The sequence below is a fragment of the Nitrospiria bacterium genome (assembly GCA_035498035.1).
GTDB lineage: Bacteria > Nitrospirota > Nitrospiria > JACQBZ01 > JACQBZ01 > JACQBZ01.
On the sequence record DATKAN010000038.1, the window covers coordinates 57,241 to 147,497 of the forward strand.

General features: G+C 58.6%; 93 protein-coding genes, 3 tRNA genes, 1 other RNA gene and 1 pseudogene (1 of these 98 running past the window's edge). 57 read left to right on the top strand and 41 right to left on the bottom strand.

All coding sequences use genetic code 11. The features are described from left to right. From VMN77_07880 to VMN77_07895, 4 genes are all read left to right on the top strand, one after another. Window positions 1-557: the 3' end of an esterase-like activity of phytase family protein gene (locus tag VMN77_07880; GenBank protein HTN43701.1), read on the top strand. Its footprint begins 871 nt before the window's first position; only the last 557 of its 1,428 coding nucleotides appear in the window; its start codon lies beyond the left edge, outside the window; the stop codon is at window positions 555-557. Further along, the gene (locus tag VMN77_07885; protein ID HTN43702.1) at window positions 557-787 is read left to right on the top strand and encodes a DUF4926 domain-containing protein; all 231 of its coding nucleotides are present in this window, start codon (window positions 557-559) and stop codon (window positions 785-787) included. The genes VMN77_07880 and VMN77_07885 overlap by 1 nt, the downstream gene beginning before the upstream one ends. Before the next feature lie 259 nt (window positions 788-1,046). After that, on the top strand, window positions 1,047-1,967 hold the full coding sequence (gene prmC / locus VMN77_07890; protein ID HTN43703.1) for a peptide chain release factor N(5)-glutamine methyltransferase: 921 nt from the start codon (window positions 1,047-1,049) through the stop codon (window positions 1,965-1,967). Between the two features lie 145 nt (window positions 1,968-2,112). Next, window positions 2,113-2,622, top strand: a complete 510-nt coding sequence (locus VMN77_07895; protein HTN43704.1) for a hemerythrin domain-containing protein — start codon at window positions 2,113-2,115, stop codon at window positions 2,620-2,622. A gap of 7 nt (window positions 2,623-2,629) precedes the next feature. Here VMN77_07895 and VMN77_07900 read toward each other — a convergent pair whose 3' ends face one another. The 16 genes from VMN77_07900 to thiS form a co-directional block, all read right to left on the bottom strand. Further along, window positions 2,630-2,920: a GlsB/YeaQ/YmgE family stress response membrane protein gene (locus VMN77_07900; GenBank protein HTN43705.1), complete on the bottom strand. Its 291-nt coding sequence runs from the start codon at window positions 2,918-2,920 to the stop codon at window positions 2,630-2,632. Window positions 2,921-3,105: 185 nt separating this feature from the next. Continuing rightward, window positions 3,106-3,306, bottom strand: coding sequence for a cold-shock protein (locus VMN77_07905; GenBank protein ID HTN43706.1), 201 nt, complete (start codon window positions 3,304-3,306; stop codon window positions 3,106-3,108). 167 nt (window positions 3,307-3,473) lie between these two features. Then, window positions 3,474-4,037 carry a hemerythrin domain-containing protein gene (locus tag VMN77_07910; GenBank protein ID HTN43707.1) on the bottom strand — a complete coding sequence of 188 codons (564 nt, stop codon included), beginning with the start codon at window positions 4,035-4,037 and terminating at the stop codon, window positions 3,474-3,476. Between the two features lie 161 nt (window positions 4,038-4,198). Next, window positions 4,199-4,765: a DUF1697 domain-containing protein gene (locus VMN77_07915; GenBank protein HTN43708.1), complete on the bottom strand. Its 567-nt coding sequence runs from the start codon at window positions 4,763-4,765 to the stop codon at window positions 4,199-4,201. A gap of 9 nt (window positions 4,766-4,774) precedes the next feature. After that, window positions 4,775-5,083 (bottom strand): non-heme iron oxygenase ferredoxin subunit, encoded by a 309-nt coding sequence (locus VMN77_07920; protein ID HTN43709.1) that lies wholly within the window; start codon window positions 5,081-5,083, stop codon window positions 4,775-4,777. A 39-nt stretch (window positions 5,084-5,122) separates the two neighbouring features. Next, window positions 5,123-6,166 (bottom strand): NAD(P)-dependent alcohol dehydrogenase, encoded by a 1,044-nt coding sequence (locus VMN77_07925; protein ID HTN43710.1) that lies wholly within the window; start codon window positions 6,164-6,166, stop codon window positions 5,123-5,125. Window positions 6,167-6,263: 97 nt separating this feature from the next. Continuing rightward, window positions 6,264-6,812 (bottom strand): tetratricopeptide repeat protein, encoded by a 549-nt coding sequence (locus VMN77_07930; GenBank protein ID HTN43711.1) that lies wholly within the window; start codon window positions 6,810-6,812, stop codon window positions 6,264-6,266. Window positions 6,813-6,814: 2 nt separating this feature from the next. Continuing rightward, window positions 6,815-9,199, bottom strand: coding sequence for a PBP1A family penicillin-binding protein (locus VMN77_07935; protein HTN43712.1), 2,385 nt, complete (start codon window positions 9,197-9,199; stop codon window positions 6,815-6,817). Continuing rightward, entirely contained in the window at window positions 9,189-9,698 is a 510-nt protein-coding gene (locus VMN77_07940; protein ID HTN43713.1) for a M67 family metallopeptidase, read from the bottom strand. The genes VMN77_07935 and VMN77_07940 overlap by 11 nt, the downstream gene beginning before the upstream one ends. A gap of 13 nt (window positions 9,699-9,711) precedes the next feature. Further along, the gene (gene moeB, locus VMN77_07945) at window positions 9,712-10,512 is read right to left on the bottom strand and encodes a molybdopterin-synthase adenylyltransferase MoeB (GenBank protein ID HTN43714.1); all 801 of its coding nucleotides are present in this window, start codon (window positions 10,510-10,512) and stop codon (window positions 9,712-9,714) included. A gap of 146 nt (window positions 10,513-10,658) precedes the next feature. Further along, on the bottom strand, window positions 10,659-10,898 hold the full coding sequence (locus tag VMN77_07950) for an NIL domain-containing protein (protein HTN43715.1): 240 nt from the start codon (window positions 10,896-10,898) through the stop codon (window positions 10,659-10,661). Continuing rightward, window positions 10,886-11,191 (bottom strand): ubiquitin-like small modifier protein 1, encoded by a 306-nt coding sequence (locus VMN77_07955; GenBank protein ID HTN43716.1) that lies wholly within the window; start codon window positions 11,189-11,191, stop codon window positions 10,886-10,888. The genes VMN77_07950 and VMN77_07955 overlap by 13 nt, the downstream gene beginning before the upstream one ends. Then, window positions 11,191-12,435 carry a threonine synthase gene (thrC, locus tag VMN77_07960; GenBank protein ID HTN43717.1) on the bottom strand — a complete coding sequence of 415 codons (1,245 nt, stop codon included), beginning with the start codon at window positions 12,433-12,435 and terminating at the stop codon, window positions 11,191-11,193. Before thrC ends, VMN77_07955 begins: the two co-directional genes overlap by 1 nt. Window positions 12,436-12,486: 51 nt before the next feature. Then, window positions 12,487-13,287: a molybdopterin-synthase adenylyltransferase MoeB gene (gene moeB / locus VMN77_07965; protein ID HTN43718.1), complete on the bottom strand. Its 801-nt coding sequence runs from the start codon at window positions 13,285-13,287 to the stop codon at window positions 12,487-12,489. Between the two features lie 120 nt (window positions 13,288-13,407). Then, the gene (gene cysK, locus VMN77_07970) at window positions 13,408-14,337 is read right to left on the bottom strand and encodes a cysteine synthase A (protein ID HTN43719.1); all 930 of its coding nucleotides are present in this window, start codon (window positions 14,335-14,337) and stop codon (window positions 13,408-13,410) included. Beyond that, window positions 14,334-14,639, bottom strand: coding sequence for a sulfur carrier protein ThiS (gene thiS, locus VMN77_07975; GenBank protein ID HTN43720.1), 306 nt, complete (start codon window positions 14,637-14,639; stop codon window positions 14,334-14,336). The genes cysK and thiS overlap by 4 nt, the downstream gene beginning before the upstream one ends. A 666-nt stretch (window positions 14,640-15,305) precedes the next feature. On the opposite strand from thiS, the gene mraZ reads away from it, so the two are divergent. The 22 genes and pseudogenes from mraZ to VMN77_08085 all read left to right on the top strand — a co-directional run bounded on the left by mraZ (window position 15,306) and on the right by VMN77_08085 (window position 36,850). After that, entirely contained in the window at window positions 15,306-15,749 is a 444-nt protein-coding gene (gene mraZ / locus VMN77_07980) for a division/cell wall cluster transcriptional repressor MraZ (protein HTN43721.1), read from the top strand. A 23-nt stretch (window positions 15,750-15,772) separates the two neighbouring features. Further along, entirely contained in the window at window positions 15,773-16,696 is a 924-nt protein-coding gene (rsmH, locus tag VMN77_07985; GenBank protein HTN43722.1) for a 16S rRNA (cytosine(1402)-N(4))-methyltransferase RsmH, read from the top strand. Beyond that, window positions 16,693-17,016 carry a cell division protein FtsL gene (gene ftsL, locus VMN77_07990; GenBank protein ID HTN43723.1) on the top strand — a complete coding sequence of 108 codons (324 nt, stop codon included), beginning with the start codon at window positions 16,693-16,695 and terminating at the stop codon, window positions 17,014-17,016. Before rsmH ends, ftsL begins: the two co-directional genes overlap by 4 nt. Beyond that, window positions 17,013-18,734, top strand: coding sequence for a penicillin-binding protein 2 (locus VMN77_07995; GenBank protein ID HTN43724.1), 1,722 nt, complete (start codon window positions 17,013-17,015; stop codon window positions 18,732-18,734). The genes ftsL and VMN77_07995 overlap by 4 nt, the downstream gene beginning before the upstream one ends. Window positions 18,735-18,763: 29 nt before the next feature. Continuing rightward, complete coding sequence (locus tag VMN77_08000; GenBank protein HTN43725.1) at window positions 18,764-20,293, top strand: UDP-N-acetylmuramoyl-L-alanyl-D-glutamate--2,6-diaminopimelate ligase; 1,530 nt, start codon at window positions 18,764-18,766, stop codon at window positions 20,291-20,293. Then, on the top strand, window positions 20,283-21,809 hold the full coding sequence (gene murF, locus VMN77_08005) for a UDP-N-acetylmuramoyl-tripeptide--D-alanyl-D-alanine ligase (GenBank protein ID HTN43726.1): 1,527 nt from the start codon (window positions 20,283-20,285) through the stop codon (window positions 21,807-21,809). Before VMN77_08000 ends, murF begins: the two co-directional genes overlap by 11 nt. 6 nt (window positions 21,810-21,815) lie before the next feature. Continuing rightward, on the top strand, window positions 21,816-22,892 hold the full coding sequence (gene mraY / locus VMN77_08010) for a phospho-N-acetylmuramoyl-pentapeptide-transferase (protein HTN43727.1): 1,077 nt from the start codon (window positions 21,816-21,818) through the stop codon (window positions 22,890-22,892). Between the two features lie 4 nt (window positions 22,893-22,896). Next, window positions 22,897-24,264, top strand: a complete 1,368-nt coding sequence (gene murD / locus VMN77_08015) for a UDP-N-acetylmuramoyl-L-alanine--D-glutamate ligase (protein ID HTN43728.1) — start codon at window positions 22,897-22,899, stop codon at window positions 24,262-24,264. Window positions 24,265-24,266: 2 nt separating this feature from the next. Further along, window positions 24,267-25,343: pseudogene (ftsW, locus tag VMN77_08020) on the top strand (putative lipid II flippase FtsW). A gap of 118 nt (window positions 25,344-25,461) precedes the next feature. Next, the gene (gene murG / locus VMN77_08025; GenBank protein ID HTN43729.1) at window positions 25,462-26,553 is read left to right on the top strand and encodes an undecaprenyldiphospho-muramoylpentapeptide beta-N-acetylglucosaminyltransferase; all 1,092 of its coding nucleotides are present in this window, start codon (window positions 25,462-25,464) and stop codon (window positions 26,551-26,553) included. Window positions 26,554-26,640: 87 nt separating this feature from the next. Further along, window positions 26,641-28,020, top strand: coding sequence for a UDP-N-acetylmuramate--L-alanine ligase (murC, locus tag VMN77_08030; GenBank protein HTN43730.1), 1,380 nt, complete (start codon window positions 26,641-26,643; stop codon window positions 28,018-28,020). After that, entirely contained in the window at window positions 28,017-28,925 is a 909-nt protein-coding gene (murB, locus tag VMN77_08035; GenBank protein HTN43731.1) for a UDP-N-acetylmuramate dehydrogenase, read from the top strand. Before murC ends, murB begins: the two co-directional genes overlap by 4 nt. 151 nt (window positions 28,926-29,076) lie before the next feature. Beyond that, a complete protein-coding gene (locus VMN77_08040) occupies window positions 29,077-30,030 on the top strand; it encodes a D-alanine--D-alanine ligase (GenBank protein ID HTN43732.1) in 954 nt (317 codons plus the stop codon). Further along, window positions 30,027-30,896, top strand: coding sequence for an FtsQ-type POTRA domain-containing protein (locus VMN77_08045; GenBank protein ID HTN43733.1), 870 nt, complete (start codon window positions 30,027-30,029; stop codon window positions 30,894-30,896). The genes VMN77_08040 and VMN77_08045 overlap by 4 nt, the downstream gene beginning before the upstream one ends. 189 nt (window positions 30,897-31,085) lie before the next feature. Further along, window positions 31,086-32,336, top strand: a complete 1,251-nt coding sequence (ftsA, locus tag VMN77_08050) for a cell division protein FtsA (GenBank protein HTN43734.1) — start codon at window positions 31,086-31,088, stop codon at window positions 32,334-32,336. A gap of 117 nt (window positions 32,337-32,453) precedes the next feature. Continuing rightward, a complete protein-coding gene (gene ftsZ / locus VMN77_08055; GenBank protein ID HTN43735.1) occupies window positions 32,454-33,581 on the top strand; it encodes a cell division protein FtsZ in 1,128 nt (375 codons plus the stop codon). A 98-nt stretch (window positions 33,582-33,679) separates the two neighbouring features. After that, window positions 33,680-34,459 carry a peptidoglycan editing factor PgeF gene (gene pgeF, locus VMN77_08060; protein HTN43736.1) on the top strand — a complete coding sequence of 260 codons (780 nt, stop codon included), beginning with the start codon at window positions 33,680-33,682 and terminating at the stop codon, window positions 34,457-34,459. A 68-nt stretch (window positions 34,460-34,527) separates the two neighbouring features. Beyond that, entirely contained in the window at window positions 34,528-35,241 is a 714-nt protein-coding gene (locus tag VMN77_08065) for a YggS family pyridoxal phosphate-dependent enzyme (protein ID HTN43737.1), read from the top strand. Between the two features lie 2 nt (window positions 35,242-35,243). Further along, a complete protein-coding gene (locus VMN77_08070) occupies window positions 35,244-35,543 on the top strand; it encodes a YggT family protein (protein ID HTN43738.1) in 300 nt (99 codons plus the stop codon). 44 nt (window positions 35,544-35,587) lie between these two features. Further along, complete coding sequence (locus VMN77_08075; protein HTN43739.1) at window positions 35,588-36,112, top strand: DivIVA domain-containing protein; 525 nt, start codon at window positions 35,588-35,590, stop codon at window positions 36,110-36,112. A 194-nt stretch (window positions 36,113-36,306) separates the two neighbouring features. Continuing rightward, a complete protein-coding gene (locus VMN77_08080) occupies window positions 36,307-36,570 on the top strand; it encodes a type II toxin-antitoxin system HicB family antitoxin (protein HTN43740.1) in 264 nt (87 codons plus the stop codon). Beyond that, window positions 36,539-36,850 (top strand): DUF167 domain-containing protein, encoded by a 312-nt coding sequence (locus VMN77_08085; GenBank protein ID HTN43741.1) that lies wholly within the window; start codon window positions 36,539-36,541, stop codon window positions 36,848-36,850. Before VMN77_08080 ends, VMN77_08085 begins: the two co-directional genes overlap by 32 nt. Here the strand turns inward: VMN77_08085 and VMN77_08090 are convergent. The 13 genes from VMN77_08090 to ccsA form a co-directional block, all read right to left on the bottom strand. Beyond that, window positions 36,847-37,581 (bottom strand): cytochrome c3 family protein, encoded by a 735-nt coding sequence (locus tag VMN77_08090; GenBank protein HTN43742.1) that lies wholly within the window; start codon window positions 37,579-37,581, stop codon window positions 36,847-36,849. The two genes, VMN77_08085 and VMN77_08090, sit on opposite strands and share 4 nt — an antisense overlap. Before the next feature lie 87 nt (window positions 37,582-37,668). Beyond that, window positions 37,669-39,042, bottom strand: a complete 1,374-nt coding sequence (gene glmM / locus VMN77_08095; protein HTN43743.1) for a phosphoglucosamine mutase — start codon at window positions 39,040-39,042, stop codon at window positions 37,669-37,671. A gap of 1 nt (window position 39,043) precedes the next feature. After that, complete coding sequence (locus VMN77_08100) at window positions 39,044-39,706, bottom strand: CdaR family protein (GenBank protein HTN43744.1); 663 nt, start codon at window positions 39,704-39,706, stop codon at window positions 39,044-39,046. Further along, entirely contained in the window at window positions 39,703-40,518 is an 816-nt protein-coding gene (cdaA, locus tag VMN77_08105; protein ID HTN43745.1) for a diadenylate cyclase CdaA, read from the bottom strand. Before cdaA ends, VMN77_08100 begins: the two co-directional genes overlap by 4 nt. Further along, window positions 40,511-41,401 (bottom strand): dihydropteroate synthase, encoded by an 891-nt coding sequence (gene folP / locus VMN77_08110; GenBank protein HTN43746.1) that lies wholly within the window; start codon window positions 41,399-41,401, stop codon window positions 40,511-40,513. The genes cdaA and folP overlap by 8 nt, the downstream gene beginning before the upstream one ends. Window positions 41,402-41,490: 89 nt before the next feature. Beyond that, window positions 41,491-43,275 (bottom strand): ATP-dependent zinc metalloprotease FtsH, encoded by a 1,785-nt coding sequence (ftsH, locus tag VMN77_08115; GenBank protein HTN43747.1) that lies wholly within the window; start codon window positions 43,273-43,275, stop codon window positions 41,491-41,493. 102 nt (window positions 43,276-43,377) lie between these two features. Next, window positions 43,378-43,941: a hypoxanthine phosphoribosyltransferase gene (gene hpt, locus VMN77_08120; GenBank protein ID HTN43748.1), complete on the bottom strand. Its 564-nt coding sequence runs from the start codon at window positions 43,939-43,941 to the stop codon at window positions 43,378-43,380. A gap of 51 nt (window positions 43,942-43,992) precedes the next feature. Then, entirely contained in the window at window positions 43,993-44,931 is a 939-nt protein-coding gene (locus tag VMN77_08125; protein ID HTN43749.1) for a bifunctional riboflavin kinase/FAD synthetase, read from the bottom strand. 17 nt (window positions 44,932-44,948) lie between these two features. Continuing rightward, on the bottom strand, window positions 44,949-45,923 hold the full coding sequence (gene hemB / locus VMN77_08130; protein ID HTN43750.1) for a porphobilinogen synthase: 975 nt from the start codon (window positions 45,921-45,923) through the stop codon (window positions 44,949-44,951). A 16-nt stretch (window positions 45,924-45,939) separates the two neighbouring features. Then, the gene (gene cobA, locus VMN77_08135) at window positions 45,940-47,478 is read right to left on the bottom strand and encodes a uroporphyrinogen-III C-methyltransferase (GenBank protein ID HTN43751.1); all 1,539 of its coding nucleotides are present in this window, start codon (window positions 47,476-47,478) and stop codon (window positions 45,940-45,942) included. A gap of 4 nt (window positions 47,479-47,482) precedes the next feature. Continuing rightward, window positions 47,483-48,409, bottom strand: coding sequence for a hydroxymethylbilane synthase (hemC, locus tag VMN77_08140; GenBank protein HTN43752.1), 927 nt, complete (start codon window positions 48,407-48,409; stop codon window positions 47,483-47,485). Between the two features lie 76 nt (window positions 48,410-48,485). After that, window positions 48,486-49,832, bottom strand: coding sequence for a glutamyl-tRNA reductase (gene hemA, locus VMN77_08145; protein HTN43753.1), 1,347 nt, complete (start codon window positions 49,830-49,832; stop codon window positions 48,486-48,488). A gap of 83 nt (window positions 49,833-49,915) precedes the next feature. Continuing rightward, window positions 49,916-50,728: a cytochrome c biogenesis protein CcsA gene (gene ccsA / locus VMN77_08150; GenBank protein HTN43754.1), complete on the bottom strand. Its 813-nt coding sequence runs from the start codon at window positions 50,726-50,728 to the stop codon at window positions 49,916-49,918. A 271-nt stretch (window positions 50,729-50,999) separates the two neighbouring features. Between ccsA and VMN77_08155 the strand changes: the two genes are divergently transcribed. The 6 genes from VMN77_08155 to pruA all read left to right on the top strand — a co-directional run bounded on the left by VMN77_08155 (window position 51,000) and on the right by pruA (window position 60,412). Next, complete coding sequence (locus tag VMN77_08155; GenBank protein ID HTN43755.1) at window positions 51,000-51,443, top strand: bifunctional nuclease family protein; 444 nt, start codon at window positions 51,000-51,002, stop codon at window positions 51,441-51,443. Between the two features lie 96 nt (window positions 51,444-51,539). After that, window positions 51,540-52,121, top strand: coding sequence for a hypothetical protein (locus VMN77_08160; GenBank protein ID HTN43756.1), 582 nt, complete (start codon window positions 51,540-51,542; stop codon window positions 52,119-52,121). 20 nt (window positions 52,122-52,141) lie between these two features. Beyond that, window positions 52,142-52,597, top strand: a complete 456-nt coding sequence (locus VMN77_08165) for a bifunctional nuclease family protein (GenBank protein HTN43757.1) — start codon at window positions 52,142-52,144, stop codon at window positions 52,595-52,597. 237 nt (window positions 52,598-52,834) lie between these two features. Then, on the top strand, window positions 52,835-55,363 hold the full coding sequence (locus VMN77_08170; GenBank protein ID HTN43758.1) for a DNA internalization-related competence protein ComEC/Rec2: 2,529 nt from the start codon (window positions 52,835-52,837) through the stop codon (window positions 55,361-55,363). Between the two features lie 55 nt (window positions 55,364-55,418). Then, complete coding sequence (locus VMN77_08175) at window positions 55,419-57,371, top strand: ATPase, T2SS/T4P/T4SS family (protein ID HTN43759.1); 1,953 nt, start codon at window positions 55,419-55,421, stop codon at window positions 57,369-57,371. A gap of 98 nt (window positions 57,372-57,469) precedes the next feature. Beyond that, window positions 57,470-60,412: an L-glutamate gamma-semialdehyde dehydrogenase gene (pruA, locus tag VMN77_08180; GenBank protein HTN43760.1), complete on the top strand. Its 2,943-nt coding sequence runs from the start codon at window positions 57,470-57,472 to the stop codon at window positions 60,410-60,412. 13 nt (window positions 60,413-60,425) lie between these two features. Here pruA and panC read toward each other — a convergent pair whose 3' ends face one another. From panC to VMN77_08220, 8 genes are all read right to left on the bottom strand, one after another. Beyond that, window positions 60,426-61,268 (bottom strand): pantoate--beta-alanine ligase, encoded by an 843-nt coding sequence (gene panC, locus VMN77_08185; GenBank protein HTN43761.1) that lies wholly within the window; start codon window positions 61,266-61,268, stop codon window positions 60,426-60,428. A 30-nt stretch (window positions 61,269-61,298) separates the two neighbouring features. Then, window positions 61,299-61,937 (bottom strand): deoxynucleoside kinase, encoded by a 639-nt coding sequence (locus VMN77_08190; protein HTN43762.1) that lies wholly within the window; start codon window positions 61,935-61,937, stop codon window positions 61,299-61,301. Between the two features lie 2 nt (window positions 61,938-61,939). After that, a complete protein-coding gene (gene folK / locus VMN77_08195; GenBank protein ID HTN43763.1) occupies window positions 61,940-62,461 on the bottom strand; it encodes a 2-amino-4-hydroxy-6-hydroxymethyldihydropteridine diphosphokinase in 522 nt (173 codons plus the stop codon). After that, window positions 62,458-63,627: an LL-diaminopimelate aminotransferase gene (locus VMN77_08200; GenBank protein HTN43764.1), complete on the bottom strand. Its 1,170-nt coding sequence runs from the start codon at window positions 63,625-63,627 to the stop codon at window positions 62,458-62,460. The genes folK and VMN77_08200 overlap by 4 nt, the downstream gene beginning before the upstream one ends. A gap of 28 nt (window positions 63,628-63,655) precedes the next feature. Further along, on the bottom strand, window positions 63,656-64,408 hold the full coding sequence (locus VMN77_08205; GenBank protein ID HTN43765.1) for a fumarylacetoacetate hydrolase family protein: 753 nt from the start codon (window positions 64,406-64,408) through the stop codon (window positions 63,656-63,658). A 3-nt stretch (window positions 64,409-64,411) separates the two neighbouring features. After that, window positions 64,412-65,218, bottom strand: a complete 807-nt coding sequence (gene dapB, locus VMN77_08210; protein ID HTN43766.1) for a 4-hydroxy-tetrahydrodipicolinate reductase — start codon at window positions 65,216-65,218, stop codon at window positions 64,412-64,414. 87 nt (window positions 65,219-65,305) lie between these two features. Beyond that, window positions 65,306-66,190 (bottom strand): 4-hydroxy-tetrahydrodipicolinate synthase, encoded by an 885-nt coding sequence (dapA, locus tag VMN77_08215; GenBank protein HTN43767.1) that lies wholly within the window; start codon window positions 66,188-66,190, stop codon window positions 65,306-65,308. A gap of 127 nt (window positions 66,191-66,317) precedes the next feature. Then, complete coding sequence (locus VMN77_08220; protein HTN43768.1) at window positions 66,318-66,707, bottom strand: VOC family protein; 390 nt, start codon at window positions 66,705-66,707, stop codon at window positions 66,318-66,320. Window positions 66,708-66,807: 100 nt separating this feature from the next. Between VMN77_08220 and uvrC the strand changes: the two genes are divergently transcribed. Next, window positions 66,808-68,655, top strand: a complete 1,848-nt coding sequence (uvrC, locus tag VMN77_08225) for an excinuclease ABC subunit UvrC (GenBank protein HTN43769.1) — start codon at window positions 66,808-66,810, stop codon at window positions 68,653-68,655. Here the strand turns inward: uvrC and VMN77_08230 are convergent. Beyond that, entirely contained in the window at window positions 68,615-69,457 is an 843-nt protein-coding gene (locus tag VMN77_08230; protein HTN43770.1) for a DMT family transporter, read from the bottom strand. The genes uvrC and VMN77_08230 overlap by 41 nt on opposite strands. A gap of 189 nt (window positions 69,458-69,646) precedes the next feature. Here VMN77_08230 and VMN77_08235 point away from each other — a divergent pair, with 189 nt between their 5' ends. The 5 genes from VMN77_08235 (at window position 69,647) to VMN77_08255 (ending at window position 73,604) form a co-directional block, all read left to right on the top strand. Further along, the gene (locus VMN77_08235; GenBank protein HTN43771.1) at window positions 69,647-70,276 is read left to right on the top strand and encodes a tetratricopeptide repeat protein; all 630 of its coding nucleotides are present in this window, start codon (window positions 69,647-69,649) and stop codon (window positions 70,274-70,276) included. Window position 70,277: 1 nt separating this feature from the next. Beyond that, window positions 70,278-70,547 (top strand): hypothetical protein, encoded by a 270-nt coding sequence (locus VMN77_08240; protein ID HTN43772.1) that lies wholly within the window; start codon window positions 70,278-70,280, stop codon window positions 70,545-70,547. A 62-nt stretch (window positions 70,548-70,609) separates the two neighbouring features. Beyond that, window positions 70,610-71,254, top strand: a complete 645-nt coding sequence (gene fsa / locus VMN77_08245) for a fructose-6-phosphate aldolase (protein ID HTN43773.1) — start codon at window positions 70,610-70,612, stop codon at window positions 71,252-71,254. Further along, window positions 71,254-72,591, top strand: a complete 1,338-nt coding sequence (locus VMN77_08250) for a glycerate kinase (GenBank protein ID HTN43774.1) — start codon at window positions 71,254-71,256, stop codon at window positions 72,589-72,591. Before fsa ends, VMN77_08250 begins: the two co-directional genes overlap by 1 nt. Before the next feature lie 95 nt (window positions 72,592-72,686). Next, window positions 72,687-73,604, top strand: coding sequence for a GGDEF domain-containing protein (locus tag VMN77_08255; GenBank protein HTN43775.1), 918 nt, complete (start codon window positions 72,687-72,689; stop codon window positions 73,602-73,604). Window positions 73,605-73,635: 31 nt separating this feature from the next. On the opposite strand, the gene typA is transcribed toward VMN77_08255, so the two are convergent. Continuing rightward, window positions 73,636-75,465, bottom strand: a complete 1,830-nt coding sequence (gene typA / locus VMN77_08260) for a translational GTPase TypA (GenBank protein ID HTN43776.1) — start codon at window positions 75,463-75,465, stop codon at window positions 73,636-73,638. 202 nt (window positions 75,466-75,667) lie between these two features. Here typA and VMN77_08265 point away from each other — a divergent pair, with 202 nt between their 5' ends. The 19 genes from VMN77_08265 to VMN77_08355 all read left to right on the top strand — a co-directional run bounded on the left by VMN77_08265 (window position 75,668) and on the right by VMN77_08355 (window position 87,811). Beyond that, the gene (locus tag VMN77_08265) at window positions 75,668-76,183 is read left to right on the top strand and encodes a DUF2155 domain-containing protein (GenBank protein HTN43777.1); all 516 of its coding nucleotides are present in this window, start codon (window positions 75,668-75,670) and stop codon (window positions 76,181-76,183) included. A 48-nt stretch (window positions 76,184-76,231) separates the two neighbouring features. Further along, window positions 76,232-76,305: transfer RNA gene (locus VMN77_08270), tRNA-Arg, on the top strand. Window positions 76,306-76,419: 114 nt separating this feature from the next. Next, on the top strand, window positions 76,420-76,896 hold the full coding sequence (gene tadA / locus VMN77_08275; GenBank protein ID HTN43778.1) for a tRNA adenosine(34) deaminase TadA: 477 nt from the start codon (window positions 76,420-76,422) through the stop codon (window positions 76,894-76,896). An 81-nt stretch (window positions 76,897-76,977) separates the two neighbouring features. Next, a tRNA-Ser gene (locus VMN77_08280) sits at window positions 76,978-77,069 on the top strand. A gap of 105 nt (window positions 77,070-77,174) precedes the next feature. Further along, window positions 77,175-77,264 (top strand) — tRNA-Ser (locus tag VMN77_08285). A 141-nt stretch (window positions 77,265-77,405) separates the two neighbouring features. Next, window positions 77,406-77,504, top strand: an RNA gene (gene ffs / locus VMN77_08290) — signal recognition particle sRNA small type. Window positions 77,505-77,665: 161 nt separating this feature from the next. After that, the gene (gene dnaX / locus VMN77_08295) at window positions 77,666-79,423 is read left to right on the top strand and encodes a DNA polymerase III subunit gamma/tau (protein ID HTN43779.1); all 1,758 of its coding nucleotides are present in this window, start codon (window positions 77,666-77,668) and stop codon (window positions 79,421-79,423) included. A 38-nt stretch (window positions 79,424-79,461) separates the two neighbouring features. Next, the gene (locus tag VMN77_08300) at window positions 79,462-79,776 is read left to right on the top strand and encodes a YbaB/EbfC family nucleoid-associated protein (protein ID HTN43780.1); all 315 of its coding nucleotides are present in this window, start codon (window positions 79,462-79,464) and stop codon (window positions 79,774-79,776) included. Window positions 79,777-79,799: 23 nt separating this feature from the next. Next, window positions 79,800-80,405: a recombination mediator RecR gene (gene recR / locus VMN77_08305; protein ID HTN43781.1), complete on the top strand. Its 606-nt coding sequence runs from the start codon at window positions 79,800-79,802 to the stop codon at window positions 80,403-80,405. 173 nt (window positions 80,406-80,578) lie between these two features. After that, window positions 80,579-81,334: a hypothetical protein gene (locus VMN77_08310; GenBank protein HTN43782.1), complete on the top strand. Its 756-nt coding sequence runs from the start codon at window positions 80,579-80,581 to the stop codon at window positions 81,332-81,334. Window positions 81,335-81,449: 115 nt separating this feature from the next. After that, window positions 81,450-82,115 (top strand): carbon monoxide dehydrogenase beta subunit family protein, encoded by a 666-nt coding sequence (locus tag VMN77_08315; GenBank protein HTN43783.1) that lies wholly within the window; start codon window positions 81,450-81,452, stop codon window positions 82,113-82,115. A 2-nt stretch (window positions 82,116-82,117) separates the two neighbouring features. Then, window positions 82,118-83,344: a transketolase C-terminal domain-containing protein gene (locus tag VMN77_08320; GenBank protein HTN43784.1), complete on the top strand. Its 1,227-nt coding sequence runs from the start codon at window positions 82,118-82,120 to the stop codon at window positions 83,342-83,344. 37 nt (window positions 83,345-83,381) lie between these two features. Beyond that, window positions 83,382-84,278 (top strand): thiamine pyrophosphate-dependent enzyme, encoded by an 897-nt coding sequence (locus VMN77_08325; protein HTN43785.1) that lies wholly within the window; start codon window positions 83,382-83,384, stop codon window positions 84,276-84,278. 111 nt (window positions 84,279-84,389) lie between these two features. Then, complete coding sequence (locus tag VMN77_08330) at window positions 84,390-85,076, top strand: 2-oxoacid:acceptor oxidoreductase family protein (GenBank protein ID HTN43786.1); 687 nt, start codon at window positions 84,390-84,392, stop codon at window positions 85,074-85,076. An 82-nt stretch (window positions 85,077-85,158) separates the two neighbouring features. Then, window positions 85,159-85,380, top strand: coding sequence for a pyruvate ferredoxin oxidoreductase (locus tag VMN77_08335; protein HTN43787.1), 222 nt, complete (start codon window positions 85,159-85,161; stop codon window positions 85,378-85,380). Window positions 85,381-85,455: 75 nt separating this feature from the next. Beyond that, on the top strand, window positions 85,456-86,268 hold the full coding sequence (locus VMN77_08340; protein HTN43788.1) for a hypothetical protein: 813 nt from the start codon (window positions 85,456-85,458) through the stop codon (window positions 86,266-86,268). A 27-nt stretch (window positions 86,269-86,295) separates the two neighbouring features. Beyond that, window positions 86,296-86,580 carry a hypothetical protein gene (locus VMN77_08345; GenBank protein ID HTN43789.1) on the top strand — a complete coding sequence of 95 codons (285 nt, stop codon included), beginning with the start codon at window positions 86,296-86,298 and terminating at the stop codon, window positions 86,578-86,580. An 85-nt stretch (window positions 86,581-86,665) separates the two neighbouring features. Then, a complete protein-coding gene (locus VMN77_08350; protein HTN43790.1) occupies window positions 86,666-87,181 on the top strand; it encodes a roadblock/LC7 domain-containing protein in 516 nt (171 codons plus the stop codon). A 42-nt stretch (window positions 87,182-87,223) separates the two neighbouring features. Then, complete coding sequence (locus VMN77_08355; protein ID HTN43791.1) at window positions 87,224-87,811, top strand: GTPase domain-containing protein; 588 nt, start codon at window positions 87,224-87,226, stop codon at window positions 87,809-87,811. A 236-nt stretch (window positions 87,812-88,047) separates the two neighbouring features. On the opposite strand, the gene prpB is transcribed toward VMN77_08355, so the two are convergent. Both prpB and VMN77_08365 read right to left on the bottom strand, forming a co-directional pair. Beyond that, window positions 88,048-88,932, bottom strand: coding sequence for a methylisocitrate lyase (gene prpB, locus VMN77_08360; protein HTN43792.1), 885 nt, complete (start codon window positions 88,930-88,932; stop codon window positions 88,048-88,050). Next, window positions 88,929-90,257 (bottom strand): MmgE/PrpD family protein (locus VMN77_08365; GenBank protein ID HTN43793.1); only part of this gene is annotated, 1,329 nt, incomplete at its 5' end. The genes prpB and VMN77_08365, both read right to left, overlap by 4 nt.

Genomic DNA, 90,257 nt, shown 5'->3' on the forward strand with positions numbered 1-90,257 from the left:
ACGAGTACGCCTACCTTCTCACCGACGGATCGGGCGTCAGCGAAATCGTCGCGGTCAACAACCACCAGTTCCTGGTGGATGAACGGGACGGCTCCGGCATGGCCGACACGCCCCTGCTCACCGATACGGCCTCCGCGGCCCAGGTTAAGGAAATGTTCCTGATCGATCTCGACGGTGCCCGGGACGTCACCGCGTTGAGCGGCGATCTCTCGGGTTACGCCGTCCCCAAGAGCCTGTTCCTCGACATCGTCGGCAAGCTGAATGCCGCCGGCATCGACAGCTTCCTTATCCCGTCCAAGATGGAGGGCGTGGCGTTCGGGCAGGATGTGATCTTCAACGGGGCGACCAAGCACACCTTGTATATCGCCAACGACGACGACTTCCTCGCCGCCATCGCCGACCCGCTCAAGCTCCCGAACGATCCCACCCGCGGTCTCGTCGCCAACCCGAACCAATTTTATGTGTTTGCCTTTGACGACAACGACCTTCCGGGTTATGTTCCCCAGCCGGTCCGGGAACCGCGCGGGCGGGGACACGACGGGGACGACCGCCATTGATGGGCCCGGACAGCATCAAAGAAAATGATCGGGTGGTTTTAACGGCCGATATCCCAAAGGAAGGGCTGAAAACCGGCAACGTGGGCACGGTCGTGCGCGTTTTCAAAGGCGCCGGGGCTTACGAGGTCGAATTTCTAACGCCCGAGGGCGATCCGGTTTGCGTCACCACGGTTCATGCCTCCCAGGTGCGTCGCGTCGGCGAAGAGAAAATTTCAAACGCCGGTCAATGAAAGATCGGCCTTGGATCGATATTCACAATGGGCGATTTTCCTTTCCTTGAACACCGCCCGTTCTCTCATAAGGATCAGGAAGCTGAACTCCCGAGGCTCCGGTTTCTTTGTTAGGATTTTTTTTCTTTTTGTGACGGAAAAATTGACACTTGGCGCTATCACCCCCCGAAAATCGGGTTTGACAGATCCGATAATCATACAATTGTACAGATAGATCAAGGCCTTGCAGCCTTCGTGAAATTCGGCCTAAGAAAATGGTATGCTTTCTGCAAATATCCCGCATATGATTTCCGCGCCCCTATATCGTGACTTCTTACAAATCGTTTCCACCCGTCTGCCTTCACTTCCGGATAAACCGGAGGAGACTCCGGACCGCATCATACACGCGCTATGGCTCAAGGCCGCGGGCGTCTCCGTTTCCGTTGAGCATGCGGGCGAGCTTGCGCTTCCCGCGCTGGATCGATCCGCCGTCGCAAAGCTGCGCGACCTTGTGGCCCGACGCCTAGCCGGGGTTCCCATTTCCTATCTCACGGGGCGTCAGCGTTTCATGGGATTGGAGTTGCAGGCGGACCCGGGAGCCTTGATCCCGCGCAAGGAAACGGAACTTCTTTGTCGATCGGCCATCGATGTATTACGTCGCATGGCGAGCCGGAAGGAAAATTTAACCATCATGGATGTCTGCACGGGTTCCGGAAATCTGGCGGTGGCGCTGGCCCATTATGTGTCACACGCCCGCGTATTCGCGTCGGACCTTTCGCCCGAAGCAGTCGAGGTGGCGAGACGGAATGTCCGGTATCTGGAACTGGACAAGAGAGTGGAAATAAGGGCGGGAGATTTATTCGCGCCTTTTGAAGACCCGTTCTTCCATGGGAATGTCGACCTGATCACCTGCAACCCCCCCTACATTTCGAGCGGGAAGCTGGAGGCCATGCCGGAGGAAATCCTCAAGCACGAGCCTCGCCTGGCCTTCGATGGGGGGCCCTTTGGAATCCATGTCCTGAACCGCTTTATCCAGGATGCGCCGCGTTTTCTCCGCAGAGGCGGATGGGCGGTCTTCGAAGTCGGCCTCGGGCAAGGTCGGGCGATCTTTCAGCGGCTCGCCGGCGACGACCGGTTTCGAAAGATTATTCCCATTCAGGATAGTTCCGGCCGAGTGCGCGGAATCATGGCCTCGCGTTAGTATCGCCTCCCTCCGGACTCTGCGCTTTCCTCCTCACCCATTGCCCGTTACTTCCCACGCTTTCTTGACCCGTTGGCTCCAAAGGGATATAATCCGCCATCACACGACGGGGTCAGGCTTCCTAGAATAAAACACTGGGATAAAAATGAACGGACCCCTCTACCGGTTTTTTGCCGACGATCACCGGCGGCTTGAGGAGTTTTTGAATCGCGCCGCGACGGACCCGGCCGCGATCGACACCTCGGCCTATGATGAATTTCGTCGGGGCCTTTTAAAACATATCGGCCTCGAGGAGAAAATTCTCCTTCCGGCGGCCCAGCAGGTATTGGGCGAAGCGCCGTTTCCGATGGCGGCCAAGCTCCGTCTCGATCATGGCGCCCTCGCCGCGCTGACCGTCCCGCCGCCCTCGCCCGGCGTCATCGCCGCACTCCGCGCAATCCTGACCGATCACGACCGCCTCGAGGAAGTGCCCGGCGGGGTGTATGATCAGTGTGAACGGCTCATCGGCGATGGAATCGGCGATCTGCTGATCCGGCTGCGTCGCGCGCCGGACCTGGAGGCGATGCCTCCGAATCCCGATCCCCGTGTGTTGGACGCGGTCCGTCGGGCCATGACTAGGGCGGGGTACAATTTCGACGACTACGCCGGAATGTGACTCGATCTCACCCGGCTCTCCGAAAGATGATCCGATAGGCCAGCAGAATCAGGATGGAGCCGACCACGGCGGCGATGAATCCGGAAAGCTCGCCGGTGATGGAGACGTTGAGGTACTGGCCCAGATAAGTCGCCAGGCCCGCCCCCGCGATGCCGATCAGCGGCGTGACGATGATCCCGCTTGGATCGTCTCCCGGCATGATGATCGTGGCCGCGATGCCGGCCAGTACGCCGATGATCACGGTTCCCACGACGCCCATGCCGCCGAGCAACTGCAGAATCGAGTTCACCTGTTCCATCACGCGCCTCGCTCGAGATTTCCAATGATCGTCCCTATATATGTATCCGTATAACTCAAGGAATGCCGGAAGTCAAGAGCCGCCTCGAATGTTTCCCGGATTTGAATGAGTCCGGAATTCGGAGGAAAACAAAAAAGGCCCCCCGATTGAAATCGGGGGGCCTTTTCGTTTGCGCGTCGAGAGTACTATATCTTAACGACGTTCGTGGCCTGGGCGCCTTTCGGTCCCTGGGTCACTTCAAATTCCACGGCCTGGCCCTCGTCAAGAGACTTGTAGCCTTCGTCCTGAATCGCCGAGAAATGGACGAAAACATCTCCGCCCGTTTCCTGCTCGATGAATCCAAAGCCTTTGCCGGCATTGAACCATTTTACTTTTCCTTTTGCCATCTTGTTAATCCCTCCCTTCCTATTAAATTCGCCTTACTTCAGACTTCGTGAAAGCGACATAAAAAAACCGCAGGGCCTCGTGTGAAAGACTCTGCGGTTGATCAGACCTTCAAAACTCCCGAAACAAAGCTGGGGTTAATGTAACAGAAGAATACCGGAGATGTCAACTAATATATTTTGCCGCCCGGCCGGATGCCGCGCCGCACGGCCATTTCACGACCGACCTCGGCCAAGTCGGATTTCTCCAAAACATTGCCGGCCAGGGGAAAGATATCGGAATCCTCCACGGCGATATGCCGTTCGTACGTCTTCTTCAAATCATCCAGGACCTGAGACAGCCGCTTCGCCTCCCGGGTCGAAAGACGGCCCTCGGCCAGCCATCGTTGACCGAGTGTTTCGACTTCGGCGTGCACTTTTTCGGCCTTGTCGTGATCCGCCTCCAAGGTATCGAGCGCGGCGAGAGCGGTCTGAACCTGTTTGTTTTTGGATTTACGCATCCGCGGAAACAGGGATTCTTCTTCGTCCCGCGTATGATTCGGGGCGGCCTCTCGGAAGTAGCGAAGGGCTTTCTCCAGGGCCTCCCGTCGCTCTGCATTCAACTCACAGCCGCCGGTCTGTGCGATCTTGATTAACAATGACAGGAAGGATTCGATCCGACGGTGGCAATCGCCGAGCAGCCCCACCGGATCCGAAAACGAACTCTCCGGCTTCTGACCTATTTTGATTGGCATAAGCATTGCCTTATTTGAAGGGATGTCTTCAGAATAGCGAAGCGGGTGAGTTGGTGTCAACTTGTCCATTAAAAAAGGACGAATAAATTGAGTCTGTATCGTAATAAATGGAAATATAGAGGGGAGAGGAATTTCCAAAAACGGAGGGGTTTCCTTTTGGGTTACAGGTAGATATCTAAAATTCTACTAATCGTATTCCAATTTCGTGTGGTGATCTTTCGGCCGAATTGTTTTTCGAGAAAACCCATGAGGTCCGTTGTTCCGGTGCTTGGAGACAGCGTCACGACGCTGAAAACCGCGCTTTCGCTCGCGTGCAGGAGGCGGAGACTTTTGTCGGGGGATCGGTAGGGGATCTTGAGGCCGCCCCTGGGTTTCTCGGAGAGGAAGGTGACGTAACGCCTCGTTTGGGGCGTCATTTTTATCTCTTTAAAGGGATTCCTCTCGGCCAGCCGTTGTAATTCCGCGATCGTCCGGACCAGCACGACGATCTCATGTCCTAATTTCTTTTTCAGCCTTCCTTCGATGGATAGGCCGAGTTCCCGCGGACTTGCATTCGGCGAATAGAAAATTACATTGCCGCTCGCGAGGATCGTCCTGACATTTTTAAACCCGAGCGACTCGAAGGCCTTCTTCAACGCATCCATCTTGACGGGTTTCTGCCCGAGGTTGTTGATCCCGCGCAGAAAGGCCGCGTAGGAGCTTTGTCTGTCGCCCCGCTCCGACTTCATGCCGGGCCATTACACCTCGACTTCGATGCTGTTGCCCGACACGCGGACCTTGTGGCTCTCGACTCCCTTGGTCGCCGGCGCCCCGAGGGCGTTTCCGGTCTTGACGTCGAAGACCGCGCCGTGCCAGGGACAGGTCACTTCGTTCCCCGAAAGTTCGCCCTCCGACAGCGGACCGCCCCGGTGGGTGCAGGTGTCGTCGATCGCGTAATAAGTCCCGTCGACATTGAACAGGGCGATCTTCTTTCCGCCCGCCTCGACCTTTTTTCCTTGTCCGGGGGCCAGGTCCCCCGTCGTTCCGACTTTTACATATCCCGCCATACCTTACCTCCTATTATTGTTCAAACGGAGTTCATTGCGTCACAGTGTTTTCATGTCGATGCTGAAACGATACCGAACATCTCCTTTGAGGACGCGCTCGTAAGCCGCCTCGACCTGCTGGATCGGAATCACCTCGACGTCGGAGGTGATGTTCCGGGCGGCGCAATAATCCAGCATCTCCTGAGTCTCGCGAATGCCGCCGATCATCGAGCCGGCCAGTTGTCTTCTCTTGGGAATGAGCGAGAAGGCCTGAAGCTCCAACGGTTTTGCCGGCGCCCCCACGAACACCAGGGCTCCGTCACGGCGCAACAGGTTCAGATACGCGTTGAGATCATGGGGAGCGGACACCGCGTCGAGAATGAAATCGAAACGGTTGGCATGGGCGGTCAGGGTCTTCGGGTCCTTCGTCACAATGAATTCATGCGTACCCAGCCGGCGCGCATCCGGCTCCTTCGATTTGGAGGTGCTGAAGACCGCCACCTCCGCGCCCATCGCGGCGGCCAGCTTGACGGCCATATGTCCCAAACCGCCCAGCCCGACTACGCCAACCCTCCGTCCCGGGCCGACGCCGAAATGCCGGAGGGGGGAGTAGGTCGTGATTCCGGCGCAGAGAAGGGGAGCCGCGTTCGCCGGTGGAAGGTTTGCGGAAATCTTCAAGACGTAATTTTCATCCACGACGATCTGGGACGAGTAGCCGCCGTAGGTCGGAGTTTTTCCGTCCTTCTCGCGGCTGTTGTAGGTGAAGTTCGGCCCGCGCTCGCAGTACTGCTCCAGTCCTTCCTTGCAGCTCGCGCAGGTCCGGCAGGAATCGACGAAGCATCCGACCCCGGCCAGCTCGCCCGCCTTGAACCGTTTCACGGCGGAACCGACGCGGGTCACGCGCCCGACGATTTCATGTCCGGGGACCATCGGGTAAATGGAGCCGCCCCACTCATCCCGCGCCTGATGGATATCGGAGTGGCAGATGCCGCAGTAGAGGATTTCGATCAGCAGATCGTTGGGGCCGGGTTCGCGCCGCTCGAAATTGAACGGCTCGAATTTGGATGACGGACCTTTAACGGCGTAACCGCGCGTGGCCAACATGACGAACCTCCTTGGTTAAAAGGGATGAAGGAGCACGAACACTCACGATAATCCCGGACCGTTTCACAGTCAATAAAAATTTGCGTGCCGGGAGAACTTATTCCGGCGGCGGGGTGGGGCTTTGAACCCGCTCCAGTCCTTCGCGGGCCTCGGAGTTGCGGGGGTCGAAGGCGAGGGCCTTTTGATATTGGTCGCGGGCCTCGTCGGGTTGCGAAAGGGCTTCATCGACCTGTCCGCGCAGGGCGTAGACCCGGGCCATCCAGACCGAATCGTCCGAGAGGTAGAGCTCGGCCTGACGGAGCGGGGCCAATGAGTGGGAATAGTCCTTCTTTAAATATCGGGCCTGGCCGAGATAATAATAGGCGTAGGGATTGTTCGGATAGAGCGAGATCGCCTTTTGAAAAACCGAGTCCGCTTCGTCCAAGCGGCCCGAAGCCAGGAGCTGGCGGCCCTCATCGGTCAATTGCAACGAGGCCTCCTGTTGCCCGGTCCGGGAGGAGTCGGTCGTGCCCTCCGTAATCGGAGGCAAGGGCGGCTCTCCCGAGGGGGGCTCCCCGGGCGACGGGATGCAGCCCGGCACTAAGGCGAGCGCGACCGCGAGGACCCACCCGGTCCGGACCGAATGAAATTTCCGTTTCGGCATCATCGCTACGAGATCAACTGCTTGAACCACCGGTAGATTTTATTCGGAAGCCTGTCCGGTTCGCCGCAGTGGAGCTGCGGCTGGGTCCCCTGGATGAAGGCCTCCCGGATTCCCTCCGGGCAGTCGCGGCCCGAGATCAGGCCGGAGGCCGGATCGATCGTTTCGAAGACGATCCCGGGCGGGACGGAGAAGCGGGAGACCGGCTGTCCGTCCGTGGCCTGTTTCATAAAGTCGGTCCAGATCGGGAGGGCGGCCTGCGATCCGGTCAGCTTCAGATCGGCCGGGCTCGATTCGCCCGCCGGGCCGGCGTCGAACCCGACCCAGACGAGGGAGAGAAGGTCCGGCGTGAAGCCCAGAAACCAGGCGTCCTTGTCGTTGCTGGTCGTCCCGGTCTTCCCGGCCACCGGCCGCGTGAAACCTCGGCTCACGACGCCCCGCCCCGTTCCCCGCTCGACCACGCCCTCGAGAAGCGTCGTGAGGAGAAAGGCCTGCTGGGGCGTAAGCGCGGGCGTCATATCGAGCGTTTGCCTTTCGAGCACGCGCCCGTCGGCCGAGACGACCTCTTTCACCGCGATCGGCTCGACCCGGATGCCGCCGTTCGCGATCGTGCCGTAGGCGATCGCGATCTCGAGCGGAACGACCTCGGAGGTTCCCAGGGCCAGCGAGGGGACGTTCTTCAAGGGGCTCCGGATTCCCATCGCCTGGGCCATCGCGATCACGCGCTCCGTCCCGATCGAATCGGCCAGCCGTACGGTCGCCGCGTTCAGCGAGTTTTCGAGCGCCGTCCGCAGCGTCACCGTGCCGTGGTAAACCTTGTCGAAATTCTGGGGCGTCCAGAGCCCGTCGGGCGAGGGGAGGCTGACCGGGGTGTCCTCGATCCGCGTGGCGGCTGTGTAGGGCGAGCCGTCGGCGGTGACGGCATGGGACAGCGCGGCGGCGTAGACGAAGGGTTTGAAAAGCGATCCGGGCTGGCGTCGCGCCTGGACGGCCCGGTTGAACTGGCTGACGGCGTAGTTCCGCCCGCCCACCAGCGCCTTGATCTGGCCGGTCTGGGGCTGGACCGCGATTAGGATCCCTTGGAGCTTTGCCGCCGGGTCGCCGCGACGGAGATGGGGATAGGCCGACTCGAGCCCCCGCAAGCCCTTCGAGAGGACGGTCTCGGCCGTCCGCTGCTGCTGCGTGTCCAGCGTGGTGAAAATCCGGAAACCTTCCGAGGTCAGGACCTCGGGCTCGTAATGCTCCGCGAGCTGCTGACGGACGAAATCGACGAAGTAGGGGGCGAACCGCTCCTGCTGCACCGGCGCGCCGGAGGGCAACGGCTCGTCGAGGGCCTTGCGGTGGTCCTCCGGGCCGATCCTGTTTAGCGTGAGCATCCGGTCCAGCACATACGCCTTCCGCGCCGCGGCCCGCTTCGGGTTGTGAAACGGCGAATAGATGTTCGGCGATTTGATCATCCCGGCCAGGAGAGCCGACTCCCCGAGGGTCAGCTCCCGGGGCGGCTTCCCGAAATAGAACCGGGAGGCCTGGCCGATGCCGTAAACCCCCATCGTCCCGCTTTGCGCGAAATAGATCTCGTTGAGGTAGGCCTCGAGGATCTCATCCTTGGGATAGCGCAGGTCGAGCAGGATCGACATGAAGATCTCGTTCAGTTTCCGGCTGAGCGTCCGCGACTGATTGAGATAAAAATTCTTGACGAGCTGCTGCGTCAGCGTGCTGCCGCCCTGGACGATCGCCCCTTCCCGGAGGTTCACCCAGCCCGCGCGGAGCAGGCTTCGGGGCTCGATCCCGCCGTGTTGGTAGAAGCGGCTGTCCTCGGCCGCGAGGACGGCGTCGATGAGATGCCGCGGGACGTCGTCGAGCCGGACGAGGTCGCGCTCCTCCCAGGCCTGGTCGTAGAAGGCCGCGATCAGCTCGGGTTCGAGCTCGACCAGGGCCAGCCGGTTTTCGGACGGCTCCTCCCGGATCGCGGTGATCCGGCCCTTGTCGAGATCGAGCCGGACCGGAAATCCATTGAAAACATGATCCGGGTATTCGAAATCGTGGAGGTAGAGCGTGAGCGCATCCGGCTCGAGTTGGTATTCGCCGGGATGGGCGGGCGGCGTCGCGACGGGGCGGTAGTCCAGCCGCCGGAGGCGGTCCGGAAGCCGGAGGCCGTCGATTTCCTGTCCGGGATAAAGAATGAAGGAATCGGAATAAACCTTGGAGGGCAGCCGCCAGCGTTGACCTTCGAAGCGATGGGTGACGATCGCGTACAGGACGGCCAGATAGATCGCGAACAGGATCGTCAAAAGGGGAACGACCCCGATGAGTATCCTCCGGCGGTGCTTCCAGAGCCGGGAGGTCCCGCGTGAAAGATCCCGAAAGAGGGTCTGTAGGATGTCACGAGGCAAGGACTTCCAACCTTTCTTCAATAAAGCGATGCCCGACGATCCGGTAGGCCTTCACGCTCGGCCGGTCCGGGGTCTCCAATGAAATGATAACATAGAGCGGTTCGGGTTGGTTCATCTTGCTCCAGTTGGGAGAAAAATCGTTGGCAATATTGATGTCGGTCGGGGAGGGGTGGTCCGGACCGTTCGGATGAGAATGATAGACAACCTGCAATTCAATTTGACGCAATCGTATGTCTTTCTGCGCAAGAGACATTTCCTGGGCGTCCATTATAAAAGCGACCTTGGCACGGTCTTTTGGAGACCGGCGTTGGAGGTCGGCGACTTTTGCATCGTCGAAGTTCGATAGTTCGGCTCCTTCCATAGCGACGACGTTTGCAACCTTGTAACCGTGTGTAACTTGACCATCCTTCCCGGCTAGGAGGCCGCAACATTCGAAGGGAATTTCGGCCTCGGCGTGGACCAACATCTGGTCGTGGATCGCTTTCGGGATTTTCAGCATCGGATCGGATGGATCAGAGCGTGCAGGACTGTTCGTAGTCCAGGAGCTTCGTGATCCTGGGCGACTTTCCGCAGAGCGGGCAGTCCGGATCCTTGTGGACCTTGACTTCACGAAACGTCATTTCGAGCGCGTCATAGATCATCAACCGGTCGTACAACGGCCGGCCGATGCCCAGGATTTCCTTCAAGGCCTCCGTCGCCTGCAGGACGCCGACCGTCCCGGCCAGGACGCCCAGAACGCCGGCTTCCTGGCAGCTCGGCACCAGTCCGGCCGGCGGCGGTTCATGGTAGAGGCAGCGATAGCAGGGATGCCCGGCATGGGCCTTGATCGTCGTGACCTGGCCGTCGAAGCGGAAGATGCTGGCCGAGACCAGGGTCTTCTTCGTGAAAAAACAGGCGTCGTTCATCAGGAAGCGCGTCGGAAAATTGTCCGAGCCGTCCAGCACGATGTCGTAATCCGGGAGGACCTCCATGACATTTTCCGAGGTGAGCCGCGTTGGGTACGCGCGGACCCGGACGTCCGGGTTCATGGCCGCGATCGTCTCCCGCGCCGATTCGACCTTGGGCGTGTTCAGGCGGGCGGTGGTATGGATGATCTGCCGATGGAGGTTGGACAGATCCACCGCGTCGGCGTCCACGATGCCGAGGGTTCCCACTCCGGCCGCGGCCAGGTAAAGCGCGGCGGGTGATCCCAGACCCCCGGCGCCGATGCAGAGGACCTTGGCCTTGGCGATCTTCTGCTGGCCCTTTCCCCCGATCTCTTTTAAAATGATGTGGCGGCTGTAACGCTGAACCTGTTCTTCGGAGAATTCCATTTTGTTATTTATAGGGGCTCACGTCGCCTCCTCCACACATCGGCTGCAAACCGCCGAGTGCAGGCCGGCAAAGCCGGATGGAGCGACTCGACTGAGCTCGTCGAAGTTCTCACCCTCTCGCGAGCTGTGCTCGCTGATTTAATAACTCACTCGATGATATTTCGTTCGATGGGGTCCACCTTGACCCCCATTTTCTTGAGGCCTTCCACGGCCCGTTCGATTTCCTTCGGGTCACCGGTCAGCTCCAGGTCCACCCATCCCGTCTTTTCCGTGACATCGGCCCTACGGATATTCGTGATCACCTTATAGTTCTGGCCGATCTGGTAGATGACCGGCTCTTTGATCTTGTTTTCCGGAAACGTGATATGGACCTTTATGCTGGCCATCGAACGACCTCCCCGTCGGCGCCGCCCGCGATCGCCGGGATGATCGAGACTTCATCCCCTTCGTTGAGAACGGTCGCCTGCCCCTGTTTGAACCGGATGTCCTCCTCGTTCACATAGATGTTGACAAAGCGCCGGATCTGATTCGCTTCGTCGCAAATTCGGTTCTTGATGCCGGGGTACTGTTTTTCCAGGCGCTCGATCACCTCTCCGACATCTTTCCCGGCCACCTCCACCACGCTTTGTCCGGCGGTGAGCGACCGCAGCGGCGTTGGAATTCGAACCTTCACCGACATTACGCATTCCTCCGCTTGATGTTCTGAAAAGTATCTTCAAAGCTGGTCAGGCTGGGCTGAATCCGGAACGGGGAACCCACGGCCTCCAGGACGGCCTCCTGCGTTTTCAATCCGTTTCCGGTGATGTAGGCCACCGTCAGATCCCCTTTGCGGATCACACCCTGCTCCACCAATTTTTTCAGGACCGCGACGGTCACCCCGCCGGCGGTCTCGGCGAAAATTCCCTCGGTCTCGGCCAGCAGGGTGATGCCCTCGACGATTTCCGGGTCGGTGGCCGCCTCGATCGATCCGCCGGTCTCTTTCGCGGTTTTCAAGGCGTAATATCCGTCGGCCGGGTTTCCGATCGCCAGCGACTTGGCGATTGTCTGCGGCTTCACCGGCTTGATGAAGTCCCGTTTGGCCTTGAAGGCCTCGGCGACGGGCGAACAGCCCTCCGCCTGGGCGCCGTTGACCCGGGTTTTGACCGGCGGGATCAGTCCCAGCTGCTCAAACTCCTTCAGCCCCTTCCAGATCTTAGTCAGCAGGGACCCGGAAGCGATCGGCACGACCACGTGGTCGGGGCTTTGCCATCCGAGTTGCTCCACCGTTTCGTAGGCCAGCGTTTTGGATCCCTCCGCGTAATACGGCCGGATGTTGATGTTCACGAAGGCCCAGGCGTATTCCGAGGCGATCTCGCTGCATAGGCGGTTGACGTCGTCGTAGTTGCCTTCAACGGCGACGACCCGCGGCTTGTAGATCAGATTGCCGAGGATTTTGCCCGCCTCGAGATCGCTGGGGATGAAGACGTAGCATTTCAGCCCGGCCTGCGCCGCATGGGACGAGACGGAATTGGCCAGGTTTCCGGTCGAGGCGCAGGCGACCGTGTCGAAACCGAACTCTTTGGCCCGGGTGAGGGCCACGGCCACGACCCGGTCCTTGAAGGAAAGCGTCGGATGGTTCACCGTGTCGTTCTTGAGATACAGCGCGTCGAGCCCCAGCGCGCGCGCGAGGTTGTCGGCCCTGACCATCGGGGTGAAACCGCCGTGAAGTCCGACGGTCGGGGGGCCATCGACCGGCAGAAGGGCGGCGTATCGCCACAGGCTTTTCGGCCCCTGCGCGATCGTTTCACGCGAGATCATTCCGCGAATCGCGTCGTAATTATAGTTCACCTCGAGCGGACCGAAGCAAAACTCGCAGACATGGAGCGGCTCGGCCGGATACTCCTTCCGGCATTCTCGGCATTTAAGACCTTTGATCTTGGCCATGGTTTTGGTGTACGGGCGACCGGCCGGTCGCCCGTACGGACCTCCCAGTTTTTATATTTCGCAGACCGGCGGTTCGTACTCGAGCAGCTCGGTAATCGTCGGTCGATCCCCGCAGAGAGGGCAATGAATCTGACGTTTGACCCGTGCGATGCGAAAATGGGCGGTCAGCGCGTCGTAAATGAGCCAGCGGTCGGTGAGCGGCTGGCCGATGCCCAGGATGAGCTTCAGCGCCTCGGTCGCCTGAATCGTTCCGATCACCCCGGCCAAAACACCGAGCACCCCGGCCTCCTGACAGGTCGGGATCAAACCGTTCGGGGGCGGCTCGCGATGGATACAACGGTAACAGGCGCTCTGGCCCGGACGGATGGTGATCACCTGTCCGTCAAAGCGGAGGATCCCCCCGTGGATCAGCGGCTTTTTCGCAAAAAAACAGGCGTCGTTGATCAGGAATTTGGCCGGAAAATTATCCGTTCCGTCCAGGATGACGTCATAGTCGTTCAGGATCGAGAGGGCGTTCTTGGCCGTCAGCCGTTCATAATAGGTCACAACTTTCACGTCCGGGTTGATCGCGAGCATTTTGTCCTGGGCCGAGATCACTTTGGGCTGGTCCACATCCGACGTGTGATGAAGAACCTGCCGGTGGAGGTTGGAGAGATCGACCCGATCGCCGTCGATGATCCCGATCGTTCCCAGCCCCGCGGCGGCGAGGTACAACGCCGCCGGAGAACCCAATCCGCCGGCGCCGACGATCAGGACCTTCGCCTGACAGATCCGCTTCTGCCCTTTCCCGCCGACTTCGGGAAGGATGATGTGGCGGCTGTAGCGTTGTATTTGTTGATCGTTAAATTCCATATTGATATGGGCTCGCGTCGCCCCCTCCGCTGGCGGAGTCGGATGGAGCGACTCGACCGAGCTCGTCGAGGTCCTTCCCCTCCCGCTCGCTTTGCTCACCGGGTATTCCGATTAAATATTTTAAATATTAAAATACTTCTCAATGCTGATATACCGCTCGCCGGTATCGGGGAGCACGGTCACGACCTGCTTCCCGGGACCGAGGGCCCTGGCCACTTTCTGGGCGGCGAAGACATTGGCTCCGGAGGAGATCCCCACCAGCAGGCCCTCTTCCCGCGCCAGAAGTTTTGCGGTGCGGTAGGCATCGTCGTCCGTCACCGTGACGATCTTGTCGAGGATGCGTCGGTTCAGCACCTTCGGAATGAAGCCGGCCCCGATGCCCTGGATTTTGTGCGGCCCCGGTTCGTTTCCGGAAAGAACGGCCGACGCCGAAGGCTCCACCGCGACGATCTGAACCTCGGAGCGGCGGGACTTAAGCACCTCGCCCACGCCCGTAATCGTGCCGCCCGTTCCGACCCCCGCCACGAAGGCGTCGATCCGGCCGTTCATCGCCTCCCAGATCTCGACCGCCGTCGTCCTGCGGTGGATCTCGGGATTCGCCGGATTGGAGAATTGATCCGGCATAAAGTAGGTCGGGTTCTGCTCGAGAAGCCGCTCCGCCTCCCGAATCGATCCGCGCATTCCTTCCCACGCCGGCGTCAGCACCAGCTGGGCGCCGTACGAGGACAGGAGACTGGCCCGTTCCATGCTCATGCTCTCCGGCATGACGAGGATTAACTTGTACCCGCGAACGGCCGCGATCATGGCCAGGCCGATGCCGGTGTTTCCGCTGGTCGGCTCGACCATGGTGGCGCCGGGCTTCAGCCGACCCTGCCGTTCGGCCTCTTCGATCATGTTCAGACAGATCCGGTCCTTCACGCTGCCGCCGGGGTTGAAAAATTCCACCTTGGCAAAAACGACGGCCCCGTCCGGCGGGCTCAAACGATTGAGCCGGACCATCGGCGTGCGGCCGATCAACCGTGAAATGTTATCGTGCCATTGCCCCGTCATCTTTTTTTTGGGGGCCTGCGTCGCCCCCTCCGCCGGTGGAGCGGCTCGACTGAGCTCGCCGAAGTTCTCCCCCACTCGCTCGCATTGCTCGCTGGATAAAGACCCCCGCCGCCTCCCATGAAGAAAAGCAACTCCAGCATATCGCCTTCCTTCAGCGTCGTGATGGCATAGGCCTCCCGGTCGACAATGGTTGAATTCAGTTCGACCGAGACCATACGTGGCTCGATTTCCTTCGCCCGGAGCAATTCCAGGACCGTATTCGCCTCAATTTCCTCGGGCTTGCCGTTGATTTTAATCCGCATAACCGATGATCCGTTACAACCCCGTGAGTCGCCACGCCGATTGGCGTACAGAATTCACCACCAAAGACCTACCAAGTTAACAGAAAATGACCAATACTGTCAAGAAGTTTGGTCAGGATCCTGACCGATGATCCCCACAGATTTGTCCTGACCCGGCCAAAAAATTTGTGGGTCGAGAATATTCCGGTTGATTCCGAGGGAAGGAAAATGGGTTGGGATGGTTGAAGCCCCCCCGCGCCGAATATTCCGCCCATCCGGGTCTTCCGATCCGCGCGACGCCTGTGATCCTCCCGTCAATTATGTCGTCCGTTATGGGCGGCGATGCCTCGCGGCGGTTCTCGGCCTTCTATGGAGGTGGAATGGGACATCGCTTGGATGTCGACCTTGTCGGCCTGCGGCGTGATCGCGTCGTCGGCCGTGAAACTTATTTTCGATTTTATTCGATCCCCTTATGATTAAATTTTCACGCCTAACAGACTACAGATCGGGGGAGCAAGCAACCCGTTACCCCAAATGTAGTGTCTGATCCAATTTGATAATAAATTCCATTATCTAATCGTTTTTTTTCTTGACAAGAAACTCGCGAAGTGTATACTTGTGGCTGCAAGTGGGATAAAGTGGGATGAAATGGAGTTTCCGGGGATATAGTGGAGTAGGGTGAGGGCGATGTTCCTGGGCCGGTTTCAGCATACGGTGGACTCGAAGGGCCGCGTCAGTATTCCCATTAAGTTCCGGGAAACCTTGGCCGAGCGTTACGAGGAGACCCTGATCGTGACCACCGACCTCGACCAATGCCTCGTGGCATATCCCATCGAAGAATGGCGGATCATGCAGGAAAAGGTCAAGACGATCCCGGCCATGCAGCAGGAGGTGAAGGACTGGCTGCGGTTTTTCTATTCCGGCGCGGTCGAATGTCCGTTGGACCGGCAGGGAAGGATCCTGCTTTCGCCGACCCTCCGGGAGTATGCCCGGATTACGAAAGAGATCATGATGCTGGGTATCTTCAACAAGATTGAAATCTGGGATGCCAAGCGATGGAAAGAGAAAGAGTCCCAGATGCCGAAAAACTCCGAGAAGATCGGGGCGGCCTTGTCCGGTCTCGGTCTTTAGCCACGGACGAAGATCTTGGCCATATCCCGGTTCTTAAAGACGCGGTGATCCGGGCCCTTCGCCTGCGACCCCACGGAATTTGGGTGGATTGCACCCTGGGAGGCGGGGGCCATGCCGAAGCGATCCTGGAGGCGACGGCGCCCGACGGCCTGCTCTTCGGGATTGACCGGGACGGGGAGGCGGTTCGAAGATCGGGAAAGCGGCTGGAACGGTACGGGACCCGCGTGCGGCTATTACACGACGGTTTTAAAAACCTCGGGGTGCTTCTGAGAACGCAGGGTGTTCAGGGGGTCGATGGAATCCTGATGGATTTGGGTGTGTCCACAATGCAATTGATGGATTCCGAGCGAGGATTCAGTTTTCAAATAGACGGTCCGCTCGATATGCGCATGGACCGGAGGTCGTCCCTTACCGCCGCGGCATTGGTGAATTCCCTTTCCGAGCCTCAACTCGTACAGATCCTGTTTGAATACGGGGAAGAACGGTGGGCCCGACGTATTACCCGGGCCATCGTCCGTGAGCGTCAGAAGGCTCCCGTCACCCGGACCCTCCAGCTCGCCGACCTGGTCCGCCGGGCGGTTCCCCGGTTGGGGCGGGGGCAGAGAATCCATCCGGCCACCCGAACCTTTCAAGCCTTGAGGATCGCCGTCAACCAGGAACTGGACCAGCTGGGCGCCGGGTTGTCCGAGGCCGTTACGCTTCTGAACGGCAACGCGAGATTGTGCGTCATCTCGTTTCATTCCCTGGAGGACCGGATCGTTAAAAGGACCTTCAAGGCCCTGACCCAGGCCGAACCGGGACGGTTTCGATTGGTCACCAAGAAGCCCGTCGTTCCCGGTCCGGACGAGATTCGGATGAATCCGCGCGCCCGAAGCGCCAAGCTCCGCGGGGTGGAACGGGTTCAGGACGCGGCGGACCGGAACGATCCGGGGACGGTGTTCGGATGATGCTTCGGCGCATCGGGATCGGGACGGTCTTCTTTGTCGCGATCCTTCTGGATATTTGGCAGCACGTGCATATTGTGACCATGGGATACGAGGTTGAGCAGGCCCAACAAAAACGGAAGGAGCTGCAGCAGATTCACCAGCAGCTCCTCGTCGAAGCCGAGACCCTTTCGGCCCTGGATCGCATCGAGCGGATCGCGGTCACGAAACTCGGGATGATCAAACCGCAGGAGGGGCAGGTTGTCCTGGTCCAAAAAGGTACGCCCTCCGGCGCGGTTCCCGACGGAATGACACGGCTCCAGGTCGCGAAGAAAGGACCATGAGATTCCTTAACGGTTCAACGGGCCGAATCTTTGTCACCGGCGTCCTTTTGGCGGTCGGATTTCTGGGGGTCGTCGTTCGTTTGTGCGCGTTGCAGGTTGTGGAGGCCAGCGATCTGTCGAAACGCGCCGAACGACAGCACGAGAAGAGCGTTACCCTGGAAGGGGAACGCGGAACCATTTTTGACCGGAAGGGCCGAATCTTGGCCACCAACGTCGAAGTTCCTTCCATCTATGCGATCCCATCTCTGATCGCCGATCGCAAAGCGGTGGCGCCCGAACTGGCCCGGGTTTTACGATCCGATTCCCGGTCGATATTAAAACGTCTGGACGGCAATAAGAACTTCGTCTGGATCGAACGCAAGGTCAGCCCCGCCGTGGCGCAAAGCGTGAAGGAGCTGGGGATTGAAGGCGTGGGCATCTTAAATGAAAGTCAGCGGTTCTATCCTAAACGAAATTTGATGAGCCAGCTGTTGGGATTCGCCGGCGTGGATAATCAAGGGCTCGAGGGCATCGAGCGGGCCTATAACCAAGTCCTTCAGGGGGGGAAGGAATGGGCGGTTGTGGAGCGTGATGCGTTCGGCCACCCGATTTTCCAGAAGGGGTTGGATTATGCCGCCCCTTCCCGAGGGAAGGATATGACGCTGACGATCGATGAGGTGATCCAGCACATCGCCGAGACCGAGCTGGACGCCGTGATGGAACAGACCCGTGCGGACGACGGCTCGGTGATCGTGATGGATCCCAAAACGGGCGAGATTCTGGCCATGGCCGTCCGTCCGGAGTTCAATCCCAACCGCGTTGAATCGCAGCATCCCGAGGTATGGCGAAACCGGGCCGTGACCGACCCCTACGAGCCGGGCTCGACGTATAAAATCATCACGGCGTCCGCGGCGCTGGAGGAGCATGTGGCCAACCCGGACGACATTTTTTACTGTGAAGAAGGACGAATGGCCATCGCCGGCGGCGTCTTCCGGGATCATGAGAAAGAAGGCTACCTGACGTTTCGGGAGGTGATCCAAAAATCCAGCAACATCGGGATGGCCAAGATCGCCTCGCGGCTGGATGAGGACCGGTTGTACCGATACAGTCGTGCCTTTGGAATCGGCGAAAAGTCCGGGATCGATCTCGAAGGCGAATCGCCCGGAATGATCAGGGAGCCGCGGTACTGGTCGGGGCGCTCGCTGGCCTCGATCGCGATCGGACAGGAGGTGGCCGCCACGCCGCTTCAGATCGTCACGGCGGCTTCGGCCATTGCCAACCGGGGCCTGCTGATGCGCCCGCATCTCGTTTCGGAGATCCGGGATGCGAACGGCCATGTGGTTCAGTCCTTTCCTCCCGAAATCAGACGGCGTGCCGTGTCTTCCGAAACGGCCGATCGAATGATAGACATCCTGGAGGGAACGGTATCGAAACGCGGCACGGGAGAGAAGGCGGCGATCCCCGGTTATCGGGTGGCCGGAAAAACGGGAACGGCTCAGAAGATTGATCCCGTGACGAAGCAATATTCGAACCAGGACACGGTCACTTCCTTTGTCGGCATCGTGCCGGCGGATGATCCCCGGATTGTGGTGCTCGTCGTGGTGGACGATCCCAAGGGGGCGGCCTGGGGGGGCACCGTGGCGGCTCCCGTATTCAGGAATATCGCGGAGCAGGTCCTTCGATACCTCGGGGTTCCGCCGCGGTCGCAGGAGCGCATCTTGCTGACCTCGGCCGGTTAGGCGCTGTGGCTGTCATGGAGACCCGGCGATTGGATAGGCTGTTGGAGGGGATTCCGGAAGCGCGTCTCGTCCTCAAAGACGAAAGTCGGTTGCCGGAGATCCGTCAGGTGGTTTCGGACTCCCGACAGGTCGGGCCCGGCAGTTTATTTGTCGCCGTGCGCGGCGGGCATTCCGACGGACATGTCTTTATCAAGGAGGCGCTGGAACGGGGAGCCGTGGCCGTTGTCATCGAGGAATCGGCGTCGCCGCCCGGGCTGACAGGAGAGGTTCCGGTCATCCGGGTGAGGGACTCCCGATCCGCTCTGGCGCGTCTGGCGGAACGGTTCTACGGCTATCCCTCGTCGCATCTTCGCGTTATCGGGGTGACGGGCACCAACGGTAAAACCACCGTCACCTATGTGATCCGAAGCATTCTTCAGGCGGCCGGTTTCCGCGTCGGGTTATTCGGCACCGTGGCCTACGATCTGGCGGGAGAAATGATTCCTTCCACACACACCACGCCCGAATCCCACATCCTGCAGGGGCTGTTGGCGAGGTTGGTCGAAAAAGGGGCCGGATACGCGGTGATGGAAGTTTCCTCGCACGCGTTGGCGCTCCATCGGGTCGAGGGATGCGAATTCGACGTGGGGGTCTTTACCAACCTGACCCAGGATCATCTGGACTTTCATCACACCATGGAGGAATATTTCGAATCCAAACGCAGGCTGTTCTTGGGGTTGACCTCGACATCGCGAAAGGCGTTCCCCAAGCGTGCCGTCATCAATCGGGACGACGTCTGGGGAGATCGTTTGGCCGGATCCATCACCGCGCCGGTTTGGACCTACGGCCTTGACCGTCGGGCCGACTTGACCGCCCTGGACCTGCAAAGCAGTCTGGATGGGTTGACCTTCACGGCCGTTACGCCGGCGGGATCCTTTCCCGTCCGAACCCGTTTGGTGGGCCAATACAATGTCTATAACCTGTTGGCGGCGATCGGCACGGCGCTCCATCTGGAAATCCGATCGGAACACATCCAACAGGGGATCGCGTCGCTGCCGGGCGTGCCGGGCCGGTTCGAACGACTCGATTCAGGACAGGGGTTCAAGGTGATCGTCGACTATGCGCATACCGAGGATGCCTTGGACCGTCTCCTTCGGGCCGTTGCGGAATTGACCCCCGTACGGGTCATTACGGTCTTCGGCTGCGGCGGGGACCGGGATCGGGGAAAGCGCGCCCCCATGGGTCGGGTCGCGGCCCGCTACAGCGACGTGGTCGTGATCACTTCCGACAATCCCCGCAGCGAGGATCCCGTCGGGATCATGAAAGAGGTGGAGGCGGGTGTGCGCGAGGGCTCGGCTCTTAAAAAAAATCCCGTTCAGGTGCTCCCGATCGTAGGCCGCCTGGAAGCGATCGAGCAGGCCTTAAGTCTGGCCCGGCCGGGAGACACCGTCGTCTTGGCAGGGAAAGGCCATGAGGAATACCAGATCATCGGCGATCGGGTGATCCCGTTCAACGATCGACGGATTGCCAGCGACTGGATTCAAAGGAGTCGATCCGGAGGTCTCGCGAGTGGGTCTTGAAGCGGTTGGAATGGAGACATTGTTTACAGCGGCCGAGATCGTATCGGCCACCGGCGGCCGCTTGATGCGGGGTGAGCCGTCCCAGGGCGTTCCGGGGCTCTCCATCGACTCGAGAACGATCCGGCCGGGAGAGTTGTTCCTGGCGATCCGGGGAGAACGGTTTGACGGACACCAGTTCGTCTACGATGCGCTGGGGCGCGGAGCCTGCGGGGTGGTGGTGAACGTATCGGCCCATCGCATTCCAAAGACGGCGGAAGAAGAGACGCTGCTCCGGGGTAAAATCCTCATCGGGGTCACGGACACCCTGGCGGCGTTGCAGGAAATTTCGCGGTTTCACCGACGGCGGTGGTCCCTGCCCGTGATGGGCGTGACCGGCAGCAATGGCAAGACCACGACCAAGGAGATGACGGCCGGGGTTTTGACCGAGCGGTATGTCACGCTGAAGAACGAAGGGAACCTGAATAACCAGATCGGCGTTCCGCTCACGCTGCTCCGTTTGACCGCGCGCCATCAGGCCGCCGTTCTGGAGATGGGGATCAGCCGGGCCGGCGAGCTGCGGCGTCTGTGCGAGGTGGCGATTCCGCGCGTGGGGCTGATCACCAATATCGGCCCGACCCATCTCGAAACCCTGGGGAGCGTGGAGGCGGTCGCCTCCGCCAAGGCCGAACTGTTGGAGGCGCTTTCCCCATCGGAAGGGGTGGCCATTCTGAATCGGGATGATCCGTTTTTCCCCTATCTTCGAACCCGCGCCCCCGGCCGTGTCGTGACGTTCGGGCTGAGCCCCGATGCGGATGTCTCCGCCGGAGAAATCCGTGAGGCCGATTCCCTGACCCGAATGGCCTTGACCTGTGTCCCTTCGATCGTCGGGATCGGGCGATCCGCGTCACGATCCGTCCGCGGATCGGGGCGCACCGGGTCGGAAGCGCCAAGCTCCATTGGAGCCGATCGAATCCGAATCTCGGTCAGCCTGCCGGCGGTCGGTCGCCATAATGCACTGAACGCCGCGGCCGCGGCCGCCGCGGGACTGGTCTTGGGCTGCGGGCCGGAAGAAATCAGGCGGGGGCTTGAAGCCTTCCGGCCGGTGGCCATGCGTTCGGAATTAATCGGATGGGAGGGACGGACCGTTCTGTATGACGTCTACAATGCCAATCCGGCCTCCGTCCAGGCCGCCCTGGAAACCTTGATCGGTTTCGCCGGTCGCGGCCGGCGGATTGCGGTGCTGGGGGATATGCTGGAGCTGGGGGCGGCCGCGACCGACGCCCATCGACAGATCGGCCGGGGGGTGGTTTCCTCTGGAGTCCACGTTCTGATCACCTTGGGGAAACTCGGGGCCGTCATCGCGGAAGAGGCCCAGGCCCAGGGGATGGACCGGAATCGGGTCAGGGTCTGTCAGGAAGCGTCGCAGGCGGCGCAGAGCCTGAAAGAAATGACGGAAGAGGGCGACGTGATTTTGCTCAAAGGTTCGAGGGGCATGCGGATGGAACGAATCCTGGACCATCTTTCGACTAAACGGTAGGAAGCCATGCTGTATCACCTCTTGTTTTCCATCCATGTGGTTCACCCTTTTTTTAATGTCTTCCGGTACATCACCTTCCGGACCAGCTACGCCGTTCTGACCGCTTTTCTGATCAGTTTTTTAATCGGTCCTATGGTGATCCGGCAGCTTCGGCAATCCCAGATCGGGCAGCAAATCCGAAACGAGGGTCCGAAGTCCCATCTTTCCAAGGCCGGGACGCCGACGATGGGCGGACTGCTCATCCTGGTGGCTGTGTTGGGGGCCACGTGGCTATGGGCCGATCTCCAGAGTCCCTATGTCTGGCTGCTCGTCTTGTCGCTGGTGTTATTCGGCTTGATCGGATTTCTCGATGATTATCTCAAGTTCGTGAAAAAACATTCCGCGGGATTATGGCCAAGATACAAATTGGCGGCCCAGACGGCCGTGGCCGCAGGAATCGTGGGCATCCTTTACGGAGCGTTGAATTATTCGACGCAGTTGAGCCTGCCGTTCTTTAAAAACATACATCCCGATCTTGGATTGTTTTATCTCCCCTTCGCCGTGGTGGTGATCGTGGGGGCCTCGAATGCCGTGAATCTAACGGACGGCCTGGACGGTCTGGCCACCGGCCCGGTGGCCGTCGCGGCCGTGGCCTACACCATCGTGACCTACGTGACCGGCAACCGTATCTTCGCCGATTACCTTTTGATCCCCTACATCGACGGGGCCGGGGAACTGGCCGTGGTTTGCGGCGCGCTTTTCGGGGCCTGCCTGGGATTCCTGTGGTATAACAGCTATCCGGCCTCCGTCTTCATGGGCGACGTCGGCTCATTGCCGCTCGGGGGAATGTTGGGAACCGTGGCCGTGATCACCAAGCATGAATTTCTTCTTCTGTTCGTCGGAGGGTTGTTTGTAATCGAGGCCCTGTCGGTCATCCTGCAGGTAGGGTCTTTTAAGATGCGGGCCAAAAGGATCTTTTTGATGGCTCCGTTGCATCATCACTTTGAACTCAAAGGATGGGCGGAGCCCAAGGTGGTGATTCGGTTCTGGATCATCGCCATCGTAATGGCGCTTCTGAGTCTGAGCACCTTGAAGCTGAGGTGATCGGATGGCGCTGGACGTGGAGGGGAAAAAGGTCACGGTCGTGGGCCTGGGGCGGAGCGGTGAGGCCGCGGCGCGCTTGTTGGTTCAGCGGGGGGCGTGGGTGACGGTGACGGACCGTCGGTCCGAGGCCGAGCTGGAAGGGCCCTTGACGACATTAAAAAAAGAGGGCTCGGTTCGATATCGGATCGGCGGACATCCTGAATCGGCATTTCAGGAGGCGGAGCTGATCGTAATAAGCCCCGGGATTCCGCTCGAGGGGGTGGAGGAAGTTCAGGCGGCGCAGGCCGGGGGTGTGCCGGTGATCGGAGAGATCGAACTGGGATACGGATTCGCGAAGGCCCCGATCGTAGCGGTCACCGGAACCAACGGTAAGAGCACCACCGCCGCGCTGACGGGTGAAATCCTGAAGGCTGCGGGGCGCCGGGTCTTTGTCGGAGGGAATCTGGGCCGGCCGCTGTGCGAAGCCGTCCTGGAACGGACCGAATGGGATTGGATCGTTGTGGAGGTCAGCAGTTTTCAACTCGAAACCGTCCGGACCTTCCGGCCTCGGGTGGCGGCGCTGCTCAACGTCACGCCCAATCACCTGGATCGCTATCGGAGTTTTGAGGATTATTTGGCGGCCAAGATGAGGATATTTGAAAATCAAACGGCGGACGATACGGCCGTCGTCAATGCCGATGATGCGTTGGTTTTCGAGCGGACCGATTCGGTCCGATCGAGAAGGGTGTTCGCCGGCCGAAGCCCCCGGCCGGCACCGGGGGTGTATCTGGATTCGGAACGGCTGGTGGCCGTCGGCGTCTCGGCTCCTGCGGAGCGGGTCGAGATCCTTCGCCGGAAAGAGATCCCTTTACCGGGGTCCCACAATCTTGAGAACGTCCTGGCCGCTTCGGCCGTCGGGATCGTTTGCGGCTGCGCCCCGGATCGAATCCGGGAGGCCGTGATGGGATTTAAAGGGCTCGAGCACCGGCTGGAACCGGTTCGGATACGGAATGGGGTGCTGTACGTCAACGACTCGAAGGCGACCACCGTCGCGGCACTGGCCAAGGCCCTGGAGGCCTTTAACGAGCCCGTCGTGCTGATCGCGGGCGGCCGGGACAAGGGAGGGGATTTTACTCTTCTTCGGGATCTCATCCGCCACCGGGTGAAGTCGGCCCTCTTGATCGGCGAGGCGCGTCCGACCCTGCGGGCGGCCTGGGGAGACCTGCTGCACGTACTCGAGGCCGACAACCTGGAGGAGGCCGTCCAACGGGCCGCCCGGGAGGCGGTTTCGGGAGACGTGGTGCTCCTGTCGCCGGCCTGCAGCAGTTTTGACATGTTCCGGGATTTTGAGGACCGAGGACGTCGTTTTAGGGAGGCCGTGAACCGGCTATAAAAATGGACAAGGCCCGTGGCGACCGCTCGTTAGTCCTGCTGACCCTTTTGTTGATGCTGACCGGCGTGGTGATGATCTACAGCGCCAGCGCCGTTTTGGCCGGACACCAGTACGGCGACTCGCTTTTTTTCTTCAAGCGGCAGATGCTTTGGGCCGTCGTTGGAGTGGCCGCGATGGTGGCGGTGTCGCATGTCCCCTACGAGTTTTGGAATCGGATGGCCTTGCCGCTGGTTCTGGGAGCGGTGGTTCTGCTGGGCTTGGTTCTCATCCCGGGCATCGGCATCGAGCTGAACGGATCCCGCCGGTGGATTCGATTGGGCTCCTTGACCCTTCAACCCTCGGAGGCGGCGCGTATTTGCGGCGTGATCTACCTGGCTCGGTATTTGATGAAAAAGCGGGACCGCCTGGACGAATTTTTCCGGGATTTTCTGCCCCCGATGGTCGTGATCGGGGTTTTGCTGGCCTTGATCATGGGGGAGTCGGACCTGGGGACGGCCGCCGTGATGGGTTTGGTGGCCGGTCTCATGCTGTTCATCGGCGGCGCGAGGTGGCGGCATCTCTGGGTCATGGTACTGTTGGCGGCGCCGGTCTTGTACGCCATGATCATGAAGATCGGCTACCGACGCCAACGGTGGATGGCCTTTCTGGATCCATGGCGGGACCCGACCGACACGGGATTTCAGATGATCCAGTCTTTCTTGGCGCTGGGGGGAGGCGGAACGGTCGGAATGGGATTGGGGGAGGGGCGGCAGAAACTTTTTTTTCTTCCGTACCCGCATACCGATTTTATATTTGCGGTGATCGGCGAGGAGTTGGGCTTGCTGGGAACCCTGAGTGTTCTGGTCCTGTTCGGAATGCTGGCCTGGCGGGGGCTGTCGATCAGTTTGAAGGCTCCGGATCCCTTCGGACGGCATCTGGCCTTCGGCCTTACGATGATGATCATTGTTCAGGCCGTGGTCAACATGGCCGTTGTGACCGGCCTGCTGCCGACGAAAGGTCTGACGCTGCCGTTCTTAAGCTACGGCGGGTCCTCGCTCGTCGTGAATTTTACGGCGATCGGCATCCTCTGGAATATTTCAAGGACCGTTCCGGCCGGGCGATCGATCCTCTCCCGTGAGGGGATCCGATCCGGATGGAAAACCAAGCCGGCGGTCCGGTCGGATCGGCGCGAACGCGGGCTGAGGGGGTCCTAGCGGGGTGCGCATCGTGATCGCGGGCGGTGGAACGGGCGGCCATCTCTTCCCGGGCGTCGCGCTGGCGCACGAATTCCAACGGCAGCGCCCCGGCGCCGGCGTCCTGTTCGTTGGGACCGCCCGAGGACTTGAGACCAAGATCATTCCTCGGGAAGGGTTCGATCTTCGGCTGGTCCCCATCGGGGGTTGGGTCGGGAAGGTAGGATGGCGCAAAATGAAGACGCTGTTAGAGATACCGGCGGGCCTCTGGCGATCCTGGAGGATTTTGAGAGAAGTCCGTCCCGATCTTGTCATCGGGGTGGGGGGGTATGCCTCCGGTCCGATTATGGCGATGGCCGCCGTGATGCGATTGGCGCGCGTCCTGGTGGAACCGAATGCGGTGCCGGGCCTGACCAACCGAATCCTCGGGTCGTGGGTGGATCGGATCTATCTGTCGTTCGAGGAGACGCGGAACTGGTTTAAGGATCGGGCGAAGCCCGGATCGATCCGGGTTTTTGGAAACCCGGTTCGTCGGGACATCCTGGGGATGGGGGATCGGCCCTCCGGGAAATCCGGAAAAGCGACGGTCCTGGTGATGGGGGGCAGCCAGGGGTCCCGGGCCATCAATCGGGTCATGATGGAAGCCCTGACCGGATTGGACGCTTGGAAGACCAAGATCCGAATTATCCACCAGTCGGGGGAGAAGGATGCCGGATGGCTCCAGGAGGGATACACCGGTAGGGGGTTTGACGCCGTGGTCTCGCCGTTCCTGGCGCCGGTCTCGGAGGCCTACCGCGCGGCCGATCTGGTCGTCTGCCGTTCCGGTGCGACGACCGTGGCCGAGTTGACCGCCCGCGGTCTTCCCGCGATCCTGATCCCGTTTCCCTTTGCGACCCATGGGCATCAGGAAAAAAACGCACGCGCCTTGGCCGAGGCCGGCGCGGCGGAGGTGATTCTGGAGCGGGACCTGACGGGCGAACGGATGGCCGGGTCGATCACGACCTTATTGACCCATCCGGGCCGGCTGGATCAAATGGCCGAGCGGAGCCGACGGCTGGGCCGTCCGGAGGCGGCCGAGAAGATCGTCGCAGACTGCCTGCAGCTCATCGGGGCATAAACGGCATGCACGGTCTCAAATACAAGCGAGCCTCCGGCCGGGCCGGTTCGAGCGCCGCCGGTGGGAGTATCGGAGGATCCATGAGTCATGTTTCGTAAGATTCAGCAGATTCACTTTGTGGGCATCGGGGGGGCCGGGATGAGCGGTATCGCCGAGGTCCTTCTCAATATGGGGTATCGCGTGACGGGTTCCGATCTTTCCCATTCCGAGACGGTCAAGCGATTGGAGGCGATCGGCGGCAAGATCTCCATCGGACACCGTCCCTCGAATCTCGGTCAGGCCCAGGTGGTGGTCGTTTCCTCCGCCGTTTCGCCGCAGAATCCGGAGGTCCTGGCGGCGCGGGAACGTTTAATCCCCGTGATCCCGCGCGCCGCGATGCTGGCCGAACTGATGCGACTCAAATACGGAGTCGCGATCGCCGGCGCGCACGGCAAGACCACGACGACATCGCTGGTGGCCTCGGTCCTGGCGGAAGGCGGGCTGGACCCGACGGCCGTGATCGGCGGCAAGCTCAACCGCTTTGGAAGCCATGCCAAGCTGGGCCAGGGTGAGTTGCTGGTGGCCGAGGCGGACGAGAGCGACGGGTCGTTCCTGCGGCTTTCCCCGACCATCGCGGTGGTGACGACGATCGATCGGGAGCATCTCGAATACTACCGGGACCTAGACCAGATCCAGCGGGCCTTCCTGGATTTCTTGAACAAGGTGCCCTTCTACGGATTGGCCGTGGTTTGCCTGGATCAGGAGTCGATTCAGCAGATCATCCCGCAACTCAATGTCCGGTATCTGACCTACGGGATGACGACGCAGGCCGATCTGGTGGGCGGCGAGGTGGAGCTCAAGGGGTGGGAATCGGAATTTTCGGTTCATTTCCGTAATAAGAGGCTGGGGCGTTTCCGCCTCGCCCTTCCGGGAATGCACAACATCTACAACGCCCTGGCCGCCATCGCGGTCGGGATGGAACTGGAGGTCGGTCTCGAGGCGATCCAAAAGGCACTGGCCGAGTTTGCGGGCGTGGAGCGTCGATTCCATCCGGTGGGCGAAAAGGGCGGGGTCATGATCGTTGACGACTACGGCCATCATCCCACCGAGATCAAGGCGACCCTGTCGGCGGCGAAAGCCGGCTTTAATCGACGGCTGCTGGTGGTTTTTCAGCCGCACCGGTACTCGCGGACGCGCGACCTGATCAAGGAATTCGGCACGGCCTTCTATCAGGCCGACAGCCTGATCCTCACCGAAATTTATGCCGCCGGCGAGGCGCCCGTCGAGGGGATCACGGGCCGGAGTTTGTACGATCAGGTGAAGCAGCACGGCCACAAGGATGTCCACTTTCTTGCGACACGGGATGCGATTGTGGAACAGCTTGTTTCCATGGTCCGGCCGGGCGACATGATCCTGACGCTCGGGGCGGGGGATGTCTGGAAAATCGGGAAGGCCGTGTTGGATCGATTATCGGACGGGACGGAATGAAAAAAACCGATGAGAAAACGCTCCGCGAAGCCGTTCATGGAGTCGAAGGCGAGATGGGCTGGCAGGAGGCGTTGAGCCGCCATACGACGCTCCGGATCGGCGGACCGGCGGATGTTCTGGTGGTGCCCAAGGACCTGGAGGCCTTGGTGCGTCTGGTGCGACAGGCCCGGGAACGGGACGTGCCGGTCTTTGTCATGGGGGGATCAAACCTCTTGGTCCGGGACGGGGGGATCCGGGGGATTGTCGTGAAGCTGTCCCGTTTTGAGAAGATCACGGACCCGAACGAAACCCAGGTCGACGCGGAGGGCGGTGTCCTTCTCTCCAACCTGGCCCGACATGCGATGAAACGGAGTTTGACCGGGCTGGAGTTCGCTCAAGGCATTCCGGGAACGGTGGGAGGGGCCGTCGTCATGAACGCCGGAACACGCGAGGGGGAAATCGCCGATCGCCTGACCGCAGTCCGGATCGTGGAGCCGACCGGGACCCTCCGGGCGGTGACCCGGAGCGAGATGGAATTCGGCTACCGGTCGTCCCGCATCCCGAAGGGGGTTATTGTCGGCGCGGTGTTTCAACTTCATCCCTCGACCCAGCCCGAGATCCAGCGGCGGATGCGGGGCTTTATCGATCGACGCAAGGCGACTCAACCCCTCGCCCTTCCCAACGCCGGTTCCATTTTCAAGAATCCGAACGGCCATTTCGCGGCCGAGCTGGTGGAGCAGGTCGGACTGAAGGGCCATCGCATCGGCGATGCGCAGGTCTCGGAGCGACATGCCAATTTTATCGTCAACCTCGGCCGGGCCACGGCCAAGGATGTCTTGGAGTTGATTCGAGCCGTCGGAAAGCGCGTCGAGGAGCGGACGGGGATCACCTTGGAGCTGGAACTCAGGGTGGTGGGAAGGGATTGACCGATTATGGGTTCGATCATCCGAGCGGGTATCCGCCCGGCGAGCCTGGCGAGCGGGAGGGGGAGAACTTCGACGAGCTCAGTCGAGTCGCTCCATCCGGCTTAGCCGGCCCGCACTCGGCGGTTTGCAGCCGATGTGTGGATGGGGCGACGTGAGCCCCTTTAATTCATCGATGTTGACGAACAAAAAAATCGCCGTCCTGATGGGCGGTGCGTCGGCCGAACGTGAAATTTCGCTGAAGAGCGGACGGGCCATGGAGGCCTCGCTCCGTCGGCAGGGCTGCACGGTGGTGGCGATCGATTTGGATGAAACAGTCGCCGAGCGGCTCCGGCGGGAAAAGATCGAGCTGGTCGTCAATGCCCTCCACGGCCGCGGGGGGGAAGACGGCGCGATTCAAGGGTTGCTCGAAATTCTCGGGATTCCCTATACCGGCTCGGGCGTGCTGGCCAGCGCAATCGGCATGAACAAGGTGATGACGAAGCGAATTCTGGAGGCCCACGGTGTTCCCACGCCGAAATACTCCGTGCTTCGGTCGGATCATCTATCCGCCTCCGGATTCCGGGAACTCCCGGAAGAGTTGGAAGGCCCGGTGGTTGTGAAGCCCGTCTCGGAGGGATCCACCATTGGAGTCACGATCGTTCGGGACCTGGGGGCCGTCGAGGCGGCCTACCGGGAGGCGTTCCGACACGGCAATGAGATTCTTGTGGAGGAATACATCGAGGGACACGAGGTGACCGCCGGAATTTTGGAGGAGACCCCGCTCCCGCTGATTGAGATCGTTCCCAAGGACGCTTTTTACGACTACCGGGCGAAGTACACGAAGGAAATGACGGAATACATCGTGCCGGCCCGTTTCTCCTCGGAGGTTACGAAGGGAGTCCAGGCCCTGGCGTTGAAGACCCATCGGATCGTCGGGTGTCGGGGATGCAGTCGGGTTGATTTTCGGATCGATCGGGGCGAACGCCCGTTTGTGTTGGAGATCAATACGGTCCCCGGCATGACCGAGACGAGCCTCCTTCCCAAGGCGGCGGAGGCGGCCGGAATCTCCTATGATCAGTTGGTGGCCAAAATCGTTCATTCGGCGATCGAATCGTCACGAAGATGATGTATCGATACCATCGGTCCAGAGGAGATTTAAACTCCGTCCCTGCACAGAAAAGGGGCCAGAAAGGGGTTTCAAAACTGCGGCCGGCCCGGGCGCGCGGGAAAGGGGTTCTATGGGCCGGCCCGGGCGCGCGGGTTGCGAAGGTTCTCTTATATGCCCTGCCGTTGGCGGGTGTCGCGGGTGCGGGATTGTGGGGGTGGTACGCCTTGATGAACGGGGTGAGGCATTCAAGCCTGTTCACACTTCAGGAGGTCCGTACCGTGGGTTGGGAGCGGGCGGCAAAGCTCAAAGCCCTCGAGCGTCTTCGTTATTCTTCATCGGGATCAAGCCTCCTCGATCTGGATCTGGTTTCGCTGAAAGGGTCGTTGTTGGGCGAACCCTGGATCCGGGACGTGAACCTGCGCAAGGAATACCCGGACACCCTGTCCGTTCGGGTGACCGAGCGCCGTCCCGTTGCGGTTCTGGCCGGTCGGCAGATCGAGGCCATTGTGGATGACACCGGGACGGTGCTGGAGGAATGGCCCAACGGAGCGCAGACCCCCAATCCCTGGTCGCACCTTCCCGTCATTCATGGGGTGGAAGCGAGTTCACTACGGGACGGGGATTCTGCGGCCGTCCAACGGTTTGGAGCGGCCCTGGACGTTTTGCGCGCGGCGTCTTCATCAGCGGAGCCGGGGATGGATTTGGACGCCGGCCAATGGGACGACGTCCGGGTCCGGCGGAATGGATACTGGATCCGGTTCGGAGAAGGATCCATTGATGAAAAGTGGCGCCGCTTCCTGTCGGTCGAGAACGAGATCGAGCGGCGGCATGAGGGGGTGCAGGAAGTCGATCTGCGGTTTCCGGCGCAGGTGGTGGTCCGATGAAGCATGGACAACCGATTCCCAATGAATCCGTATAGTGAGCGTTATCCCCGCAGGTGAGGGCGGGGTCAGGGAGCGGATTAAGACGAGGAGACTCCACCCGGATCGAAGAATCCCCGGGTGGAAAGCCGGGGTTCTTCAACGACCGGCCCCGCGGCGGTCCGGGCGGCATCTGAAAGGAGGTCATCGGAATTGGCGAAGCGAGAAGATATCATCGTAGGCCTTGACATCGGCACGACGAAGATCTGCGCCATCGTCGGCGAAATCAACCGCTCGTCCCGGTCGGACGGCCTTTCCGGCATCGACGTGATCGGCATCGGCACCAGTCCATCCCGCGGACTCCGAAAAGGCGTGGTGGTGAACATCGAGAGCACGGTGGAGTCGATCAAGAAGGCGGTGGAGGAGGCCGAGCTCATGGCCGGGGTTCAGATCCAGGCCGTTTATGCCGGAATCGCCGGCGGGCACGTCAAGGGCTTCAACAGCCGCGGCGTCATCGCCGTGAAGGAGAGGGAGGTGAGTCAGGCGGATGTGGAACGCGTCATCGACGCCGCACGGGCCGTCGCGATTCCCCTCGACCGCGAAGTCCTGCACGTCCTACCGCAGGAATTCATCGTGGACGATCAGGACGGGATCAAAGACCCCCTTGGAATGGCCGGCGTCCGTTTGGAAGCCGAGGTGCACATCATCACCGGGGCCGTGACCTCGGCCCAGAACATCATCAAGAGCGTGAACCGGGCCGGGCTTGAAGTGATCGACATCATCCTTCAACCCTTAGCGTCCAGCGAGGCGGTGTTAACCCCGGAGGAGAGGGATCTGGGCGTTACGATGGTGGACATCGGGGGAGGAACGACCGATATCGCGACCTTTGTCGACGGAGGAATCTGGCATACGGCGGTATTGGGAATCGGCGGGAATCATCTGACGGGGGATGTGGCGATCGGGCTTCGGACGCCGGTGGCCGAGGCCGAGAAGATCAAGATCAAGTACGGCTGCGCCATGACCTCGATGGTGAAGGAGAATGAAACGATCGAGGTCCCCAGCGTCGGGGGCCGTCCGCCCCGGATTCTATCGCGTCAGATCCTGTCCGAAATCATCGAGCCGAGGGCCGAGGAAATCTTCGGACTGGTGGCCCGAGAGATCAAGCGGACGGGTTACGAGGAGCGGGTGGCCTCGGGGGTGGTGATCACGGGCGGGAGCGCCACGCTGAGGGGAATGGTCGAGGTGGCCGAACGGATTTTGGATCTGCCGGTCCGTCTGGGTGCTCCGACCAACGTGGGCGGCTTGGCGGACATCGTGAATAATCCGATGTATGCCACGGGGGTGGGACTGATCCTGTATGCGCTCAAGACGCAAGGGGAACGGGAGGTGCGGCGGTTCAAAGATCGGCGGCTGTTCTACAAAGTGGCCGGCCGGATGCGGGAATGGGTCCAGGAATTTTTTTAAGACAATTATAATAAGCGGGCATCCGGCTTTGCCGGTGCGAGCGCGGGGCGTGGGGGCATCGGAGGACGCGGGTCGATTTATCCGCACGGGCCCTCACACAAAAAAAGGAGGTCACGCATGTTTCTCTTTGAAGAGGCCGAGATCAGGCCGGCCAAGATCAAAGTCATCGGGGTCGGGGGCAGCGGTTGCAATGCGGTGAACACGATGATCGCCTCCAAGTTTTCGGGGGTCGAATTCATCTCGGCGAATACCGATGTCCAGGCGTTGAGCCTGTCCAAGGCGCCTTGCACCCTTCCGATGGGCGCCCGATTGACCAAGGGTCTTGGGGCCGGGGCCAATCCCAACGTGGGTCGGGAGGCCGCGCTGGAGGACGCACAGAAAATCCGGGAAATGCTGGAGGGAGCCGATATGGTTTTCGTGACGGCCGGCATGGGGGGAGGGACCGGAACCGGTGCGGCGCCCATTATCGCGAATGTCGCCCGGGAACTTGGAGCCTTGACGGTGGCCGTCGTCACGAAACCGTTTCAATTCGAGGGGGCGCTTCGGATGCGTCGTGCCGAGGAAGGCATCGACGAACTGAAGAAGGTGGTCGATTCCCTGATCGTGATCCCCAACCAGCGGCTTCTGTCGATCGTGGACAAAACCGCCTCCGTGCCGAAATCCTTCAAGATGGTGGATGATGTGCTTCGCCAGGCGGTCCAGGGGATCGCGGATCTCGTGACGACGCCCGGTCTGGTCAATGTGGATTTTGCGGATGTCCGGACCGTGATGGCCCATATGGGGCGGGCCGTGATGGGAATGGGATTCGCCCGGGGCGATCATCGCGCGGTGGAGGCGGCCCAGAGGGCGATCTCCAGTCCCCTGCTCGAGGAGGACGGGATTCATGGGGCGCGGGGGGTGCTCCTGAACATCACCGGGGGGGAAGGATTGTCCCTTCACGAGGTGAGCGAGGCCTCCACGATTATTCAGGAGGCGGCCGACCCGGAGGCCAACATTATCTTCGGCTCCGTGATCAACAAACAGATGAAGGAGGACGTGATCGTCACCGTCATCGCCACCGGTTTCGATAAGGAATTGATTCGGGAAGAGCCCGTAAAATCCGCGGCCTCCAAACCGGTGCCTTCGAAGAGCCTGGACCGGCCCGCCTTTCTGCGAAAGGTGGCGAACAGCGGATATCCGCCGGGCGGACTCAACGTCGATGATGAATGGGACGTTCCGACCTTTTTGCGAAAACAGGCGGACTGAGGTGTCTGATTCATAATTGCGGTGACGAAGGATCGGAAAAAATTCAGAGCGGAGCTTGTCTTCGCGCGGAGGGAAACTCCGCACTGTGCGGATTAAGCATGTCTAAGCTCATGGATCGGCATAATGTGGTAGGTGAGATGGCGGCATCGTTTCATGTGATCGAAATCGAGGACCATCGTGCCGTGGAACTTCCATGGAAGGGCGGAAATCCCCCATGGCGGGCGCTGTTTGGTCTTCGCGGTCCTCGTCCGATGGAAATTCTGGCGAAGTATTTCGGACTCCAAACGAACCGGATTGCGACGGTTCGCCAGGTGCACGGCGTTTCCATCTGGGTGGTCGACGCGGCCCAGGCTTCCGATCCATCCGGACCGGAACGGGAGGCGGACGCCATGATCACCAAGCGGCCTGGGATGGCGATCGCGGTCCGAACGGCCGACTGCCTGCCCATCTTGATCTGGGATGAGGTCAACAAGGTTGCCGCAGCCGTGCATGCGGGCTGGCGAGGATCGCTTAACGCGATCGCCTCCAAGGCCGTTCTGACGATGCGGTCTTCCTTCGGGAGCCATCCCGGCGATCTTCGAGTCGGAATCGGCCCGGCGATCGGGCCTTGTTGTTATGAAGTGAACGGGCCGGTGTTGACGCCGCTTCGGGAACGGTTCGGCTATTGGAGCGAGGTGGTAAGGGAGAAGGGGAACGGCAAAGGAATGCTCGACCTGGCGGGATTGAATTTCCGCCAACTGGTGGCCACGGGGGTTCCGCCGGAAGGGATCACGGTGGCCTATGCCTGCACCTTTTGTCATCCGGAACGTTTCTATTCGTTCCGACGCGACGGTGACTCGTCCGGCGGAATGATCAGCGGGATAATGATCCAAGCATGATCGTTCATCGGGACGGTTGTAAAGAGCCCAGTCGGGCAAGGCGTGCCGTGTCCCTGCCGGATGGAGAGATGGATGGATCAGTCGCCGCCAATCTGCGATGGGTCCGGGAACGGATCCTCGCCGCCGCGGAACGGTCCGGACGTGATCCGAGACGGATTACGCTGGTTGTCGTCACCAAAGGGGTGAGGAGCGACCGTGTTCGGGAGGCCGTGGCGGCCGGCGCCACCGTGCTGGGCGAAAACCGGGTTCAGGAAGCCCTGCCGAAAATCAAGGCCCTTGGGGAGACGGTTCGGTGGCATCTGATCGGCCACCTTCAGAGGAATAAAGTAAAGCAGGCCGTCCCGAATTTTGATCTGATCCATTCGGTCGACAGTCCCGAGCTGGCCGAAGAGATCGAACGGCGCGCCGAGCAGGCCGGGATCCGACAAAGGGTGCTGATTCAAGTGAATGTGTCCCGCGAGCCCAGCAAACACGGGATATTACCGGAAGCGGTGGACGATTTGGTTCGGAAAACGGCGGCCCTTCCGCATCTTGTTCTGGACGGATTGATGACGATTCCGCCCCCGTCAACCGATCCGAAACGATCGAGGCCCTATTTTCGCTGGCTGGGTGAAAAAGCGGAAGAGCTCGGGCGGGCCGGACGGCCCGTTCGGGAGCTGTCGATGGGAATGTCCGGCGATTTTGAGGTGGCCATCGAGGAAGGGGCGACCCTGATTCGTGTCGGGACCGCGATTTTCGGCCCTCGGGGAATGACGGAAGGGATTGAAGGGGGACCGGCATAACAATGTTCATCGCCGCCAACCTGATTAAGGCCGTCGCTGAGGTGGTCAGTATCATTTTGAATTTTTACATGTGGGTGATCATTATCCGGGCCCTGATCTCTTGGGTCAATCCGGATCCCTATAACCCGATCGTCCAGTTTCTTTACAAGGTGACGGAGCCGGTGCTGCACCCCGTCCGTCGGCTCATCCCGGTGTATAATATGGGTATCGATCTTTCGCCGTTGATCGTGATCCTGATCCTAATTTTCCTGAGAAGTTTTTTGGTGGCCAGTTTGTATCAATTGGCCCTTCGGCTGCAATAATCCGCCGCCGCGGGCCTCACGCACGTCAGCCAGAGGAGGATGGAATGAAGATCACACCGTTGGACATTCAGCAGGCCGGTTTCAAGGTCCGGGTGCGGGGCTATGACCGGCAGGAAGTGGACAGCTTCCTCGATGCCATCACCGAGGATTACGAGGCGCTGGTCCGAGAGAACAGCACCCTTCGAGAGAAGGTGGCCGAATCGGAGAATCAACTGGCCGAGTTGCGAAAGAAAGAGGCCACCTTGAACAATACCCTGATGAAAGCTCAAGACCTGGTGGAGGAAATGAAGCACGGGGCCCAAAGAGATGCGGATCTGGTCTTGAAAGAAGCGGAGCTGAAAGCGGAGCAAATGATCCACGGGGCCCATGAAGAAATGGCCGCCATTAGACGGGAAATCCTCGATCTTCAGAAGCAAAGGGTCGTGTTCCTGGAGAAGATCCGGTCCATGATCAAGATCTTCCAGAGGGTTGTCGAACTTGAGGATCGTGAAGAGGACAAGAACGGAAAAAAAGAACGATCGGAAGAGGAACGGGATGACAATGTCCGTCTGTTGAAACCGAAAACATAACGGCGAAACCTCTCTGGCAAGCTGCGAGTTGAATACCGTGATATGGCAGGCTGCTCAAAAAAAACCTGATCCCCCCTCCGGAGACTTCCGACACGATCGATCCTGGACCGGGGTTACGAGGCCGCGGCCCCGAGGGCGAGCGAGGCGCACTCCACCGGTAGCTCGAGAAGACCGAGGGGGCGAGGACACGGCCTATGGACTTTTTCAGCCGCCGGCCTATGGAGGTGAAGATGCATTACGATGTGTACATCACTCAAAAAGACCGGATCTATACGGCCATGGTTCCGGCCCTGCCCGGCTGTACGGCCCTCGGACGTTCGGAGGATGAGGTGCTGGGCAACATTCGGGATGTGATTGAAGGGTATTTTCGATCGCTGCAGATGCAGCGAAAACCATTTCCCGACGTCAAGGTGGTGAAGATACACCATGCCCGATATCCCACCGCTCGATCTGCGTGAAACCGAAGAAGGCGTTGTTCTCAAAGTTTCGGTCCAGCCCAGGGCCTCCCGCCAGGAGTTGTCCGGCATCCATGACGGCGCATTGAGGTTGCGGCTGACGGTTCCTCCGGTCGAAGGCGCAGCGAACGAGGCCTGTCGGGTCTTTCTGGCGGAGTTGTTTCAGACTCCGAAAAGCCGGATCCAGATCATCCGTGGGGTGCGCTCCCGACAGAAGTGGGTTCAGATAGAGGGACTGACCTCCGACATGATTTTACGGCGGCTTGCCCAGAACCCGGATTAGCGGTCGTGACAGACCAGGCATAGCGTCTTGATGGGGACGCGGAGAAAAGGACGGGTGTCGTTGTCGTGGGGATTGTGACAGGAATCGCAATGGATGACGCCCCGGAAGGTTCGGACCAATGTCGCGGCGGAGGCCGGATCGTTCGGGTCGATGTTTTGCAAATTCAGCGCGGCGGATTGGGGTCCGGTCGGCAAGATCACACCGCTTTCGTCACGGTCGGGAATCGACCAGTAACGTTTGAGCTTCGGATCGGGCCGATCGTTGGCGTACGTTCCGTCCGGTTGTCGTGGATACAGGATCGAATCGGGGTGGTCCGGAATTTGAAGGCCGGTCCGCAGGGCGGCGACGGCCCGGGGGTTGTAAGTCGCCGCCGACCCAGAAAACCCGAGCTGATGGATGTTGCTGCCGAGGACCCCGTCGTGGCAGGTCAAGCAGTCAAAGGAAGGCCCGAAGGGTTTTGTATCGGGGGTGCCCTTTCCTGAAGGAGGCGGGACAACGTGGGTCGTCTGAAAGGTCTTGATCGGATTATCTTTGTCCCAGGCGGCCGCGGCCTGGGAGACGGTGCCTTTAATATGGCAGGAACCACAAACCGTTTCCATCGGGGAAGCCGCGCCGGCCGGAATCACGTTGTGCTTGCTGGATAGGACCTGATCAAATCCTTGCCCGCCGGCGATGCCCCGGAGGAGAACCCCGATCGTAGTGAACACCAGCGTCCGCTGTCGAAAGGTCATGGCGTTTCCTCGCTAAAAACCTATACCACAAACCGGTTTGTATTGTCTATTTTTATAAGGGCTGGTTTCTTCCACTCCCCTTTGAACTCATCCTTTGGCCCCTAGGGCGTCCTGAATGGTTTTCGCCAGATCGTCGGCCCATTTCCTAATTTCCGGTTCATGTTCCCCTTCGATCATGATCCGGATGAGGGGCTCGGTTCCGGAGTAGCGGACCAAGAGCCGCCCGGAGCCGTCCAGTTTCTTTTCCAGTAGTTCGATCCGCTGCTTCACCTTCGGAATTGTTGAGAAGTCGTGCCGTTCTTTGACCGGGACGTTGACCAGCACTTGGGGAAAATTGGTCATAACCTTGGCCAGTTCGGAAAGGGGTTTTCCGGTGGTCTTCATCAGGGCGAGGACCTGTACGGCCGTGATCAGTCCATCACCCGTGGTGTTGTAGTCCAAGAAGATCAAATGGCCGGATTGCTCCCCTCCGAAGTTATAACCGTCGCTAAGCATTCGTTCCAGCACATACCGGTCTCCCACCGCCGTCTTCACGATCTGAATGCCGGCCGCCTTCATGGCCCGATCCAGACCCATGTTGCTCATTACGGTTGTGACCAGCGTGTTTTTGTTGAGCCGCCTCATCTTTTTCAGGGACACGGCCAAGGCCGCCATCACTTGATCTCCATTCAACAAACGGCCTTTCTCGCAGGTGAAGATCGCCCGGTCGGCATCGCCGTCATGAGCGATTCCGACATCGGCGTGCTGCTCACGGACCGCTTTTCGGATCACGTCCGGATGGGTGGAGCCGCAGTTCCGATTGATGTTCATCCCGTCGGGTTCGTCTCCCAGGACGATCACCTTCGCATCCAGCTCCCGCAGAATCGTCGGCGCGACTTTGTAGGCCGCGCCGTTCGCGCAATCGACCACAACCGTCAAACCTTGCAGGGTCATCCCCTTCGGAAGGGAGCTCTTGACGAACTCGATGTATCGTCCCTCCGCATCGTCCACGCGGAAGGCCTTCCCGATCGCGTCTGCCGTCGGGCGGATGGCGTCGATTTTTCCCGAGAAGATGAGCGCTTCCATCTCGTGTTCCATCCGGTCCGGAAGTTTCAACCCGTCCCGGGAGAAGAATTTGATTCCGTTGTCCTGAAAGGAATTGTGCGAGGCCGAGATCACGACGCCCGCGTCCGCGCGCAGGCTCCGTGTGAGAAAGGCGATGCCGGGGGTGGGAAAGGGGCCCACCAAAAGGACGTCCACGCCCATCGAGCAGATGCCGGAGGTCAATGCGCTTTCGAGCATGTAGCCCGACAGACGGGTATCTTTTCCGATGACGATTCGGTGACGACCGGCCTTATTCTTGAACAGGTAGGCCGCGGCCCGGCCCAATTTCATGGCCATCTCGGAGGTCATCGGTTCTTGGTTGGCGATTCCCCGAACTCCGTCTGTTCCGAATAATTTTTTGGCCTGTCCGGGTTTCATTTTAATCCTGTTTGACAAAATGCACCTTTACTTGAATCGGCTGTTTTTCATCGACCCGGAGATCCTTTCCCAAAAGAATCAGCTTGGTCTCGCGGACGAGTGTTCTCCGTGCGCCGGTGACGTCGATCGGGTCCGTCATGAGTTGGGTGAGCGGATCGACGATGCTTCGGGCGCCCTCAACCGTGACCCATGCCGGCGTGACCTCCACGCGATCAATCCGATAACCCGCGGCGGGGATGCCATATACCCGGGCCGAGACCTGGACCGCCCTTTTTAACAAGGCCTCCGTGCGGATCACGACGCGTCTCGGGTTGATCCAAGTGATTTGAGTATTGGAAGGGACCGCAATGACCGAGGGATCCAAAAAATAAACGTTATCACCTTCCCGGGCCTTCGTCAAATCCAGGGCGGCGCTCAGTCGATGGCCCGTTATCTGTTGGAGAATCCGCTCGGGACCTTTGATCCGAACATTCACGTCGTTGATCATGTCTCCGACGACAACCAGGCTGGGAGGGACGTTTTGCAATTCCAACGGAACGGTCAGTTCCATCTCCACCCCGCCCTTCGAATTCACGTAGAACCAGAGGATCACCGCGAAGGCGAGCGAGGTGATCTTGATCAGGTAGTTATCCAGCAGCAGGGCCTTCAGATGATTCAGAATCATTTGGAGCGGACCGGAAAGAACTCCTTTAATCGTTCAACCAGCGCCAGTCCTTCCCTTTTTTCCCGAAGGAAGATCCGGTTCAGGACCCGTCGAAGCGCGGCGGCGTCCAGTTCCCGGGTCAATTTCCCCCCGATAATGACCGAGATCGCTCCGGTTTCCTCCGAGACCACGATCACGACCGCATCGGTTTCCTCCGTGATTCCCAGCGCGGCCCGGTGACGGGTGCCGAGCATCTTGTTCACATCCGGGCTCAACGTCAAGGGCAGGAAACACCCGGCGGCAATCAAGCGGTCTCCCTTGATGATCACAGCGCCGTCGTGAAGCGGCGAATACGGCATAAAGAGGCTCAGGAGCAGCTCCTTGGACAATTTGGCGTCCAACGCCACGCCGACCTCCACGATGTCCTTCAGTTCGATCTCCCTTTCAAGAACGATGATCGCCCCCATTCTCTTGTTGGCCATCGAGATCACCGCGCGGATGATCTCTTCGAGCGTACGGGATTCCTCGCCGGTGTTCATGGTTCGATTGAACGGGGTCTGACCGATTTGGGCGAGGGCCCGGCGGATTTCGGGCTGAAAAAGTATGACGATGACCAGGACCATTTGGGCCCAGAAACTTGTTACCAGCCAATCCACCGTATAGAGCTCGACCGATTTGGATAGGATGGATGCGAGCAGAAGAAAGGTCAGTCCCACCAAGATCTTGAGGGCGCGTGTGCCCTTCAGGATCAGAAAAAGCCAGTACAGCATCGTGGCGACGATGGCGATGTCAAGAACATCCTGCCACCGCATGCTCAAAACCATCTCACGCATGTCGATCCCGCTTCATGGCCTCCACCATCCGGACCACGCGAACCATGGCCCTGACGTCGTGGACGCGGATGATGGAAGCCCCGTTCAAGACCCCTACGGCCACGGCCGCCGCCGTTCCCTCGAGCCGTTCCGCGACGGGCAACCCCAAGGCTTGACCGATAAAGGATTTACGCGACGGTCCGATCAGGAGAGGCCGGCCGATCGTGCCGAACTCCGCCAGCCGGGAGAGAATTTCCAGGTTGTGCTCGGTCGTTTTGCCGAAGCCGATGCCCGGATCCAGCACGATACGGTCCCGGGATATCCCCGACCGCTCAGCCCATTGAACCCGTGTTTCGAAAAAATCACGGATCTCAAGGATCACATCGGTGTACATCGGATGCGCTTGCATGGTTTTGGGCGTTCCCTGCATATGCATGAGCACAACCGGAACGCCTTCCCGGGCGACGAGAGGTCCCATTTCCGGATCGAAGCGCAGCGCGCTGATGTCATTGACGATCCGCGCCCCGGCTGCAAGGGCCCGCCGGGCGACTTCGGCTTTCATCGTGTCAATGGAGATCGGGATCCTGAGACGTTTTGCGAGAGATTCAATTACCGGTACCACACGCCGAATTTCCTCCTCCACGGGAACCGAATCTGCGCCCGGCCGGGAGGATTCCCCTCCAATGTCGATGAGATCGGCCCCCTCTTCGGCCAGGACTTCGGCCCGGCGGATCGCCTCGTCCGCTTTCAGGAAGAGTCCGCCGTCGGAAAAAGAATCCGGCGTGACATTCAATATGCCCATCAAGAGGGTTCGCGGTCCCAGAGAAAGTTCCAGACCGGGCCCCCGCAGATGGAAGGTCGGGGGATGTGTGGGGATCGCATGTTGCACGGGTTGTGATGCCAATCCAACCTCCTCTGCCCCGAAGCCGGCGGAAAGGGATCGAGCTGAGGATAAAAGAGGCGGGTCAGAATTGTGTGCGGGAACGATAAAGGTTATGCGGAAGCTCCTTCGATGAGCTTGTCTATTTCGGGCGCGTCCAGCACCTCTTTTTCCAGCAGGGCCTCCGCAATGGCCCGCAGTGCCTTTATATTCTCCCGTAGAATGTTCTTGGCCCGCTCGTAGTTGTCCATCACCAGCCGTTTCACCTCGTTGTCGATCTCGATGGCGGTGCTTTCGCTGTAATCGCGTCGGGTCGCTATCTCGCGTCCGAGGAAGATTTCTTCGTCCTTCTTTCCGAAGGTCAAGGGACCCAGTTTCTCGCTCATACCCCATTCGCAGATCATCTTCCGGGCGAGGTCCGTGGCCCGTTCGATGTCATTGCCGGCGCCGGTCGTGATGCGATTGAGGACGATTTCTTCGGCCGCGCGGCCTCCCATCAGAATGGCGATGTTGTTGTAAAGGAACTCCCGGGGAAAGGTGTAGCGGTCGTCCGTCGGCAGTTGCATCGTCAGACCCAAGGCCCGCCCTCGGGGAATGATGGTGACCTTATGGACCGGGTCCGTTCCCGGAATCATTCGTGCGACCAAGGCATGTCCCGCTTCATGGTAGGCCGTCGTGCGCTTTTCTTCGTCGCTCAGGACCATGCTTTTCCGTTCGACACCCATAAGGACTTTGTCTTTGGCCGCCTCAAAATCGGACATCTCGACGGCCTTCTTGTCCATCCGGGCCGCCAAAAGCGCGGCCTCATTGACGAGATTGGCCAGATCGGCGCCCGAAAAACCGGGGGTCCCGCGCGCGATCACTTCGAGGTTAACGTCTTTGCCCAGAGGAAAGCGTTTGGTGTGGACCCGAAGGACCTCGAGGCGACCCCGAACGTCCGGACGGGAGACCACAACCTGGCGGTCAAAACGGCCTGGACGGAGCAAGGCCGGATCCAGAACATCCGGCCGGTTTGTGGCGGCGATGAGGATCACCCCTTCGCTTGTCTCGAAGCCGTCCATTTCGACCAGCAGTTGGTTCAAGGTTTGCTCGCGTTCATCATGGCCTCCGCCCAAACCCGCGCCGCGGAGTCGTCCGACGGCATCGATTTCATCGATGAAAATAATGCAGGGAGCATTCTTCTTACCCTGTTCAAAGAGGTCCCGCACCCGCGAGGCTCCAACCCCGACAAACATCTCCACGAAATCGGAACCGCTGATCGAGAAAAAAGGGACGCCCGCTTCACCGGCTATGGCCTTGGCCAAGAGGGTTTTGCCCGTTCCGGGTGGGCCGACAATCAAAACCCCTTTGGGAATCCGGCCGCCCAATTTCTGGAATTTCGGAGGGTCCTTCAGAAACTCGATGATCTCCGTCACCTCTTCTTTCGCTTCATCGATTCCGGCCACGTCTGCGAAGGTGACTTTCTTCCGGTCTTCGGTCAGAAGGCGGGCCCGGCTTTTCCCGAAGGAAAGCGCCTTATTCCCGCCGATCTGCATTTGCCTCATCAGGAAGAACCATAGCACCAAAAACAGGACGAAAGGACCCCAAGTCACCAAAAAGGTGATATACCATGGACTTTCTTCCGGCGGTCGCGCCACGATCTTGACATTCTTGTCCCGCAGGAGTTTCACGAGATCCGGATATTCGACCGTATAGGTCCTGAATTTATTGCCGTCTTTTAACACCCCGTTGATTTGATTGGGCTTCATCGTGACTTCGGTGACATCCCCCTTCTCCAAGCGGGTCATGAAATCACTAAAAATGATCTCTTCCTCCAACGATTGGCTGGGGGCTTGAAAAAGATGGAACAACAATATCATAAAAAGACCTACGAGCAGCCAAAAGATCATGTTTTTCATTCTCGAGCTCACTAAACCTACCTCCTAAACCCTGAAGCAATTTAGAACAATTGGTCCCGCGGCAACCGCGGAAACAACGAAAATCATTTTAACACAGCTCCGTCATTCTTGCCAATAGAAAAGCTCCTCGGCTTCCGAGACCTTGTCCATCACCGCAATATAGGGAAGATTGCGATAACGGTTCTGGTAATCCAGGCCGTAGCCAACGACATATTTGTTCGGAAGAGTAAAACCCACGTAGTCGATCGAGACCCGGACCTTGCGGCGCTCCGGTTTGTCTAAGAGAGTGCAAACCTTGAGCGATTTAGGTTTCCGCGCCAAGAGCTGCTTTTTTAAAAAACTCACGGTCATCCCGGAATCGACAATGTCCTCCACGAGGAGAACGTCCTGGCCGTTCACATCCTCGGCCATATCCGACAGAATTTTGATCTTTCCTGCGACCGACCGTTTCTGTGTGGGTCGGGTGGTGACCACGATGAAGTCGACCCGGAGCAGGAGGCGAATGGCCCGCACAAGATCGGCGTAAAAGGCGAAGGCCCCCTTGAGTACGCCCACCATCAGCAGGTTCTTGTCGGCGTAATCCAGGGTGATCTGGTTGCCCAGCTCCCGAATCCGCTTCTGCATTTCATCTTGTGTGATGATCGGTCGCCCGAAAATTCGTTCCATCCCTGGTCCTTTCTTTGATAAGGGGCCCGCGTCGCTGATTATCGGAAAACGTTAATAGACCGGAGTGGTCGCCAGGATCGCCTTGGCTTTCCGGATGTCCTCTTCCATGTGACGGAGCAACTCCCGCTCGTCCTTAAACGTCTGTTCCGGTCGAATCCATTCTACAAAGGCTACCCGCAGCTGTTGATCGTATAAGTCCGGTTGAGGCTCGAATAGATGAGTCTCCACCATCCGTTCCAGCGGTCCCAGCGTGGGCTGAGTTCCGATGTAGCTTACTCCGGGCAAGGTGCGTCCTTTAAGCTCAACCTGCACCGCATAGATGCCGTTGGAGGGAATAACGAGTTCGTTCGAGGGCCGGAAATTCGCCGTCGGATACCCCAGGGCCCTTCCCCTTCGTGTTCCGGGGATGACCCGACCCTCGAGTCGATAGGATCTTCCCAGAAGTTCCCTCGCGGCGGCAACCCGGCCGGCCAAAAGGCATTCACGAATACGGGATGAACTGACCGGGGATCCCGCCACGGACACGGCCTCCACGGGATGCACCTGAAATCCCAAATCGTGCCCCAGTGCGGAAAGGTCCGTAATTGTTCCCCTTCGTTCTTTGCCAAACGCGAACTGGGCCCCCACGAATACTTCTTTTGCACCCAGGTCATCCCGGAGAATAGTTCGAGCGAATTCAGGGGGGGTCAGACTGGCGAATGAATGGGTGAAGGACACCAATCGAACCTGCCGGATTCCCATGGTCTCCATCCAATGCAGACGCTCCTCGAACGTCATTAAAAACTTCAGGTCCATGGCGGGGGCCAAGACCTTCAGTGGATGCGGTTCGAAGGTCAATACGATGCCGGTTCCCCCCGCGGTCTTTGCCCGATCAACCGTCTGTCTCAGAATGGCCTGATGGCCGCGATGGACTCCGTCAAAATTGCCGATGGCCACGACCGGATAAACCGGTTTCTGATCTTGTTGGGTATAATCCCGAATGATCTCCACGAACGGACATCGCCTTCTCAAGGCCGCAGAAGCCGGGCCGCATCTTTGGCATAATAGGTCAGGATCAGGTCTGCGCCGGCCCGTCGGATCGAGGTGAGCGTTTCCATCATCACCCGGTTCTCGTCCAGCCACTTTAATCGCGCGGCCGCTTTCAGCATGGCATATTCACCGCTGACATGGTAGGCTGCCACCGGTACATTGAACGCGCTCCGGACGCGATAGATCACATCCAAATAGGGGAGCGCCGGTTTGACCATCACGATATCCGCGCCTTCATCGATGTCCATCGCGACCTCCCGCAGCGCCTCGCGGACATTGGGCGGATCCATCTGATACGATTTTCGGTCCCCGAATTGGGGCATCGAATCGGCCGCTTCCCGAAACGGCCCGTAGAAAGCCGAGGCATATTTGGCCGCATAGGACAGGATCGGGGTCATTTCGAAGCCTTCGCGGTCCAGCGCCGAGCGAATGGCCTGGACTCGACCGTCCATCATATCGGACGGCGCGACCAGGTCCGCTCCGGCCTTGGCATGAGAAACCGCTTCGCGGGCCAACAATTCCAATGTCGGATCGTTCAGGACGCGGTTTCCTTTCACCACGCCGCAATGACCATGATTCGTGTATTCGCAAAGACAGACATCCGTGATCACGACGAGATCGGGCACGCGATCCTTGAGGGCCGTTACGGCCTGTTGGATGATGCCGGTCGGGGAATAGGCCTCTGAACCGCGTCCATCTTTTTTCCGGGGGATTCCGAACAAAATGACGGCCGGGATACCCAGGTTTAGGATTTCCTGAGACTCTTTGATCAGAGAATCGATCGAAAGCTGATAGGTGCCCGGCATCGAGGCGATCTCTTTTCGGACCCCCTTCCCGTGAGTGACGAATAGGGGGCAGATGAGGTTTTCGACAGATAGCGCCGTTTCCTGGACCATTTTCCGGAGCAGGGGCGACTGTCGGAGTCTTCGCGGGCGTGATTGGGGAAAAGACATCGGTTCTCGGAACCTTTCAGCTCGCCGGCTTTGTAAAATGTTCCACGATGGCCTGTGCCAGAGAGGGAATGGTGGAATCTTTGGGTAAAATCTGCACGGTCATTCCGTACTCTTCGACCGTCTTGGCCGTGATCGGCCCGATGCAGGCCACTACCACGCCGTCTAAGAGACGCCGGGTGTCTTCCGGCCCGAACATCTCGACGAAATTTCTGACGGTGGATGAACTGGTGAATGTTATAACAGAAATTTGACGGCCTTGCAAAAGATTTTTGACCCAATCCAGGTCACGGACCGGACGAACGGTGCGGTAGGCCGTTACCACATCCACCAGGGCTCCCATCCGGGTCAAGGCTTCCGGCAAGACGTCGCGAGCCACCTCCGCCCTCGGAATCAGGATCCGTTGGCCTTTGAGGCGCTGTAGGCCCATTTGCTCGATCAGGGCCTCGGCGACATATTCCTCCGGCATCAAGTCCACGCAGATTCCCATTCGCTCGATCTCTTGGGCGGTTCGGGGACCGATGGCGCAGAGTTTGATTCCCTTCAGCGCCCGGACGTCCTTTCCACCGGCCTTAAGGCGCTCGAGAAAGTAAAGGACACCGTTGACGCTGGTAAATATCAGCCAGTGGTATTCTTCGATCTTGCGGATCGCGCCGTCCAAGGCCGTCCACGACTCCGGCGGAACCACCTCGATGGTGGGAAATTCCACGGGGTCGGCCCCGTAGAGTTTGAGGAGATCGGTAAACTCGGTCGCCTGGTCCCGTGCCCGCGTCACAAGAACGCGCTTTCCGAACAACGGTCGGCCTTCGAACCAATTGAGTTTTTCCCGCAACTTAACCACCTCCCCTACGATGATCAGCCCCGGCGGTTTGAGTGCCTCGTCCCGAACCCTGCCGACGATGGTTTCCATCGTGCCCACCACCGTTCGCTGTTCCGGCTTTGTTCCCCAGCGAATGACGGCCACCGGTGTCTGAGGCGTCCGGCCGTGCCGGGTCAGTTGCCGCACGATTTCCGGAAGGTTGCTCAGGCCCATAAAAAACACCAACGTTCCCCGGTCGGGGAGTTGATCCCAAGGCACATGTCCGTCCCGCTTGTCCGGATCTTCATGTCCGGTGACAAAGGTCACGATGGAGGCGACGTCCCGATGAGTCAAGGGAATTCCGGCATAGGCCGGTACTCCGACGGCCGCCGTTACCCCCGGAACGATTTCAAACGGAATTCCCGCGGCGGATGCGGCCGCGGCTTCTTCGCCGCCCCGGCCGAAAATAAAGGGATCGCCGCCCTTGAGCCGCACCACGATATTTCCCCGACGGGCTTTCTCGATTAATAGGTGATTGATTTCCTCCTGACCGAGATGGGCTTCCCCTCCCTTTTTGCCGACGAATATCCGTTCGACCTGGGGTCGGGTGTATCGAAGAAATTCCTCGTTGGCCAGGTAATCGTAAACGATGACGTCGGCCTGTTCGATGCAGGCCTTGCCTTTGATGGTTAAAAGACCCGGGTCGCCGGGTCCGGCACCGATCAGGTATATTCTTCCGGTCCGGTCGATGGGACGCATGGCCTCATTGGTAAATTTCCCGTAAGATGGCCTCTGCGCCTTGCGCCAAAAGACGTTCCGCAAGGTCAAGACCCAGCGTTTCCGGCTGCTCGGGATCGCCGGCTATACCGTCACGAATCACCCGCTTTCCATCCACACTCGCCACCAGGCCTTCCAGGACCAAGCGCTCCTCGTCCCGGATCTGAGCATAGGCTGCGACCGGCACTTGGCAGCCGCCTTCCAGCCGTTTCAAGAAGGCCCGCTCGGCCCGCACGCACCGGCTGGTGATCGCATGGTTAAACCGGATCAGAATTGAATTGATCTCTTGATTCGAGACGTGGCATTCCAGACCCAAGGCCCCCTGACCGATGGCCGGAACACAGAGCTCGGGGTCCAGATATTCCGTGATCCGGTCTTCCCATCCCATTCGACGCATCCCGGCCGCCGCCAAGACAATCGCGGCCAGCCCTTCCTTTTCTATCTTCTTGAGGCGGGTATCGAGATTGCCTCGTAACGGAACGATTTCAAAATCCGGCCGCCGATGTCGGATTTGGGACTGTCGGCGAAGGCTGCTGGTGCCGATTCGAGCCCCATGCGGCAGATCCAAAAGTCGTTTGCCGTCCCGGCTGATGACGGCGTCCCGCGGATCTTCCCGACGGGTAATGGCGGCCAGATGAAGGCCTTCCGGGAGGAAGGTGGGCACATCCTTCATGCTGTGGACGGCCAGTGCGATCTCTTCGCGGAACAGGGCTTCCTCGATCTCTTTTACGAACAGACCTTTTCCGCCAACCTTGGCTAGGGGAACGTCCGTGATCTTGTCTCCGGTCGTCTTGATTTTTTTCAGTCGAACCTCCAGATTCGGGAAGGCCGCCTCGATCCCTTCCTTTATCAGATTCGCCTGGCAAAGCGCCAAAGCGCTTCCCCGCGTGCCGATGATGAGTTTCCGTGACATGGGCTGAATCCACGCCTCTTACTTTTCCCGACGGCCCTCCGGGTGTCGATTTCGGATCCCGGCGCAGATCGAATGATTATTTCGTTTCTGCGTCTTCTCCCGGATCGGCCGATTCTTCTTTATCGGAGGCTGCGGGTTGGGAGCGGCGGTGAAGGTCTTTATCCAGATTGAATAACCGGCGGACGGCTTCCGCATACAGAGCGCCGTTTTTCGAACGGGCTTCGTCTTTTAAGGCCACCAGCGGAGAGTGAAGGAGCTTGTTGATAACCGAAGCGACCAATCCGTCCACCACCTCCCGTTGTTCGGGAGAAAGGCGGCCCAGTTTCGAAATAAATTTATTTACTTCCGCTCGACGGATCTCCTCGGCTTTTTCTCGAAGCGCCATGATCGTCGGGACCACCTCCAGGGACTTGAGCCATTTGTTGATCGCCTGGAGTTCTTCGGAAAGGATCCCTTCCGCCTTAAAGGCCTCTTTTTGCCGGCCTTCCAGATTGGTGTCCACGATCAACTGGAGGTCGTCAATATCGTACAGAAAAACGTTGTCGATTCGGTTCACGTGCGGGTCGATATTCCGCGGGACCGAGATGTCGATCAAAAAGATGGGGCGGTTCTTACGGCGTTGGATGGCCTTGTCGATATGCTCCTCGGAAATGACGTAATGCGACGCCCCCGTGGAGCAGATGAGGATATCGGCCTCGGACAAATAACGGGGGAACTCTTCCAGCCGAAGCGGAATGCCGTCGAACCGTTTCGCCATCTCGATGGCGTTATCGAAGTTTCGCGTGGTGATCATGACCTTCCGAACGCCGTTGTCCAGCAAGTGGCGCACCGCCAGTTCCGCCATCTCCCCGGCGCCCACAAGCAAGGCCTCCTTTCCCTCCAAGTGACCGAAAATCTTTTTGGCCAGTTCCACGGCCGCGAAGCTGATCGAAACGGCGTTCTCCGCAATTTTGGTTTCGGTTCGCACGCGCTTGGCCACCGAGATGGCCTTTCGAAAAACTTTATTCAGGATCACACCCGTCGCCTTTTGATGCATGGCGATATCAAAGGCCTCTTTAACCTGGCCCAGAATTTGCGGTTCCCCGATCACCATCGAGTCCAGACTGGACGCGACGCGAAAAACATGGCGGATGGCATCGTCCGACGAATACAGATAAAGGCTGGCGTTCCATTCCTCGGGAGACAGACCGGCATGGTAGTCCTCGAAGAACTCTTTGATCCGCTGGAAACCGGTCTGGATCTGTTGAACCACGGCGCAGACCTCCACCCGATTGCACGTGGACAGAATCAATGCCTCGTCGATTCCGTGATAGGATTTTAGCCGGATCAGGGCTTCACGGATCTGGGCATCGGAAATCGAAAACTTTTCGCGGATTTCTATTGGCGCGGTTCTGTGGTTTAATCCGACAACAATGATATCCAACGACAACTCCGTTAATAGGGGCTTGCCTCGCCGTCAAATTCGGTGGGAGCCCTGCGGATCATGCTGAGGAAGCAGGCTGATGTTTAGAGAAAGGCGTGCTGCCCTTTCCAAACCAAATCTACACCCACAAAGGAGAAGATCACTCCGATGAAACCGATGATGGCGAGATAGGCGGCTTTCTTGGCCCGCCATCCGACCGTGATCCGCCCGTGCAGCACAATCAGGTAAAAGAGCCAAATCGCCAGCGTGAAGATCTCACGCGGGTCCCAGTACCATCCCGATACATATCCCGCGCCCCACGCGCCGATGATAATTCCCAGCGTGAGAAGGCCGAAACCCAGAATGATGGCTTTATGATTCAGATCATCCAGGATATCCAATGATGGGAGTTTATTGTAAAGATTGTTAAATTGTTTGGATTTAAGCAGGCGTTCCTGAATGAGATACATGACCCCCACTAAAAAGGCGATGGCGAAGGCCACGGCGCCCAACAGGGCCAAGGCGGTGTGAGTATAAACCCAGGCCGTGCGCATAGCCATATCCGGAGACCGCATTTCGGTGGGCAGCATGGCACCCGACAACAGCGAGATCAAAGCCAACGGCAGGACAAAGGAGCCCAGGATGTGAATGCGAAAGCGCAGTTCCACAAGCAGAAAAACCAGAACGAGGGCCCAAGCAAAGAAGGCCATCGCATCAAAAAGACGGGTCAGTGAGACATAACCCGCCTCAATCATGCGGTTCAGAAGCGTTATGGTGTGGAATACAAAACCGATCCCGGTCAGCACCAGGGAAAACCTGGAGAACGACTCCTTTTTTCCGGCAAGTAGATAGATGAGGAAAGTCACGGTGCCGAAAAAATAGAAAGCAAGGGTAATTTTAAAGAAAAGGACATTCATTATTATTGACCTCGCATGGTAAGCGATTATAACTGTTTAAAAAAGTCCATGTCAAGGTTCGCAAGACATCCCTTGGTTGAAGCACAACTTATGGATAATTCATGAAAAATAATAAGCACTTTTCAAGGTGAAACCGCCGAAAAAACGTGTTGAAATAACCCCCGCATTATTATATATTATATTTCAGTCACAAAGAGCCGGGAAGGCAATCATTCCGGGCCGGCTCTCGCGTGAATGAAAAAGTGAATTCTCGAGGTGGGCTGTGCTCCAGATGAAAGTTAGAGGGTTGATGTACGACCCTTTCAATAATGCCTTCATTATCATTTTGCGAGATGATCAGGAAAAAGAGGTTTTACCGATCTGGATTGGGAAGCCGGAAGCCGGCGCGATCAGTTTTGCATTGGAAGGGGTTTTTACCCCACGCCCCATGACCCATGACCTGATGAAGAACATCCTGGAAAGCAGCAATGCCAAGGTGATCAGTGTCGTCCTCACGGACCTGAAAGACAACACTTATTTCGCAAAGATTCATGTTTTCTACGGGGATTCGGAATATACGATTGATTCACGTCCCAGCGATGCCATCGCACTGGCCCTCCGGGTGGACGCGCCCATTTTTGCAACCGAGGATGTGATTCAGAAACACAGCACGGAGGAGCTCGATCGCTGGTTGGACAATCTTCGTCCGGAAGATTTCGGAAAATACGACGCATAGGTCGGGATGAGAAAAAGACAATCCGGCGTAAATGGTCTCGGATGCGTTCGCGAAAGGGAAATTCGGTTCAATCATTTTGGGATTGGATCAGGCCTCATGGCATGCCTGGTGGCGTGGTTGACGCTGGGCTGTGCCACCATCGACGATCTCTCTACGGAATCCTATCGCGAAGTGGGTCTTCCGCCCAATCTGTTTGAACAACAGGCCTTGGGGCTGCTTCCTCTCTTTGGCCACGGCACACTCCGTGGTTACCTTTCCACGGCGGACGGGATCTTTCTGGAGAGTTTCCGGCAGCACCGAGCCGGCCAAACCTGGATCGATCCTCACGAAACCCTGAAGCGCATTCGCGAAGCCGGTCTTGAGGGGGTTTATCAAAATTTGGTGAAAGAATATTCGGTCCAGCAACCTCCCCAGCAGGATCCGCTTCAGCAGATCGGCAAGGCGGTGGGAACCCGGTACCTGCTTCTGACCGAGTTGCAAAGACTTGAAATGACCGAAGGGGCGACACAGGTCCAGCTGAACGGTCGTGTTTGGGATACCGAAAAAGGTGAAATCCTCTGGGAGGGCACCGGCGAAAGCCGCGGCTATGTCTTTTTGATTTTCCCCCGGGCCCCTTCCAGTTTTGAGAAGACGATGGCGGTCGCGAGCGACGGTCTGATTCAGCGCCTGCCATTTTAACGACGGGGAACCGAATTACAATGGATATCAAATTAAGTGTGCAGAGTGTGTTGACCGATCCCAAGACCGAAACCCAAGTGGTGCTGTTGCGGGCGGAGGGCAACAAAGAGGTCTTGCCGATCTGGGTCGGGGTTACGGAAGGGAGCGCGATCAAGTTCGCGCTGGAGGGGATCCTTCCGACCCGCCCGATGACGCACGATCTCCTCAAGAACGTCCTGGATCATCTGGGTCTCCGGGTCCAGAAGGTGATCATTACGGAAATCAAGAACAACACGTACTATGCCTTGGTCTATATCGAATCGCACGGCAGCCTGCTGAGCATCGACGCCCGTCCCAGCGATGCCATCGCCTTGGCCCTCCGCACCCATGTGCCGATTTATGCCGCCAATGAAGTCTTCAAGGAAAGGGGGGGCGAAAGCCTTGATGCCTGGCTGGAAAAGTTGGGACCGAAAGACTCAGGGGAACATACCGTGTAACGATCGCTTTCCTTGCTGCCCCCGCCCTTTTTTGATTCCTGCCTCAGAAGCACCTCAACGCCGATATGAACGCCGAGTTCGACCCAGATCTTCATCCTGAACGCCTGAACAGACTGTTTTTTTGCAACACGCCTTTTCTGTTCGGATAACGCCTTAGGGCTCAACCTTCCGCACGGGGAACCGTGAATGCGTTGGCATAATCCTTGCTGCAGTAGGATTGCACAAGGAGCCGACTCGATGTCAAGACCCTTAGTGGGGATGGCCGTTTGCTATCTGACAGGCAGCGCTCTTGGTGAAGCCTGGACTTATTATCCATTGACCACGATCGGATTTGCAAGCGTCGGAGCCGTGCTGATCTCCGCTTTGCGACCCCGGCGGGAAAATCTCATCCAGGTCGGGGGAGCTGTCTTATTGATTTGTTTGGGAGCGGTTCGATTCCAAAGCGTTGCGCGGATAAATCCAGCTGATGATCTGGCCCGATTCACATCCGGGGAAGCGGTACGATTCGTCGGGGTTATCGAAGAGCCGCTTCAACACGGGCCGGAGTCCACGCGTCTTCTTCTGAAGGCCCGTTCGGTCCTTCAAAACGGGAAGGAATATCCGGTCCGTGGAATGCTGCGGCTTATCGTCCGAGATTTTGTCCCGGAACTGCGCTACGGTGATCAGATCTCAGCCGATCTACGGCTGCGTCCGGTTTCCGGACTCCACAATCCGGGAGGCTTCGATTATTCGGCCTACTTGTACAGAGAAGGAATTCGCGCTCTGGCCGTCGTTCATCGCCCGGAGTCAATCTCGCGGCTGTCGGTCGGCGGGTTTGTGCCGTTGCGCAGGATCTATGACTGGAGAGAGCGAATTCGGAATGTGTTGAACGGGTCTCTTTCACCGGCCTCGTCCGCCATGTATCAAGCGATGCTCATCGGAGAGACCGGAGCATTGAGTCCCGAGATCCGTGAGGCTTTCATGATCTCGGGCACGACCCACCTGCTATCGATTTCGGGTTCCCATCTGGCGTTGGTGGCTTTGGTTGTCTTTCATCTGTCGGTCCGGATTTTTCGGCAAATGCCAGCCCAATGGCTTTTGTCCGTCAGCCGGCGATGGACCGTCACGCGGTTCGGGATCCTGGCCACCCTTGCCCCGGTTGTATTCTATACGCTCCTGGCCGGCGCGCAGATCGCGACGGTTCGCTCTCTCATCATGATCCTCATCTATCTCACCGCCCTATGGTTCCAGCGGGCCGACGATCCATTGAATGCGTTGGCTGTGGCAGCTCTCCTCAGCGTACTTTGGGATCCTCAGGCGCTCTTCTCGATCTCCTTTCAACTTTCTTACCTGGCGGTCCTTGCGATGGCTCTGGCCGGCGGGGATCAGGTTTCGGTTCGGGAAACCGGAGAAATCAGGGCCCAGGACCCGGGAGGTGAATCCTCATGGGTGGGACGGTCATTGCAGAGGATCCGGGTCTATTTTTTGATAACGCTCGTGGCCGGGTCTGTCACGGTTCCGTTGACGGCGTTCTATTTTAACCAGATAAGCTGGGTGGGTTTTCTGTCCAATCCGATCGTGGTTCCCTTTGTGGGAATGTTGATCGTCCCGCTGGGGTTGGTCTGCTCGGTCGGGGCGATTCTCTTTGACCGGACGACATTGCCGTTGTCCGGACTGAACGATGTTCTGGCAGGCGCACTTTACTCCTTGGTTCAATGGTTCGCTCGGCTCCCGGCGGCCGAGGTGCATGTTCCATCCCCTCCGGTCCTGGTCTTGGCGGTGGTCTACCTCACGGGGGCCCTCGTGTTTTCCCTCAGAGTAGATCGCGTCTTGAAGTGGACCGCGATCGGTTTGTGCGTTCTAATCACGACGGTATGGATCGTGAGGTTGTTGGAGTCCCGGCCGGAGGGGCGGCTGCGCGTGACCTTTCTCGATGTGGGACAGGGGGATGCCGCGTGGATTGAAATGCCGGATGGAAAAACGATGCTGATCGACGGTGGCGGCGCGTACGGCAACTATGATCTCGGTCGATTGGCCGTTGCCCCCTATCTCTGGAACGCCGGTCATTGGCGGATCGATTACCTGGTCGCGAGCCATCCTCAGCTGGATCACATGGGCGGGCTGGTCTATATCGCGCGGAAATTTCAAGTGGGCGAACTTTGGACGAACGGCCTGCAGAAAGAGGCGGTTTTTTATGACCGGTTTCGCCAGGTTGTGTCGGCCAAGGCGATTCCGGAAAAACAGGTTACGGGAAGTGGATTTCCGTTGCTGGGGGGCCCGGTGCGGATCGTGCCGCTGCATCCCCAAATGGCGGACCCTGATGGACCTGATAACGATCAATCCCTGGTCCTGCGTGTTGCGTACGGACGGGAGGCGCTTTTGTTCACCGGAGACATCGAAAAAGCGGCGGAGAGGGAACTTCTCCGGTGGGGGAATCTTCTCAAAAACACGGTCCTGAAAGTTCCGCACCATGGCAGCCGGACCTCGATCGATCCCGACTTTCTGGCCCGAGTGGCCCCGGATGTGGCGGTGATTTCGGTCGGTGCAAATAATCCTTATCGCCACCCGTCGCCGGAGACATTGTCCGTGTATCACGCCTTGAAGACGAAGGTCTACCGTACGGATCAGGACGGGGCGGTTCTGCTTGAGACGGACGGAAAAGGCCGAAGGGTTTGGACCTATCAAGACAGCGTTTCCCATCCGGTGGCGTGGGGACGTGGAATGGCGGCGGCTGAGGCCTCCAATCTCATGAAGGTATTCCATCGGTACTGGTTTGGTCCGGCTTGACAAAGGACGGGTCTATAGTAGAATTTAATTGACCATTTTCAAATAAAGGTGATCCGTGTCCGAGAAGGAATCCCAGAAAAACGGAGTGGAGTTCAAAAACAAAAAGCGCTTGGGCGATTTTCTGTTCGATGCGGGGCTGATCACCCGCGACCAACTCCAACGCGCCTTGAACGAGCAGAAACGGTTGGGAAAGAAGTTGGGAGAGACGCTCATCACCCTGCGCATCATTTCGGATGAGGCCCTGGCGCAGGCGCTCTCCACGCAACTGGGCTACCCCTTCGTGGATCTGAGCACAACGGCGCTTGAGCCGGACATCGTCATGGCCATCCCGGAAGCTCTGGCCAGCAAACAGTGCGCCATCCCGGTTTCGCTGGAAAATAAAACGATGACCGTGGCGATGGTCGATCCCCTCGACTATGAATGTCTGCGGGACCTCGGCTTTGCCAGCGGATTCCGGATCCAGCCGGTCATCGCGACGCGCAGGGATATCCTGGAAGCGATCGAGCGGTATTACAACATGAATACGTCGGTGGAGAGCATCGTTAAGGAAACGGCCCAGCAGTACGATGATTCCGTTCTCCAGATCATTCCGGAAATCGGCTCCGCGGTGGCCGATGCCCAATCTCTGGAAGAACGGAGCCGCCTGGCGCCGGTGATCCGCTTGGCCAATTTGATCATGACCAAGGCCATTCGGCAGCGCGCCAGCGATATTCACATTGAGCCCACCGCGCGGGATTTCCGCGTGCGGTATCGGATCGATGGCCTGCTCAAGGAAGACCTCCGGTTGCCGAAGTGGATCCACGGGGCGTTGATATCCCGCATGAAGATTTTAGGGCAGCTGAACATCGCCGAGCGGCGGTTGCCGCAGGACGGTTCGGTGCGCGTGCGATCGGATAACCGGGAGATCGATCTGAGGCTCTCCACTCTCCCGACCCAGTACGGGGAGAAAATGGTGATCCGCGTACTGGATCAGGGAAGGCTGGTGGTGGCGCTCGATACGCTGGGGGTGTCGCCCCAGAATTTATCCAAGATTCACTCGCTGATGCGGTGCAGAAGGGGCATCATCCTGGTCACCGGCCCGACCGGAAGCGGAAAGACGACGACCTTGTACTCCATGATCCATGCCATGCGGGATGAGGTGACGAACATCGTGACGGTGGAGAATCCCATCGAATATAACCTGGAAGGGGTGAATCAGGTTCAGATCAACACGGACATCGGTCTCACGTTTGCCCACTGTTTAAGGGCGATCCTCCGGCAGGACCCGAACGTGATCCTGATCGGCGAGATCCGGGACTTGGAAACGGCCGAGATTGCTTGCCGGGCGGCCATGACCGGCCACCTCGTGCTTTCAACAGTTCATACAAACGACGCGCCTTCCACGATCACGCGATTGGTCGACCTTGGCATACCGCGTTATCTGGTGGGATCGCTCGTCATGGGTGTCATTGCCCAACGCCTGGTGAGAAGCGTCTGCCCGCGGTGTAAAACCGTCACGCCGCCCCCCGTGGAAAGTCTGGTAAGTCTGCACATTCCCTTGGATTCGGTGAAGAGCGTGGATTTCTACTACGGCAAGGGTTGCAGCTACTGCCACTACATCGGCTATCAGGGCCGGACCGGGCTGTATGAAATCTTGGAAATGACGCCGCGGCTGAGAGAACTGGTCGTGTCCGGCGCGGCCGAACAGGACATCCGGTCCGCGGCCTTGGCTGCGAAGATGACATCGCTGGGGGAGGACGGCCTGAACAAAGTCAAGGCGGGTATCACGACGATCGAGGAGCTGGTGCGCGTGATCGAGGTCCGCGAGGATCTTCAAACTTTTTGTACGCATTGCGGACAGTCCATTCACATCGATTTCCAGGTCTGTCCGTATTGCGCTCATCCGGTGTCCCATCACTGTCATGCCTGCGGCAAACCGCTTCAGCCGGAATGGATCGTCTGCCCCTACTGCCGGATCCGCGTCGGCGAAGCCCCGCCGGCCCGTTTTTCCAAGGCGAAGCCCGCATAATCACCCCAGGCACGATGCCTCTCTTTAATGTATATCCCTTCCGGCTTCCGCCCGCGGACCGGTAGAGATGACCGGGTTCAATCGGCTATAATGATTCTATGGACTCATCCGAGATCGAACGCGAGGCTCAGCGAGTCGGTCGGGAAATTCTGACCCGCATGAAACGGGAGCGCCACTCCCTTTTTGAAAAAGAGTGGTGGCAGGGCCAGGTCCTTCGCTGGTGCATGGAGAATGAGTCTTTTAAGGTTGCATTCTTTCGATTCATCGACGTTCTGCCCAACCTGAAGTCCTCTGGGGACGTGGTGCGCCTTTTCCGGGAATATTTCGACCGTCCCGGGATCAATACCCCCCCGCTTCTTTCGTTGGGAATGAAGACCTTGATTCCGGGATCGCCCGCCGTTCCGCTGGCCGCCAAGGCCATCCGTGCCAATGTCGAAATGATGGCCCGATCTTTTATCGCCGGCCGGGATCTAGATACGGCCCGCCCCCACCTGGAGAAACTGAACCGTTCGGGCGCCGCCTGGTCGGTCTCGATGTTGGGGGAGGTGGCCGTCAGCGAGGAGGAATCCGAGGCGTACTTCCGTCGCTACCTGGATGCGATCGAACAACTCGCGGGCTTTTCAACCGATGATTTGTCATCGGCAATCTCGGGAGACCGGTTCGGTACGATCCCGCGCGCCAACCTTGCCGTCAAGCTTTCGTCGCTGTATTCCCAAACGGATCCTCTGGACTGGGAAGGGAGCCTTTCCGTCCTGACCGAGCGTCTTGTCCGCCTGCTGATCCTTGCCCGAGAGCGGGGCGCGCACATTCATCTTGACATGGAACATTACGCGATCAAGGGTCTTATCCTGGAGGCCTTCTCCCGCGCGATGAATCGCCCGGAGCTTTCGGGATTCAGAGACGCCGGGATCGTGATCCAGGCCTACCTTCGCGATTCGGAAGAGGACCTCGAACGAATCCTGGCCTGGGCCGCTAAACACCGGTGCGGGATTACCGTCCGCCTGGTGCGCGGCGCATACTGGGACTATGAATCGGTGACCCATCGCCAGAACGGCTGGACGGTCCCGGTCTATCTCGTCAAGGGGGAGACGGATGCCAACTACGAACGTCTCGCGGACCGGTTGCTTGCGGCGTCCGATACGGTGCGCGCGGCGTTCGGCACCCACAATGTCCGCAGCCTCGCGTCGGTCATTGCGACGGCCCGCAGCCGCGGGATCTCCGAGCGGGACTTCGAGATTCAAATGCTTTTCGGAATGGCCGGTCCGCTGCAGGATGCGCTGACCGGAATGGGATTTCGGGTCCGGATCTACACGCCGGTGGGTGAACTGATCACCGGAATGGCCTATTTGGTCCGCCGACTGCTCGAGAACACCTCGAATGAATCATTCCTTCGAAGCTATTTTGTGGAGGGTCAATCTCCCGAGTCCGTGTTGGCCGCGCCGGCCGCCGCGCCACTGCGCGAGCCGAAGATCGAGAGTTTTCAAAACGAGCCCCCTCTGGATTTCCGGGTCGACCGGGTCCGTTCCCAATTCTCCGATGCGGTCGCATCCGTGCGCGGACAACTTGGACGGGATTATCCGCTTTGGATCGCCGGGGAGGCGGTTCGGACCGACGACTGGATCGTGTCGATCAATCCGGCCCATCCCTCCGAAGTGGTGGGACGGTCCGCATCGGCGGGGACACAGGAAGCCGACCGGGCGATCGCCGCGGCCGAGGCGGCCGTAATGGAATGGTCCCGCCAACCGGCCGGGGAGCGGGCCGGGATACTTCGGCGCGCCGCCGAGAGCCTTCGGACGCGACGGATGGAATTATCCGCCTGGGAGGTGTTCGAGGTCGGCAAAACATGGCGGGAGGCCGATCGGGATGTGAACGAGGCCATCGATTTTCTTCGGTACTATGCCGATGAGATCGAGCGGAAAGCGCCCTCCCGTCGGCTGGGAGACTATCCGGGAGAGCGGAATCTCTATTCCTATGTCCCGATCGGGATCGGGGTCGTGATCGCGCCCTGGAACTTTCCGCTGGCGATCCCGGCCGGAATGGTCTCGGCCGCCCTGGCGGCCGGCAACGCAGTTTTGTTCAAACCCTCGGAACTGTCACCCGTCATGGGGTACCATCTGGTCAAAGCTTTTACGGAGGCCGGCCTCCCGGAGGGCGTCTTGGCCTATCTTCCCGGACGGGGCGAGATCGTGGGGGACTATCTCGTTCGCCATCCCGCCATCGGCTATATCACCTTCACCGGTTCCCGGGAAGTGGGCCTCGGAATCATCGAGCGGGCGGCCCGGCCGGCCGAGGGCCAGCGGCATGTCAAGCGGGTTGTGGCGGAGATGGGCGGAAAGAACGCCATTATTGTCGACGAGACGGCCGATTTGGACCTCGCCGTGCCGGGCGTGGTCCAGTCCGCGGTCGGCTTTCAGGGCCAGAAGTGCTCGGCCTGCTCACGCGCAATCGTCCTGGAGTCGGTTTATGACGCATTTCTCGGTCGGCTGATCGGGGCTTTGAAATCGCTTCGCATCGGTCCGCCGGAAGATCCGGCGACCGAGCTCGGGCCGGTCATCGATGCGGCGGCCCAGCGGCGGCTCCGGACGGCCATCGAGGAAGGAGCCCGGGAAGGACGGCTGATCCTTCAGGTGACGGAGGTCCCGCCGGAAGGTTTCTACGTCGGACCGGCCGTGATCGCGGATCTCGCCCCGGAATGCCGGATCGCTCGGGAAGAGCTTTTCGGTCCGGTTGTGGCCGTCCTGCGCGCGAAAAATCTGGACGAGGCGATCCGGATCGCCAATAACACGGACTACGCCCTGACCGGCGGGTTGTATTCGCGCAGCCCGGCCGCCATCGAGCGCGTGTCGAGGGAAATGACGGCGGGCAATCTCTACATCAACCGGGGTATCACGGGGGCCCTGGTCGGCCGGCAACCGTTCGGAGGCTATCGCCTATCGGGGGTGGGGTCAAAGGCGGGGGGGCCGGATTACCTGCTTCAGTTCATGATCCCGAAAGTGGTGACCGAAAACACGATGCGACGAGGTTTTGACTCAGCCGACTAATCCCTTCCGGGGTTTAAGGTTTAACCAATGCATTATCGATCAGACGGGTCTTGCCGATCCAGACCGCCAGCAACAAAACGACCGGTCCTTCAATCCGGCCCACCACGCTCAAGGTATCGGGATGAACGATCGCTACATAGTCGATTCGGGCCAACGGTTCTTCCTGGATCAATAGGGCCATGGCCTCCCGGACCGCCCCCGCGTCGCGCTCGCCCCGGTCAATTTGCGCCCTTCCGATTTGTAGGGCTCTGAATAGGACAAGAGCCGCCTTGCGCTCCTCGGCCGATAGGTAACGGTTGCGCGAGCTCAGGGCCAGCCCGTCGTTTTCACGGACGGTCGGACTCACGACGATCCTGACCGGGAAATTCAGGTCACGCACCAGTTGCCTGATGACCACGGTCTGCTGATAATCCTTTTGTCCGAAGAAGGCGACGTCCGGCCGGACGATCTGGAAGAGCTTCGCCACCACCGTCGCGACCCCCGAGAAGTGTCCCGGACGGAATGCACCCTCCAATATCTCGCCGATCCGTCCGACCCGGATCCGGGTGGCATGACCTTTAGGATAAACGGCGTCGGCCTCCGGCCTGAAAAGAAGGGCGGCCTTCTCGCGTCGGCAGAGGGCGGCGTCGCCCTTGGCGTCTCTTGGGTATCGGGCATAATCTTCGTTCGGTCCGAACTGGGCGGGATTGACAAAGATGCTCACGACGACCGCGTCACATCGCCGCCGCGCCGCCCGCATGAGCGAAAGATGCCCTTCATGCAACGCCCCCATCGTCGGGACGAAACCGATCGTCGCTCCGCTCCGCCGCCCTTCGGCCCACTTCGACATCTGGGGGATGCTTTGAATGATTCTCATGGAGCCATACAAAACGAAATGATTGCGGGTTTATTTTTTCGGAATGTAGTACTGAATTCCCTTCTTCATCTGCCGGATCTGATGGAGGAGATCATCGAGATCGGCCCGCCGGTTCACAAAGTCGATCTCCGAGGTTTGAACAACCAGAAGCGGGGACCCGGCGTATTGGAAAAAGTAATCGTTGTAGGCCTGGTTTAAGGTCTCGAGATAGTCGGGTGTCAACGGTTTTTCGTAATCCAGGCCGCGGCGACGAACGCGGTCCATCAAAACCTCGGGGCCGGCCTGAAGATAGATGACCAGATCCGGGGTCGGGATCGTGGGGTTCAGAAGAAAATAGAGCTGATCATACAAAGCCAGTTCGCTGGCTTCCAGGTTGATCGAGGCGAAGATCCGGTCCTTCGGGAAAAAATAGTCCGTGACCGTCGTCCGCTCGAACAGGTCCAACTGGGACAGTTCCTGGAGCTGGCGGTAACGGGAAAGGAGAAAAAAGATCTGGGTCTGGAAGGCGAGACGCTTGGGGTCTTTGTAGAATTCCTTCAGAAACGGGTTGTCCTCGGCGCGCTCCAAAACGAGTCTCCCGCTCAGTTCGCGGGCCAGGAGTTTGGCCAAACTGGTTTTTCCGACGCCGATCGGTCCTTCGATGACCAGATATTTGGGTCCTTTCGCCATCCCTATCCGGCCTTTTGTTCAAGGGGAAACGGCGCCCACCGGCGGACCTCCTGAAGGTCCCTGACCCCTTGCAGAAGTTGCAACGCCGTTTTGTGCAGTGTCGGGTGCTTCAGCTCCGGGGCGATCTCGGCCAGCGGCTCCAATACAAATCGCCGTTGATGGGCCCGGGGATGCGGGATCGTCACTTCGGGTCCCTGAATGACCCGGTCTCCGTAAAACAGAATGTCCAAATCGATGGTCCGAGGTCCGAAGCGCACGCTGCGCTTTCGGCCGAGGAACTGCTCCACCTCCTGGCAGGCCTGGAGGAGGTCGCGGGGAGAGAGCGTCGTTCGAACGGCCGTGACGCAGTTGATAAACCATTCCTGGTCCGTCCGCTCCAGAGGGGCGGTCTCGTAAAGGGATGAGACCGCGACGAGCGAGGTCTTCGGGAAACATGCGATGAACCGGACGGCCTCTTGGCAGTAGGCCTGCCGGTCGCCCATGTTGGAGCCGATTCCGATGTAAGCGATCACGGATTCCGTCATGACAGCAAACGCTCCATCCGGCCGACCGCTTCCATGAGCCGATCGTTCGGCACGGTCAGCGCCATCCGGATGTATCCCTGCCCGGATTTTCCGAATCCCGATCCGGGGGTGGTTACGATTCCGGCCCGGTCCAAAAGGTGCATCGTGAACTTCATGGCGGTGAAGCCCTTCGGAACGCCGACCCAGACATAGAACGTGGCTTTGGGCGGGTCGACCGACAGGCCGAGCCCCAAAAGACCCGAGACCAACGTGTCCCTTCGTTCCTGATAGACTTTCCGGATTTCATCCGTGATCGCTTCCCTCAAGTTCAACGCCTCAATCCCCGCCTCCTGGACGGCCTGGAAAACTCCCGAGTCGAGATTGCTTTTGACTTTTCCCAAGGCGGCCAGGATCCCGGGATGGCCTACCGCGAATCCGATCCGCCATCCGGTCATATTGAAGGTCTTTGAAAGCGAATGAAACTCAATTCCAACTTCCTTGGCCCCGTCCAGTTCCAGGAAACTCATCGGCCGTTCCCCGTCGAAGTAAACCTCCGAATACGCATTGTCGTGACAGACGATCAGCTTGTGGCGCCGGGCCAACCGAATCGCTTCTTTAAAAAATTCCTTTCCGGCGGTAGCCGAGGTCGGGTTGTTCGGGTAGTTGATGAACAAAACCCGCGCTTTTTTTAGGATCGCCTTTGGGATTCGGCCGAAATCCGGCAGAAAATGGTTTTCCTTTCGGAGCGGCATGAAATGGGACCGGCCACCTGCGAACAGGGTCCCGGCGTGATAGACCGGGTATCCCGGATCCGGGATCAAGGCCACATCTCCGGGATTGATGAAAGCCAGCGGAGCATGGCCGATGCCCTCTTTCGATCCGATCAGGGTCAGGACCTCGTTTTTTGGATCGAGACGGACCCCAAAGCGCCGCTGATACCAGTCGGCCGCCGCCTGTCGAAAGGTCAGCAGCCCTTCATAGGAGGGGTACTGATGATTTTTAGGGTCCTCGGAAGCGCGTTGGAGCCGCTGAATGATCGACACCGGGGTGGGGAGATCCGGGTCGCCGATTCCAAGGTTGATCAGGTCGGTTCCCTTGGCCAATGCCTTTTGCTTGAGTTGATCGATCGCCGCAAAGAGGTAGGGCGGAAGGTTTTTGATTCGATTTGCGAGATGGGGTTTCGGCATATAGAAAGAACCGCTCCTTTCCGTTCGATTATTGTACCGGGTTTATGAGCCGGCCGATGCCTTCGATCACGATTTCGACGGTATCGCCGGATTTCATAGGACCGACGCCGGCCGGGGTTCCCGTCGCGATTACGTCGCCGGGAAGCAGGGTCATGACCTGCGAAATGAAACTCACCAGGGCCGGCACATTAAATATGAGCTGCGCCGTGCTGGCCGCCTGACGTCGCTCCCCGTTCAGATAGCTTTCGACTTTCAGGTTGTCCGGTCGGAGATCGGTTACGATCCAGGGGCCGAGAGGCGCAAAGGTGTCGAAACCCTTGGCGCGGGTCCATTGCCCGTCCTCTTTCTGGAGGTCTCGGGCGGTGACATCGTTGATGCAGGTGTATCCCAAAATAAAATTCGGCGTTTCCCCCGGGGCGAGTTGGACTGCCCGTTTGCCGATCACGACGGCCAGTTCGGCTTCGTAATCCACGCGTCGGGATCGCGCGGGGAGACGGATCGGTTCCTGAGGATCGAGTACCGCCGTGGACGGTTTTAGAAACAGCAACGGCTCCTTGGGAAGTTCTTTCTTAAACTCCGCGGCGTGGTCCTGATAATTGACGCCGACCGCAACGATCTTGGAGGGTTCGCAAGGAGCCAACAGTCGGGCGGATTTGACGGGGACGGCTTCGTCGGTAGGCGTGTATCCAGAAAAAGGATCCCCATCGATCCGGCGGATCGTCTCGTCTTCAAGAAGACCGTAGGTGATCCTGTTGTGATGTTGAAATCGGACGAATTTCACCGACTATCTGAGCCCCAGGACATCCTGCATGTCGTATAGCCCGGGCGGGCGGCCTGAAACCCATCGCGCCGCGACGAGGGCGCCCCGCGCGAAATTGTCCCGGCTGTGGGCCCGGTGGGTGATCTCGATTCGTTCACCCGGCCCGGCAAAGATCACGGTGTGCTCGCCCACCACATCGCCGGCGCGAACCGACTGGATCCCGATTTCATTTGGTTTCCGTTCGCCGATCATTCCTTTTCGCCCAAATACGCCGACCCGGTCCAGGTCGCGTTTCAATGTCCCGGCGACGACCTCGGCCATCTTCATGGCCGTCCCGCTGGGGGCGTCCTTTTTTAACCGGTGATGCACCTCGACGATCTCGACGTCGTAGTCGTCGCCGGTCACGCGGGCCGTATCGGCCAGGATCTTGAAGACCAGGTTGACGCCCACGCTCATGTTCGGCGACAGCACGCAGGGGATCTGTTTTGCGAAGTCGCGGATTTGCCCCATTTCGGTATTGGAGAATCCGGTCGTGCCGATCACGATTGCTTTTCCCGCCTCGGCCACCTCCGGCAGGATTCCAATCGTGCCGGAGGGCTCGGTGAAATCGATCACCACATCGCCCTTCGGCAAGGCCGGTCCGATCGCATGCCCAATGGAAATCCCCATAGGCCCGCAGCCGGCGACGTCTCCCGCATCCCTGCCGACGGCCGGGAGGCCGTACTTCTCGACGGCTGCGGACAACTGCAGGCCGTTGGCCTTATCCCGCATCAAAGCGATAACCCGGCTGCCCATCTTGCCGGAAGCGCCCATGACGATGACATTGACCATCGATCCCAATCCTTTAAAATAGACGGCCCAGGACTCTTAGGGTTTGTTGAATCCGCGAATCCTGTCCTTGGGACGCCCGCCGATCGGCTAAAGCAGGCCGTATTCCCTCATCGCCTTTTTCAGCGCGGCCTGGTTTGTCTCCGACATCGGACAGAGCGGAAGACGGACCTCCTCGGAACATTTTCCCATCCATCCCAGCGCCGTCTTAACCGGGATCGGGTTAGTTTCCACGAAGAGTGCGTCCACCAGCGGAGACATCCCGAAATGCAGTCGTCGGGCCTTGTCCCAATCCCCTTTGAGGGCCGCCCTGACCATCTCGGCGCAGTCCTTGGGAATGAGATTGGCCGCGACCGAGATCACGCCGCGTCCACCGAGGGCGAGGATGGCCAGCGTCAGGGCGTCGTCCCCCGAAAGGACGGCCAGCCGGTCGCCGCACAGCCGCATCACCTCGCTGATCTGTTGCAGCGACCCCGAAGATTCCTTGATCGCGACGATGTTTTTGGCTCCGGTTTTCGGGTCCACCAGCCGGGCCACGGTGGCCGGGAGCATGTTGACGCCCGTCCGTCCGGGAATATTGTACGGCATCAGCGGGAGGTTCACCGCCTTGGCGACCGTCTTGAAATGCTGGTAGAGGCCTTCCTGAGTCGGTTTGTTGTAGTAGGGACAGATCAACAGGGCCGCGTCCGCGCCGACCTTCTTGGCGTGGCGCGTGAGGGCGACGGCCTCTTCGGTGCTGTTCGAGCCGGTTCCCGCGATCACAGGCACCCGCCCGCGAACGATCTTTACGGTTGCTTCGATGACGCGGTTGTGCTCTTCATGGCTGAGCGTCGCCGATTCCCCCGTCGTTCCGCACGGAACGATTCCCGACGTGCCCCCGGCGATCTGAAACTCGATCAGTTCGGCAAAGGCCTTCTCGTCCAGTTTCCCCTTCCTGAACGGGGTGACGATCGCGACCATCGAACCTGAAAACATGGCGTATCTCCTTTAATGGGTGGAACCCGGCGAAGCCTTTCCATCCCTTTTGTAAGAGGATCTATCATACGGAAGTCGAAAGGTAAAATCAATCCGGCTCTTCAAAGCCGGGCCGATGTGCTGCGGCTCATTTTTTCTTTTGGGGTTTCTCAATCAGCTCGATCTCGTACCGGTCCGGGGCATCGATAAAACAGAAGCGGCTTCCCGACGAGCTGACGGTCGGTCCGTCCGTGATCGGGATCCCTTTATCTTTGAGTTGCGCGATGGTTTGATCGAGGTCGTACACCTCGAAGGCGAGATGCACAAGATCCTCCTGCACCCGGACCCTTCCGCTGGTCGGAAACGAGCAGATCTCGATCAGTTCGTCGCTGTTCGGCGTTTTAAGAAAGGCCAGCTCGGACCCCCGCGGGGACCGGCTTCGTTCCACCACCTTCAATCCCAAAATGTCCCGATAGAAACGGAGGGTCTCCTCCATGTCATTGACCCGCATCCGGGTATGAAGCAGTTTTTTGATCATAAGGGGCTCCGTGGCTCCTATTCTATAACAGATGAGGTCGGTTCTGGCAAGCGGAACGACGGAATTGATTCCAAGCGTGGTAGAGGATTATAATTTGTTGATGGACCTTCAACAAAAACTCACCCATCTGCCGTCTCAGTCCGGCGTCTATCTGCTGAAAGGCCGCGGGGGGACGATTCTTTACATCGGGAAGGCCAAGGTGCTTTCCGATCGCGTCCGATCTTATTTTCAAGAAGGCGCGCAGCTCACACCCCGCATCCGGAGTCTGGTGGATCACGTGGGCGACGTCGAATGCCTTGTCACGGCCACCGAACTCGAGGCGCTCATCCTGGAGAACAACCTGATCAAGAAGCACCGCCCGAAATACAACGTCGTGCTTCGCGACGACAAGAACTACCCTTATCTGCGACTGCCGCTGCAGGACGACTACCCGCGGCTTGAGATCGTCCGACGGGTCAAGCCGGACGGCGCGCTCTATTACGGCCCGTATGTTCCGACGCACGCCCTTCGCGAGACGTTGAGGCTCCTCCGAAGGCTCTTTCCGCTTCCCAACTGCAACATCGTCATCGACGGGACGGCGGAGCGGGCCTGCATCGAGTTCGAGATCAAACGCTGTCTGGCCCCCTGCACCGGTCATCAGAGCCGCGAAGGTTACCGGGAGATGATGGGGCAGGTCCGCCTGTTTCTTGAAGGCAAAGACAACGAGCTTCTCAAAATTTTGAAGAACCGGATGGAGGTCGAAGCGGCCCGGCTTAATTTTGAGGAAGCAGCCCGCCTCCGGGATCAGGTCGCCCATATCGAACGGACGCTCGAACGGCAGCGAATCACCACGACCGACTTGGCCGACCTGGATGTGATCGCGACGGCCCGCGCCGGGGAGACGCTCGATTTTCAGGTGCTGTTTATTCGCGGCGGGATGGTGGTCGGGCGAAAGGATTTTTTCATGACGATTCCCGGCGATGCATCCGAAGAGGATCTCTACGGCACGTTCATTCAGCAATTTTACAATAAGGAGGGTCTGGTCCCCCCGATCGTCGTGGCCGCGGTCGCGCCGGCCGAGTCCGGGCTGCTGGAACGATGGTTGTCGGAGAAACGCGGTACGCCGGTCCGCTTGACCGTGCCGCAGCGAGGGAAGGCGTCGCATCTGGTCGAGCTGGCGCAGGAGAACGCCCGTGTCGCGCTGGAGGAGCATCTGAGGATTGGACAGGCCGGCACGGCGGCCTCTCAGGAACTCCAGCGGATTTTGGGACTTCAAAGGCTTCCCCTGCGGATCGAGGCGTTCGATATCTCCAACATCATGGGCGATCAGGCGGTCGGGTCGCGCGTGGTCTGGGAGGACAACCGGCCTAAAAAATCGGCCTACCGAAAATTCAAGATCCGGACAATTCGGGGCGCAAACGATTTCGGCATGATGAAGGAGGTGCTGATCCGTTGGTATTCCTGGGCGCGGACGCGGGAAGAGCCTTTGCCCGACCTCATCGTGATCGACGGGGGCCGGGGCCAGCTTTCGGCGGCGTTGGAGGCGATGCGGATCGTCGGAATGACCGACCGGGACGTCATCGGGCTGGCCAAGGAGAAAGGGGAGAAGTTCGAGCGGGTTTTCCTTCCGGAAGCCTCCGGGGCGATCGCTCTGGAGCCGGCCTCGGCCGCGACCCATCTCCTTCAGCGTATCCGCGACGAGGCGCACCGCTTCGCGATCACCTACCACCGAAAGCTCCGCGGGCGGGACCTTGTTTTGTCCGTTTTGGATGAGGTCGAAGGGATCGGCGAAGCCCGAAAGAAAGCCCTGCTGAAAAAATTCGGGAGCCTGGAGGCCATCCGGCATTCGTCCATCGAGGACCTGCTGTCCGTTCCGGGCCTGACCCGAAAACGGGCCGAAGCGGTGCTCAAGAAATTAAATGCGGAGGTTATTCCTCGGAACCACGAGCCGTCAGATAAATCCCGCTGATCACGACAAGCAACGCGCCGATAAGAAAGCCCGGCGTGGCCGGCTCCGACAGGAGCCAGATTCCCATCACACTGCCGACGACCGCGCCGAAGGTAGACAGGATGCTTCCCTCGGCCGTCGTGGTATACCGGTAGGCCTCCGTCATCCAGATCTGCCCCAGCATCGAAAAGACGACGACCCCGGCGAGCGGTCCCAAGCTTTCCACCGGAGGAAGGGTCCATTGGCCGATCACCAGGGGCAGGCTGATCGCCATCCCGGCAATATTGAAGTAATGAAAAATCGTCCAGGCCGAGTCGGTTTTCCGAGACTCTTTCAACGACACGATCGCACCGCCCACCATCATTCCGGAGGCGATCCCCAGCAGATCGCCTCCCATCAGCCGATCGAACGAGGGGTCGACGATCAGATAAACGCCGACGAAGGAGGCCAGTAAGATGAACATCATGCGTCCGGAAAGAACCTTTCCTTGCCACCATTGGGCATAAAGGCTGGCGAAGACGGGATAAGTGTAGAGCAGGACCATGGCGTTGCTCAGACGCGTGGCGGCGACGGCGTAGAAGTAGAGCAGGTTTCCGATGCCGCCCAGGATGCCGCGGGCCATAACAAGACGCCTGTTGACCAGACGGATCTCGATCCAGCCGGCCGCGATCGCGGCCTGAACGATGAGATAGCTGGCCAGGAATCGCAAGAAAGCGATCTCGGCCGCGCCGGTGAATTCGGAGGCTCGTTTGACGAAGTAGGCCTGGATGCCGATACAGGCCGCGGCGAGAAGCATCAGCATCATTCCGGAACGTCTTGTCATCTTTTGTTTAGCCTACAGGGACGGAGGGGTTCTGTCAATTGATCTGCCTTTAAGGGGCTCACGTTGTCCCCTGCGCTGGCCACGCCGGCCGGCGCACCCCCTCGCCGTGCTCGCTGGGAATTTGTATCCCTTCTTGACAGCGCCGGGGGCATCGGATAAGATGGCCGTGATCCCCCAAAGGAGCGGAATGTGAGTCGTCTTCAGGCCTCATTTTATGTGTTGATCCTGACGGTTGTGGTCGTGATCCCGTCCGCTTGCGGTTCAAAGGCTTCCTCCGCGAATCCATCCGTCTTACCGTCGCCACCCGCGGTACAGGCTCAGGGACTGCCCGCAGCGACGACGTCGCAAGCGGCGGGGGCGCCTTCTCCATCGGGACGCGATCCCTTGATGGAACAGGGGGCGAAATTTATGGCGGTGGTGATGGATTACAAGCGGCGCCTGGAGAAGGACCCCAAGGACAAAGAGGCCCTGCTCTTCCTGGGCAACGCCAATTACGACATCAACCGCTTCGTCCAGGCGAAGGAATACTATAGGCGTTATCTGGAAATCGATCCGACCCATGCGGGGGTCCGGACCGATCTGGCCACGAGCGACTACAACACCCGGGATGTGGATGGGGCCTTGCGCGAACTGAGGACCGTCGTGGCCCAGGATCCGAACCATGAGGCGGCCCTTTACAACCTCGGCCTGATTCTTTGGAAGGATAAAAAAGACAATCCGGGTGCGATCCAGGCCTGGGAATCGCTCTTGAAGGCCCATCCGAATCATCCGAACGCGGCGGAAATCCAAAAGCAGATCGATCAGATGAAAAAGTCCTAAGATGGCCTTGCGATTTCTGGTCATCCTAATTTCGTTTATTGTGCTCTTCCTTGTAGCAAGACTGTTGATCGGTTTTTCTTCCCTGTCGAGTCAACGACGAAAACAACGTGAGCGGATGGGGGGAGAAATGGTCAAGGATCCGATCTGCGATACGTACGTTCCGAAGAGCCAAGCCATTGAAAAAAACGTCAACGGGCAAACAGTCTATTTCTGCGGTCAAGGCTGTGCGGATGCCTATGATAAAAAAAGGGCGGGTTCACAACCCGGATAAATGGAAGAGGTTATTGGGGGTGGTGTGAGGCCTCCCCCTGATCAGAGTAAAAGGAGGGTGTCATGAAATTTTTTCTGGATACCGCCAACGTCAAGGAAATTCAAGACGCCGCCGCCATGGGGGTTCTGGACGGCGTGACCACAAACCCGTCGCTGGTTTCCAAAGAGGGCCGTCCGTTCCGCACGATTTTGGAGGAAATCTGCCGGATCGTCAACGGACCGATCAGCGCCGAGGTGGTCAGTGTCGATCTGGACGGAATGCTAAAAGAAGGCCGCGAGCTGTCCAAGATCCACAAAAATATCGTGGTTAAACTCCCGACAATCCTGGAGGGTCTGAAGGCCTGTAAACGCTTGACGGGTGAGGGCATCCGCGTCAACATGACCCTGGCTTTCTCGCCCTCGCAGGCGCTGCTCGCGGCCAAGGCCGGGGCGACCTATCTGAGCCCGTTCATAGGACGGCTGGACGACGTCAGTCAATCCGGAATGGAGATCATCCGGCAGATCAAGACGATCTACGGAAACTACGGCTACAAAACCGAGATCCTCGCCGCCAGCATCCGTCACCCGATGCATGTGGTCGAGGCCGCCCTGGCCGGGGCTGACGTCGCCACCATGCCCTTTTCCGTGATCCAGCAGCTGGTCAAACATCCCCTGACGGATGCGGGCTTGAAAAAATTCCTTTCCGACTGGGAACGCGTCCCGCGCTGATGCAAGAGGTCATCCGCCGGCTTCTTCGAGCCGCGCTCAAGGCCGCCGATCCGGCCGCGGCCGTCCACCGGTCGCTCAGGCTTAAAAAATCCCGCCTCGTTGTCAGTGATCTAAGAGCGAATCAGCCCGAAGAATATTCCTATGAGCTTGACGGGAGCCGCCGATTGATCGTCCTCGGCGCCGGAAAGGCCGCCCCGGCGATGGCGGCGGCCGTGGAGTCCCTCCTCGGTTCGCGAATTACCGGGGGTCTTGTCGTCTCTAAAGACGGGCGGTTCAAGGCTTTGAAGCGGATTAAAATCCTCTCGGCGGCTCATCCGATCCCCGACCGAGCCGGATTGGCCGCTGCGGCCCGGATGGTCGATCTTGTGACCGGTTTGACCCCGGATGATCTGGTTCTGTTTCTGCTCTCCGGCGGGGCCTCGGCCTTGCTGCCGTATCCGGCAGAGGGGGTAACGCTCCGGGATAAGCAGAGGATCACCGACCGGCTCCTTCGCGCCGGAGCGACGATCGAAGAACTAAATGCCGTCCGGAAACACCTTTCCCGGCTCAAAGGAGGACAACTGGCCGCACGGTGCCTTCCGGCTCGCGTGGTCTCGCTCATCCTGTCGGACGTGGTCGGAAGTCCGCTGGAGGCGATCGGCTCCGGCCCGACCGCGCCGGATTCGACGACGTTTGGTGGTGCGATTGGGGTTTTAAAAAAATACCGTCTCTGGACCAAGACGCCGCGTGCAGTGAAAATATATCTTGCGGCCGGTCGTCGTGGGGCCCGACCCGAAACACCGAAACCCGGGGATCCGTTATTTCAACGGGTGAAAAACGTCATTATCGGCGATAATCGTAGCGCGATCGAGGCGGCCGCGGATCAGGCCCGCCTGTTTGGGATGAATGGGTTTGTTTTGACGACCAAACTGCAGGGGGAAGCCCGTGAGGCCGCCAAGCTGTTCGGTTCGCTTGCACGGGAAGTGCATCGAATCGGGAAACCGGTTCGGGCCCCGGCGTGCCTTGTCGCGGGCGGGGAGTTGACCGTTACCGTGGCGGGCCGCGGAAAAGGCGGCCGCTGCCAGGAGATGGCCCTTGCGGCCGCCAAGGAGATCGCCGGGCTCGATGGAACGACGCTGGCGGCCTTCGGGACCGACGGCCGCGACGGCCCGACGGATGCGGCCGGAGCGGTGGTAAATGATACGACGCTGTTCCGGGCCGCCCGGATGGGCCTCGATCCGGATCGCTTTCTTGCTCGAAACGATTCCTACCGCTTTTTCAAGAAACTCAAAGGATTGATCCAGACCGGACCGACGGGGACCAATGTGAACGATCTTTACCTGATGTTGATCGAGTAGGAATTTCGAACGCCCTCTCTTTTGCTTGACGGGGCAGTTCAGAAAGGCTATTCTGACGGCTGGTGAGGACGCAGGGAGGCGTCACAAAAAATACCATGGATCAACAGGATCAGACCCAGACCGTAAACATTAAAACCCTTCGGCCTTCCCGGGTCCGACCCGGCCGCGGGACCCCCGCGCTGATCGTGATGGCGGGCGGAGATCTCGGCAAGGTGTTCCAGTTCGACCAAGAGGACAAAACCATCGGTCGGGACGTGGAGGCTCAAATCGCGCTGAGAGACTCCATGGTGTCTCGGCGTCACGCCCAACTCTACCGGCAGAAAGCGGAGGACGGCGACGCGATCTATTACGTCATTGTCGATCTGCATTCCACCAATGGCACCTTTGTCAACGGGGAGCGGATTTCAAAGGCCTTTCTTCAGGACGGGGACAAGATTCAGGTCGGCAACACGATGCTCAAATTCACCTTTCACGACGAGACCGACCACCGGTACCAGCAGGAGATTCAGCGACGGATGGAACTGGACGAACTGACCGGTTTGCTTTCGCTCAATTCCTTCTACGAGCGTTCGGAACGGCGGCTGAAACAAGCGCAACGCAGCCAATCGAGAGTCGCCATCCTCATGATGGACCTGGACGGCCTCAAAGGCGTCAACGAGAAGCACGGGCATCTGGCCGGAAGTTTTCTGATCAAGCGCGTCGGCCGGATTATGCACGAGCGGCTGGGCCCGCTCGGGGAGGTCGGCCGCTATGGGGGAGATGAATTTATCGCCTTGGTTCCGGACCTCGAAACGGAGGCGATCCTCACTCATCTTGAAAACCTGCGAGCCGCTATCTCGGAGCACCGATTCGCATTCAAGAACAAAACCGTTCGGATCACCCTGTCGGTCGGTCTCGCGACCTTTCCCTGGGACGGGCATTCGGTCGAGGAGTTGGTGACCGCGGCGGATGCGGCGCTGTTCTCGGCCAAGCGTCAGGGCAAAGACCGGATCGTCATCTACGCCCAGGAATAATCCGCGTCTGGTCAGAGGGGCTCGCTGGGTTTTACTCGGCTTTGTTCCGGGCCCGTTTGCGGTCGTGCTCGGACAAGAGTTTTTTCCGGAGGCGGATGGAGGATGGGGTGACCTCGACCAGTTCATCGTCCGAAATGAACTCGATCGCCTGCTCGAGCGTCAGAAGCCTCGGCGGAGTCAGAACGATGGCTTCCTCGGCGCCCGAGGAACGGATATTCGTGAGGTGTTTCTTCTTGCAGAGGTTCACGACAATATCGCCGGCGCGTGAATTCTCGCCGACGATCATGCCCTCGTAAAGCCGGTCGCCCGGGCGGACGAAAAGCGAGCCCCGTTCCTGGATATTGTCCATCGTGTAGGGGACGGCTTCGCCCTCTTCCATCGAAATCAGCACCCCGCGATTTCGCGTCGGAATCTCGCCCCGGTAGGGCTGATAGTTCAGGAACATCTGGTTCAGGATGCCGGTGCCCTTCGTATCGGTCAGGAATTCGCTTCGATAGCCGAACAGCCCGCGGGCGGGGATTTCGAACAGGAGATGAACCCAGCCGTTGCCGTGATTGACCATGTTCTTCAGCTCCGCCCGCCTCGGTCCTAGCCGCTCCATCACGATCCCGACGTAGGATTCTTCGACATCAAGGTAAACCTGTTCGATGGGTTCCATCCGCCGGCCGTCGACCTCTTTGAAGATGACCTCCGGCCTCGAGACGGCCAGCTCGTAGCCCTCGCGGCGCATGTTCTCGATCAGGATGGACAGATGCAGTTCCCCGCGGCCCGAAACCCGGAAGGCGTCCATGCTGTCGGTCTCCTCCACGCGTAGCGCAACGTTCGAGCGCAATTCGTTGAAAAGACGCTCCCGGAGGTTCCGGGATGTGACGAATTTCCCCTCGCGTCCGGCAAACGGAGAGGTGTTGACCATGAAGAGCATTGAGATGGTCGGCTCGCCGATCGCCAGCGGCGGCAGCGGCTCGGGCTTTTCCATATCCGCCACCGTGTCGCCGATCTGAATATCCTCCAGCCCGGCCACGGCCACGATGTCGCCGCTGCGCGCTTCAAGGATTTCGATCCGTTTTAATCCCTCGAACCCCATCAGTCGGCTGATCTTTCCGGTCTCGACGTGCCCGTCCGGGCGGACCCGCGCGACGATTTCATTGAGCCGGATCCTCCCCCGAACGACCCGACCGAGGGCGATTCGACCGATGTAGTTGTCGTAGTCCAGCATGGTGATCTGAAGCTGGAGGGGGGCGGCTTCCTCCGCGGGAGGCGGTGGGATCTTGGAGAGGATCGTTTCAAACAGGGGGATCAGATCGGAGCCGGGATCCCCCAGCGCGTATTTCGCCACGCCGGTCTTGGCCGAGGCGTACACGACCGGGAAATCCATCTGTTCATCGGTGGCATTGAGTTCCATGAACAGATCGAATACGAGATTTAAAACTTCGACCGGTCGGGCATCGGCGCGATCGATCTTGTTGATGACGACGATCGGTTGGAGATCCAGTTCCAGCGCCTTTCGCAGTACGAATCGCGTCTGGGGCATGGGGCCCTCGAACGCGTCCACCACGAGCAGGACGCCGTCCACCATGGTCAGGATCCGCTCCACCTCCCCCGAGAAATCGGCGTGGCCGGGCGTGTCGACGATGTTGATCTTATAATCTTTGTAACGGATCGCGGTGTTCTTGGCGAGAATCGTGATCCCGCGCTCCTGCTCCAGGGCATTCGAATCCAAAACCCGCTCCCCCACCGTCTCATGCGCTTGGAAAGCACCGCCCTGCTGAAGCATACGATCGACAAGGGTCGTTTTTCCATGGTCCACATGCGCAATGATCGCGATATTTCGTAGGTCGGTTCGCCGTGCAACTACAGTCATTTGATCATCAATCCTTTCGGTTCGTCGATTGGGCAACAAAAAACCCCAAGCAGATTTGGGGCTGATGTTATCTTAACAGGTCTCGAGCCTGGCGTCAAGGCGATCGATTGTAACGCGCGCGGAAGGCGGCTTTTTTCATTGCAATCGTATTGGGTTTTCCTTAGAATACACTCGAGCATTCATTAAAGGCCATGGAGGGTGGATGAAGAAATTTCGAAAGACGGCTGTCGGGATTTTGGCCGTCGTGATTATCATGGGGGGTTGTCAGAAGAAGGAGACCGCCCTTCCTCAACCCCAGGCCGCACCGCCCTCGGTTTCCCGACAAGCCCTCCCGACGGACGTTCCCCCCATTTCGGGCACGGCCCCGACCGTGGTTCCGGAAGCCCTGAAAGGGAAGTGGACGGCTGTCAAGCTTCAGGTCGAAGACAAGAAAGCGAACCAAGCACAGGAGTATGTCGTGAAGTTGGGGGGGGAATTGGCGATTCCGTCCTCCACCTTGGTGGTCCAGGCGGAGGAATTCCTGCCCGATCTCAAGATCGAAGGGTCGTCGTTTACGACGGCTTCGAACGAGTTGAAGAACCCCGCCGTACATGTGCGGATCTTGGACGACGGCAAAGAGGTTTTCAACGGTTGGCTGTTCCAACTCTTCCCGGCGGTGCACCCGTTTCAGCACGAGCGGTATAGCATCACCCTGCGCGACAGCGTGGCGGCGTCGTGATGACCGGATCGTACGGCCGTACGCCCCTGCTTCAATTGTGGATGCATCGCGCCCGTAGCTCAGTTGGATAGAGCGTCTGACTACGAATCAGAAGGCCGGGGGTTCAAATCCCTCCGGGCGCATGAATTTTTGTCCGCCTTGAGCGGACAAAAATTCAGAGCGATGGAGCAATAGACAATAGAACATCGGATATTGCTCACATTGCGGTCAATTTTCTATTGTTCTATTGCTCAACCATGATTAATGTGGACAAAAAGTTCATGTCTCTGGCTTTAGAAGAATCCTGTCGGGCGATGGAGAATGGCGAAGTTCCTGTCGGTGCGCTCGTGGTCCATAATGGAGAAATCATTGCGCGTTCACACAACCTGCGGGAGGGGCTGCAAGATCCAGTAGCTCACGCCGAGATGCTGGTCCTTCGCGAGGCGGCTCGAAGACTTGGCCGCTGGCGATTGACGGGCGCGACGCTGTACGTCACCCTGGAGCCCTGCGCCATGTGCGCCGGCGCGCTGATGCTGGCCCGCATCGACCGCCTGGTGTACGGTTGCGAAGATCCGAAGGCCGGCGCATGCGGTTCCGTGTTTGAAATCGTGAGAGAGCCTCGACTGAATCATCGCATCGAAGTCGTTCGCGGTGTTCTGCAGGAGGAATGTCAATCCGTTCTGAAGAAATTTTTTGCGAATCGCAGGGAAGAAAATGGAGCGATGGAGCCATAGACCGCATTGGAACGGCAAAGCCTTCATCATCGTCTATTGATCCATTTTCCAATGCTCCAAAAATTGCGGAGCAATTTTTATGGAGAGGTGGCCGAGCCCGGCTGAAGGCGACTGCCTCGAAAGCAGTTGTGGGGGAAACTCCACCGGGGGTTCAAATCCCTCCCTCTCCGCCAAAATTTTCCGCAGGAAAATTTTCTCCCATTTTACTGTTTACGAATTAAGGTGCCTGCGGAAAATTTGGTGAATGGTGAATAGTAAATCGTAAATGGTTTAAAAAAGGAGAGGTGCAGGAGCGGCTGAACTGGCACGCCTGGAAAGCGTGTAGGGGGTCAAAAGCTTCCTCGAGGGTTCGAATCCCTCCCTCTCCGAATTTTTGCTCCGCAAATATTAAGGGCCATGGAGCCATAGACAACGGAACATTGGATATGGCTCGCATTGCGGTCCGTTTACCATTCGCGATCTGCCCGATTGGGCGGGAAATTTTGGTAAATTGTAAATCGTTTTAAAAAGGCCGGGCCCTGTGCGACGGAAGCTTGCAAACCCCGCCAGGTCCGGAAGGAAGCAACGGTAAGCAAATACTTCTGGGTGCCGCAGGTCGCCTGGCCTTGAATTTTTGCTTCGCAAAATTCCAGAGCAATGGAGCCGTAGAGAATGGAACATTGGATATGGCTCGCATTGCGGTCCGCTATCTATGGCTCAAATGTTCGATTGCCGGTCGGTCGGACCGGCTCTCAATGTCTCTACGGCTGCAACGGGATTCATATTAATTATGGACTACCAAGTCTCGGCCCGCAAATGGCGTCCCCAAACCTTTGAAGAGGTCGTGGGACAAACCCATGTCGCCCGAACCCTGACCAACGCGATTCGACAGGGGCGGATCGCGCATGCCTATCTGTTTTCCGGGATGCGCGGGGTGGGCAAAACCACGATGGCCCGGATTCTGGCCAAGTCCTTAAACTGCGAGACCGCGGTCAAAGGACCGACGGTTGCCCCGTGCCAGGACTGTCCTTCCTGCCGGGCCATCACCGGCGGCCAGTCGCCGGACGTGGTCGAGATCGACGGGGCCTCCAACCGCGGGATCGATGAGGTGCGTGAATTGCGGGAGGTCCTGAAATACGCGCCCATGGCCGGGAAATACCGCATTTACATTATCGATGAAATCCATATGCTGACGAAGGAGGCCTTCAATGCCTTGTTGAAGACTCTGGAAGAGCCGCCGTCCCATGTGATCTTCATCTTTGCCACGACGGAAGATCACAAAATTCCCTCCACGATCCTGTCCCGTTGCCAACATTTTCGTTTCAAACGCATCACGCGCCAGGAGATCATCGCCCAGCTGGAGCGCATCATTCGGGAGGAGGGCGTCCGCATCTCAGGGCCCGGCCTGGGCATGATCGCGAAGGCCGCCGACGGCAGCCTGCGCGATGCGCTGAGCTTCTTGGACCAGGGCGTGGCTTACGGCGGCAAAGAGGTGAGCGATCAGGACCTTCAGGTGATCCTTGGGGCGGCCGGTCGAGAGTTGCTGATGTCCATGGTGATGGCGATCCTCCGCCGCCAAACGTCCGAGGCGCTGCGACGGGTCAAAGAGCTGGCCGATCAGGGAATGGACTACCGGCAGTTTACCGGGGAGCTTCTGGAATATCTCCGTCACCTGGTGATGGCCAAATCGACGGCCGCGCCGGAGGAGATGATCGATCTGTCCTCGGAAGAGGTGGAAGAAATCCGGCAGCTTTCCTCCTGGGCAAGCCTCGAGGAGATGCAACGGCTTTTTGGTGTATTCTCCATGGCCTTGGAGTCGTTTCGGGGAGCGGCCCATCCCGTTTTTGTTCTAGAGATGGCCGTGATTCGCGCCACCCAGATTCAACCTCTTGAATCGTTTGAAAGGTTGCTGGAACGGCTTCAGCATCTCGAACGGTCTCTCCAGGATGGAAGTACCACAAGCCAAGACACCCGAGTCCCCATAGCCGGGCCGTTGGAGGTCCGGGCCGCGGGGCCGAAGGTTCAAGCCAGCCCGACGACCGATCCGGATCCGAAGTCCGAAGTTCAGCCCCCCCAACCCGGACCGGCCCGGGTCAAGCCCATCGAGATCAATTCCGAAGAATCGGGCAGACCGGGATTGCCTTTGGAGCGCTGGGGCGCGGTCGTGAAGCGACTCCTCCAAGAAAGACCCAACGTTGGCTCCTATCTGGAGAAAGGGGTTGTCCAGGAATGGATCCCGGGGAATGAAAAAGATATTTTGGTGATCGGCTATGACGAGGGAGCGGCTGTCTTTGCGGATTTCATCCAGAAAGACGAGACCCAGGCGGTCATCGCATCGGCGCTCCGGGAGGTTTTCGGAAAACCGGTTGAATTGAAGGTGGTTCGCCGGGAACGATCGGCCGCCGAGCGCACACGACTCAAACTCCAACACGAACAACAAAGTCAACTTCAGCGCAAGCGGATCCAGCAGGAAAGCATGGCCCATCCGTTGGTCAAAGAAGCCCTGAATATTCTGGGCGGTGAAGTGATCGATATTAAAGAACCCTAAACCGGCTGAATCAGTCCGTTACTTTCAACGAGGAAGATATGACTAAATTCGGGGACATGATGAGACAGGCTCAGGCCCTTCAGGAAAAACTGGCCCGGCTTCAGGAGGAAGCCGGTCAAAAGACGGTTGAAGCCACCGCGGGCGGAGGGATGGTGACCGTGGTCGCAAACGGAAGGCAGGAGATCGTATCGATCAAGATTGATCCGGAGGTGGTCAATCCGCAGGAGGTCGAAATGCTTCAGGACCTTGTTCTCGCGGCCGTCAATGAGGCGCGGCGCAAGGCACAGGAACTCATGGCCGAGCAGATGAAAACCCTGACGGGTGGAATCCAGATACCGGGCCTGTTCCCGTAACCTTATTTAGGGGAAATTTGCCGATGAAAGTAATGTCTCAAAACCCACTCGACCGACTCATTGAAGAACTCCGGAAACTCCCGGGCATCGGTCGAAAGACGGCCCAGCGCCTGGCCTTTTTTCTTCTAAAGATGCCCGCCGAGGAGGCCCATGGGTTGGCTCAGGCGGTCTTGGATGTCAAGGAACGCCTTCGGTTCTGCCGGTGGTGCAATAACATCTCCGAAGCGGAGGTCTGCCGCTTCTGCACCGATTCCTTGCGGGATCGGACCCGGATTCTGGTGGTCGAAGAGGCGAGCACGCTGTTCGCCATCGAACGCACGGGTGAGTACAAGGGGTTATACCATGTCCTGGTCGGAAGTCTTTCGCCCCTGGACGGCCGAGGACCCGCCGAAATTAAAGCCCAATCTCTACTCGACCGGTTGAAGTTGGGCGAGACCAAAGAAGTCATTATCGCCACCAATCCGACCATCGAAGGGGAGGCGACTGCGATCTACCTAACCCGCCTCATAAAACCCACCGGGGTGAAGGTGACGCGTATTGCCTACGGGATTCCGGTCGGTGTGGATTTAGAATACGCCGATGAAGTCACCCTCATTAAATCCCTCGAAGGCCGCCGCGAACTGGCATAAGTCGCTATTCTTATTGGGCTTAATTTTATCTAAAAAACCGCTTGACTAAGGTCACATCGCGTGTTAAATTGTTACATACAATTAGTAACTCGGATTGAAATTCCATGCAATTCAAGACGTTTGGAGAATGGCTGCGGCACTATCGGCTTCAGAAGGAGATCAGCCCTTTTAAAATGGCTGAATCATTGGGCTACAAACGCGTTTCTGCGATTTACAATTTCGAATATGGCATCGCTCCTTTGCCGATTACAAAGTGGCCAGCCATGGCGGCCGTGCTTCAACTTTCGATGGAAGAATTTTTGAAGGTCATGGAACGATATTCGCCGGACAAGGTCAATGAGTTCCGGTTGATTCGCGGGACCGCCGTTCCAATGGATGGCGGGTTATCCGGGAATACGGCGGACGGTGAAGAAGACTCCATAACCTGGGTTTCACCCACCCCGGTGTGGAGGGGGGATGACCTGATCAAGTCCTATGGATTGATGGATGCGGATACGGTATTTATCACGCGTGAAACGTGGGAAGACTCTTTGCGCATGGCGGTGGATCGGGTCCATCGTCATACCGGAATCCGGTTGGGGTTGTTCCAAGTGATTGACGGGGTTCCTTTCCCGGCCGGTTCCGTTGTGGCGGCATTAAAAGAGGCCAAGACCATTGGTGTCATCGAGGCGGAGGAGCCGAATAAACCCCTGGGGGTGTTGGCCGCTTGTGTCAAAGCCGCTTTCTTGGATGCTCTGACCGGCGCGGAGAGCTTTCCGGAAATTCACCGGGTGCCCAAGATCTTTTCGGTGATTGCGAAACCCTATCCGGAGGAATGGACGGCGCAGGGGGTCGAGAAAATCCTTCGCCATATTCAGGAAAACGGTCGCCAGAGGCACTTGGCAATAAAAATGGAACACCCTGTTTCAGTTTCGGTGAAAAGACGCTAAAAAGGCGTTGACAAACGATGCGGAACGCGTTTAAATTACATAACAACCCTGACGAAGAAACCCGGAAACAAACGTTTGAACAGGGTTATTCCTGGGACCTTAGAAAGGATGCCTTATGGAGTCGGATAAATATAAAGTGATGGCGGGCCCCGAGGCCTATTTTACTCCCGGCGCCGCCCGGATGGGAATCGTTCTTCCGGAGCCCGGGGAGGGCCACATCGAGGGCGAGATCGTCTCGGAGGAGGCGGCGCTCGAATTTGCGGCCCGGAAGTTGATCGAGGCGAAGAATCCCACCATTCATCCGGGACCGCTGGTGCTCTGGAACTGGAACGAGAAAGCCGCCAAAAAGGCGAAGGCCATTAAGGTCCTGGCCGATGTTATACCGGCCCGGATCATCCCGATGGCCGACTATCGGCCCAAGTATCCCAAGATCAATCCCGAGGTGGAGATCAACCCCAATCACCCCAACCTGACAATTTGGCACAACAAGGAAGACGTCTGCATCTTTGTCGGCGTTCACTGTCACATGGCCAATCTTTCTCTGAAGATTATCCGGGGCGGGACGAGTTGTTTTACGATTGCGCTTTGCGCCCAAGCCGGTCATGAGGACGCCAATCTCACGATCCGGGATACTTCGCCCGAAAAGATCCTTCGATTGGCCGAGTGGGTCAGCAAACTCAAAGGGACCCCCTGGGTCCGACCCGCCGAGTCGACGACCGGGAACGGGGACGAACGACACCGGGACAACGCATTTGCAAAATTATCCGATGGAGGAGGCTAACCATGGCAAACGAACTTTCCGAAGCCCAGAAAAGCCTGATCGGCAAACAAAACAAAAAGGGCCAGACCTACACCGACCCTAACGATCTCTTTTTCAAGGCCCCTCGTACCGCAGCTTTTTATACCGGTAGCGAGGTGATCAAGGAGGCCATCCGCCGGGCCAGCGTCGATGTGATGGTGGCCTATCCCATCACGCCCCAGAGCGAAGCGGCTGCCTTGATCGGAGAGCTGTACGCGGAAGGATATGTGGCCGATTATATGCGTGGCGAAAGCGAATTTGCCGTGATGAGCCAGTGCGCCGGTGCGGCATTCGGCGGGGCCAGGGTTTTTACAACGACGGCAGGACCGGGCACGATGCGGGCCTTCGAGAATTTCCCCATGTGGGTGGGGGCGCGATTGCCGATCCAGATGATTGTGACCTGTCGGGGCATCAATTCGCCCCTGAGCATCCAGCCGGACACATTGGAGATGTACTTTCTGTTAGGAACAGGGATGCTGGTGTGGCATGCAGAGACGGCCCAGGACTTTTTTGATTGGATGTTGATGGGCTACATCGTTTCCGAACAACCCGACGTTCATCTTCCCCTCGCGCTTTGCTGCGACGGGTTTTTCGTGACCCATACCAAGGACACGGTGATGCTAACGCCGCCGGAAATGTGCCTTCCCCCCTATGATCCCTATCGTTCGCCGGTCGTCTGCATGGATATGGAATGCCCGCCTGTTCGCATGATGCGTGATCCTTTTATTATGAAGTCCAATTACATCAGCTACATGACTCATGCCTCCTGGCAGGAAGAAACCCGGTCGGCCTGTGAGCGATCTCGAAAACATACGATCCCATTGATCGGGGGTTTGATAGAGACCGAGAACACAGATGCTGAGATATTGATCGTAGCATCCGGGACGGCCGTGTCCCAGGGTCGGGAAGCGATTCGTCTGCTGGAAGATCAGGGTATTCGGGTTGGCTTGGTAAAGGTGAAAAGCCTGAGACCTTTCCCGTTTGAAGAATTGCGTCAGGCCACAAAGAATGCCAAGCATATTTTCGTGCCTGAGTTCAATGTCATCGGGTGGCTGGCTCAGGAGTTGAAGGCCGCCCTTCCAAATAACCATCGAATTATCGCCGGGCCCCATGTGGCGGGTGGAATGACGATGCCGGCGGAAGTCATCGCGGAAGAGATCCAGAAAACCTTGGGTCGGCACGTGGCGACACTGGCAGGACGGGGCAGCTGATTTCTAACGGATTAAAGAGAAAATAAGGAGAAGCGTCATGAGCAAAGAAAAGATTCAGATTTGTCCGGAGTTCTATGACATCATGCCGCCGGAGTATCGCGATCTGGTCGAGCAGTCGACCTACGGGAATGAAGACCGCGGGTGGAAGGACATCGGGAACAGCAAGGAGTTGATCGAGGCACATTCGCTTTGCGCCGGCTGCCCCGAATCCATGGCCTTCCGATACATCCTCGCCTCGCTTCCCAATCCGGAAGACACGGTGATGGTCGGTTCGACCGGCTGCACCAGCCTCGTCTTTCCCATGGTGGCGGTGCATAACATCCATTCGTTGTTCGGCAACCAGAATGCGATCGCCAGTGGGCTTAAGCGGGCCCTGACCGTCCGATTCCCGGACAGGATCAAGGACGTGGTGGTGCTGGCCGGCGACGGGGCGACCGTGGACATCGGCCTCGACATGACGCTGCAGGCCTGGTTCCGACAGGAGAAATTCACGACGATCTGTTTTGACAACGAGCTCTATGCCAACACGGGCGGACAGGAATCCGGTCTGATGCGAAAGGGTTTCGTGGCCAAAATGGCTCCGACGGGCAAGAAGTTCGACAAGGTTCGGTTGCCCGAGATCGCACGGGAATCGGGCTGTTGTTACGTCGTCAACCTGACAGTCAGCAAGCCTTCCTTGGTCGAGAAGGTGATCAAGAATGCGGTGCTGCTGGCCCGCGAAGTGGGGCCGACGTATATTCAGATGTATACGCCCTGCATTCTCGAGATTGGCAAGAACAGCATGGAAGGTCTACAAGAGATGCGCGACTCCGAGAAACCGGGCGAACGCTTCAACTACAAAGAGTACATCACCGATGAGGCCAAACAGTACCTGGCCGACATCGAGGCGAAGAAAAAGACCGCAGCCATCACGGCGGCCCAGCCGGCCGCATAAAAAAAGGAGCCGGTTCGCGGCTTTGCCGCGAGAGGCTCGGGGTATGGGGGCATCGGAGGACCTGTCAGGTTCCATCCGCATGGGCCCCCACAGATAATAGGGGGTACGACCATGTTGAAGAAGCGCACTAACATTCGAATGTCCGGACTGGGCGGGCAGGGAGTAGTAACCTCGGCCCACGTGATGGCGATGGCCGCAAACAAGGACGGGAAATTTTCGATCTCCAATCCCTTTTTCGGAGCCGAAAAACGGATGGCCCCGGCCGAGAGTTACTGCCGGATCGGCTCCGAGCGGATTTATGATCGGGGAGAGTTGGTCTATCCGGATATTATCATGGTATTCCACCCCCAGGTGATTACCCTCCAGAAGAGTTACACCGCTCCGTTCTACTCGGGCATTAAGAAGAACGGATTGCTGATAATAAATTCCAATTCGGACCTGCTGAACGATGAGGACAAAGAGCATCTGAGAGGATTGAACGTGTCTGTCTACACGTTTGACGGCACGGCAATGGCGCTGGAGATCGCCGGGACCGAGCTCTCCACGAATATGGCCATGATCGGTGCGGTCACCGGCATTTCCAAAGTGGTGACGATGGAGGCGGTGGACCAGGCGATTCAGGACCGGTTCGGCAAGAAGTACGTGGCCTCCGGGGGAACGGCCACGCTGGATGAGGCGATCAAAAAGAAGTTTGCCAAGAAAGAGCAGTTGTTGGCGAAAAACATGGCCACGATCAAGAAATCGTATGATGTGGCCTCCGCCTGGGCCGAGAGCCAGAAATTGGTCATGGCCGTCTAACAAGAGGATCAATGCCGTGTATAATATCGCGTATGTAGAAGATGACAAGTGTGTCGCCAATAAAGGATGTCGGCTTTGTATCATGTACTGCCCGGAGGCTGACTGCATCAAGCTCGATACGCGGAAGATGAAGGCTTTTGTGGTCATTGAGCGCTGCAAAGGATGCGAACTCTGCGTTGTGGTTTGTGACGCCGCCAAGCACAACGCGATCATCATGGCTCCGGTCGATGGGGCCACCGGCGAGATTATGCTGGACAAGCACAAGGCGGAAGCGGCCGCGCTCGGCCAAGCCTATCAAGGGTGATTACGACCACCAACCGCAAAGCCCCCGCGCGTCCCTGCCGTTTGGGTTTTGATTCCTCGTGGATTGGGAGAGATCATGGAGACAACGACAAAACCGCAAGCTCCGAGCACCGCGCCGCCCAGTTTAAAGGACCTCGTCTTCAGGGCCTTGGAACGAGAACCCCATCGGGCCTTCTCGGTTGAAGATCTGGTCCAGCTTCTCAAGTTGCAATCCCCCAAAGATCCGCAGAAGCAGGCGCAGGCCGTGGAGCAGGTGTCGTCCTATCTGCGTCAGTTGGCCGATGCGGGTCAGGTCACGGAGGTCGCGGACGGCCTTTTCAAGTGCCGGCTCTTCTTCGAATCCGAAAAGAGTATCGAGCACGCCTTTATCGGGGGGATGGGAAATGTCCGATACCGGTTTAAGTCGCCGATCTTTCGACTTAATATCGGAGTTCTCTCGGTTTACTTTATCCGGGATGCAAAGAAGGGCGAGTGGTTCATCACGGTCCGGGACACCACGATCGGGAAGGATTACGCGCTGGTCCGTCATCTGCGGGACGGTGAATATCGGATAGGAAACCGGCCCGTCGGTGCGGAAGAGAAGAACTATATTCAGATTGCAGGTCGGTATATTGAAAAAGAGCATTTGACGCTGTCCATCGCCGGGGAAGACGTTCGCATCGACGATCGGAATACCCCGTACGGGACGCGCATCGATCTTCTCACGAAAGAGGGCCTCGCCCGTTATCGGGAGGCGGCCAGGATATTCCTGAAGGCGACCGATCCGTCGGACCAGAAGGATTCCGTCAAACGGGGCCGCTTCGTATTGGAGCAGTTCCTGCACCATCATCATAACTTCGAAACCTCGTTCTTCGGCGCCGTTATTGATTCCCTATTGATGGCCGGTTAACCCGCCGAAGGCTTCAGGAAATCCGCCGTGAATCAACAAGAAATCCGGGAGTCCATCCTCGAAGTGACCCGGGCGATCGAAAATGTCAACCGGGTTTTTGAGAAACGCGCGGCGGAGTTGCGGGAGGCCGGCGACGCGCAAGGGCTGCAGCAGTGGACGAAGGCCTGTTCGGCCATGCGCGACAGCGGAAATATCTATATCACATGGGCCCGCCACTATGCCCAGTTGACGGAGCCCTCCGGCGCCTCCGAAGAGGAGGGCGGATTCTTAGACGAGGGGGCCGTATGGGATGAGAATCCCTCCGGACCTTGACCCGCCCTTGTCGTGACGCTTGCAACCTCCTTCTAATTCCTCTATAATTCCATAGATTTTTCTAAACCGCGGGAGAGGTTGAAGTATGCCCGATCCTGGATTGATCATGTACGAAGAGGAGTTCAAGCAGATCGACGCGGAACTCCGTCGGCTTCATCAACAGGCCAATGCCAAGGTCACCTTTCTGGTCGACAAGAACGGTCAGTTGATTTCGGCGATCGGCGAAACGGATAACCTGGACACAACCTCTTTGGCCTCTTTGACGGCGGGCAATATCGCCGCGACCGGCGGGATGGCCAAGCTGCTGGGCGAGAAGGATTTCTCGATCTTGTTTCACGAGGGGGAGCGGGACAATATTCATATTTCGCTGGTCGGCCGGGTGATTCTCGTGGTGATCTTCGACCAACGGTCTTCGCTGGGGCTGGTGCGTCTTCGGGTCAAAAAAAGCGTGGAGGTCCTGGGCCAAATCCTGCAAAAGATCCTGCAAAAAGTGGATCAGGCCAAGGCCCCGGCCGGAGCGGCCGGCGGGCCGTCCAAGGAAGATTCGAAGTCTCCCTTTGCCGAGATTACGGAAGATGATATTGAAAAGTTGTTCGGCTGATTTCACGCAATCGGTTGGAGTTTAACCGGGGAACGGGTTGGCATGTCGTTTATCAACTATTCAGCACGCGAGATTAACTGCAAGATCGTTTTTTACGGTCCCGGACTCGGCGGGAAGACGACCAATCTTCAGTACATTTATAAAAAGACGAACCCCGACAGCAAGGGGAAAATGATCTCCCTCGCCACCGAGAGCGAGCGGACGCTTTTTTTTGATTTTCTTCCTCTGGCGCTCGGAAACATCAAGGGCTTCAAGGTCCGGTTCCATCTCTACACCGTTCCCGGTCAGGTGTTCTACGATGCCAGTCGAAAGTTGATTCTAAAAGGCGTGGACGGCGTGGTGTTCGTGGCGGATTCTCAGGCGGAACGGATGGAGGCAAACATCGAAAGCATGGACAACCTGCGGCGGAATCTCCAGGAACAGGGGTATAATCTGGACAACCTTCCGTTTGTCGTCCAGTACAATAAACGCGATCTCCCCAGTGCCGTTTCGTTGGATGAACTAAATCAAGCGTTAAATCCCAAAGGAGTCCCTTCCTTCGAAGCGGTCGCTCCGCAAGGGCAGGGAATCTTCGAGACGTTGAAAGAGATTGCCAAACAGGTCATCCTGGAGATTAAGAAGGGTTCGTAAGAAACCTTTAAACATTTTTTATAGCGTTCATCCTTTCGCTTAAGAGCCAACGGAATTTCCCGATCTTCAACCTTAGAGGCTTCGGAACGTGAAGCTGGGAAGACGGCCGCCGGTTGCCAATCTGATCGTTTTTCTGAAAACCTTCCTCTTTTCACCTCCATCCCATTCCGTCGCTCTTCTCGATTATTTACTTGTACCGTTTTGGTTACAGGTTCGGGTCGGACCGCGGGAACACATTATCGGGATCGTCTTCGCGATTGACCGCGTGAAACTTCTTCCTCCATCTTTTCGTACCGCTCGTAATCCAGCAGCTCATACAGTTCCTTCCGCGTTTGCATCTCGCCTAATAGACTCCGTTGGGTTCCGCCTCGTTTCAGTTCGTGCAGCGCGGACTCGGCCGCTTTCATCATGACACGGAAGATCGTCATCGGAAAGATAACCAAGCGATAGCCCATCCGGTCAAACTCCCGAACTGACAGGTACGGACTTTTCCCGAACTCGGTCATGTTGGCCATTAAAGGCCCCTTAACACGGTTCGCAAACTTGGAAAATTCCGCGGCCGACTCCAGTGCTTCAGGAAAAATCATGTCCGCGCCGGCGTCGCGGTATTGCCGGGCCCGGTCGATCGCGGCCCCCAACCCCTCCACCCCTCGCGCGTCCGTCCGCGCGATAATGATGAGATCGGGATCCTTCCGTGCTTTTGCGGCCGAGCGGATCTTTTCGGCCATCGTTTTGGCCGGGACTAATCGCTTCCCGGCCAGATGCCCGCATCGTTTCGGATCTCGCTGGTCTTCGATTTGGATGGCCGCGGCGCCGGCGCGTTCCAGCTCGCGAACGGTTCGGGCCACGCTGAGCGGACCGCCAAATCCGGTGTCCGCATCGACGATCAGGGGGAGACGCGCGGCGGAGGTGATGTAGGCGGTCTGCTGCGCAAGCTCGGTCATTGTCAGGAGTCCGATGTCCGGCATGGCGGTCATTCCGTTTGTCAGTCCCGCTCCGGAGAGATAAGCCGCTTGAAAGCCGGAGCGCTCCACCATCGTGGCCGTAATGGCATTAAACACGCCGGGGGCGACGACCACCCCCTGAGCGAGTCGCTTGCGTAATTGCGAAGCGGAAGTCATGCCGGCTGTCCTTTTCGTTTGACGGGGACGACGCAAAGCGAGAGCAGATCGTCCATCTTTTTTAAGGTGTCCAACTTCCAAAGCCGATCCAGGATTTTTCGGATCTGTTTCTTGGAAAGCCTCGGTTCGGTCAGTGAAATGAATTTCGCCTCCACTTCGTTGTCCGACAGCGGACGTTTCGGATGTCCCTTGGGATAGGTGACTTTGAGAGAATGAGACTGTCCGTCGACCGTCTTCACCAGGACTTGATTCGGCATCGACTCAGGATAGGCCCGGTTAAATTCGGGATCGTCCGTAACGGACACTTTTTGAATCAGCGCACGGAGTCGTGGATCCGCGATCCGCGCATCCGTAAATTGATCAAGCCCGACCGCGCCGTCCATGAGGGCCACCGCGACAAGATAGGGCAGACTGTGATCCGCCGTCTCCCGACTGCGGGGATGCCATTTCTCGGGATCCCTCCCGATGATCTCGACCGAGACGTCAAACGTCTTGACCTCGATCGCACCAATATCCTTTGGATCAATCTTTTTCCGAAGAAGGAGCGCGGCCTCGATGGCGCTTTGTGCATGGTATTCGGCCGGGTAAAATTTAATATACGTATTCAGGATTTTAAACGGGGTTCCCTTACCTCCCAGCGTCGGAAGGTCGAACGGGCCGGTGACCAGTCGGAAGAACCCTTTTTCCCCCTCGAACAACGGCGCCGGGCCGGTCATTCCCTGTTTGGCCAGAAGCGCCGCAAAGATTCCGTTCCGCGCGGCATTCGCAAACGCGCAGCCTTTCCACATCGAAAGTTCCCCGACGCGCGTCTGGCGCATCGCCACATTGGGAACCCCGGCCAGGCCGAGCGCATGGACCATCTCTGGTTCCGAGAGCCCCATCAGTTTTGCGGCCATCAGTGATGTGGACAACGGACCATAGGTGACATGATCCCACCCCCGCGTGCGCAGCGCGGCCGCATCGCAGAGGCGGCATTGAATCTCATAACCGATCACGATGGACGTGATCAGGTTTTTGCCGTTCCGGCCTTCCGCCTCGGCCACGGCCAGCGCGGCCGCGATGTTGTCGCTGGGATGGGCCGGCTCTTTCGACAGATAGGTGTCGTTGTAGTCGAAATAACGGATCATCGTCCCGTTGGCGAAGGCGGCCAGGTCGGGCGCGGAGGTATGGTTTGTGCCGAGGACGGTCGCCGGATAACGGCTCTTCACAAATCGAGCTGCCGTACGGGCGATACGGCAGGGGTCGGAATCAAACGCCCCGAGCGCGCAGCCGATCGAATCGATCACACGCCGCTTGACTTCGTGGACCACGTCGCGCGGCAGATC

Bases quoted from the DNA above. Each gene is read 5' to 3' on its own strand.
- VMN77_07885 (HTN43702.1), top strand. From the start codon at position 557: ATGGGCCCGGACAGCATCAAAGAAAATGATCGGGTGGTTTTAACGGCC.
- prmC (HTN43703.1), top strand. From the start codon at position 1,047: ATGCTTTCTGCAAATATCCCGCATATGATTTCCGCGCCCCTATATCGT.
- VMN77_07895 (HTN43704.1), top strand. From the start codon at position 2,113: ATGAACGGACCCCTCTACCGGTTTTTTGCCGACGATCACCGGCGGCTT.
- VMN77_07900 (HTN43705.1), bottom strand. From the start codon at position 2,920: ATGGAACAGGTGAACTCGATTCTGCAGTTGCTCGGCGGCATGGGCGTC.
- VMN77_07905 (HTN43706.1), bottom strand. From the start codon at position 3,306: ATGGCAAAAGGAAAAGTAAAATGGTTCAATGCCGGCAAAGGCTTTGGA.
- VMN77_07910 (HTN43707.1), bottom strand. From the start codon at position 4,037: ATGCCAATCAAAATAGGTCAGAAGCCGGAGAGTTCGTTTTCGGATCCG.
- VMN77_07915 (HTN43708.1), bottom strand. From the start codon at position 4,765: ATGAAGTCGGAGCGGGGCGACAGACAAAGCTCCTACGCGGCCTTTCTG.
- VMN77_07920 (HTN43709.1), bottom strand. From the start codon at position 5,083: ATGGCGGGATATGTAAAAGTCGGAACGACGGGGGACCTGGCCCCCGGA.
- VMN77_07925 (HTN43710.1), bottom strand. From the start codon at position 6,166: ATGTTGGCCACGCGCGGTTACGCCGTTAAAGGTCCGTCATCCAAATTC.
- VMN77_07930 (HTN43711.1), bottom strand. From the start codon at position 6,812: ATGATGCCGAAACGGAAATTTCATTCGGTCCGGACCGGGTGGGTCCTC.
- VMN77_07940 (HTN43713.1), bottom strand. From the start codon at position 9,698: ATGCTGAAAATCCCGAAAGCGATCCACGACCAGATGTTGGTCCACGCC.
- moeB (HTN43714.1), bottom strand. From the start codon at position 10,512: ATGGAATTCTCCGAAGAACAGGTTCAGCGTTACAGCCGCCACATCATT.
- VMN77_07950 (HTN43715.1), bottom strand. From the start codon at position 10,898: ATGGCCAGCATAAAGGTCCATATCACGTTTCCGGAAAACAAGATCAAA.
- VMN77_07955 (HTN43716.1), bottom strand. From the start codon at position 11,191: ATGTCGGTGAAGGTTCGAATTCCAACGCCGCTGCGGTCGCTCACCGCC.
- thrC (HTN43717.1), bottom strand. From the start codon at position 12,435: ATGGCCAAGATCAAAGGTCTTAAATGCCGAGAATGCCGGAAGGAGTAT.
- moeB (HTN43718.1), bottom strand. From the start codon at position 13,287: ATGGAATTTAACGATCAACAAATACAACGCTACAGCCGCCACATCATC.
- cysK (HTN43719.1), bottom strand. From the start codon at position 14,337: ATGACGGGGCAATGGCACGATAACATTTCACGGTTGATCGGCCGCACG.
- thiS (HTN43720.1), bottom strand. From the start codon at position 14,639: ATGCGGATTAAAATCAACGGCAAGCCCGAGGAAATTGAGGCGAATACG.
- mraZ (HTN43721.1), top strand. From the start codon at position 15,306: ATGTTCCTGGGCCGGTTTCAGCATACGGTGGACTCGAAGGGCCGCGTC.
- ftsL (HTN43723.1), top strand. From the start codon at position 16,693: ATGATGCTTCGGCGCATCGGGATCGGGACGGTCTTCTTTGTCGCGATC.
- VMN77_07995 (HTN43724.1), top strand. From the start codon at position 17,013: ATGAGATTCCTTAACGGTTCAACGGGCCGAATCTTTGTCACCGGCGTC.
- mraY (HTN43727.1), top strand. From the start codon at position 21,816: ATGCTGTATCACCTCTTGTTTTCCATCCATGTGGTTCACCCTTTTTTT.
- murD (HTN43728.1), top strand. From the start codon at position 22,897: ATGGCGCTGGACGTGGAGGGGAAAAAGGTCACGGTCGTGGGCCTGGGG.
- murC (HTN43730.1), top strand. From the start codon at position 26,641: ATGTTTCGTAAGATTCAGCAGATTCACTTTGTGGGCATCGGGGGGGCC.
- murB (HTN43731.1), top strand. From the start codon at position 28,017: ATGAAAAAAACCGATGAGAAAACGCTCCGCGAAGCCGTTCATGGAGTC.
- VMN77_08045 (HTN43733.1), top strand. From the start codon at position 30,027: ATGATGTATCGATACCATCGGTCCAGAGGAGATTTAAACTCCGTCCCT.
- ftsZ (HTN43735.1), top strand. From the start codon at position 32,454: ATGTTTCTCTTTGAAGAGGCCGAGATCAGGCCGGCCAAGATCAAAGTC.
- pgeF (HTN43736.1), top strand. From the start codon at position 33,680: ATGTCTAAGCTCATGGATCGGCATAATGTGGTAGGTGAGATGGCGGCA.
- VMN77_08065 (HTN43737.1), top strand. From the start codon at position 34,528: ATGGATGGATCAGTCGCCGCCAATCTGCGATGGGTCCGGGAACGGATC.
- VMN77_08070 (HTN43738.1), top strand. From the start codon at position 35,244: ATGTTCATCGCCGCCAACCTGATTAAGGCCGTCGCTGAGGTGGTCAGT.
- VMN77_08075 (HTN43739.1), top strand. From the start codon at position 35,588: ATGAAGATCACACCGTTGGACATTCAGCAGGCCGGTTTCAAGGTCCGG.
- VMN77_08080 (HTN43740.1), top strand. From the start codon at position 36,307: ATGGACTTTTTCAGCCGCCGGCCTATGGAGGTGAAGATGCATTACGAT.
- VMN77_08085 (HTN43741.1), top strand. From the start codon at position 36,539: ATGCCCGATATCCCACCGCTCGATCTGCGTGAAACCGAAGAAGGCGTT.
- VMN77_08090 (HTN43742.1), bottom strand. From the start codon at position 37,581: ATGACCTTTCGACAGCGGACGCTGGTGTTCACTACGATCGGGGTTCTC.
- glmM (HTN43743.1), bottom strand. From the start codon at position 39,042: ATGAAACCCGGACAGGCCAAAAAATTATTCGGAACAGACGGAGTTCGG.
- VMN77_08100 (HTN43744.1), bottom strand. From the start codon at position 39,706: ATGATTCTGAATCATCTGAAGGCCCTGCTGCTGGATAACTACCTGATC.
- cdaA (HTN43745.1), bottom strand. From the start codon at position 40,518: ATGCGTGAGATGGTTTTGAGCATGCGGTGGCAGGATGTTCTTGACATC.
- ftsH (HTN43747.1), bottom strand. From the start codon at position 43,275: ATGAAAAACATGATCTTTTGGCTGCTCGTAGGTCTTTTTATGATATTG.
- hpt (HTN43748.1), bottom strand. From the start codon at position 43,941: ATGGAACGAATTTTCGGGCGACCGATCATCACACAAGATGAAATGCAG.
- hemB (HTN43750.1), bottom strand. From the start codon at position 45,923: ATGTCTTTTCCCCAATCACGCCCGCGAAGACTCCGACAGTCGCCCCTG.
- cobA (HTN43751.1), bottom strand. From the start codon at position 47,478: ATGCGTCCCATCGACCGGACCGGAAGAATATACCTGATCGGTGCCGGA.
- hemC (HTN43752.1), bottom strand. From the start codon at position 48,409: ATGTCACGGAAACTCATCATCGGCACGCGGGGAAGCGCTTTGGCGCTT.
- ccsA (HTN43754.1), bottom strand. From the start codon at position 50,728: ATGAATGTCCTTTTCTTTAAAATTACCCTTGCTTTCTATTTTTTCGGC.
- VMN77_08155 (HTN43755.1), top strand. From the start codon at position 51,000: ATGAAAGTTAGAGGGTTGATGTACGACCCTTTCAATAATGCCTTCATT.
- VMN77_08160 (HTN43756.1), top strand. From the start codon at position 51,540: ATGGCATGCCTGGTGGCGTGGTTGACGCTGGGCTGTGCCACCATCGAC.
- VMN77_08165 (HTN43757.1), top strand. From the start codon at position 52,142: ATGGATATCAAATTAAGTGTGCAGAGTGTGTTGACCGATCCCAAGACC.
- VMN77_08170 (HTN43758.1), top strand. From the start codon at position 52,835: ATGTCAAGACCCTTAGTGGGGATGGCCGTTTGCTATCTGACAGGCAGC.
- pruA (HTN43760.1), top strand. From the start codon at position 57,470: ATGGACTCATCCGAGATCGAACGCGAGGCTCAGCGAGTCGGTCGGGAA.
- panC (HTN43761.1), bottom strand. From the start codon at position 61,268: ATGAGAATCATTCAAAGCATCCCCCAGATGTCGAAGTGGGCCGAAGGG.
- VMN77_08190 (HTN43762.1), bottom strand. From the start codon at position 61,937: ATGGCGAAAGGACCCAAATATCTGGTCATCGAAGGACCGATCGGCGTC.
- folK (HTN43763.1), bottom strand. From the start codon at position 62,461: ATGACGGAATCCGTGATCGCTTACATCGGAATCGGCTCCAACATGGGC.
- VMN77_08200 (HTN43764.1), bottom strand. From the start codon at position 63,627: ATGCCGAAACCCCATCTCGCAAATCGAATCAAAAACCTTCCGCCCTAC.
- dapB (HTN43766.1), bottom strand. From the start codon at position 65,218: ATGGTCAATGTCATCGTCATGGGCGCTTCCGGCAAGATGGGCAGCCGG.
- dapA (HTN43767.1), bottom strand. From the start codon at position 66,190: ATGTTTTCAGGTTCGATGGTCGCGATCGTCACCCCGTTCAGGAAGGGG.
- VMN77_08220 (HTN43768.1), bottom strand. From the start codon at position 66,707: ATGATCAAAAAACTGCTTCATACCCGGATGCGGGTCAATGACATGGAG.
- uvrC (HTN43769.1), top strand. From the start codon at position 66,808: ATGGACCTTCAACAAAAACTCACCCATCTGCCGTCTCAGTCCGGCGTC.
- VMN77_08230 (HTN43770.1), bottom strand. From the start codon at position 69,457: ATGACAAGACGTTCCGGAATGATGCTGATGCTTCTCGCCGCGGCCTGT.
- VMN77_08240 (HTN43772.1), top strand. From the start codon at position 70,278: ATGGCCTTGCGATTTCTGGTCATCCTAATTTCGTTTATTGTGCTCTTC.
- fsa (HTN43773.1), top strand. From the start codon at position 70,610: ATGAAATTTTTTCTGGATACCGCCAACGTCAAGGAAATTCAAGACGCC.
- VMN77_08250 (HTN43774.1), top strand. From the start codon at position 71,254: ATGCAAGAGGTCATCCGCCGGCTTCTTCGAGCCGCGCTCAAGGCCGCC.
- VMN77_08255 (HTN43775.1), top strand. From the start codon at position 72,687: ATGGATCAACAGGATCAGACCCAGACCGTAAACATTAAAACCCTTCGG.
- typA (HTN43776.1), bottom strand. From the start codon at position 75,465: ATGACTGTAGTTGCACGGCGAACCGACCTACGAAATATCGCGATCATT.
- VMN77_08265 (HTN43777.1), top strand. From the start codon at position 75,668: ATGAAGAAATTTCGAAAGACGGCTGTCGGGATTTTGGCCGTCGTGATT.
- tadA (HTN43778.1), top strand. From the start codon at position 76,420: ATGATTAATGTGGACAAAAAGTTCATGTCTCTGGCTTTAGAAGAATCC.
- dnaX (HTN43779.1), top strand. From the start codon at position 77,666: ATGGACTACCAAGTCTCGGCCCGCAAATGGCGTCCCCAAACCTTTGAA.
- VMN77_08300 (HTN43780.1), top strand. From the start codon at position 79,462: ATGACTAAATTCGGGGACATGATGAGACAGGCTCAGGCCCTTCAGGAA.
- recR (HTN43781.1), top strand. From the start codon at position 79,800: ATGAAAGTAATGTCTCAAAACCCACTCGACCGACTCATTGAAGAACTC.
- VMN77_08310 (HTN43782.1), top strand. From the start codon at position 80,579: ATGGCTGAATCATTGGGCTACAAACGCGTTTCTGCGATTTACAATTTC.
- VMN77_08315 (HTN43783.1), top strand. From the start codon at position 81,450: ATGGAGTCGGATAAATATAAAGTGATGGCGGGCCCCGAGGCCTATTTT.
- VMN77_08320 (HTN43784.1), top strand. From the start codon at position 82,118: ATGGCAAACGAACTTTCCGAAGCCCAGAAAAGCCTGATCGGCAAACAA.
- VMN77_08325 (HTN43785.1), top strand. From the start codon at position 83,382: ATGAGCAAAGAAAAGATTCAGATTTGTCCGGAGTTCTATGACATCATG.
- VMN77_08330 (HTN43786.1), top strand. From the start codon at position 84,390: ATGTTGAAGAAGCGCACTAACATTCGAATGTCCGGACTGGGCGGGCAG.
- VMN77_08335 (HTN43787.1), top strand. From the start codon at position 85,159: ATGTACTGCCCGGAGGCTGACTGCATCAAGCTCGATACGCGGAAGATG.
- VMN77_08340 (HTN43788.1), top strand. From the start codon at position 85,456: ATGGAGACAACGACAAAACCGCAAGCTCCGAGCACCGCGCCGCCCAGT.
- VMN77_08350 (HTN43790.1), top strand. From the start codon at position 86,666: ATGCCCGATCCTGGATTGATCATGTACGAAGAGGAGTTCAAGCAGATC.
- VMN77_08355 (HTN43791.1), top strand. From the start codon at position 87,224: ATGTCGTTTATCAACTATTCAGCACGCGAGATTAACTGCAAGATCGTT.
- prpB (HTN43792.1), bottom strand. From the start codon at position 88,932: ATGACTTCCGCTTCGCAATTACGCAAGCGACTCGCTCAGGGGGTGGTC.